General features: G+C 68.0%; 89 protein-coding genes, 2 tRNA genes and 1 pseudogene (1 of these 92 running past the window's edge). 38 read left to right on the top strand and 54 right to left on the bottom strand.

Annotated features, from left to right (window positions below):
- Positions 1-267 (bottom strand): annotated as a pseudogene (locus RJ1_RS12175) (hypothetical protein); the annotation flags it as partial.
- Positions 268-446: 179 nt separating this feature from the next.
- Here RJ1_RS12175 and RJ1_RS12170 point away from each other — a divergent pair.
- The 4 genes from RJ1_RS12170 to RJ1_RS12155 all read left to right on the top strand — a co-directional run bounded on the left by RJ1_RS12170 (position 447) and on the right by RJ1_RS12155 (position 2583).
- Positions 447-728: a hypothetical protein gene (locus tag RJ1_RS12170; protein WP_073360169.1), complete on the top strand. Its 282-nt coding sequence runs from the start codon at positions 447-449 to the stop codon at positions 726-728.
- A gap of 147 nt (positions 729-875) precedes the next feature.
- The gene (locus tag RJ1_RS12165; protein ID WP_073360167.1) at positions 876-1319 is read left to right on the top strand and encodes a hypothetical protein; all 444 of its coding nucleotides are present in this window, start codon (positions 876-878) and stop codon (positions 1317-1319) included.
- Between the two features lie 98 nt (positions 1320-1417).
- On the top strand, positions 1418-1789 hold the full coding sequence (locus tag RJ1_RS12160; RefSeq protein ID WP_073360165.1) for a hypothetical protein: 372 nt from the start codon (positions 1418-1420) through the stop codon (positions 1787-1789).
- A gap of 17 nt (positions 1790-1806) precedes the next feature.
- Complete coding sequence (locus RJ1_RS12155) at positions 1807-2583, top strand: class I SAM-dependent methyltransferase (RefSeq protein WP_073360163.1); 777 nt, start codon at positions 1807-1809, stop codon at positions 2581-2583.
- A 25-nt stretch (positions 2584-2608) separates the two neighbouring features.
- Here RJ1_RS12155 and RJ1_RS12150 read toward each other — a convergent pair.
- The 6 genes from RJ1_RS12150 to RJ1_RS12125 form a co-directional block, all read right to left on the bottom strand.
- Positions 2609-2685: transfer RNA gene (locus RJ1_RS12150), tRNA-Leu, on the bottom strand.
- Between the two features lie 50 nt (positions 2686-2735).
- The gene (locus RJ1_RS12145; RefSeq protein WP_073360161.1) at positions 2736-3680 is read right to left on the bottom strand and encodes a Ppx/GppA phosphatase family protein; all 945 of its coding nucleotides are present in this window, start codon (positions 3678-3680) and stop codon (positions 2736-2738) included.
- Positions 3677-4231, bottom strand: coding sequence for a DUF501 domain-containing protein (locus RJ1_RS12140; RefSeq protein ID WP_073360159.1), 555 nt, complete (start codon positions 4229-4231; stop codon positions 3677-3679). Before RJ1_RS12140 ends, RJ1_RS12145 begins: the two co-directional genes overlap by 4 nt.
- Positions 4228-4953 (bottom strand): FtsB family cell division protein, encoded by a 726-nt coding sequence (locus tag RJ1_RS12135; protein WP_073360157.1) that lies wholly within the window; start codon positions 4951-4953, stop codon positions 4228-4230. Before RJ1_RS12135 ends, RJ1_RS12140 begins: the two co-directional genes overlap by 4 nt.
- A 35-nt stretch (positions 4954-4988) precedes the next feature.
- A complete protein-coding gene (gene eno, locus RJ1_RS12130; RefSeq protein WP_073360156.1) occupies positions 4989-6275 on the bottom strand; it encodes a phosphopyruvate hydratase in 1287 nt (428 codons plus the stop codon).
- A gap of 156 nt (positions 6276-6431) precedes the next feature.
- On the bottom strand, positions 6432-7202 hold the full coding sequence (locus RJ1_RS12125) for a lytic transglycosylase domain-containing protein (RefSeq protein ID WP_073360155.1): 771 nt from the start codon (positions 7200-7202) through the stop codon (positions 6432-6434).
- A 234-nt stretch (positions 7203-7436) separates the two neighbouring features.
- Here RJ1_RS12125 and efeU point away from each other — a divergent pair, with 234 nt between their 5' ends.
- From efeU to efeB, 3 genes are read left to right on the top strand one after another with little or no spacing between them, the layout of a single operon-like run.
- Positions 7437-8354 carry an iron uptake transporter permease EfeU gene (gene efeU / locus RJ1_RS12120; protein WP_073360201.1) on the top strand — a complete coding sequence of 306 codons (918 nt, stop codon included), beginning with the start codon at positions 7437-7439 and terminating at the stop codon, positions 8352-8354.
- Between the two features lie 16 nt (positions 8355-8370).
- A complete protein-coding gene (gene efeO / locus RJ1_RS12115) occupies positions 8371-9510 on the top strand; it encodes an iron uptake system protein EfeO (protein WP_073360154.1) in 1140 nt (379 codons plus the stop codon).
- Between the two features lie 2 nt (positions 9511-9512).
- Positions 9513-10793: an iron uptake transporter deferrochelatase/peroxidase subunit gene (gene efeB, locus RJ1_RS12110; RefSeq protein ID WP_073360153.1), complete on the top strand. Its 1281-nt coding sequence runs from the start codon at positions 9513-9515 to the stop codon at positions 10791-10793.
- Here efeB and RJ1_RS12105 read toward each other — a convergent pair.
- From RJ1_RS12105 to RJ1_RS11980, 26 genes are all read right to left on the bottom strand, one after another.
- Positions 10786-14778, bottom strand: a complete 3993-nt coding sequence (locus tag RJ1_RS12105) for a bifunctional diguanylate cyclase/phosphodiesterase (RefSeq protein WP_073360199.1) — start codon at positions 14776-14778, stop codon at positions 10786-10788. The two genes, efeB and RJ1_RS12105, sit on opposite strands and share 8 nt — an antisense overlap.
- A 361-nt stretch (positions 14779-15139) precedes the next feature.
- Positions 15140-15979 carry a glycoside hydrolase family 16 protein gene (locus RJ1_RS12100; protein ID WP_073360152.1) on the bottom strand — a complete coding sequence of 280 codons (840 nt, stop codon included), beginning with the start codon at positions 15977-15979 and terminating at the stop codon, positions 15140-15142.
- Positions 15980-16035: 56 nt separating this feature from the next.
- Positions 16036-18144 (bottom strand): hypothetical protein, encoded by a 2109-nt coding sequence (locus RJ1_RS12095; RefSeq protein WP_073360151.1) that lies wholly within the window; start codon positions 18142-18144, stop codon positions 16036-16038.
- The gene (locus RJ1_RS12090; protein WP_073360150.1) at positions 18137-18934 is read right to left on the bottom strand and encodes a family 16 glycosylhydrolase; all 798 of its coding nucleotides are present in this window, start codon (positions 18932-18934) and stop codon (positions 18137-18139) included. The genes RJ1_RS12095 and RJ1_RS12090 overlap by 8 nt, the downstream gene beginning before the upstream one ends.
- A 31-nt stretch (positions 18935-18965) precedes the next feature.
- Positions 18966-19637 carry a DUF998 domain-containing protein gene (locus RJ1_RS12085; protein WP_073360149.1) on the bottom strand — a complete coding sequence of 224 codons (672 nt, stop codon included), beginning with the start codon at positions 19635-19637 and terminating at the stop codon, positions 18966-18968.
- Positions 19638-19639: 2 nt separating this feature from the next.
- Entirely contained in the window at positions 19640-20881 is a 1242-nt protein-coding gene (locus RJ1_RS12080) for a condensation domain-containing protein (RefSeq protein WP_073360148.1), read from the bottom strand.
- Complete coding sequence (locus RJ1_RS12075; protein ID WP_073360147.1) at positions 20868-22241, bottom strand: polysaccharide biosynthesis protein; 1374 nt, start codon at positions 22239-22241, stop codon at positions 20868-20870. The genes RJ1_RS12080 and RJ1_RS12075 overlap by 14 nt, the downstream gene beginning before the upstream one ends.
- 2 nt (positions 22242-22243) lie before the next feature.
- Positions 22244-24037, bottom strand: coding sequence for a serine aminopeptidase domain-containing protein (locus RJ1_RS12070; protein ID WP_240319953.1), 1794 nt, complete (start codon positions 24035-24037; stop codon positions 22244-22246).
- Positions 24021-25331 carry a glycosyltransferase family 2 protein gene (locus tag RJ1_RS12065; RefSeq protein WP_073360146.1) on the bottom strand — a complete coding sequence of 437 codons (1311 nt, stop codon included), beginning with the start codon at positions 25329-25331 and terminating at the stop codon, positions 24021-24023. The genes RJ1_RS12070 and RJ1_RS12065 overlap by 17 nt, the downstream gene beginning before the upstream one ends.
- Complete coding sequence (locus RJ1_RS12060; protein WP_073360145.1) at positions 25328-26278, bottom strand: glycosyltransferase family 2 protein; 951 nt, start codon at positions 26276-26278, stop codon at positions 25328-25330. Before RJ1_RS12060 ends, RJ1_RS12065 begins: the two co-directional genes overlap by 4 nt.
- A gap of 5 nt (positions 26279-26283) precedes the next feature.
- Positions 26284-27111: a glycosyltransferase family 2 protein gene (locus tag RJ1_RS12055; RefSeq protein WP_073360144.1), complete on the bottom strand. Its 828-nt coding sequence runs from the start codon at positions 27109-27111 to the stop codon at positions 26284-26286.
- A 304-nt stretch (positions 27112-27415) separates the two neighbouring features.
- Positions 27416-28282: a nucleoside triphosphate pyrophosphohydrolase gene (locus RJ1_RS12050; protein ID WP_073360143.1), complete on the bottom strand. Its 867-nt coding sequence runs from the start codon at positions 28280-28282 to the stop codon at positions 27416-27418.
- 4 nt (positions 28283-28286) lie between these two features.
- The gene (gene mfd, locus RJ1_RS12045; protein ID WP_073360142.1) at positions 28287-31937 is read right to left on the bottom strand and encodes a transcription-repair coupling factor; all 3651 of its coding nucleotides are present in this window, start codon (positions 31935-31937) and stop codon (positions 28287-28289) included.
- A 119-nt stretch (positions 31938-32056) separates the two neighbouring features.
- Positions 32057-34522, bottom strand: coding sequence for a glycosyl hydrolase 2 galactose-binding domain-containing protein (locus tag RJ1_RS12040; RefSeq protein WP_073360141.1), 2466 nt, complete (start codon positions 34520-34522; stop codon positions 32057-32059).
- Positions 34522-35487, bottom strand: a complete 966-nt coding sequence (locus RJ1_RS12035) for a DUF1839 family protein (RefSeq protein WP_073360140.1) — start codon at positions 35485-35487, stop codon at positions 34522-34524. The genes RJ1_RS12040 and RJ1_RS12035 overlap by 1 nt, the downstream gene beginning before the upstream one ends.
- Positions 35484-36434 carry an amino acid--[acyl-carrier-protein] ligase gene (locus tag RJ1_RS12030; protein WP_073360139.1) on the bottom strand — a complete coding sequence of 317 codons (951 nt, stop codon included), beginning with the start codon at positions 36432-36434 and terminating at the stop codon, positions 35484-35486. Before RJ1_RS12030 ends, RJ1_RS12035 begins: the two co-directional genes overlap by 4 nt.
- Positions 36431-37636, bottom strand: coding sequence for an acyl-CoA dehydrogenase family protein (locus tag RJ1_RS12025; protein WP_073360138.1), 1206 nt, complete (start codon positions 37634-37636; stop codon positions 36431-36433). Before RJ1_RS12025 ends, RJ1_RS12030 begins: the two co-directional genes overlap by 4 nt.
- Positions 37633-37875, bottom strand: a complete 243-nt coding sequence (locus RJ1_RS12020) for an acyl carrier protein (protein ID WP_005238830.1) — start codon at positions 37873-37875, stop codon at positions 37633-37635. Before RJ1_RS12020 ends, RJ1_RS12025 begins: the two co-directional genes overlap by 4 nt.
- Complete coding sequence (gene acpS, locus RJ1_RS12015; protein ID WP_073360137.1) at positions 37872-38357, bottom strand: holo-ACP synthase; 486 nt, start codon at positions 38355-38357, stop codon at positions 37872-37874. Before acpS ends, RJ1_RS12020 begins: the two co-directional genes overlap by 4 nt.
- Before the next feature lie 199 nt (positions 38358-38556).
- Complete coding sequence (locus RJ1_RS12010) at positions 38557-40413, bottom strand: putative bifunctional diguanylate cyclase/phosphodiesterase (RefSeq protein ID WP_073360136.1); 1857 nt, start codon at positions 40411-40413, stop codon at positions 38557-38559.
- A gap of 14 nt (positions 40414-40427) precedes the next feature.
- Positions 40428-42554 carry an Rv1355c family protein gene (locus RJ1_RS12005; protein ID WP_073360135.1) on the bottom strand — a complete coding sequence of 709 codons (2127 nt, stop codon included), beginning with the start codon at positions 42552-42554 and terminating at the stop codon, positions 40428-40430.
- A complete protein-coding gene (locus RJ1_RS12000) occupies positions 42551-43327 on the bottom strand; it encodes a hypothetical protein (protein WP_073360134.1) in 777 nt (258 codons plus the stop codon). The genes RJ1_RS12005 and RJ1_RS12000 overlap by 4 nt, the downstream gene beginning before the upstream one ends.
- A 194-nt stretch (positions 43328-43521) precedes the next feature.
- The gene (locus tag RJ1_RS11995) at positions 43522-43947 is read right to left on the bottom strand and encodes a hypothetical protein (protein ID WP_073360133.1); all 426 of its coding nucleotides are present in this window, start codon (positions 43945-43947) and stop codon (positions 43522-43524) included.
- A complete protein-coding gene (locus RJ1_RS11990) occupies positions 43944-44408 on the bottom strand; it encodes a GyrI-like domain-containing protein (RefSeq protein ID WP_073360132.1) in 465 nt (154 codons plus the stop codon). The genes RJ1_RS11995 and RJ1_RS11990 overlap by 4 nt, the downstream gene beginning before the upstream one ends.
- 358 nt (positions 44409-44766) lie before the next feature.
- Positions 44767-45408 carry a ScbR family autoregulator-binding transcription factor gene (locus tag RJ1_RS11985; protein ID WP_073360131.1) on the bottom strand — a complete coding sequence of 214 codons (642 nt, stop codon included), beginning with the start codon at positions 45406-45408 and terminating at the stop codon, positions 44767-44769.
- Between the two features lie 114 nt (positions 45409-45522).
- Positions 45523-46137 (bottom strand): TetR/AcrR family transcriptional regulator, encoded by a 615-nt coding sequence (locus RJ1_RS11980; protein WP_074873407.1) that lies wholly within the window; start codon positions 46135-46137, stop codon positions 45523-45525.
- 238 nt (positions 46138-46375) lie between these two features.
- Between RJ1_RS11980 and RJ1_RS11975 the strand changes: the two genes are divergently transcribed.
- The 8 genes from RJ1_RS11975 (at position 46376) to RJ1_RS11940 (ending at position 52815) form a co-directional block, all read left to right on the top strand.
- Positions 46376-46446, top strand: a tRNA-Gln gene (locus RJ1_RS11975).
- Positions 46447-46521: 75 nt separating this feature from the next.
- Entirely contained in the window at positions 46522-48024 is a 1503-nt protein-coding gene (gene glmU, locus RJ1_RS11970; RefSeq protein ID WP_073360129.1) for a bifunctional UDP-N-acetylglucosamine diphosphorylase/glucosamine-1-phosphate N-acetyltransferase GlmU, read from the top strand.
- Positions 48021-49001 carry a ribose-phosphate diphosphokinase gene (locus RJ1_RS11965; protein WP_005238800.1) on the top strand — a complete coding sequence of 327 codons (981 nt, stop codon included), beginning with the start codon at positions 48021-48023 and terminating at the stop codon, positions 48999-49001. The genes glmU and RJ1_RS11965 overlap by 4 nt, the downstream gene beginning before the upstream one ends.
- A gap of 71 nt (positions 49002-49072) precedes the next feature.
- Entirely contained in the window at positions 49073-49708 is a 636-nt protein-coding gene (locus RJ1_RS11960; RefSeq protein WP_073360128.1) for a DUF2461 domain-containing protein, read from the top strand.
- Between the two features lie 264 nt (positions 49709-49972).
- Positions 49973-50536 carry a hypothetical protein gene (locus RJ1_RS11955; protein ID WP_073360194.1) on the top strand — a complete coding sequence of 188 codons (564 nt, stop codon included), beginning with the start codon at positions 49973-49975 and terminating at the stop codon, positions 50534-50536.
- Between the two features lie 43 nt (positions 50537-50579).
- Positions 50580-50966 carry a hypothetical protein gene (locus RJ1_RS11950; protein ID WP_005238797.1) on the top strand — a complete coding sequence of 129 codons (387 nt, stop codon included), beginning with the start codon at positions 50580-50582 and terminating at the stop codon, positions 50964-50966.
- A 53-nt stretch (positions 50967-51019) separates the two neighbouring features.
- Positions 51020-52240 carry a cytochrome P450 gene (locus RJ1_RS11945; protein ID WP_073360127.1) on the top strand — a complete coding sequence of 407 codons (1221 nt, stop codon included), beginning with the start codon at positions 51020-51022 and terminating at the stop codon, positions 52238-52240.
- Positions 52237-52815 carry a TetR/AcrR family transcriptional regulator gene (locus RJ1_RS11940; protein ID WP_073360126.1) on the top strand — a complete coding sequence of 193 codons (579 nt, stop codon included), beginning with the start codon at positions 52237-52239 and terminating at the stop codon, positions 52813-52815. The genes RJ1_RS11945 and RJ1_RS11940 overlap by 4 nt, the downstream gene beginning before the upstream one ends.
- 78 nt (positions 52816-52893) lie before the next feature.
- Here RJ1_RS11940 and RJ1_RS11935 read toward each other — a convergent pair whose 3' ends face one another.
- On the bottom strand, positions 52894-54384 hold the full coding sequence (locus RJ1_RS11935) for an APC family permease (RefSeq protein ID WP_073360192.1): 1491 nt from the start codon (positions 54382-54384) through the stop codon (positions 52894-52896).
- Between the two features lie 234 nt (positions 54385-54618).
- Here RJ1_RS11935 and RJ1_RS11930 point away from each other — a divergent pair, with 234 nt between their 5' ends.
- The 6 genes from RJ1_RS11930 (at position 54619) to RJ1_RS11905 (ending at position 62665) form a co-directional block, all read left to right on the top strand.
- On the top strand, positions 54619-56682 hold the full coding sequence (locus RJ1_RS11930) for an acetate--CoA ligase family protein (RefSeq protein WP_073360125.1): 2064 nt from the start codon (positions 54619-54621) through the stop codon (positions 56680-56682).
- A gap of 34 nt (positions 56683-56716) precedes the next feature.
- Complete coding sequence (locus RJ1_RS11925; RefSeq protein ID WP_073360124.1) at positions 56717-57547, top strand: SDR family oxidoreductase; 831 nt, start codon at positions 56717-56719, stop codon at positions 57545-57547.
- Positions 57544-58977, top strand: coding sequence for an aldehyde dehydrogenase family protein (locus tag RJ1_RS11920; protein ID WP_073360123.1), 1434 nt, complete (start codon positions 57544-57546; stop codon positions 58975-58977). Before RJ1_RS11925 ends, RJ1_RS11920 begins: the two co-directional genes overlap by 4 nt.
- A gap of 57 nt (positions 58978-59034) precedes the next feature.
- Positions 59035-60195, top strand: a complete 1161-nt coding sequence (locus RJ1_RS11915) for an acyl-CoA dehydrogenase family protein (RefSeq protein WP_073360122.1) — start codon at positions 59035-59037, stop codon at positions 60193-60195.
- Positions 60196-60296: 101 nt separating this feature from the next.
- Positions 60297-61898, top strand: coding sequence for a thiamine pyrophosphate-binding protein (locus tag RJ1_RS11910; RefSeq protein WP_073360121.1), 1602 nt, complete (start codon positions 60297-60299; stop codon positions 61896-61898).
- Positions 61899-62029: 131 nt separating this feature from the next.
- Entirely contained in the window at positions 62030-62665 is a 636-nt protein-coding gene (locus RJ1_RS11905; RefSeq protein WP_073360120.1) for a TetR/AcrR family transcriptional regulator, read from the top strand.
- A 3-nt stretch (positions 62666-62668) separates the two neighbouring features.
- Here RJ1_RS11905 and RJ1_RS49255 read toward each other — a convergent pair whose 3' ends face one another.
- Genes RJ1_RS49255 through RJ1_RS47170 form a run of 4 tightly spaced genes read right to left on the bottom strand, consistent with a single transcriptional unit; the run spans position 62669 to position 66280 of the window.
- Positions 62669-63457: an FAD-dependent oxidoreductase gene (locus RJ1_RS49255; protein ID WP_240319952.1), complete on the bottom strand. Its 789-nt coding sequence runs from the start codon at positions 63455-63457 to the stop codon at positions 62669-62671.
- Positions 63457-64632 carry an oxidoreductase gene (locus RJ1_RS49250; RefSeq protein ID WP_240319951.1) on the bottom strand — a complete coding sequence of 392 codons (1176 nt, stop codon included), beginning with the start codon at positions 64630-64632 and terminating at the stop codon, positions 63457-63459. The genes RJ1_RS49255 and RJ1_RS49250 overlap by 1 nt, the downstream gene beginning before the upstream one ends.
- Positions 64633-64637: 5 nt before the next feature.
- Positions 64638-66119, bottom strand: coding sequence for a cytosine permease (locus tag RJ1_RS11895; RefSeq protein WP_073360119.1), 1482 nt, complete (start codon positions 66117-66119; stop codon positions 64638-64640).
- Entirely contained in the window at positions 66119-66280 is a 162-nt protein-coding gene (locus RJ1_RS47170; RefSeq protein WP_174694972.1) for a hypothetical protein, read from the bottom strand. The genes RJ1_RS11895 and RJ1_RS47170 overlap by 1 nt, the downstream gene beginning before the upstream one ends.
- Positions 66281-66409: 129 nt before the next feature.
- Here RJ1_RS47170 and RJ1_RS11885 point away from each other — a divergent pair, with 129 nt between their 5' ends.
- A complete protein-coding gene (locus RJ1_RS11885; RefSeq protein ID WP_073360118.1) occupies positions 66410-67810 on the top strand; it encodes an FAD-dependent oxidoreductase in 1401 nt (466 codons plus the stop codon).
- A gap of 68 nt (positions 67811-67878) precedes the next feature.
- Here RJ1_RS11885 and RJ1_RS11880 read toward each other — a convergent pair whose 3' ends face one another.
- The 6 genes from RJ1_RS11880 to egtA form a co-directional block, all read right to left on the bottom strand.
- Positions 67879-68364 carry a hypothetical protein gene (locus RJ1_RS11880; RefSeq protein WP_073360117.1) on the bottom strand — a complete coding sequence of 162 codons (486 nt, stop codon included), beginning with the start codon at positions 68362-68364 and terminating at the stop codon, positions 67879-67881.
- Between the two features lie 74 nt (positions 68365-68438).
- A complete protein-coding gene (locus tag RJ1_RS11875) occupies positions 68439-69626 on the bottom strand; it encodes a PQQ-dependent sugar dehydrogenase (protein WP_073360116.1) in 1188 nt (395 codons plus the stop codon).
- A 72-nt stretch (positions 69627-69698) separates the two neighbouring features.
- The gene (egtD, locus tag RJ1_RS11870; RefSeq protein ID WP_073360115.1) at positions 69699-70673 is read right to left on the bottom strand and encodes an L-histidine N(alpha)-methyltransferase; all 975 of its coding nucleotides are present in this window, start codon (positions 70671-70673) and stop codon (positions 69699-69701) included.
- Positions 70670-71416, bottom strand: a complete 747-nt coding sequence (egtC, locus tag RJ1_RS11865; protein WP_073360114.1) for an ergothioneine biosynthesis protein EgtC — start codon at positions 71414-71416, stop codon at positions 70670-70672. Before egtC ends, egtD begins: the two co-directional genes overlap by 4 nt.
- A gap of 1 nt (position 71417) precedes the next feature.
- Positions 71418-72722, bottom strand: coding sequence for an ergothioneine biosynthesis protein EgtB (gene egtB / locus RJ1_RS11860; protein WP_073360113.1), 1305 nt, complete (start codon positions 72720-72722; stop codon positions 71418-71420).
- Positions 72722-73936: an ergothioneine biosynthesis glutamate--cysteine ligase EgtA gene (egtA, locus tag RJ1_RS11855; protein WP_073360112.1), complete on the bottom strand. Its 1215-nt coding sequence runs from the start codon at positions 73934-73936 to the stop codon at positions 72722-72724. The genes egtB and egtA overlap by 1 nt, the downstream gene beginning before the upstream one ends.
- Positions 73937-74082: 146 nt before the next feature.
- Here egtA and RJ1_RS11850 point away from each other — a divergent pair, with 146 nt between their 5' ends.
- The 3 genes from RJ1_RS11850 to RJ1_RS11840 all read left to right on the top strand — a co-directional run bounded on the left by RJ1_RS11850 (position 74083) and on the right by RJ1_RS11840 (position 77311).
- A complete protein-coding gene (locus RJ1_RS11850; RefSeq protein WP_073360111.1) occupies positions 74083-75258 on the top strand; it encodes an aminotransferase class V-fold PLP-dependent enzyme in 1176 nt (391 codons plus the stop codon).
- 40 nt (positions 75259-75298) lie between these two features.
- The gene (locus tag RJ1_RS11845) at positions 75299-75703 is read left to right on the top strand and encodes a PPOX class F420-dependent oxidoreductase (RefSeq protein WP_073360110.1); all 405 of its coding nucleotides are present in this window, start codon (positions 75299-75301) and stop codon (positions 75701-75703) included.
- Positions 75704-75838: 135 nt separating this feature from the next.
- The gene (locus RJ1_RS11840) at positions 75839-77311 is read left to right on the top strand and encodes an FAD-dependent oxidoreductase (RefSeq protein ID WP_073360109.1); all 1473 of its coding nucleotides are present in this window, start codon (positions 75839-75841) and stop codon (positions 77309-77311) included.
- Between the two features lie 6 nt (positions 77312-77317).
- Here the strand turns inward: RJ1_RS11840 and RJ1_RS11835 are convergent, their stop codons facing one another.
- On the bottom strand, positions 77318-78568 hold the full coding sequence (locus tag RJ1_RS11835; protein WP_073360108.1) for a GAF domain-containing protein: 1251 nt from the start codon (positions 78566-78568) through the stop codon (positions 77318-77320).
- A 247-nt stretch (positions 78569-78815) separates the two neighbouring features.
- On the opposite strand from RJ1_RS11835, the gene RJ1_RS11825 reads away from it, so the two are divergent.
- Complete coding sequence (locus tag RJ1_RS11825) at positions 78816-79442, top strand: 50S ribosomal protein L25/general stress protein Ctc (protein WP_073360106.1); 627 nt, start codon at positions 78816-78818, stop codon at positions 79440-79442.
- Positions 79443-79549: 107 nt separating this feature from the next.
- Positions 79550-80122 carry an aminoacyl-tRNA hydrolase gene (gene pth, locus RJ1_RS11820; protein WP_073360105.1) on the top strand — a complete coding sequence of 191 codons (573 nt, stop codon included), beginning with the start codon at positions 79550-79552 and terminating at the stop codon, positions 80120-80122.
- 66 nt (positions 80123-80188) lie between these two features.
- On the opposite strand, the gene RJ1_RS11815 is transcribed toward pth, so the two are convergent.
- Entirely contained in the window at positions 80189-81820 is a 1632-nt protein-coding gene (locus RJ1_RS11815) for a fatty acyl-AMP ligase (RefSeq protein ID WP_073360104.1), read from the bottom strand.
- A gap of 212 nt (positions 81821-82032) precedes the next feature.
- Here RJ1_RS11815 and RJ1_RS11810 point away from each other — a divergent pair, with 212 nt between their 5' ends.
- Positions 82033-83766 (top strand): peptide chain release factor 3, encoded by a 1734-nt coding sequence (locus RJ1_RS11810; RefSeq protein ID WP_073360103.1) that lies wholly within the window; start codon positions 82033-82035, stop codon positions 83764-83766.
- A 22-nt stretch (positions 83767-83788) separates the two neighbouring features.
- On the opposite strand, the gene RJ1_RS11805 is transcribed toward RJ1_RS11810, so the two are convergent.
- Positions 83789-84694: a 5-dehydro-4-deoxyglucarate dehydratase gene (locus RJ1_RS11805; protein WP_073360102.1), complete on the bottom strand. Its 906-nt coding sequence runs from the start codon at positions 84692-84694 to the stop codon at positions 83789-83791.
- A gap of 54 nt (positions 84695-84748) precedes the next feature.
- Positions 84749-85828, bottom strand: a complete 1080-nt coding sequence (locus RJ1_RS11800) for an ABC transporter ATP-binding protein (protein WP_073360188.1) — start codon at positions 85826-85828, stop codon at positions 84749-84751.
- Positions 85829-86001: 173 nt separating this feature from the next.
- Here RJ1_RS11800 and RJ1_RS11795 point away from each other — a divergent pair, with 173 nt between their 5' ends.
- Positions 86002-86826: an NAD-dependent epimerase/dehydratase family protein gene (locus tag RJ1_RS11795; protein ID WP_073360101.1), complete on the top strand. Its 825-nt coding sequence runs from the start codon at positions 86002-86004 to the stop codon at positions 86824-86826.
- A 40-nt stretch (positions 86827-86866) separates the two neighbouring features.
- Here the strand turns inward: RJ1_RS11795 and RJ1_RS11790 are convergent, their stop codons facing one another.
- A complete protein-coding gene (locus tag RJ1_RS11790; protein ID WP_073360100.1) occupies positions 86867-88048 on the bottom strand; it encodes a hypothetical protein in 1182 nt (393 codons plus the stop codon).
- Between the two features lie 56 nt (positions 88049-88104).
- On the opposite strand from RJ1_RS11790, the gene RJ1_RS11785 reads away from it, so the two are divergent.
- The 7 genes from RJ1_RS11785 (at position 88105) to RJ1_RS11755 (ending at position 95363) form a co-directional block, all read left to right on the top strand.
- A complete protein-coding gene (locus RJ1_RS11785; RefSeq protein ID WP_073360099.1) occupies positions 88105-89184 on the top strand; it encodes a hypothetical protein in 1080 nt (359 codons plus the stop codon).
- A 270-nt stretch (positions 89185-89454) separates the two neighbouring features.
- Positions 89455-90414, top strand: coding sequence for a carbohydrate ABC transporter permease (locus RJ1_RS11780; RefSeq protein ID WP_073360098.1), 960 nt, complete (start codon positions 89455-89457; stop codon positions 90412-90414).
- A 5-nt stretch (positions 90415-90419) separates the two neighbouring features.
- Entirely contained in the window at positions 90420-91301 is an 882-nt protein-coding gene (locus RJ1_RS11775) for a carbohydrate ABC transporter permease (RefSeq protein WP_073360186.1), read from the top strand.
- A gap of 26 nt (positions 91302-91327) precedes the next feature.
- Positions 91328-92650, top strand: coding sequence for an ABC transporter substrate-binding protein (locus tag RJ1_RS11770; protein WP_073360097.1), 1323 nt, complete (start codon positions 91328-91330; stop codon positions 92648-92650).
- A gap of 27 nt (positions 92651-92677) precedes the next feature.
- Complete coding sequence (locus RJ1_RS11765; RefSeq protein ID WP_073360096.1) at positions 92678-93838, top strand: enolase C-terminal domain-like protein; 1161 nt, start codon at positions 92678-92680, stop codon at positions 93836-93838.
- Positions 93839-93910: 72 nt separating this feature from the next.
- Complete coding sequence (locus tag RJ1_RS11760) at positions 93911-94708, top strand: IclR family transcriptional regulator (protein ID WP_073360095.1); 798 nt, start codon at positions 93911-93913, stop codon at positions 94706-94708.
- A gap of 154 nt (positions 94709-94862) precedes the next feature.
- The gene (locus tag RJ1_RS11755) at positions 94863-95363 is read left to right on the top strand and encodes a hypothetical protein (protein WP_073360094.1); all 501 of its coding nucleotides are present in this window, start codon (positions 94863-94865) and stop codon (positions 95361-95363) included.
- 6 nt (positions 95364-95369) lie between these two features.
- On the opposite strand, the gene RJ1_RS11750 is transcribed toward RJ1_RS11755, so the two are convergent.
- Genes RJ1_RS11750 through RJ1_RS11740 form a run of 3 tightly spaced genes read right to left on the bottom strand, consistent with a single transcriptional unit; the run spans position 95370 to position 97013 of the window.
- On the bottom strand, positions 95370-96047 hold the full coding sequence (locus RJ1_RS11750) for a pyridoxine/pyridoxamine 5'-phosphate oxidase (protein ID WP_073360093.1): 678 nt from the start codon (positions 96045-96047) through the stop codon (positions 95370-95372).
- Between the two features lie 28 nt (positions 96048-96075).
- The gene (locus tag RJ1_RS11745) at positions 96076-96489 is read right to left on the bottom strand and encodes a VOC family protein (protein ID WP_073360184.1); all 414 of its coding nucleotides are present in this window, start codon (positions 96487-96489) and stop codon (positions 96076-96078) included.
- A gap of 47 nt (positions 96490-96536) precedes the next feature.
- Complete coding sequence (locus RJ1_RS11740) at positions 96537-97013, bottom strand: nuclear transport factor 2 family protein (RefSeq protein WP_009478940.1); 477 nt, start codon at positions 97011-97013, stop codon at positions 96537-96539.
- Between the two features lie 418 nt (positions 97014-97431).
- Here RJ1_RS11740 and RJ1_RS11735 point away from each other — a divergent pair, with 418 nt between their 5' ends.
- Positions 97432-98931, top strand: coding sequence for an acetyl-CoA acetyltransferase (locus RJ1_RS11735; RefSeq protein WP_073360092.1), 1500 nt, complete (start codon positions 97432-97434; stop codon positions 98929-98931).
- Between the two features lie 12 nt (positions 98932-98943).
- Here RJ1_RS11735 and RJ1_RS11730 read toward each other — a convergent pair whose 3' ends face one another.
- Positions 98944-99504, bottom strand: a complete 561-nt coding sequence (locus RJ1_RS11730) for a PadR family transcriptional regulator (RefSeq protein WP_073360091.1) — start codon at positions 99502-99504, stop codon at positions 98944-98946.
- Between the two features lie 52 nt (positions 99505-99556).
- On the opposite strand from RJ1_RS11730, the gene RJ1_RS11725 reads away from it, so the two are divergent.
- The gene (locus RJ1_RS11725; protein ID WP_073360090.1) at positions 99557-100735 is read left to right on the top strand and encodes an FAD-dependent oxidoreductase; all 1179 of its coding nucleotides are present in this window, start codon (positions 99557-99559) and stop codon (positions 100733-100735) included.
- A gap of 4 nt (positions 100736-100739) precedes the next feature.
- On the opposite strand, the gene RJ1_RS11720 is transcribed toward RJ1_RS11725, so the two are convergent.
- Positions 100740-101710: the 3' portion of an ABC-F family ATP-binding cassette domain-containing protein gene (locus RJ1_RS11720; RefSeq protein WP_073360089.1), read on the bottom strand. It continues 814 nt past the right edge of the window; only the last 971 of its 1785 coding nucleotides appear in the window; its start codon lies off the right edge, out of view — the gene reads right to left on this strand; the stop codon is at positions 100740-100742.

Below are 101710 nucleotides of genomic sequence, written 5' to 3'. Positions count from 1 at the left end.
CGAGTCGGCGATGATCTCGACTTCGTTGAGTGGGTTCCCGTCCTTTCCCGTTACCGCCCGGATCCGGTGGACGAAGTAGCGGTCCAACACCAGGACCATGTTGTTGAAGAAGAGTGGCTCGAAGTCCTCCGACGCGGCGAAGACCTCCTTGCCGGTGACCTCCCCGGAAATCGCGGCCGTCAGCGCCGTGTACGCGGCGATCTGCTGCGCGACGGACTGCTCGGCGTGGTCGACTTCGTCCTGCGTGTAGTTCTTCCGTCCGAGCATTTCACCGTCTCCTTCGATGCACCGCGTGCCGGATCGACACGCTGAGAACTCTCAGACCGGCAGTGTTCCACCTTCCGTATCCGCACGCGGCGCGAAGCCCGACTTACTTTCCCTGCGGTCGGAGCGAGTGGCTACGGCACGAGGCGGGTACAGCCTGTACGCAACCATTGGAGGCAATAATGAAGATCGACAAGAAGGCCGTCCGCGTCGGAATCATCGCCTTGGCGCTGGGGCTCGGCGCCCCCGGAATCGCCGTTGCGGCGAGCACGCCGGCGCAGGCCGTGGTCACCCAGCCGCCCGCCCCTCCGCACAGTGCCCCGAGCTGCGGTCCGTGGTCGGACGCACCGAACTGGGACTTCGACGCGCCGAAGAACCCTCTCAGTGACTGGTGCACACAGTGGCAGGGCCACCAGCGGCAGAGCGAACGAGACGGTGGTGGTGGAACGGTGTTTCTGAACTGACGAACCGCGAAGGACAGCACGAGCCGTGCCCGGCACGACCCGGTGAACTTGTGTGCGCATCCCACGGATACCGGTTCGAGGTGCAATACTCCCGGTGGCTCCTGGCTCGTATCAACCGGTAACCGAGAAGTCCGGAAGGATGCACCGATGAAGGTCACGATTGCACGAACCGTAGGAATCGCCGCCGCAGTCGCCGGCGTGAGTCTGCTCGCCGCACCCACCGCATCTGCCGTACCCGACGACCTCGCCGTGGACATCGCCGTCGAGGGGAACTCGATCGTCATGGACGTCGAATACGACGTCCCCGGGGCAGTGGTGTGTGTGCTGAACATCCTCCCTGCCGGCGGGACCGTGCCCGCCGCCGTCGTGGGACCGACCGTGGTGATGGGTGAGGACGACGGCGAACTACGGGCCACCGTCGATCCCGGCGAGTACACGGTGCAATGGTCCTGCTCGAGTATGCCGTCCTTCGAGCAGTGGGGAACCGCCCCGCCGCTGACCAACGGCACCGAGGACCCCGTCACGGTCACCGTCACCGACACGTCCGGACCGGGCGGCGGAGGCTCGTCCGGCAGCCCGTTCGGCAGCTGACTACCGTGCAGTAGGCAATCCGGGGCGAATGCGTAACGAAACCGACGTGAGCGGGGATTGACAGTACGGAATCCCGCAACGGACAGGAACCCTCCGCCATGGCTACCGTCACGCACATCGATATCGCTCGCGCCCGCCGCTCCCGTCGGGTTCTCTTCATCGGCAACCCCACGCGGTACAAAGAGGTGTCGCACTGGGCGATGGTCAAGCAGTGGATGGTGGTCCACGGACTCGAGCCGGTCCGGAAGATGGACGCCCCCGCGCTCTGCGCGATCGTCACCGAGGACGTCCTCGACGGCGTCGGCTCACCCCAGGACGCGCTCGCGCTCCAACGCGCGCGTGAGCAGGGTGTGCCGTGTATCAGCGTGCACGACAGCACCCAGATCTGGCAGGCCACCGCCCGGGTCCGAGCAAGCATCGCGCGATCCGGGGGCGGCGCACAGTCGAGCCCGCATCACCAGGGAGCCTGAGCGAACCGGGCCCCCGCATGGTCGACTGGGACGGCGAAGGGTACGCGGACGTCGGCGCACTCCAGCGGGCCGTCGCGGAGAATTCGATCGCGGAACTGGCCCTCGCTGGCGGCGAAACCGTACTCGACGTGGGGTGCGGCGACGGATACGTCACACTCCGGATCGCCGGACGACTTCCCCGAGGTTCGGTGATCGGAGTCGACGCGTCGCCGCGGATGATCGCGAAGGCCCGATCTCGGACGGTGCCGGACGGTGTCCGTGCAGAGTTTCGTATCGCCGACGCCCTCGATCTTCCCTTCGACGGGGTGTTCGACGTCGCGGTGTCGTTCAACGCGCTTCACTGGGTCCTCGACCTTCAGGTCGCGCTGGCCGGGATCGCCCGCAGCGTCGTGGACGGCGGACGCGTGGTCATCCAGATGGTGTGCGCGAGCCCCCGCGGCAGTGTCGAAGACGTCGCGATGGCCGTGGCGGCGCGCCCGGCCTGGGCGGCGTCATTCACCGACTTCACGGCGCCGTTCATCCACGTCGAACCGGACACATTCCGTGACCTCGCGCGGGGAGCGGGACTCGACACCACCGACCTGCGGGTGCGGGATGTGGAGTGGGACTTCGGCTCGCGCGAAGAATTCGCTCGCTGGTGCACTGTCGGATTCTCCGACTGGACCGCGCACCTCGATGAAACGACAGTGCCCGCGTTCATCGACGACGTCGTACGCGAATACGAGCAGATCTCCGGACGTCCAGGGCTGTTCCTGTTCACCCAGATGCGGGCGGAACTCGTCCGGGCGTCCTGACCCACCGCTGAACACACCTACATGGTGGTGCCCCCAGTCGGACTCGAACCGACACTGTGCGGATTTTAAGTCCGCTGCCTCTGCCAATTGGGCTATAGGGGCTACCGGTTGCCGGGTGCTGGGCTCGGCGACCGTGCGCAGATCACCCTAGCTCAGGGGATCGATAATGCGATTCCGTCGAGGATGTCGTGTTCGCTGACGACGAGTTGGTCGATGCCGGCCTTTTTCTCGAACGCGTCGGCGAGTACTTCGGTCACGATCGCTCCGCCGCCGATGACGTCGACCCGTCCGGGATGCATCGGTCCGAGTGCGGCTCGTTCGGTGTGGGTCATGGCGATCAGCGAGTCGCAGACTTCCCGTAGTCGCGGCAGGGGGATGCGGGAGAGATGCACCTGCTCGGCGTCGTATTCGGGCAGCTCTTTGGCGAGCGCGGCGATCGTGGTCATGGTTCCGGCGACGCCCACCCAGGTGTGTGCCTGTTCGACGGGGACTCGGGCGAATGCTTCATCGAGGCGCTCCTGCGCGAAGGCGCGGGCCTCCTCGACCTGTGCGGGTGTCGGCGGATCGTCGTGGAGGCAGCGCTCCGTGATGCGGACGCACCCGATGTCGGTGGAAAACGCCGCGTGGACGCCGGACTCGTCGCCCAGCACGACCTCGGTGGAACCGCCGCCGAGGTCCACGACCACGAACGGTCCCTGCGACGGATCCAGTTCGCCGACCGCGCCGTTGAACGACAGCCGCGCTTCCTCGTCGCCGGTGATGACTTCGGCCCCGGCGCCGGGAATCACGGCGCCGAGCACGTCCCGCGTCATCGAGAAGAAGTCCTCCCGGTTGGACGCGTCGCGGGTTGCGGAGGTGGCCACCATGCGGACGGCGGTGGCTTCGGCCTCGGCGATCATTCCGGCGTACTCGGCCAACGCGACCCGGGTGCGTTCGATGGCCTCGGGTGCCAGACGCCCGGTGGCGTCGACTCCCTGCCCCAGCCGGACGACGCGCATCTCGCGACGCACGTCGTGCAGTGCGCCCCGGTCGTCGACGTCTGCGATGAGGAGGCGGATGGAGTTCGTGCCGCAGTCGACGGCCGCGACCCGCGTCACTGCTCGGAACTTTCGACGTCGTCGATGCCGGGCCAGTCCGCGGGAATCGCGGTACCCCTCAGCTTTCCGCCGGCCGCGGACGCGGCGAGGGCCACCGACTCGTCGCCCAGCGGGTTGACGCCCGGCCCCTTCGCCAGCGAATGCGCCATCAGCACGTGCAGGCATTTGACGCGCTCGGGCATTCCGCCGCCGGTGAAGTCGGTTCCGAGGGGCTCGATGGCGTCGCGCTCGGCGAGATACGACTGGTGGGCGCGCAGATAGGCCGCCGCGAGTTCCGGATCCTGCGCGAGGCGCTCGGTCATCTCACGCATCACACCCGCGGACTCCTGCCGGCTGGCCTCCGCGGTGAGTCGCGGGTCCGTCAGGTAGTAGAGCGTCGGGAACGGTGTTCCGTCGGGAAGTTTGGGCGCGGTCTTCACGACGCCGGGCTTGCCGTCGGGACTGCGGTACGCGATCTCGAGCACTCCACGCGGTTCGCGGCCCAACTGGGCGGCGACGGCGTCGAGGTCTTCCTGCGGCACGGGGCTGGACGGGTCGGACGAAGTGGTCACCCGGTGGGTTCTCCTGGTTCTGGCGGTACGGGCGGCGGCACCACGGGGGGCGCCGGCGCCGGTGCCGGCTGCACCTGGGGTGCGACCGGCGGTTCTGAAATGGTCTTCCACAGATCGGAGTACCAAGGGCCCGCCATTTCGGCGTCCTTCTCCTCCGGCTTCTCCGGCTCCTTGTAGTCGCCGGGCAGCTGCACCTGGAACGGGGTGTCTCCGGGTTTCACCCACCGGAGCCGGCCCCGCGCCTGCGCCTCGATGTAGGCGGGGTCGGAGTAACGCTCCTCGAGAATACGCAGGTCCTGCAGCTCCTTCTCGAGCTGAACCTGTTCCGCCGCAATACGATCCGCCTCACCGCGCTGGGTGAGGTAGTTGCGCAGCGGAACCGCCAGAGTGAGGGCGAGAAGCAACACGACCATCACGAGGATCAGTGCCCGGCCGGTCGACAGCCCGAGGATCGTGTGCTCGGACCGTGTGATGCGAGCGGCCCCGGTCGCGCCCACCCGTCTCGGGCGGGCGCGGCCGGGGAGCACCTTGCCGGTGTCGGCGCCGTCGACAGAATCCGGTTTGCCGTCGGCCTGCCCCGGAGGCGTCGACTTGGTAGTGCGGGGGCGCCGCGCTCCGCCGGGAGCGCCGTCCGCCCGATTCCGGCGGGCGCGTTCACCACGCCCGGTTCCCCGGCCGCCCGGACTGGCTCCGGACGACCGCGGCCTGCCGCGCTGTGCCACCTACCCCAACACCCCTTAACTTCGACTGTCGAACGTCAGCCTTCGAACGCGAACCGCGGGAACGCGACCTCTCCGGCGTAGCGGGCGGCGTCGCCCAGGTTCTCCTCGATGCGCAGCAGCTGGTTGTACTTGGCGACGCGCTCGCTGCGGGCGGGGGCACCGGTCTTGATCTGACCGCTGCCCACGGCGACCGCGAGGTCGGCGATGGTGGTGTCCTCGGTCTCGCCCGACCGGTGGCTCATCATCGTCTTGTACCCGTTGCGGTGCGCGAGGTCGACGGCGTCGAGGGTCTCGGTCAGCGTGCCGATCTGGTTGACCTTCACCAGCAGCGCGTTCGCGGCGCCCTTGACGATGCCCTCTTCCAGACGCTCCGGGTTGGTGACGAACAGGTCGTCACCGACGAGCTGGACCTTGTTGCCGATCTGATCGGTCAGGGCGACCCAGCCGTCCCAGTCGTCCTCGTCCAGCGGGTCCTCGATGGACACGATCGGGTACGCGTCGACCAGCTCGGCGTAGAACGCCGACATCTCGGCCGCGGTCCGGTTGCTGCCCTCGAACTTGTAGCCGGTGCCGTCGGTGTAGAACTCGGTGGCCGCGACGTCGAGTGCCAGTGCCACGTCGGTGCCCAGCACCAGACCGGTCTTGCCGATCGCGACGCTGATCAGATCCAGGGCTTCCTTGGTTCCCGCGACGTCGGGGGCGAAACCGCCCTCGTCGCCGAGTCCGGTGGCCAGGCCCTTCTCCTTCAGCACCGCCTTGAGGGCGTGGTACACCTCGGCGCCCCAGCGCAGCGACTCCTTGAACGTGGCCGCACCGATCGGGGCGACCATGAACTCCTGGACGTCGACACCGGTGTCGGCGTGCGCACCACCGTTGAGGATGTTCATCATCGGGACGGGCAGGACGTGGGCGTTGGGGCCGCCGACGTACCGGAAGAGTTCCAGACCGGACGAGTCGGCGGCCGCGCGGGCCACCGCCAGCGACGCACCCAGCAGGGCGTTGGCGCCGAGGCGGGACTTGTCCGGGGTGCCGTCCGCGTCGAGGAGGGCCTGGTCGACGGTCCGCTGCTCGGTGGCATCGATGCCGATGATGGCCGGAGCGATCTCGCTCAGCACGGCCTCGACGGCCTTCTCGACACCCTTGCCGCCGTACCGGTCACCGCCGTCACGCAGTTCGACGGCCTCGTGCTCACCGGTGGAGGCGCCCGACGGAACCGCGGCGCGAGCGAAACTTCCGTCGTCGAGCAGCACCTCGACCTCCACCGTGGGGTTACCACGGGAATCGAGGATCTCACGGGCTCCGACCTGCTCAATGATGGCCACTTGCTGATTCTCCTTATATGGGCTTCACAACTGTGCACTGACCGGTCCGATCGTGCCAGGGACACCAGATCGTGCCAGGACACAGCGTAACGGCACACCGAAACCGGTGCGGGATGGCGCGCCCCGCGGACGGCGAGCCGCCCGCTGGGCAGCGACTTACGGGCGGACTCCGACCGAGTACGCCGACGCCCGGTCGCGCACGAGGGTGAGGTACTCGCCCGACAGGTTGTAGGCCATCAGGGCCGACTGCCAGCCCTCGGGAGCGGTCAGGTCGCCGCCCCGCTCACACAGGTAGCGGGCGGCCGTCAACGACGCGTCGTCGATGTTGTCTGCGTCGGCCACACCGTCGCCGTTGGCGTCGACACCCCACCGCTTCCAGGTCTCGGGAATGAACTGCAGGGGTCCCATGGCACGGTCGTGCACGGGGTCGCCGTCCATCGCCCCGCCGTCGGTGTCGGGGATCTCGGCGACGCCGGGTCCGCCGTCGAGGGGGATGCCCCGGATCTCGGGTGTCACCTGCCCCGTCGGCCCGACCGTCGATCCGCCGTGGGTGCCGTGCCGGCTCTCCACACTCGCGATTCCGGCGAGGGTGGTCCAGCCGATGCCGCACTCCGGTCTCGTTTCGACCATCACCGCCGCCGCGTACCCGTACGCCTCGAGCGCGGTGTTTCCCACTCCGATCGAATCGGCCAGCCCGGCAGACCACTCGTGCAGTTGATCCGCGGACCGTCCCGGCGCGTTGATGTCGATGGGCGGTGTGGCTGCCCCGGGTCCGGGCGGGATGCCTTCCGGTATCGCGATCCGCGGTTGCTGTCCCCGGGAGCACGCGCCGTAGGTGAGAACCACGACAACCGTTGCCGCGAGAAGCGCGAACAGCGGCCCACGCCATCGGGAACGACGCTTCGGCCGCACGGGATATCGGTTCACGTCTCCATCATCCACACGAAAGGTGTCGATCCCGGCCGTGCGAGACGGCAGCCACACCGCGTCGGGCCACACACCGAAAGTAAAGAGTTGCAAAAGTGCTGGTGGGGGCTTCTTCGGGAACGCAATCGCGGTGTATGTTTTTCACTGGGGCTAAGGTTCGCCTTGCCTACCGCAAGGTTGCCTACCCAACCTTGCGGATCACTCTGCTCGACTTCGCCTCGCCCAGGAGTGTTCATGCCCGTCCTCGCCGCAGGGTCCGCGCCGTCGATCGCGACACAGCTGTTCGGCAGTGGATTGATCGGTCTGCGCGAAGGGCTCGAGGCGGGCATCGTCGTCATGATCCTCGCCGCGTTCCTCGTGAAAGCGCAGCGTAAGGACGCCCTCAAATGGGTGTGGCTCGGCGTCGGCATCGCCGTCATCATGGTGGCCGCGATCTTCCTCGTCATCCACTACGGAACGTCCACCGTCACCGGACTGACCGCCGAGATCATCGCCGGTGTCGCGTCCCTCGTCGCGGTCGCGATCGTCACCGTCATGGTGCTGTGGATGCGGAAGGCCGCGCGGACCATCTCCCACGATCTCAAGGCCGGCATGGAAAAGGCACTGGTCGCCGGACCCGTCGCGGTACTCACCCTCGCCTTCTTCGCCGTCGGCCGGGAAGGCGTCGAGACCGCACTCCTCATGGTCGGGTACGCCGAGAACACGGCGGGCAGCGCCTGGCCCCTCGTCGGTCTGCTGCTCGGCATCGTCGCCGCCGCGGTCCTGACGGTTCTTCTGTACTTCGGGGCCGTCCGGCTCGACTTCGCGAAGTTCTTCAAGTACACCGGCATCTTCCTGATCATCGTCGCCGCCGGGATCCTCGGATACGGCATCCACGCCCTGCAGATCGGCGGCGTCCTGCCCGGCGGCTCCGCACTCGCCTTCGACATCTCCGACGGCTACGACGCCTCCAGCTGGTACGGCACCGTCCTGGCCGGCATCTTCAACTTCCGCCCCGACCCGACCATCCTCCAGGCGGTCGCCTGGGTCGTGTACGTCGTCGTGGTCCTGTTCCTGTTCCTCCGGCCCGTCTCCGCACCGAAACCGGCCCCCGCGGCCGACGCTGCCCCCGAGCGCACTGCCTCTCCCACCCCCGACGAGACCGTTTCATGAAAGGCACCTTCCGCCCATGAAGACCATGCGCCGAACCACCTTCGCCCTCGCCTCGGTAGCCGTGCTGCCGCTCGCGCTCGCCGGCTGCACCGAGAAGTCGACCGCGAGCACGGACGACATCACCGTCACCGCGACAGACGACACCTGCGACGTCAGCACCGACTCCGGAGCCACCGGGAACAGCACGTTCCAGGTCACCAACAACGGCAGCAAGGTCACCGAGTTCTACGTGTACGCCGAGGGCGACCGGGCGATGGGCGAGGTCGAGAACATCGGTCCCGGGCTCACCCGCCAGCTCATCGTGTCGCTCCCCGACGCCGGCAAATACCAGCTCGCGTGCAAGCCCGGCATGGTCGGCAACGGCATCCGCCAGGAGTTCACCGTCACCGGCGACTCGATGAGCGCATCCGACGAGAGCGGGCAGCTCGCCGAGGCCGCCGACGGCTACCGTCGCTACATCCGCAGTCAGGTCGTCGCCCTGCAGGACACCACGCAGCAGTTCGTCGACGCCGTGAAGTCGGGCAACATCGAGCAGGCCAAGGCCCTCTTCCCGGTCTCCCGCACCTACTACGAGCGCATCGAGCCCGAGGCGGAGAGCTTCGGTGAGCTCGACCCCAAGCTCGACCTGCGGGAGGCCGACCTCGAACCCGGGCAGGAGTGGACGGGCTTCCACCGGCTCGAGAAGGATCTGTGGGTCACAGGTCCCCAACCCGACACCAACGCGATCGCCGACCAACTGGTCGTCGACGTCCAGTACCTCGCCGACCAGGTGAACGCCGAGGACTACACGATCGATCCCACCAAGATCGCCGGCGACGCCCAGGGCCTGCTCGACGAGATCTCGACGTCGAAGATCACCGGTGAAGAAGACATCTTCTCCCACACCGACCTGTGGGACTTCCAGGCCAACGTCGACGGCTCGCAGGCCGCGGTCGCCGCACTGCAGCCGATCATCGAAGAACGCAATCCCGAACTGGCCGCGAACATCACCCAGCGTTTCGCGGACCTCGATGCCGAACTCGCTCAATACCGCCAGGGTGACGGGTTCGTCTTCTACGACACTGTCAACGAACAACAGCGCCAGGAACTCTCGCGCAAGATCGACGCCCTCTCGGCCGACGTCAGCCAGGTTCAGGGCGTAGTAGCAGGCGCATAGTCATGACTGATCCGACCGGTACGAACGACACGACCACCACGGTGGACGAGCGCAAAGGCGTGTCCCGACGACGTCTGTTCGGCGCCGTCGGGGCGGGAGCCGCCCTCGCCGGCGCCGGCGCACTGGTCGGGCGGGCCACCGCCGCCGAGCCGCCGCTGTCGCACGCCGACGTCGTCGCCTTCCGGGGCGAACACCAGGCGGGCATCGTGACGCCGGCGCAGGACCGGATGCATTTCGTCGCGTTCGACGTCACCACGAAGTCCCGGGAGGAACTCGAAGCGCTGCTGAAGAAGTGGACCGAGATGGCCGAGCGGATGACCGCCGGCGAAGAGGCCACCCCGGACGGCGCCATCGGCGACGGCGCCTACGTTCCGCCCAGCGACACCGGCGAGGCGCTCGGCCTCGCGGCGTCCCAGTTGACCCTCACCATCGGTTTCGGACCGTCCCTGTTCGACGACCGGTTCGGGTTCGCTTCCAAGAAACCCGCGGCGCTCGAAGAACTTCCGCACTTCCGGGCTGACAACCTGGACCCGGCGCGCAGCGGTGGCGACATCGCGATCCAGGCGTGCGCCAACGACCCGCAGGTGGCCGTGCACGCCATCCGAAACCTGGCGCGCGTCGCGTTCGGGACCGCGTCGGTCCGCTGGTCGCAGCTCGGGTTCGGCCGCACGTCGTCCACGTCGACCACCCAGGACACCCCGCGAAACCTGTTCGGGTTCAAGGACGGAACCAACAACATCAAGGCGGAGGAAACGGGCGTCGTCGACGAGCACGTCTGGGTGGCGTCCGGCGACGACCAGGCGTGGATGGGAGGCGGCGCGTACCTCGTGGCGCGGCGGATCCGCATGCTCATCGAGCAGTGGGACCGCACCGTGCTCGGCGAGCAGGAACGAGTGATCGGACGGTCCAAGGGCACCGGCGCTCCCCTGAGCGGCAAGGCGGAGTTCGACGAACTCGACTTCGATTCCAAGAAGGGTCACGACCCGGTGATCGACGTCGACGCGCACGTCCGCCTGGCGTCCGCGCAGGAATTGGGCGGCATCCAGATCCTGCGACGCGGCTACAACTTCACCGACGGCTCCGACGGTTTCGGCCACCTCGACGCCGGACTCTTCTTCATCGCCTACTGCCGCAACCCGCAGGAACAGTTCGTTCCGATGCAGCTGAACCTGTCGAGGAACGACGCGATGAACGAGTACATCCAGCACGTCGGTTCCGCCCTCTTCGCCTGCCCACCCGGACTCGCCGAGGGGCAGTACTGGGGGCAGGGTCTCTTCACCTAGCGGTAGGTCCGCCGACCGACCGGAGGTCGAGTTGGTCGGCGGGGACCGGGCGGCCGTGGTAATGCCCCTGGGTGATGTCGCAGCCGTATCGACGCAGGGCCCGCAGGGTGTCCTCGTCTTCGACGCCTTCGGCGACCAGAGACGCACCGAGACTGTGCGCGAGCTCCACGGTCGAGCGCACAATCGCGACCGATCGAGGATCGCTGGCAAGGCGCGCGACGAAGACCCGGTCGAGTTTGAGCTCATCGACGGCCAGGTCCTGCAGGTAGGCCAGCGAGGACCAGCCGGTGCCGTAGTCGTCGATCGACAAACCGATACCCAGTGCTTGCAGCGCCTCGACCACCCTCCTGGCACGCACGTAGTCGGTCATCAGGACGCTTTCGGTTATCTCGAGGATGAGTGCATCGGCGGGCAACCTGAAGTCGTTCAGGAGTCGGTCGATGTCGGCAACCAGGTCTGCGTCGAGGAGATTCGTGACAGACAGATTCACTGCGACGGTCAGCGATATGCCGCAGTCGAGCCAATTGCGCGCTTGCCCCAGAGCAAGCTCCAGCACCCTCGTCGTCAGCGGGCGCATCAGTCCCAACTGTTCTGCACGAGGTAGGAACTGGTCGGGCAGGAGTAGACCGTGGCGGGGGTGCTCCCATCGAACGAGAGCCTCGACGCTGTGTACCTCCCCGTCGCAGGCACTGACCTTGGGTTGGTAGTAGCACGTGAGCTCGCCACCGGCGATCGCCGTGCGCAGCTCCTCGATGGACTGCGTCGCATCGATGCTGCGTTGGTACTCGGTGGCGTCGTACACCGCGATCGTGCGGCGGTCGCACTTCGCGCGATACATCGCTACTCCGGCGCGCTGCAGCAAGTCCTGGGGGTTTGTGCAATGTTGTGGGCAGAGGGCGATCCCGATGCTCGCGTCGACGTGAACAGTGATCTCGTCGAGGTGGAAAGGCTCGCGCAATGCCTCGAGGAGACGACCGGCCAGCGCACGGGCAGCCGTGATATCGATCTCTGCGGGTAGCAGGACCGCGAACTCGTCTCCGCCGAGTCGGGCGGGCAGATCTTCCGATCGCACCGACCGGGACAGCCGGTCCGCGACCTGGCACAGCAATTGATCGCCCACGTACCGGCCGAAGGAGTCGTTGATGTCCTTGAAGCGGTCCAGGTCCATCAGCAGCATGCCCGGACCCGAGCGGTGGGTGTACCCGGCCGGCCGTTCCACCTGGTCGGAGTATGCGACCGTCAACGCGGCCATGACGGCCCGCCGGTTCGCCAGGTTCGTGAGGTCGTCAGTCCTCGCCTGGCGGTGGCTGTCGGCCAGGACCACGACGTCCCGGAACGTCACGGCAAATCGGGCCGCGACCGCGACCAGGCTGAGCGCGGCCAGCACCACCGCGAGCCGCGGCAACCGCGCATCGTGGTCGAGCACCAGCAGGCCGACCGCCGCGGCGGTGCACACCAGTGGGGGGACCCAGATGGCCAGTCCGGGCAGCCGACCGGACCGGCGGCGACCGGGGGCCCGCCAACTGGCCAGCGCCACCAGCAACACCGCGGCGTGCGGGAGTGCATCGATCCACGTGCCCTCGACGTAGCCGTCGGCACTTCGGAACAGATAGACCGTGTCGGCCACCGCAAACAGCATGAACCCCGCGACCAGCAGCACCCACCGCTGCTCCGCCCGCCACCCCAGCACCGCGAGCGCCCCGACCGCGAGCGCCAGGAGCAGCACGTCTCCCACCGGGTACGCGAACCCGACGATCACCGCGGCGGGCGAACCGCTCGCCACCGACTCGATCGGACTGAACGCGAGAGCCGCTGCCAACGCCGCCAGCGTCAACGCGGCGGTGACGGCGTCCAACCAAATCGCGGCCGGTAGTCGCCGCGCTCGCGCGCGCAGGAGCAACACCAGCCCTGCGTAGACGAGCGGGTAGAACGCCAGTTTCAGCGGATCGGCCACCGAGGGTGACTGGCCCTCGGGCACCCACGACATCGCCACGACATCGCCCACGCACCAGCTCGTCAGCCCGAGCGCGATGAGCCACCACGCTCGACGCTCGGCCGGCACGCACCACGCGCGAGCAGCAACCACAAATGCCGCCGCCAGCGCCAGTCCGTCGTAGAGCGCCTCGAGCAGCACGATCCAGCCCGCCTGATCACCTACCCCGATCGAGATCCCGTACAGAACCACACCGACCAGCAGAATCCCGAGCCCTGCCAGCACACCGCACCGCGACCGATCGGATGGCGACACCCAACCGGCCCGAAATGGTCGTGGCCGGCTGTGTGCAGATGTCAATCCAGTCGCGGTGCCCCTACCCGCGACGGCCCGATCTGTCACGGGTCCCACGGCGCGTGGCATGTCCTCGACTTCCCCGGGTCCGGTGTCGATGGTGCGATAGGTGGGGTGATCGGTGGAGTGATCGAGATAGGGTCGCCGGTCGATCTCGTCGAGGCCGGCCCGATTCGGCATGAAACTGCGAAGGCATCCACCGCCGCACCGCTTGGCCGCGTACATTGCCAAATCTGCCTGTTTCAGCAGGCTCTCGGTCGTCGCGTCGGGGACCTCGGATGTGGCGATGGTCAGCCCGATGCTGGGACGGATCGAGAGCGCGACACCGTCGATGACGAACGGCGGGGTGAAAGCTTCCAGCACCCGATCCGCGGCCGACAAGGCGTCCTCGACGCTCCCTTCGACCAGTGCCGCGAACTCGTCGCCTCCGAGCCGGGCCACGGTGTCGGTACTCCGCATGCACCCGTTGAGCCGCTCGGCGACGCGGATCAACAGCTCGTCCCCCGCGGGATGGCCGAGGCTGTCGTTGACAGTCTTGAAATCGTCGAGGTCCACACACAGCACCACGATCGGTGTCAGTTCCCGCCGCTGGCGCTGCACTGCCTGGTCGAGCCGGTCGAGAAACAACGCACGGTTCGCCAGTCCGGTCAGTCGATCGCGAAAGGCCTGCCGGGACATGGTGAGCAACAGCCGCCGGTTCTCGGCCAACACGATGAACTGCCGTGCCAGCAAGGCGAATACGAGGACCAAGATCGCAACGGGGATCGGGCCGGAGCCCACGCTGGGCAGTTCCCGCTGCAGGCCGACGGCAACGGCCGGCAGCAGCGGAAGGTACGGCAACCACAACCACGCCCGAGGCGGAATTTGCACCGGTGCCGGTTCGGGTGAGAGCTCGCGGGTGCTCGACAACGCCGCCAATGCGATCGTGACGAAGGCGGCCACCCAGCCCACGTCGGTCACACCGCCGTTGTGATAGGTGCCCAGCGCGGTCAGGTAGGACACGGCGCTGGCAGACAACGCCATCAGCACGATCCCGATGCACAGCAATCCCAGGGTCAGTCGTTGCCCAGCCCGCGCCCGGGTCAGTACCACTATCGCCATCGTCGCAATCACCAGGTCCGCGACGGGATAGGCAAGGGACAACACGAGGGCGAGGGGAGTGTCGCTCCCGGCCCGGTACACGCTGCTCAGCACACTCACCCACGACACCACGAACAGCGAACCGGCCACGATGAGACCGTCCAGGATCAGCCTGGTGCGGGACTGCCCCCTGTCACCCGCCGGGAACAGCAGGAGCGCCGCGCATGCGCCGACCGGAAACAGCAGGTATGCCACAGCCGCCGAGGCGGGGAACGGTATCTGATCACTTCCCTGCCACATCACGTTGTAGCACCAGATGGCTTGGCCCACCGACCAGGCCGCCAGACCACCTGCCAGCGCCAGCCAGCTGTGGCGCCCCGCACCCCGCCCCAGCCAGGCGGCCCAGGCGGCGCACCCGGTGGCGAGCCCGGCGAACACGAGCAAGCTCAGGTCAGCGACCGCGATGGTCGCAAACGCCCCACCCCATCCCCTCCACAGACACAGCGCGAACAGCACCGCCGGGATCGTGAACACGATCGCGATCGCCCACAGACCGCCTCTCCACACGGCGTCGGCACTCGACGACGTCGCCACCCGCTCGGATGTCCGATGCCCCATCGTCACCACCCGAACTGCCGCCGGCCATCACTGCATAGCTGGATTCAAAGTTTCCAGAGGTCCATCTTTGCACGACGTGCATACTGAAATATAGTCCATAAAAAGACCTAAGGTATGTTTATGGGCCCTGTGAGACACGCGGTAACTCGGTGCGCGGATCTGGTGCGCGGCTACCGGCCCACGACTTTCCGGATCCACCGGAAGAACGGTCGCCGGAAACGCGGGCAGTCACACAGTGCGCAGGACGTACCCGCACGGTAATGCTCGTGGGCGGGGAAGGGGTGGCCGCAGCGGCACTCGGACTTCGACACGGCCATGAAACCGATTCTATTCACACCGCACACGTCGGCTGTCCGGGGTGTCACTGAGAGAATCTGACCCAGTCGACGAGCATGGTGGCCGGGAAGCGTGTCGACGGGGTGACAGGGCCGGGCCAGTTTCCGCCGACAGCCACGTCGAGCAGGAGATACGCCGGCGCGTCGAACACCCAGCGTTCCTCCGGTCTCAGGTCAGCCGTCGTGACCGTGCCGACGATGGTGCCGTCGATGCCCACCGAGATGCGGCCGGGAGCCTTGATCAGCGCGTAGTCGTGGAACCCCGCGCTGAGGTTCGCGCCGATCGAGCCGTCCGTCGAGCGTTCCCAGTGCCCCCCGTTCACGGTCGGCCCGTGCACACCCGCGTGGTACCGGGATCCGTCCCCGATCACCTCGAGGATGTCGACCTCGCCGCAGGCCGGCCACCCCACACTGTTGATGTTGCTGCCGAGCGTCCAGAACGCCGGATGGATTCCGGGACCGGACGGTACCTGGATCCGCGCCTCCACCACGCCATACGTGAAGTCGAACTTTCCGCGCGTCACGAGACGGGCGGAGGTGAAGCCGGCACCGTTTCTGCGTGCCTCGACGACGAGACGCCCGCTGCCGTCGAGTCGCGAGTTCTGCCGGGAATCGGTGTACACCTGCTTCTCGTTGTTGCCCCAACCGCCGCCCCCGAGGTCGTAGCCCCAGAACAGTGGATTGGGTGCCGCACCTGCGGGTCCGTCGAATTCGTCGCTGCCGATCATCGTGTATCCGGGGTACGCGGTCCGGACGCTTCCAGCTCCGGGTGCGGCGACGGCCACGGCCGGGGTGAGGGACAGCGCGCACAGCGCCACCGAGCACGTCAACGCAATCTCGAACATCGTCGAGCGCATCCGCTGCATGAGCAGATGCTAGGCGTCGCCGACCCCCGGTCGTGACCGAATGCGTGATGCGGCCGCTACCTGCGCGGCCCCGTGTATCGGAAAATGGTGTTGTTCTCGTCCTGCGAGTACGCCGACCAGTCGGGGCTGGACCGCATCTGGTCCTCGAAATTCTCGACGGACCCGTCCGGAAGATAGCCGTAATAGCGGATGGCCGCGGTGCCCTGCGTGTTGAAGGCGAGATACGTGTCGCCGTCGCGTTCCGCCGCATCGGCAGTGAGCATCTCGATCTGGCCGCCGTGCGGGAAACCCTCCAGCAGGTCCGGGGGCAACGCCAGCAGGGGTTGATCGAAGTCCTTGTCGACCACGGCGAACTTGATGTAGTCGGCGCTCACCCGCGTCGGGAGACCGGCGGGATACAGCGACATGATCGTCGTCGACGCCTTCTCGTTCGCGAGGATGTCCTGCGCGAACGTCACCTGGGACTGATATCCGACGACCAGCGACCACAGCCCGAAATAGCCTTGCAGGCCCGCGAACGTGACATACGCCAATCCGCCGACGAGCCCGACCGGGACGACTCGGCGGAGCAATCCTGATCGGAACCGGACCGTGAGCGCGTCCACGAGGACCGGGGCGATGAGAATCGCACAGCCGGGCACAGCGTAGAGATAGACCCGGAAGATCGCCTCACCGCCGTAGCTCTGACCGGCCAGCAACGCGAACGAGCTGAATGCCATGACGGTCGCGACCCACGCGGGGCGCTTCGTGCGCCAGAGCAGGATCGCGCAGATCACCGCGAGCACGATGATGCCCGCCGACAGGGAACGGCACACCGTGGACGTGAAGATCTTCCCGAACGTACCGACGGCGGTCACGTTGCTGGTGGCATTGTCGACCGGGTTGAAACCGGACAGCAGACCGTACGGCGCCACGATGTCCAGCCTCGGCACGAGGTAGGCGACGAGGATCGTGAAGAAGGGGACGGGGAGCCACCACGGCCGGATCTTCCGCGTCGCCGCCAGCACCGCGGTCACACCGAACAGCCAGTACGGCGTGAGCTGATGGGTGGGCACAAGGGCAGCGAAGACGAGGATCGAAAGGTAGGCCGCCGACCGGTGCTCCGTCGACACCACGAGCAACGCCACCACACCCAGCGCCATGACGAGGGCGATGGCCTGCGGCGAAAAGTAGTCCTGCCCGACCCAGTTGGCGAGCTCCGCCATCATCGCCGCCGTCAACGCGACGCGCATCCCGAACCCCAGTAGCCGGGAGATCGCGGCGATCACGACCGCCAGCAGCACGTGGATCACCGGCGCGAACCAGTGCGCGATCGACATCATGTCGGCCGACGTGATGTCGCCGAACCACGCGAACGCGGTGAAGAAGCCCGGCCATTCGCCGTAGATGTCGACACCCTTGGGCGGCAGCGTCTGGAACCGCTGAATGTAGTCGACCACGCCGAGGTGCTTGTACGTCCACCCGTAGATGGGAACGTCGGTGATGAGCGTGGGGGTGAGGCGTTCGACCGCGATCACGCCGAGCACGGCGGCCGCCGCGGTTCCGATCCGGTTCTCGCGCAGCGCCCAGACGAACGCGCCGAGCATCATCAGCGCGCACACCACCAGGCCCGGCCCGCTGCCGACGAACAGCAGACCGAACTGGGAGTACGCGGTGGAGCCGAGCCCGAACAGGATCGGAACCCACAGTGCCACTCCGGCGGCGACGAGGATCAGGGGGCGGTTGCGGCGGGCAGTGGGCCACCACCGCGCCACCCGGACCGACACCTGCCGGAGCGTCGGGGCCCGGATCGGGTCGGTGCCGGTCTCGTGCCACCGATGCCGCAGCGCCGAGGCGACGACGGCCAGGACCATCACCAGCAGCAGACCCGTGGCGGGCCACCGGTAGAACCAGACCAGGACGGTGGTCGCGGCAGTCACCACGGACAGCCCCAGGACGGGGACGGCCGCGACCGCCGCGGCGACCGGCATGCGCAACCACGTCACGACGGCGAGACCCGGCCCGCTAGCCACGAACACCGCGAGCAGCACGGCACTCACCGGCGACGGAAGTGGCGCAAGGGATGCCAGTCCCGCGACCGCCGAGGCGACCGCGGCGCCGTCGTAGTACCGGGACAGCTCCGGAGTTCTGGTGTCGACGCGTTCCGTCGTGAGGAGGTCACTCATCGGTGACCCTCACCCAGTCGACGAGCATCGCTGCCGGAAGCGTCGTATCGGCGCCGACGTCGCCCGGCCATCGTCCGCCGACGGCGACATTCAGCAGGAGTGAGAACGGTTTGTCGAACACCCATTCCTGTCCCGGTTCCAGGTCGGCACGCGAGAATTCGCCGGTCACCGCGTCGTCGATGCCGAACGTGATCCGGTCCGGCGACCGCTCCACCCAGTAGTCGTGGAAGTCGTCCGACATGGTGCCGCTGCCTTCGGCTTTCAGCTCCCAGGGTGTGCCGTCGGCGGACGGGCCGTGCAGCCCGCTGTGGAAGAACGACGCGTCGTTGATCGTCTCGATCACGTCGATCTCCCCCGACTGCGGCCAGCCCTCCCGGTTGACGTCCGTGCCCATCAACCAGAACGCCGGATGCAGGCCCTGCCCACTCGGCAGCTTGATGCGTGCCTCCGCCCGGCCGTACTGGAACGCGAAGCGGTCCAGGGTGATCAGCCGGGCAGACGTGTATCCCGATCCGTCGCTGCGCGCTTCGATCACGAGGTTGCCGTCACCGTCGAGCCGGGAGTTGACGGGATCGTCGGTGTACACCTGCGCTTCGCCGTTTCCCCAGCCCCCTCCCCCGACCGCGTGTCCCCAGTAGCGGGGGTCGGGCGACGTTCCGGCGGGACCGACGAAATCGTCGAACATGAGCACCGACTGCCCCTTCTTCGAAGCCTGGGCGACATCGCTCGACGCGTACCAGCCGGTGGCGCCGACGCAGGCGAGTGCGACGAACACCATCGCCGAGGACACGGCGCGGGTCCGGCGCGGACGGTTCAGCTGCCTATGCACCGGCGCTGTCCCCGACCCGGACGACGGCGGAACGTCGCACCGACTGCAGCTGGGTGACCAGATGCACGCAGACGACGAACCCGAGGATCACCGAGTACGCCGCGACGCGTTCGATACCCCCGACGCCGAGACCGAGTTCCCAGGAGTACGTGAAGCAGAAGTAGCCCACCAGTCCGAGCACGCCGAGGGCGAGGGCGACGTATGTCGCCGGCCCCGAGTTCTGAGGCCACGCGGTGAGCGCCGTCGTCAGCGTGAAGAGGCTGCCGAAGATGAGGAACAGCGCGGCGCCGAGCGAATGCACCTCCCAATGTGTGTTGGACGGTGCCAGCCCGACCACCACTCCGCCGATTCCGGCCACGACGAGGAACAGCACCGGGCCGAGCGGCAGCACCCGCTCGGCGCGATACCAGAGAACGGCGGCAACCACATACGCGACACCCACCACGACGAACGCCGCGTCCATCAGCAGCGACGTCTTGCTGCACGGCGCGGTCCCGTCGGTGCCGCAGAAGGGGACCCCGAGGTCGCTGATGAAGTTGCCGGAGTAGCTGTAGTGACCGCGCCAGGTTCCGGCGACGAGGAATTCGACGACGAAGAACTGCAGCACGGCGACGGTGAGGTACAGCGGAGTTCGCTTCGATGTCTCCAGGACGTGTGAGGGCATGGCTAGACAATCCTTCGAGACAGGAGAGACAGTGGGTCGCACAGGGCATCCGCAAGTGCTGTGCGGACGAGTTCGGGGTTGAAGACGTTGTCGTGCAGGGACGCCGACACATCGAGTTCGGGACCGCGCCGCACCGAGGTGAAGACGATCGACGCCGGATCGGCGGGTTCGCTCAGCGCGGTGACGAGACTCCGGCCGGGCTCGTCGGTCCAGTCGAGATCGGCCAGCAGTGCGGCCTCGCCCATGTCGGAGTACACGAGCCTCGCCCGGGGCGCCGCCGCGACATGGGTAGCCGGGGTGTGCGCGGTGCCGGCCCGCAGTCGCCGGCGGTAGTTGACAGTGCTGAGCGCGAGCGAGGCGAGCGGCCGACCCGAGGCGGTGGCCTGCGCGATGGCCGCGCTCATCTCGGCCGCGTCGCCCGGGTCCGACAGCGGGAAACGCACGCCGGCAGCGAAGTTGCCGTTCACCGTCGCGCCCGCCGGAAGGTACCGGCGGCAGTCGAAGAGGATGTCGACCTTGTCGTCGATCCCCACCCCGCGGCTGCGCATCGCCCGTGCGACGGCCGCGAACAGCAATGACGACACCGACGCCCCGGGCAGTTCCCGGTCCCGCCAGCGACGCAGTTCCGCAGTGGTCCCGGAGGGTGCGGACTCGACGACCGCGGTGGGCGCACTGCGCCAGGACACGACCTCGGCCGGCCCCGCATCGTGTGCGGTGGAGGGCCGCGCTTCGAGGAGCTGCGCGACACGTGCCGGGGACGACGCGAATGTCCGGCTCAGGGCGCGTGCGAGCGGCAGTGCGCTGTCACGTGTCCGGGCCCATTCGGGGAGCGGCGTCCCGCTGTGTCCGCCGGCGACGGCCCGGATGAGCGACAGTGCGAGCCTGCCGTCACCGAGTCCGTGCGAGATGTCGAGGAGGAGGAAGTCACCCGCGACCGCGACGTTCAGCGGGTACGCGGATGCGCCCGCGCGTGCCAGCCCGGTCAGCAGGTGCGGCACCTCCTCCCGGGTGCAGGGTCCCAGCTCCTGGACGTTCCCGAGGAAGTTCTGCGGTCGGTGGTCCCACCGGTTCGACGCGGTGGTCGGGACGAGCCCGATCGGGGTGTGTTGCCCGCCCGCATGGGCGAGCAGTGTCAGCGTGTCGCGGATCTCGCCGATGCTCGGCAGGCGCACCGGACCGATCGCGGTGATCATCCGGCTCCCGCTGCGCATCATGTCTCGGGAACTCGCTCTATGCGTCGTCATGGGTCACCTGCGGGATCGGTTTCCGGTCGAGGTTCTTCTTGGCCAGCCACCGCTCCCATTTGGCGCGGTTCTGCAGTCGGCGCAGCCACGAGACGAGCGGCCCGAGCAGGATGACGGCGGTGAGCGTCTCGGCGGCGAGATACGCCCAGCCGACACCCGCGACGCCGATCTTCGCGCTGAAGACGAGGCTTCCGACGATGATGACCACCGTGGTCAGGCACTGGGTGACGACGGCGAGGGTCAGCCGCCGGTACACCCGTGCGAGGCCGTCGTAGACGGCGCCGATGACGGTGAGGGGCACGAACACGGCAGCGAGGTGCAGCAGGGGCGTTCCTTCGGCGCGGTATTCGTCGCCGATGAATCCGAGAGCGATCGGCGCGACGAATGCGAGCGCGAATCCGCCCACCACCGCGACCACGGCGATGGTGCGGACGAAGCGGCGGGACAGGCTGACGATCTTGTCCGGATGCGCGGCTGCCTCGGCCACGAACGGACCGACCATCAGGTTGACCATGATGTACAGGGCGCTGACGATCGACCAGGTCACCGCGAAGTAGGCGTTCGCCGCGGTGCCGACGCGGGTGACGACGATCAGCGGGACGACGAGCGGAGCGATGGCACCGAGCGCCGAAATACCGTAGGAGGAACCGAAGTACACTCCGAGTTCCTTGTTGGACGGCAGCGCCGGTTGCTGCCGGTACCGGGGGTCGGATCGGATACGCAGGCCCATCGACGTCAGCACCACGACCACCGCGACTGCCGCGGTGACGCCCCAGGACGCGACGATGGCGAGCGCCGAACCCGACGCCGCCAGGATCACGACCGCGAGCAGTTTGGCCAGTGCGTGGAAGACGTTCTTGGACGCCGCCCACCGGGCCACGCCCAACCCGGAGACGGTCTGGTCCTGCAGCGCGAAGAGCGCGAGAACGACGACGAACACCGGGTAGATCGCGATTTCCAGGTTGTTCTCGAACAGGGTCTCTCGCGGTCCCAGGACGATGAGCCCGACGGCCGAAACGAAGGCCAGCGTGGCGACGGCCGCGAAACCCTTGACCAGCAAGGGCCCCGCGCGATGCCCGGACACGGGGAGGAAACGCTCGAACATCGAGCCGAGACTGAGATTCGACAGCGTCGACAGCATGATCGCCGTCGAGATGAGGGCGGACGCCACACCCACCTGGTCGGCGGGGAACAATCGTGCCGACGCTCCCCAGAAGGCGAGCCCGAGGACGCCGGTGACGACGCTCGACACCATCAGTGCCATCGAGTTGAGTTGCAGATTCCGCCCTGCGGAGCGGGGTGTCTGCTCGGCACGGTGTTTCGACGGTGGTTGCGACTGCGTCGCCATCGGAGACCCCACGGCTATCCGACCAGTTCCGGTCTGGCCTCGCCCGCGGCGTCTTCGCCACGGCCGAAGGAGAATTCGCCGAGCACGGTGGCGAGGACGTCCCGCAGGACCCGGTCCCGCAAGGAGGTGCTGTACAGGGAGTGATCGCCGGACGGGTAGGTCACCAGGCGTCCGTTCCAGCCGGTCCGCCGAAGCCGGCGAAGGCTGCGCTGTCCCTGGTTTTCCGTGAACGCGGCGAAGTCGATCGGTGAGAGGAGGACGGTGGTGCGCACACCACGTTCGTTCAGCGGTGCGAGCATGACCTCCGGCACCTGCAGCACCCCTGCCCGGCCCAGCCACAACCAGCCCCGGTACGGCATCCATACCCGCAGATGCTTCTTCACCGTGGCAGCGTGCCGGTGGAGCATCCCGAGAACGCGACCCTTCAGCGAATGGTGGTCGGCACTCATCGTCGACTGCTTCACGAACGCCTTGCGGGTGACGGTCCAATCCGCCATGTTGACCAGGATCACGGCCTGGACGGGACGCCGGAGGGCGGCATATGCCGAGTTCCATGCCCCCGAGCACATCCCGGCGAGTATCACGGATTCCGGCTGCGCATCGCTGACGGCGATGATGTCGACGGCGTCGGCGCGGGATTCGTCGGTGTAGATGGTGGTGCACTCGCCGTGCTGCACGAGGCCCGTGTCGCCCGTGCCACGGCGATCGAATCGGACGCCGACGATTCCGTGCGCCGCGAGTTCGCGCGCCGTCTCGGCCCACAGCCGCACCGGTCCGACGCGGTGCTCGTTGGCGGTGCCGTGGAAGATCACCGTCGGCGCCGCGGCTCCGGCGGTCGCCGCCGGTTCGGCCGCGACCGACGTGCGGATGGTGAAGAGTTCGGACGCTCCGGCGAAGCTCAGCGTCTCGGTGACCTGCCTGCCGTCGACGGTCCGATCCACCACGGCGGTGGTGCGGAAATCGAGTTCCGCGGATGTGTGGCGGTCACCGAAGGAGGAAGACATCCAGCCGGCGATCCGATCGATGTCGTCGAACGGGAGCCGCACCACGAAGTCCGGCGGCTCGAGGAACGATTCGTGATCGTGGACGACGAATTCCTCGGCGTTCCAGGCGGCGACCGACTCACGCATCCCGACCGAATCGCTGTCGCTCTGCCGCAACGCCATCAGAATCCGGGCTCCCGGCGGCGGAGTCGCCGCTCGCACGCTCATCGCCGACAGCGCCGCGGCTGCGGCCGGTGCGAGCACGGCGCCGATGAGGGTGACCCGAGGATCGTCGCCGTCCTCGGACCCGACCACCATCTGATGGAGCGAGGTCTGCTTGCGCAGGTACGCCCGCCCCCGGACCACCGGATCCCACAGGGCCACAGCCTGCACCGGACCGCACGTGGTGGCGACCTGCGCGGCGAGCAGGGCGCCCACCCGGAGACCGACGAGCGCGACGTCCGTGATGCCACAGCTGCGCACGTAGCCGACCGCGGTCCGGATGCTGTCGAGCCACCCGCCGACCGCGTCGGCATCGTCCTGGTCGCCCGGCGAGTCGCCGGTGCCGCGGTAGTCGAACCTCAGAACCAGAAGCCCCTGGGCCCGCAACTGCTGGGCGAGGTACACCATTCCGCGATACGAATCGACCTGTTCCTTACCGATCGGCGGGCACAGGACGACGGCGCCGCGGCAGCGCCCGTCGGCGGGCCGATCGACGACGCCCAACAGCGGCGCGTCTTCCGGTCCGAACCAGGTCGCGAACCGCGTGCCGTCCGAGCGGCCCGCGTGCGCGCTCGGGTGGCGGGTATCAGACTGCATCGTCATGGGTCACCCCTCGCATCGGCGCCGGGTCTCGGCCCTCCACCCGGGCCTTCAGATACGCGAACGGGCCGCGCGCGATGGACCGGAGTTCGGTGGCCCCGATGCCCACGGGGAGTTCGCCGGCGAGACCGTCCGGTGGGGTCGCGACGTGGGACATCTTGCGTGACAGATGGAGAAAGGTCGGCGCCTGCCGCACCGCGATCCGCAGGGCGAGCCAGGCGGTGCGCGGGTCGAGGGCGATCTTGGCGAGCCAGGCTCCGAGCCCCAGACCATAGCCGCGGGCCTGGACGGCGAGTGCCTCGTTGTCCGCCCGGTGCCGATGCCACACGACCGCCGCGGGCCGGTAGGCCAGCTGCCGCCCCGAGTGCAGCACCCGGAAGAACATGTCGAGGTCTTCGCCGCCGTCGGTGGGGGCGCCCGCCCCGAGTGCCTCGTCGAAACCGCCGAGCTCGAACACTGCCCGCCGGTCGACGGCGAAATTCGCGCCGGTGCCGTAGACACCGACCTGGAACGGAAAGAGCGGCACGTCGGCCGGCGGATCCGCAAGGTCGAACAACCGTGGGACGCAGGAGCTCGCCCATCCGACGCGCTGGTCGAAGTATGCCTGTGCGGGCGTGCGGATCTCCCCACTCGGGACTATTCCGCACACGCACGCGACCGCGGTCCCGGCGCGGAAGCCGGCCACGAGTTCGGTGAGCCAGTACGGGTCGACCACCACGTCGTCGTCGGTGAAGGCGACGATCTCCGTCCTCGCCGCCCGGATTCCGGCGTTACGCGCCCGGGACAGGCCCGGCCTCGGCTCGGACACGACGCGCACCCGCGGGTCGCCGAGTTCGGCGACGTACCGCTGGGTGGCGTCCGTGCGGGAGGCGTTGTCGACCACGATCACCTCGTAGTCGGAATGGTCGAGCGACAGGATCGACTCCAGCGCGACCTTCAGGCTGTCGACCCGGTCGCGGGTGCACACCACCACCGTGACGGAGGGGCGGGATTCGGTAGCGGCCACGGCGCTGTCCCGCAGCGCCTCCGGCGCGAGTTCGGCCAGTGCGCGGCGCAGTTCGCCGGGTTCGAGTCTGCCGTCCTCGACGTCCAGCTCGACGAACCCCAGCAGCGCGCGGTCTTCCCGCACGAGCAACCGGGCACGCCGATAGCCCTCGGCCCGGTCCAGCCGGTACTCGGTGTCCTCCCGCACGGGACCGCGCAGTTCGCCGACCCAGACGGCCCCGTCCCACGTCGGTGCCTCGTCACTCACGAGAGCGGGCACCAGGTCGATCCTGCGGTCCACGGTTCCGGTCATGCCGTCACCCGCTTCGATCGCAGCCCGGCGACACCCCGGGCGTAGCCGGCGGTGGTCACGAGAAGTCCGGCGACCACGGTACCGGCGCGGGCCAGCCCACCGTTCCGGGGGGACGCGATCCCGGTGACGACGGCGCGCGGGAGAACGCGCGCCGTGTACGCGCGTTCGCTGCTGAGCGCGTCGCCTGCGCCGACGAGATCGGAGACCAGCGCCTTCGACATGCCCTCGTGGAAGCACCGCGAGAGGAAGTATCGGAAGGTGGTGCGGTCGTCGCTGACTCGGTGCGCCACCTTCATCGCGGGGTCGAACAGCAGTTGCGCGCCGGGCTGGTGGGCGCGGATCCGTATGCAGAGTTCGGTCTCCTCGCATCCGACCGGCGTCTTCCCGACCCTGCCGATGCCGTCGCTGAACCCGTCGACGGCGTCGAAGACCGTGCGCCGCAGAGACATGTTGCAGCCGATGAAGTTCCGCACCGGCTCGATGCACGTGGGCTGACCGACATAGCTGCAGCCGACCACCCAGTCGAACTCGGCGGGCATCCACAGGGGGCGGTCCGCCGGCCACACGGGACTGGCGAATCCGCCGACACCGAGCACGTCGGGGTCGGAGTAGTGGGCGGCGGACACGCGATACCAGTCCGGCTCGGCGCGGGCATCGTCGTCGAGAAACGCGATCATGTCGCCGCTCGCCGCGCGGACTCCGGTGTTGCGCGCTCCGGAGAGGCCCTTCGACTCGGAATTGCGCAACACGGTCACACGGGTTTCCCCGGCGAAGTGCCGTTCGGCACGGGAGAACAACTCCTCCGAATGATCGATCACCAGTAGCACTTCGAGAACCGGCACGCTCTGGGTGAGCACCGAATCGACCGCACCGTACAGATCGCTCCACCGTTCGGTGGTGTACGCGCAGATCACGACGGAACAGGACACGAGAGTCGACACCGTCATCGGTGTCAGCCCTGCGGAACGGGGGCCGGGGACACGTGCGTCGCGGTGGTGCGCTGTTCGCTCCTGATGGTGCGCAGCACACGGAGTCCGTCCCGCACGGCATTCAGATTGCTCTCACCGTGGATGCGGTCCTGCTCGAAACTCGGCACCTCGGTGATCTTCAGCCCCGCGTTGGCGACCCGAACGTTGATGAGGGTCTCGATCTCGAACCCGTCGCCCCACTGCGCCTCGGTCGCGTCGACCGCGGGCAAGGCCATCACCGGGACGTGGTGGCGCCAGAATGCGTTGTAGCCGTAGCACAAGTCGCTGAACGAGGCCCCGAACTTGAGGTTGACGATGGCATTGAGCGCCTTGTTTCCGAGCTTTCGGCTGAACGTGATGTCCGAGCTGCCGCCGCCGTCGGCGAAGCGGGTTCCCTTCGCGAAGTCCGCGCCCGCCACGAGGGCACCGACGAACAGCGGAATCTCGGCCGGGTCGGTGGATCCGTCGGCGTCGATCATCACGATGATGTCGGACGTCGCGGCAATGAAGCCGCAGGCGAGGGCATTGCCCTTGCCCTTGCGGCTCTGCGTCACGACCCTCGCGTCCGGCCACAGGCTCCGGGCCACCTCGACGGTGTCGTCGACGGAATGGCCGTCCACGAAGACGATTTCGTCGATGTCGGCCGGCATGCGCGCGGCCACGTGGGGAAGGTTCTTGGCTTCGTTCATCGCGGGCACGACGACGGTGACCGTCGGGCGGCCCGGCGCGCGGTCGGCGGTGCCGGCCTCGTCGATGTCGTGCGCGTCTGTCTCGTCGGAAGGTTCCAGGCGGTCAGGCGTGTACAGGCTCATGTGTCCGTCTCTCATCGTCGGGCAATCGACTCGGCCCGGAAGCATCACAATGTGTGGTCCCCTGTGGGTACCGGCCCTCGCCCGACCGAAGCTCGGATACCCACCACGTGCAGTGCGCGAAGCCCACAAACACCCTCCTCGGAGGACCTCACGGTTCTCCGAAACACATGTTTGCAACCAACTGGTCTTCTATGCGCGTTTTAAACTACCTCAGGTTTGTTTTTCTCGCACTACGAACACGAGGGTGATTCATCACTCAGTTACATTTTGGCAAACTCGAGCGATAGAGCTGATCGACCCTGTATCAGGACGTCCAGTAACCGAGCCAGTCCGCGGGGGCGAGTTCGCTCTTCCCCGCCGCGCGCGCAGCGTTCTCGGCCGCGCGGATACGGGCGATGAGGTCGTGTGTCGCCGCCTGCAGCCGCGACTCGGCGGCGACCACCGCCGCGCTGTCAGCAGTGATCTCCGTGGGCACCAGCTCGGACGGCAAACCCGCCTTGCCTGCGCGGGCGACGACCTTCGCCGCCAGCGACGCCGCCGGCTGACTCATCGCGATGCCGTCGAGGCAGGAGCTGCGGGCCTTCTCCGCCGCCTTCCGGATCTCCCACGCCCGTTCCTGCTCGGCGATGTCGATCGGGCCCACGACGTCCTGGCCGAGATGGGGGCTGCGGTGCACGAGTTTCGCGACCAGGGTCGCGGCGACGTCGTCGACGTCGAAGTTGCCCGCGGCCGACGCGATGCGCGAATGGAACAGAACCTGCAGCAGCAAGTCGCCGAGCTCTTCTCGCAGATCACCGGGTTCGGCGGACTCGATCGCATCCAGCACCTCGTACGTCTCCTCGACGAGATAGTGCGACAGGGTCCGGTGCGTCTGCGTCACTTCCCAGCCGCCGTAGCTCCACAACCGGTCCATCACCTCGGCGGCCTCGACGAGGTTGTCGCCCGGCACTTTCGGTGCCGCGACGACTCGGGAGCCTGCCGCGACCCACTCACGCACTGTCGGATGGTCGGGATCGGTACTGATCAGGACGGCGGCCCCCGGTGCGGCGCGCAGCAACGTCCGCACGTCGTCGGGAACCTCGTCGGTGAACTCCACGCCGTCACCGACCAACCCGACGGCCTCCATCGGGATGGTCGTGGGCCGCAACGGGTCGAGCAGAACCACCGTCATCAGGTCAGGCCTCCATCACCACGGACCCGGCGGCCTTGCCGTCCAGCGCGAGCACGAAATCGGCGATGTACTGCAGCAGTTCCACGTCGCGCACCCGCTCCGCGCCGATCCCGCCCGAGCCCGCACGGGGCAGCGGCAGCTGCACCATGCCGGTGGTGGCACGGTACTGGGCGCTCGGGTAGATGCGCTTGAGACGCAGCTGCTTCGAGTCCGGCAGCGGCATCGGCGAGATCTTCAGCTGCGTGCCGACCACGGCGATCTCCTCGAGCCCGTGCGCGCGGGCCAGCAGCCGCAGTTTGGCCACCGAGACCAGTCGCCGGACCTCCTCGGGGAGCGGCCCGTACCGGTCGACGAGTTCGTCCACCACGGCGGTGATGCCGTCGAGTTCCGTCGCCGCCGCGAGCTTGCGGTACCCCTCGAGCCGGAGACGGTCGCTGGTGACGTAGTCGGGCGGAATGTGCGCGTCGACGGGCAGGTCGATGCGGACTTCCTTCGGGGCGTCGTCCGTCGTGATCGGCTTGCCGTCCGCGGCCGCACGGAACGCCTCGACGGCCTCCCCCACCAGTCGCACGTACAGATCGAACCCGACACCCGCCACGTGACCGGACTGCTCGGCGCCCAGCACGTTTCCGGCGCCACGGATCTCGAGGTCCTTCATCGCGACCGCCATACCGGCACCGAGGTCGGAGTTCTGCGAAATGGTCGCGAGGCGGTCGTACGCCGTCTCGGTGAGCGGCTTCTCGGGCGGGTACAGGAAGTACGCATATCCGCGTTCACGGCTTCGACCGACGCGGCCACGCAGCTGGTGCAGCTGCGACAGGCCGAGCGAGTCGGCGCGTTCGACGATCAGCGTGTTGGCGTTGGAGATGTCGAGACCCGTCTCGATGATGGTGGTGCACACCAGCACGTCGTAGTCGCGTTCCCAGAAACCCTGCACGGTCCGCTCGAGGGTGTCCTCGTTCATCTGGCCATGCGCCACCGCCACGCGCGCCTCGGGCACGAGGTCGCGGATCCGCTGGGCCGCCTTGTCGATCGAGCTGACCCGGTTGTGGACGTAGAACACCTGCCCGTCGCGAAGCAGTTCCCGTCGGATGGCCGCGGCCACCTGCTTGTCGGCGTACGCACCGACATACGTGAGAATCGGGTGCCGTTCCTCCGGCGGCGTGAGGATCGTGGACATCTCCCGGATGCCCGCCATGCTCATCTCGAGCGTTCGCGGGATCGGCGTCGCCGACATGGTGAGAACATCGACGTGTGTCCGCAGTGCCTTGATGTGTTCCTTGTGTTCCACACCGAAGCGCTGCTCCTCGTCGACGATCACGAGACCGAGGTCCTTCCACCGGACCGCGGTCTGCAGCAGCCGGTGGGTGCCGACCACCACGTCGATCTCGCCGTCGGCCATGCCCGCGATGATCTCCTTGGAATCCCCCGCATCCGTGAAGCGGGAGAGCCCACGCACTTTCACCGGGAACGCCGCCATGCGCTCGGTGAACGTCTGCAGGTGCTGCTGGGCGAGGAGCGTCGTCGGCACCAGGACCGCCACCTGCTTGCCGTCCTGCACGGCCTTGAACGCCGCCCGCACCGCGATCTCCGTCTTGCCGTAACCGACGTCGCCGATGACGACGCGGTCCATCGGGACCGCCTTCTCCATGTCGGCCTTGACCTCGCTGATGACCGTCAGCTGGTCGTGGGTCTCGGTGAACGCGAAGGCGTCCTCCATCTCCTTCTGCCACGGGGTGTCGGGGCCGAACGCATGACCGGGCGCGGCCTGGCGTGCCGCGTACAACTGGACGAGCTCGCCGGCGATCTCTCGAACCGCCTTGCGCGCCTTGCGTTTCGTGTTGGCCCAGTCGGAACCGCCGAGCTTGCTGAGCGCGGGCAGTTCGCCGCCGACGTACCGCGACAACTGGTCCAGCGACTCCATCGGGACGAACAATCGGTCGCCCGGATGGCCGCGCTTGCTGGCGGCGTACTCGATCACGAGGTACTCGCGCCGTGCGCCGCCGATGGTGCGCTCGACCATCTCGACGAACCGCCCGATGCCGTGCTGGTCGTGCACCACCATGTCGCCGGCCGTCAGGGCCAGCGGGTCCACCTGGTTGCGGCGCTTCGCCGGCAGCCGCTTGCCGTCGCCGACCGCGGCCACCCGGTTGCCGGTGAGGTCGGCCTCGGTGACGATGACGAGTCCGGGGGTGGAATCGTCGCCGGGGAACACCAGGCCGTCGTGGAGCGAACCGCGCAGCACTCCCACCTGACCGCGCGCGGGTTCGGAACCGGGTGCGAGTTCCGCCGCGGGCACCTCGGCCTCGCGCAGACGCTCGAGGACTCGATGCGCGGTGCCGGCGCCGGCAACCACGACGACGGCCCGGCCGCCGGTGGTCACGTGTGCCCGCAGGCTCACGAACAGTTCCGACAACAAGTCGTCGGAACCGCGTACCTGCGGTGCCGGCGTGATCGCCAACTCCAGTTCCTCGCCGCTCCCGGACGCGAGCGGGCTCAGCGTCCACCACGGCAGTCCCGCGGCCTCCGCGGACTCACGGACCTGCCTGAGCGAGCGGTACGCGGAGGCGCCGAGGTCGATGCCGTCGGCCTTCAACACCGACGTGTCGAGCGGGACGGCGCCGCCGATCGACGCCGCCGTCCACGACGCCTCGAGGAATTCCTGACCGGTGCGCACCAGGTCGGTGGCGCGCGTCCTGATCTTCTCCGGATCGCACAGGAGCACGTGCGCGCCGTCGGGCAACACGTCGGTGAGCAGTTGGAGCTGCCCCGGTCGCAGCACCGGCAGCAGCGCCTCCATGCCCTCGACCGGGATGCCGGCCGACATCTTGTCGAGCATCTCGACGAGCGCGGCGTCGGCCTGGTTGTCGACCGCGAGCTGAGCTGCCCGGTCGCGGACGTCCTCGGTGAGCAACAGTTCGCGGCAGGGCGGCGCGATCACGGCGTCGATCTCGAGTTCGGCCAGCGACCGCTGGTCCGCCACGGAGAACGCGCGCAACTCGGTGACCTCGTCGCCCCAGAACTCGACGCGCACGGGATGGTCCGCGGTCGGTGAGAACAGGTCCAGAATGCCGCCGCGGACGGCGAACTCGCCGCGCTTGCCCACCATGTCGACGCGTGTGTACGCCATCTCCACGAGCCGCTGGATCAGCCCGTCGAAGTCGTGCTCCACACCCACGCGCAGCGTGACGGGCTCGATCTCCCCGAGGCCGGGGGCCATGGGCTGCACCAGCGAGCGGACCGTGGTGACGATGACCTGCAGCGGGGCGCCGTACGAGCGGTCGTCCGGCCGCGCCAGTCGGCGGAGCACTTCCACGCGGCGACCGACCGTGTCGGCGGTCGGCGACAGCCGCTCGTGCGGCAGCGTCTCCCAGGACGGGAACTGCGCCACGGCGTCGCCGATCATCTCCTGCAGTTCGGCGGTGAGGTCGTCGGCCTCACGACCGGTCGCGGTGACCAGCAGCAGGTGGGTGCGTTCGGCGAGGGCCGCGGCCACGAACGGCCGGGCCGGTCCGGGAGCGACGACGTCGAGGTGACGGCGTCCGAGTGCCTCGGTCACCTGCGCGACGACGCCGTCGCCCAGCGCGATCTTCGCCAGACCGGCGAGCGGGGTGTCTGCGGACGAGGGCTCGGCAGCGATGAGCGGGGAAGACAACGACGCACTCCTGAGCAGTGATGACGAACTGCCGGCGAACAGCTCGGGCCGGGGCGGGCGGCCAGTTGCGGACTGAGCCAGCCTAGTCGATATCGCACACGGACGGACCGGGGTCCGGATCAGGCGGAGGCGGGTGCGACCCGGGCGACGGCGATCGAGTTCAGCGCCCCCACGTGCCCCGTCACCGTATCCGCGGTCCCGGTCCTGCGCACCGGCACGATCCGGGTGCCACCGGGTGGCAGATGAAACCAGGAGTCGGCCGGTTCGAAGCCGCCGAGTTCGAGGTGGACGTACTGCGCAGCGCCCTCGGTCCCGACGTCGACCACCCAATCTCCGGACGCCGTCTGCCGCGCGGCCGCCGTCAGTCCCACGGTGCGTTCGAGCGGACGTGCCGGGCCGCCGACGAGGTGGACGGCCTCGGCGACGACGTCCTCGCCCGACAACGTGACGGTCACACTCTCGTATCCGCGGGGGCCGAAACGGTGGACGTGCGTGGCGTCGGTGAACCGCCCGAGCAGCGTGTCGAGCGACCACCGGCGGGCGGCGTGCGCGGCCACCGTCACCGGCTCGGAGACGTCGAACGCCCGGGTTCCCGTCCGGGTGTGGACCTGCACCCGCAACTCCCCTGCCACCGGGCGGTCGGTGTCGTTGACCGCGTCGATCCGCAGTCCGTCCATCCCGTCCTCGGCGAGCAGCACCGCCACCGGCTGCGAGAGCCGCCGCATCACGAACCACGGCGCCTTCGGCCTGCCGTCGGAGTCGAGCAGCCCCCACCCGGCGCCGGGTTCGAGGTCACGCAGCGACAGCACCAGCGCCCCGTCGCATCCCGACCCGGGCCGGCGCCAATAGCCGAGAGTCGCCGCGAAGGCCTCGCAGATCGCGGCCCGGCCGAGGGCGAGATACCGCTCGGGGTCGCTCCAGCGGACCGTCGACGGCTCCCCACCGAACAGCGTCCGCACATAGTGGTCGCGGACGTCCTCGAAGTCCCACGACGCCCCATTGTCCCTCGGCACCGCCGCCTTCCAGCGGGGATGGTGACCGGCGGCCGCGAGGCTACCGAACTCGGCTTCGATCACCGAGTTCGACGGGGGGATCGAGAACGCCAGGCACTCGGCGGCAAACCGCACCCCGGCCTGCCGGACGTCGGACAGGGGAAGCCGGTAGCCGCCGATGCCGAAGTAGTGGGCGACACCGGTCCCGACATGGGTCGCGAGCGCGCCGCTGCCCGGCGGTGCGGACGGTGACGAGGACACCGGCACCACCCCGGGTGCGGTCTCCGCGACCGCCGCGGGAATCACGTCGTGCACCGCCGCCAGGTGCGGCGACGGCAACCCGAGCAGCGCCGGTTGCTGTTCCGTCTCGCTTCCCCCGCTGAACACGGTGAGCGCCGGGTTGCCGGACAGCGGCCGGAGCACGGCCTCGATCTCGGCGGTCAGGAGGTCCAGAAACGGCTCGTCGTCCGGCGGGTCGAACGTCGACAGCATCGCGTCCTGCCACACCATGACACCGAGTTCGGCACAGTCGTCCCAGAACGCGGCGTCCTCGTACAGCAACGTGCCAGGTACCCGGACCATGTTGAGTCCGGCCTCGACCACCCGCTCGAGAGTCTCCCGCTTCTGCGACCGGCCACCCAGCCCGATCGGATCGACCGGGGTCCATACGGCGCCGCGGCAGTACACGTCGACCCCGTTGACGGACAGCCGGAACCCGCCGTCGCCGCGGGCCGCGCGCACGGTGCGGAATCCGACCGCACCGAGGTCGACGGCGTGCTCGCCCAGGACGATGCTCAGCGGATACGTCGCCGGGACGCCGTGGGTGTGGGGCCACCACAACCGGACGTCGGGGACGCGGATGTGTGCGCGCACTTCGCGCACGGTGGCCTCGGTGTCGACGACGGTCGCCTGCACGGCGAGGTCGCCGAGCCGGACCACGGCTACGGGCCCGCCACCGTGATGCACGCGCACGGAGAGGTCCAGTACCCCGGTCCCGTCGTCCACGGTCGTGACCACGTGCCGGTCCGACACCAGGGGCGCGCCGCCGTCGTGCAGTCGTACCGGCCGCCACGGCCCGACGGGCGCCGGCACCCGGCCGTACACCGACGCGCGGCCGAGCAGGCTGGTGCGCATCCAGCGCAACCCCTGCGCGCTCACCAGCGAAGACCGCCAGCGTCCGCGCGGTCTGCGGCGGCGGAGGGCGGCGTCGAGCGAGAGGAATCGGATCGCCAGCGTCACCGTGCCGGGCAGACAAGCGAGTTCGACCGAGGCCGGCACGAACATCGACTCCGACGACAGCACGCGATCGTCACCGACCCACACCTCGGCGGGCGAGGCGAGACCGTCGAATTCGAGCCGCCACGGTCCCGGGCCGGCGCCCGGCACCTCGGTGACGAACCACCAGTCCACCGCGTCGGTGTTCACCGCGCGCGCCGCCGTCGCGCCGTCGGCCGCCCGGACGGCACCCGCCGCGGTGCCCGGCACCTCCGCCGGATACCAAGGACCCGCCGCGCCCGCCAACTCCGACGGCTCGGTGACCGATCCGGGTTCCGTTGCCGCGCACCGCCACCGAGCGTCGGCGAGAAGATCCACTACGCGCGTCCGACTGCGCGCGCCACGCCGTCCACCGACCGTTCCCACGCCTCGGCCATTCCGTCGAGCTGCGCCGACGGGTCGACGGTACGTCCGCGGGCCGCCCGCGCCATCTGGAACTGGACGCTCTTCGCTCCCTGCGCCACCGCCCGGAAACCCGGCGCGTACGCACCGGCTCCCGCGAATCCGTTGCGCTCGAGGTACTCGCAGACGTCGGCGGCCAGTTCCGCCGTGGCCCCGCACTGCCGCAACACGCCGAACGTCCACAGGTGGAACGTCTCGATACCGGCGTCGCGGATCCAGGGCACGTCGGCGACCACCCGCTCGCCGAGAGCGCGCACCGGATTTCCGTCCGGTCGCGTGGCGAGATGATGCCGCAGCACCGAATCGAAGCGGTCCACCCGGAATCCGGGATCCCCGTCGAACCGGACCTGCTCCACGTAGGGCGTGAACGGCGCCGGTCCGGCGTCGCCGAGTCCGAACAACCCGCGAAAGTCGTCGCCGGTCAACCGGTGATAGCCGCTGTTGTGGAAGTACTCGAGCACACCGGCGTCCCTGTCGATGCGGTTCGCGACGATCGTGGTCTTGGTATGGGTCTCGTGGTAGCCGGTGCCCACCGTGTCCGGGAGCCAGTGCGCATCCACCTCGACGGTCGACAGCATTCCTGCCGCGAGGTTGTCCTCGACGTGGTCGAGAACCCGGCGCCAGACGTTCATCTCCCCCACGTCGATCCCGTACAGCGCGAACAGATCCTCGGTCTTGAACTTCAGGAACGTCCACTGCGCTCCGTCGAACCTGGCGCCGAACGCGCACGCGGCGGCAGGAACCGGATCCAGCCCGAGCGAGTGGAGGATCTCCACCCACAGATCGAGGTAGCAGTTCGTCTCGGTCCAGGTCCGCTCGTCGGAGTGGATGGGGTGCGGCTCGTACGCGTCCGGCGAGATATCGATCAGGCGGGACGTCACAGCGACATCCGGGCTTTCACCGCACTCGGCCAGCGCGACGGGTCCATGCCGTGGGTCCGGAGCATCGCGAGGGCGATCCGTTCCATCCCGAATCCCACACACGCGCTGTGCGCGACGCCCCCGTCCGCGGTCACGATGTCGAACGTGACCCCGAAGTGGTCCTGGTGGCAGTTGCACGAGACGATTGCGGTCCCCTCGTCGAGGTCGCCGTACAGGCGCACCGTCAGCTCGGTCTTGAGGTTCTCCTCGCGCTGGTTGGCGGCGAGCATGCGTCCCACCCGGCCGAAGAACGGATCGTTGGCGACGACCGGGGTGGCGTCCAGCCACAGGTCGGACAGCACCTCCAGCCCGCGCTCGATCCACGAATCACGATGATTCGCGGCCTGATCCGCCGTGCCGATCCGCACGAACTCGTGCATCCGGAACGCCTGCATGCGGGCGGGGTCGAACGCGGGCTCGTGCCGGAAGCAGTAGCCGTACACGTCCAGCAGCGCGCCGCCGTCGGGCAACGCACCCGTGAACATCGGGTACGCCGGGTGGCAGGCCGCCGACACGAGCATCGTGTCCGTCGGTTCGAGCCACTTGTCCCAGCTCCGCCCCTCGGCCCGCGCCGCCAGCAACTGGGCGTGCTCGGCATTGGTACCCGTGAACGTGTTGACGGCACCGGTCAGATTGGGGAACGACGCGATGTAATCGGTGCGCTCGAAACTGGTGCGCGGGAACACCGGAGGAAACCGGAACCGCGCCGCGGCCGCACCCGGACCCGCTGCCCGCACGACCGCGTCGATGCCGTCGACGACGTCCTCGAACAACCCCGACCGCCCGTAGAGACCCGGGACGGACGTGTCCACGAGCAGTCCGGCCTCCAGCAGTTCTGCCCGGAACGCGCGCCGGGCCAGCTCGAGTTCGCTCGTTTCGTCCCGCTCCACTGCTACATCCGTGCTCATATCGTCCCCCGGTATGCCGTGGCCATCTGCGCCGAGTTGGCCATGATTCGGTCGTTGTTGACCATGACGGCTGCACCGTGCGCGTCGCGCAGGTGCCGCCCCAGCGAGTACTCCGTGTCTTCGCGGTACCCCGAGATCCCGCAGATCAGCAGCGCCCGGCCGACCAGGTCGACGGCGAGTGTCGACGCCGTGACCTTCAGGTTGTTCATCGCCAGCGAATAGCCCACTCCGCCGGCAACTTCGGCGTCGGGTGAACCGTCGGGCGCCGACGCCGACTCGTCGAATCGGCGGGCAGCCGAGAACACGAGGTCCGAGAACTGCTGGTGCACGGCGGCCGCCTCGGCGAGACGCAGCGCGCCCGGCGACGCCACCCCGGGCTGCTTGCGTGCTGCCGCCCGCACGTACCGGCGCGCCTTCTCCACCGCCGCGTCGGCGATCCCGAGCCACACCGCGGACCACACCGAATGCGAGACCGGGAGCATCGTCGCCGACGAGATCTCCGAGTAGGGATCGTCGACGACGAGTTCGGGGGTGGTGACGGCTCGCAGCACGAAGCCCGGGCTGCAGGTTCCCCGGAGCCCCAGCGTGTTCCAGTCGCCGGTGCGTTCGAGCGTCAGATCGGCGCGGCGGCAGATGACGAGCACCTGGTCGCTCGGCGGGCTGTCCGGGGTGCGCCGCGCGGTCGCGAGGATCGCGTCGGCGTACTCGCCGTACGAGATGACGGGGGCGTTCTTGACGAGCGCCACCACCCCACCGGTCCGCTCGACGGCGCAGGTGCTGCGACGCACGTCGCCGCCGATGCCCAGTTCCGTCGTCGCCGAGGCCAGCAGGTACTGCCCGGCGACCGCCTCACGCAGGAACTCGGAGACGCCGGCACCACCCGGATGCCGTACGAGCGAGAGGATCTGGGTCTGGTGCATCGCAAACACCATCGCGGTGGCGGCGCAGTGACGGCCGAGGGTCCGGGCGATCGTGCACAGGTCCCGCAGCGACGCGCCTTCGCCGCCGAGTTCCGGGGGAACGGCACACGACAGCAGGCGCTGTTCCCGCAGACAGTCGACTGCCTCCTGAGGAAAGCGTGCGTCGCGATCGACGTCGGCGGCCCAGCGCGCCGCCACCTCGGCCACGGCCTGGGCGCGCGCCGGCGGTCCCGGCGCCGGTGCGGACTCGATCCCCGCGTCGTCCGCCAGGGCGATGCTCACGCCACACCGAGTTCGACGAGCGCGCCCCGAATGGAGTCGACGCTCGCGAACGTGCTCTTGCGCAGCAATTCGTCGGGGAACTCGATGTCGAACGAATCCTCCAGCGCCAGCATCACGTTGACACTCGCGTGCGAGGTCAATCCCAGCTCGTACAGGTCGGCGCCGACAGCGATGCTCGCCGCGTCGACCGACAGCCGGGCGTGGTCGCCGAGAACCTTGCGGATGGTCTGCTCGCTCATGGGTGGCGTTCTCCTTGGTGATGGTGGGGCGTGCCGAGCCGGGACGCGGTGACCATCGCGATCGCGACGTCTTCCTCGTGTGAGATCGAGACCTGGAATCCGCCGATGCGCTCCCGCTCGGCGAGGGTCGACGCGTTGCCGGACAGGCGCACTCCGCACCCACCCCAGCTCTCGCGCCGGATCTCGATGGACTGCCACGGAAGCGCGACGTCCCCGGGTCGCAACACCTTGACGACGGCCTCCTTGGCCGCGAATCGCGCGGCCAGGCGCTGGGCCCGGGCAGGCCCTTCGCAGGTTTCGAGTTCGTGCGGGGTGAAGATCCTCGCCAGGTAGCGGTCGCCGAACCGATCGACACTGCTCCGCACGTGCCCGACCGTCATCACATCGCACCCGATCCGAAACTCTGGGATCGACCCGATCCGGAACTCTGGGACCGACCCGATCGAGATCTCGGGGACCGAACCGACAGCACCACCAGACATCGATCCCCCTGCTCCAGTCTTCGACGGTCACATTCCGCGCCGGCCGTCACTTTCAGTGACTTTCCAGCAAACCCCTCGAGAAGTTACCGCAGAACGGCAATTCAAGACAAGAGGTACTGCAGTGTGGGCATAAACATACCGTGAGTCTGTAACGCTGTCTTCTCGGAGCGGTGGACCAGCAAATGCGGCGGCGGGCGACCTACAGCCCGACCTCGATCGCTCCCGCGACCAGCAACTTGCCGATCTTCTCCGCCGAGACCGGACGGCTGAACAGGAAGCCCTGCGCGCGATGGCAACCCATGTCGAGAAGTTGGCGGGCGGAGGCGACGTTCTCGACACCCTCCGCCACCAACTCGAGACCGAACGATTCCGCGAGACCGATGATCGACTTCACGATCGCCCGGTCTTCCGGATTGGTGTCCAGGTTCATCACGAAACCCTTGTCGATCTTCAGCGTCCCCACCGGCAGCGCCTTGAGATGGCTGAGCGAACTGTATCCGGTGCCGAAGTCGTCGATCGCGACCTCCACATCCATCGCATGCAGCCCTTCGAGCGCCTCACGCGTCCACGTCAGATCGCTGAGCACGGCGTTCTCGGTAATCTCCAGGCACAGCGCGCCCTTCCGGAGTTCGAACTCCGACAACGCGTTCGCGACCACGTCCAGAAAGTCCAGACCGGCCAACTGACCCGGCGAGACGTTGACACGGAGAGCCAGATCGAGGTCGGGCACCTGCGACCGCCAGTCGGCCCACTGCCGGCAGGCCTTCCGAATCACCCAGCGCCCGAGTTCCCCTGCCACGTTGGTGGCCTCGGCGACGTCGATGAACGATACCGGCTGCAGTAGCCCGAGCAGCGGGTGATTCCAGCGCACCAATGCCTCGACCCCGATGATCCGGCCGGTCCGCAGGTCGACCTCGGGCTGGTACTCGAGGAAGAGAGATTCGTCGGCGATGGCCGCACGGAGACTGAGCTCGATCATGTTGCGTTTCTCGCTCTCCTCCTGCATCTCGTCCGTGAAGACGCTGATCGCATTCCCGCCTTTGGTCTTCGCGACCATGACTGCCTGGTCCGCCTGGCTGAGGAGAGAACTCGTGGTGGCCTTACCCGGGTTTCCCACCGCGACGCCGATACTGACACTGCGGCTGACGACCTCGCGGCCGAGCCGCACCCGTTCGGTCACGACGTCGCGGATGTGTTGCGCCCGCACCTCGGCCTCCTCCAGGCCGACGGATCCGCCGAGCACGAGCACGAATTCGTCTCCGCCCAGCCTCGAGACGAGATCGTCGGCCCCACTGGTCGATCTGAGCCGGTCCGCGATCGTCGAGATGAAGCCGTCGCCGGCCCCGTGACCGAAGAAGTCGTTGAGCGGCTTCAGTCGGTCCAGGTCGAGGAACAGAATGGCGACCGGCCCGGGTTCGGATGCGGCGAGGCGGGTGTCCAGGTGATGGTAGAGCGCGCGCCGGTTACTGAGCCCGGTGAGGGAATCATGGTCGGCGGAGTAGCGCAACTGCTCCTCGACGACGATGCGTGCCTGGACCTGCGCGAGCAACGCGGCGATCGCCTTGAGGACGTCGACCTCCGGCGGCGTCCAGTCGCGGTCACCGAACTTGATGAAGCCGAGGGTGCCCGTCGTGGTCTCACCCGACAGCAACGGGACGGCCGCGAGCGACACCTGCGGCACGCCGGAGCCCTCGCGGACCCGCTCGTGGTAATCCGGTCCGGACGTCTCCGGCCGGAAGATGGCCACGTCCTTCTGGTGCTCGATCTGGGCGAACGTCGAGTCTGCGTCCTTGAAGTAGACGACGCCGAGCGGGTCGGGGTCGGGGATGACGGGACGGAGCGGGTATTCCGCGATCAGCACGGTCGCCGCGATCTCGTGATCGGTGAATCGGAGAAAGCTGGTATCGACCTCGAAATGCTCCACGAGATCCTGCAGGACACGGGTGGCGACAGGCTTGAACGAGACGGCATCGACAGGTGTCAGCCGGGACGCCACGGTTGTCACCAGGGTCTCGAGCTTCTCGGACTGCTTTTCGGTGTGCTTCTCGGTGTCCACGGGCCCTCCTGTCCTTACGATATCCGCCTTCGGACCCTGTCTGCGCGGCGCTCGCTGCGAACCGACGGTCCAGGCGCGTGGCTGAGCCGAAGCACCATGGCGAGTGCCTCACCTGCCTTCGCCCCGACGACGTCGAACAGTTCCTGCCGTAGCCTCTCCAATGGTGCCGCATATCGTGGTGAGAGTCGTTCGAGTTCCGCTCTTTCCACACCGTAGAGAAACACGGGTGAAATCGGCTGGACAGCGAGCCCGAGCGCCTGCGCGTCGATCCACACGCTCTCGGTCGCCTCTCCGCCGCGCACATAGTCCCGCGGGGTGCTGCCCGGGATCGCGACGACGGCGATCGCCGAACTCGACGCGACGCGGTCCGCGGTGGACTTGCCCAGCGCCCGTCCGCCGTCCTGTGCACCCAGGTGTTCCATGACGTCGGGCCGACGCAGCAGCGCGAGGGTCGACAGTTCCGCGGAATCGAGTTCCAGTGCGCGAACGTCGATGCCGGTCTCGAGCGAATCGATCGGTGGCCACCGCAGTTCGCCGATCATTTCGCGATGCAGGGTCGGCGTGAGGAATCGGATGCGGTCCGACTCCGCCAGAATGGCACCGATCGCCGCGATGTCGTCCCGGTCGGTCACCAGGCAGAGGCGTGCGCCCTCGCGAGATGCCGACTCCGCGAGGAGTCCCGCCTGCGCGTCGTCCAGCGGCCGGGGCACACCCGGCCTGCGGTTGGTGGTCCGGTCGAGCATGTGCTCGTAGCGGTCCGTGAGTTCCGGCTCGCTCCCGCTGCCGAACGTCACCGTGGCGACCGGGAGCCCCGGTTCCCCGTCGTGGACTGTGACGGCACCGAGCAGACCGGCGGCCGACGCGGCGATCCGGGCGTTGTGCAGCGCGGCACCGACCGCGACGTAGCTGCCCCGATACTCGACGTCCATGGCCGTCGTGTGCTCCGGAGCCAGCGAGATACTCAGCCCCTCGACGTCCGCGGTGATCGTCCAGGGCTGGATGTTGCCGCCGGAAGGCGCACGGGCGGCGGCGTTCACGACGGTGTCGACGGCATCGTGCGACACCGCGGCCGCCTCACGACCCTCGGGCTCCTCCCGCGGATCGAGCGGTATCGGCGGATCGGCGAGTGTGTCGAGATGCCCATCCAGATCCATGCGGCACCGACCCGACGCGAGCGGCCGTCCGAGCGCGATGCGCCGCACCGCCACCGCGACCTCCGCACCGCCGAGCAGCACCTCGCCCCCGAGCTGCGGCCAGGTCGAGATGGTTTCGTCCACCTCCACCAGCGACGCCGCCATCGTCGCCGACAGCTCTGCGGCGTCCAGGATCTGGAGGACGAGCGGAATCTTGTCCCGCGAGCCGAGACCGGCGAGCGACTCCACGTCGACGTCGCCGATCACTCCGTGGAAGATGGGGCGATCGGGTTCGAGGTCGAACCGCTCGACGTCCAGCAGGCCCCTGTCGCTGGTGGCCATCAGCACCGGCAGACCCCGGCGACGGGCCTCTCTCCGCAGGGACACCTTGACGTCCAGGGAGTCGCACTCGTCGACCACCACGTCCGTGCCGTCCAGGAATTCGGCGACCGACTCGACGTCGAGCCCGTCCTCCCACAACGTCACTGTGACGTAGGGGTCGATCTCCGCGATGCGGCGGGCGGCCACCACCGCCTTGTTCACGCCGAGGTCCAGAACGCTTCCGGGAACCCGGTTCAGGTTGGACAGTTCGAGGCTGTCGAAGTCCGCGAGCCGCAGGCCGCCGCAGGCCCCTTCCAGGGTGAGGGCCAGCGCGACCGCGTGCCCGACGCTCAGACCGACGATCCCGACTGTCACGTCTCGGAGTCGTTCCTGCTCCTGTGCGGTGACTTTGTTCCGATTGCGGTCCAGCCGCAGCAGCCGGAACGCTGTGGGGCCGAGCAGACGCACCACGGTGCGTCGCCACGAGTAGTACGCCCACACCGGCGTCTCGTCCAGCACGCCGGGATCGGGTGTGGGAACGAGAGTGCGGAGCGTATCCCTCTGGTGTTCGAGTCGATCGACGAAGGCCACCGCGGGGTCGCGGCGGAGACGGTCGAGTGCCGCCGCGTCCTCGGAGTGGCCCTCGTCGAGCAGCAGTGCGGCGTAGTCACCGCGGGATTCGTTCACGAGACGCTCCGCATCGGCCGGACGACGTTTCCTCCCGTCCCCGTCGCGGTGTCCGCCGACGGCGCCGAGCGGGACGTCGTGAGTAACAGTTGGGCCAACTGCATGGATTCGGCGCGGCCCCTGCGCCTACTCCGATCCCACCACATCAGCCGCGTCTCGTAGCGGTCATCCGGGTAGGGCACGGGAGCAATATGGTCGGCCACCACCCCGCCGGAGGACCTCCATGTTTCCAGGACGTGGGCTGCCGCGGTCGCGAGCATGAACTGGACGTCGAGCAGATCCATCGAGAAGGTGGCGAATCGACCCAGTGCGCCGACGAGTTCACCCCGCCTGGCCGCGCCGTCCGCCACCCACGCACCCTTCGCCTCCACTACGCCGAACGGCAACCGGTCTTCGATCATCCGGCGAACGGCAGGGGCTCCGGGATGCGTACCCCATTCCGTGATCGCATGCGCCTGACCAGCGGAAAGGTAAGGACCTTGAATTCGGACGCCCGCCGCGACGGAGCCATTGGGCTCGATCGCGACGAAGAACGCGGCGGTGGTGTCGCCGTCCTGGATTCGTCGGTATTCGAGGGCCTTCTCGGCGCCGTACTTGCGGTAGCCGGTCACGGCGCCCTCGAGATATTCTTCCCACAGCGCCGGCTCGTCGGAGGGCCGGGCAACGACGAAGCGACACTCCGATCGGGGATCCCAGACGCTCAGAGTTCGGTCGAGTATGGTCTCGGGCGACCGTGTGTCGATCTGCGGGCGCGACAGCTGTTCAACTGGCATTGGCTTTCCCATCGGAGTCGGTGCGGCAATTCCGGGGACTCACGGGTTACGTAAAGACCCCAAGAACTGGACACACGAACACCCGGCCACAGCCCCGCGGCTACCCATTTTCCGCGTTTGGTCCGGATTTGTCACCTACGATGCCTCAAATAGGCACTAAAACAAACTTCAGGTCGGTAATTCTGTGGCCTGAATTATGTCAGGGAAATGAACAACTCGACGTTGTTCGGAGCACGAAAGACCTCGATCTCCTCCGCGTAGGCGCGCTCGATGCGCCCCTCCTTCTCTGCCACCTCGGCCTGCATCCACACATCCTCGATGGGGTCGGACGACCGCCCGTCGGGGGTGAACTTCGCAAAATAGCCGGACGGGACGCGCACGAGCACGTCGCCGATCTCGAGGTGATCGAGGTCGATGCAGCGATATCCGATCACAGCGGTCCACCCCAGATCCGGGACCGCGACGTAGACGGTGGTCAGCTCCTCGACACCGCGCAACTGCACGCGCTCGCGCGTGAACTTCATCAGGTCGGTCGCGTGCGCCGACGAACTCAACTCCATACGCGGCAGAACGAGGCCACCGAAATCGGTGGACTCACGCTTGACGATCTCGAAACTCATTGCTGCCCCTGCCTGGTGGCGGGTGGCACTATCGCCACGTACAAATCTATCCCGAAGGCGTGCGGGTAGAACTCGAAATCGCCGGTGTAGGACCGTTGAATCTGATGCGATTCCTCCGCGTCTCGAATCTGCCCCCAGAGGACGTCGAAGAGATCGGGAAACGTGCCGACGGAGGAGAACTTGGCATAAGTTCCGGCGGGAATCCGCGCCACGAGGTGCCCGCGCCCGACCTGGTCGATGGAGGAGCACTCGTAGCCGACGATTTGCGTGAAATACGAATTGATCTCGGCAGCGTGGTCGACGTAGGCGGAGGCCAGCGGCCGATCCACGTTCTGCGCAAGAAGAGTCGACCACGTCTTTTCGAGAGCCTTGTCGCGCGCTTCTCCCAGCGCCCGCTTGGGGCTACGGACAGCCAGCCCAGCGACCAGCGTCTCTTCGCGTTCGACAATGACGAACGGCATCGGGCACCCTCCGATGTCATCGGCTCATTGGGCTTGCAATGTCAGTTATCTTTCGACCACCCGGTAATTCGGGGGACGAAATTTCACAATACATCCTCCGGTATCCACCGTCTGCGTCATTGGTCTCGCAAAACCCCGCGGCGAACCGAGCCCACCATTGCGTCGCAGCAGCAGTCCATTCTCCGGTGGGTCATTAGCCGTTTTGCATGGGAAAGTACATACTCGAGGTCTTTTTCGTGCGGATTAATTGGATTTCAAGTGTGTTTAGCGGAATAGTCGCCATTTGGCTGTGAGGCAGCTAACAATGCGGCAACGAGCAAACACCGTCGCGGAAACCTCTTCCCGCGGAGTCGGTTTGCTAGCGCAGCAGTCGCCGGGAGGCGAACTGGCGGAAATACACGAGCTTCGACGGCTCCACCAGACCGGGAAGAATGAAGTACCAGACGCGCTCCATGCGTCGCGGAAGATCGTCGAATGCACCGGTTGCACTTGCGACGACATGAGCACCCAGCAACGACCCGAGCAGGAAGGTGGACAGCGTTGCGGCAGAGACGTCGTCCTCCGCGAGAACGTCGCCCTCCTCGACGGCTCGCGCCACCATCCGCTCGAAACCCTGCTGCCACGAGGAGACCACGTTGCCGTGCGTCCCCTGGTAGTCACCGATCTCGTGCTGCAGTCGCAACATCGCAGCAACGATCGGATCCGAGCTCGCCGCCTCGATCGCGACGTAGGACAGCGCGACGAGCGCTTCCAGCGCAGGTGTCGGCCCGTCGCTGACGGAGGTCATTCCGGCCGTGAGCCGGATCTGCCCCTCGTCGATGACGCCGCGGGCAAGATCTTCCTTGGAACTGAAGTGGAAGTACAACGCACCTTTGGTCACACCGGACTGCTCGATGATCTCGTTGAGACCCGCGTTCGCGTAGCCCAGGCGTAAGAACACGTCGGCCGCCGCCATGAGGACCGAAGCCCGAGTTACCTCTGCTCGAACCTGTCTCGCCATCGACTGCCTCCCGAACAACCCCCCCGACGGGGCGCGCAAACTCCAGCGAACCCTAGCACTTGACAGGCACAGCCCTCCGGATGTTGAACCGCGAGTCGGAAAACGAGAACACGTTCACCGAGCGGCCGGGTGCGACCGATCAGTGCCCAGCTGCGGATCGGCCTCCAGATTGGTCAACCCGTTCCAGCACAGGTTCACCAGATGCGCGGCGACGACCTCCTTCGGCGGCGTCCGCTCGTCGAGCCACCACGTCGCGGTGGTGGACACCATCCCGACAAGCGCCTGCGCGTAGAGCAGCGCCAGATCCGGATTGAACCCACGCCGCGAGAAGTCACCGGCGAGGATGTGCCCGACTTGGCCGATGGCCTCGTTGAGGAGACTCGAGTAGGTGCCGTCCGGCGCCGCCACCGGAGAGTCGCGGACGAGGATGCGGAATCCGTCGGTGTGCTCCTCCACATAGGTCAGCAACGCCAGCGCCACCCGTTCGACCCGGATCCGGGAACGGTTCTGCTTGAGCGAGGACGTCACCATCTCCAGCAGCCGCGACATCTCCCGATCCACGACCACGGCGTAGAGGCCTTCCTTGCCGCCGAAGTGCTCGTAGACGACGGGCTTGGACACGTGCGCCCGCTGTGCGATCTCCTCGATCGACGTCGCCTCGTAGCCTCGTTCGGCGAACAGGGCGCGACCGATCTCGATCAACTGCTCCCGGCGTTGCGTACCGGTCATCCGGGTGCGCACGACCCTCTCGGGGGTCGCGTCCACGTCCGTGGGTCGGGGCACCGGGGCACCATCCTTTCCTGACACTCGCGACGACGAAGTGTCGCGGGCAGCGCAGAAACACTGCAGGTAGCACCCACTCTATCGGGGAGACCGACACAAATTTCCGCAGCGGTTCGACGGGCGGCGGGTCGGCATGCGAGGATTCTCTCGCGCAAACGGGCGTGACACCCCGTGTGTGTGGCAATCCGCCGTAGTGTAATGGCAGCACCTCTGATTTTGGTTCAGATAGTTCAGGTTCGAGTCCTGGCGGCGGAGCGAAGCGTGCAGAGCGAATTCCTGCAGGTGGAGCTGTCGAGAACAGCAAGAGCAGAACGATCCAGAGGGAGCTTCATGCCAGTGCAGACCGCCGTGGTCGTCCTCGCCGCCGGCGCAGGAACTCGGATGCGGTCGAAGACCCCCAAGGTGTTGCACACCCTGGGTGGACGCACGATGCTGGCGCATTCCCTGCACGCCGCCGCGGAGGTCGATCCGACGCACCTCGTCACCGTCGTCGGTCACGACAAGGAGCGCGTCGGAGTCGCCGTCAGCGCCCTCGAGACCGAACTGGGTCGTCCGATCGCCGTCGCCATCCAGGAAGAGCAGAACGGCACCGGACACGCCGTCGAATGCGGCCTGTCCGCGCTGCCCGCCGATTTCCGCGGGACCGTGCTGGTCACCGCTGCCGACGTCCCCCTGCTCGACGGCCACACCCTGCACGCACTCCTCGACGAGCACCGCGCCGAACCCATCCCCGCGGCGGTCACGGTGCTGACCTTCACCGCTCCCGAGCCCCGGGGCTACGGGCGCATCGTTCGCCGACCCCACGACGGTGAGATCTCCGAGATCGTCGAAGAGGCCGACGCCACCGAGGAGCAGGCGGCCATCACCGAGGTCAACGCCGGTGTGTACGCATTCGACGCAGAGTTCCTGCGCTCCGCGCTCGGGCAGCTCAACGCGGACAACGCGCAGGGTGAGCTGTACCTGACCGACGTCGTCAAGATCGCCCGCGAAGCAGGCGCCCCCGTCTTCGCCGCCCACCTGTCCGACTCCGCGAAGGTCGCCGGCGCCAACGATCGAGTCCAGTTGTCCCGGCTGGCCGCCGAGCTCAACCGCCGCACCGTCGAGCACTGGATGCGCGCCGGAGTCACCGTCGTCGATCCGTCGACCACCTGGATCGACGTCGGCGTGACGCTCGGTCGCGACGTCACGATCCATCCGGGCGTGCAACTGCTCGGCACCACCGCGGTGGGCGAGGACGCCGTCGTCGGCCCCGACACCACCCTGACCGACGTGTCGGTGGGCGAGGGCGCCAGCGTCGTGCGGACCCACGGTTCGGAATCGACCATCGGCGCCGGCGCCACCGTCGGCCCGTTCTCCTACCTGCGACCCGGCACCGTCCTCGGTGCGTCCGGCAAGCTCGGCGCCTTCGTCGAGACGAAGAACGCCGACATCGGGGCGCACTCCAAAGTTCCTCACCTGACCTACGTGGGCGACGCCACGATCGGCGAGCACAGCAACATCGGTGCGTCGAGCGTGTTCGTCAATTACGACGGCGTTGCCAAGAGCCGTACGGTGGTGGGGTCGCACGTCCGGACCGGGTCGGACACCATGTTCGTCGCCCCGGTACAGGTCGGTGACGGTGCTTACACCGGCGCCGGCACGGTGCTGCGTTTCGACGTACCACCGGGGGCACTCGCGGTCTCCGGCGGGAAGCAGCGCAATATTGACGGCTGGGTGCAACGAAATCGGCCCGGTACCGCCGCCGCCGAGGCGGCGTCCGCCGCGGGACTGCACCACAGTTCAGATCTGCACGAAACCGAGAAGCAAGATTTAAAGGATGGCATAGAGCAGTGACCGCGAATTGGATCGACAACCAGAAGAACCTCATGCTGTTTTCTGGTCGCGCGCATCCGGAGCTGGCCGAACAGGTGGCGAAGGAACTCGACGTGCGGGTCACCCCGCAGACTGCCCGTGACTTCGCGAACGGCGAGATCTTCGTCCGTTTCGAGGAGTCGGTCCGCGGCTCCGACGCCTTCGTGCTGCAGAGCCACCCGGCCCCGCTGAACACGTGGGTGATGGAACAGCTGATCATGATCGACGCACTCAAGCGCGGATCGGCCAAGCGCATCACCGCGATCCTGCCGTTCTACCCGTACGCCCGCCAGGACAAGAAGCACCGCGGCCGTGAGCCCATCTCGGCTCGCCTGATCGCCGACCTCCTGAAGACGGCCGGAGCCGACCGCATCATCACGGTCGACCTCCACACCGACCAGATCCAGGGCTTCTTCGACGGCCCCGTCGACCACATGCACGCCCAGGGCCAGCTCGCCGAGTACATCCGCGGCAACTACGGCACCGAGAACATCGCCGTCGTCTCCCCCGACTCCGGCCGCGTCCGCGTCGCCGAGAAGTGGGCCGACACCCTCGGCGGAGCGCCGCTGGCGTTCATCCACAAGACGCGCGACCCGCTGGTGCCCAACCAGGTGAAGTCCAACCGCGTGGTCGGTGACGTCGAAGGCCACACCTGCATCCTGATCGACGACATGATCGACACCGGTGGAACCATCGCCGGCGCCGTGAAGATCCTCAAGGAGGCCGGTGCGGGCGACGTGATCATCGCCGCCACGCACGGTGTCCTGTCCGATCCTGCGGCCGAGCGCCTCGCCGCGTGTGGTGCCAAGGAAGTCATCGTCACCAACACGCTCCCGATCGACGAGTCGAAGAAGTTCCCGACCCTCACGGTGCTGTCCATCGCGCCGCTGCTGGCTCGCACCATCAAGGAAGTTTTCGAGAACGGCTCGGTCACGTCGCTGTTCAACGGCAACGCCTAGGCGCTTCGCGCCTGTGAGTGGTTGACGAGTCTCTGGACTCGTCAACCACTCACAGGCGTAGCCTTGCCCGTGTGTTCACCGGGATCCCCACCGCTGCTCTCGACTTCTACGAGGACCTCGAGGCAGACAACAGCAAGAGCTTCTGGACCGCGCACAAGGCCGTCTACGACGACTCGGTGCGCGCGCCCATGACCGCACTGCTCGCGGACCTCGAGCCGGAGTTCGGCGCGGGCAAGGTGTTTCGCCCCTACCGTGACGTGCGGTTCTCGAAGGACAAGACGCCCTACAAGACCCATCAGGGCGGATTCGTCGAGACACGCCCCGGGGTCGGGTATTACGTGCAGATCGACGCGGCCGGACTGTTCGTCGCGGGCGGTTTCTACTCGCACACCCCGCTGCAGGTCGGCCGCTTCCGGGATGCCGTCGACGACGACCGCAGGGGCCGTGAACTCGTCAAGCTCGTGAAGAAGGTGCGGTCGGCGGGTTTCGAGATCGGCGGAGACACGCTCAAGACTCGTCCGCGCGGCGTCGCCGAGGATCACCCGCGGCTCGATCTGATGCGTCACAAATCCCTCACTGCCAGCCGGACCTACCTGTCCCCAGACTGGATCGAAACTCCCCGCGCCGCTGACGAAGTGCGCACCGCCTGGCGTTCGATGCACCCGCTCGTCGAGTGGCTGACCACGGTCATCGGCGCCGGAGAATGAAACTTACCGGTCGGGAAATGATGTGTGGGACACAGCGTTTGCGCAGCACTTCGAGCGCCTCGGCATGATCTTCGTCACGCTGGGCCGCAGAACCGCAGGTCGTACTTACGGCGATGTGACTCGCGCGCCCGAATTCCCCTACTGTGGCTCGTCGTGATCGACGCGCAGACTCTCTCCGGCCCTATCGATATCGCTGCAATTCGAAACGTCCGGCGTTGGTCGCCGGGGGCGTGCGTGTGGTGCGGAGATGACAACGCCGTCGAGATGTTCCGTAACGAACCTCGCTGTGGCACTTGCCGCGAGAAGGAATCGGTCATCGACGAGGCCCGCCGCTTCCTCGGCATGTACGGCCTGCGTCCGCTCGGTGGCACGTTGCAGTCCGACGACGACGAGGAGCGCGAGCACCGGGTCAACGCCCGCGATGCCCGCCGCGACCTCAACGAGATGAAGCTCGCGGAACTTCCCGACCCGGCGGCCGTCCGCAAGGCCCTGCGTCCCCGGGCTGCGAGCGTGGTGTCGGAGCCGCGTAGCAGCGCGCATTCGGGAACGTCGTCCGCGACCACCTCGAGCCGTCCGAGCGCGTCTCGCACGTCCGCCACACCGCCGGTCGCACCGGTGCGTACCGACGCCGTCGATGTCGCCGCACTGGAAACGCGAGTCACGGGTCTGCTCGAACAGCTCTCGTCCATCGACGCCCAGATGAATCTCATCGGCGAGCCGGCCGGCCTCGCCGCGCGTGCCCGGATCAGCGACCTCGAGAAGCAGCGCGCCACGGTACTCCGCACTCTCGCGGCCCTGGAGAAGGCGCGGATCGCCGCCGGCCAGTAGGCCGCACTTTTCGGGCTGCGGCCGGGTGATACTCTCGCCCTTCATGCAGCCCGCCTCCTCACCCACCGCGCTTGTCATCGACGCGAAGAAGCCGCCGATGGGCCCGATGCTGGTGACGCCCAACGCCCGCATCAACGGCTATCCTGTGCCGCTGCGGTGGGGCCACAACGTCATTCCGGCACCTCCCGGTGTGCATCACATCCAGATCTCCGTCCCGTGGATCGTGGAGCAGGGCAAGGCGCAGATCACCGTCGACAACCGGTACCACCCGGCTCCCCCGGTGTACTACGCGTCGCCGTTCAGCAGTTTCAGCAAGGGCGCCATCGATCATCGGCCGGTGAAGAATCCGGGACTGCTGGGGCTGCTGCTCATCCTCACACCGGTACTCGTCCTGATCCTCGCCGTCGTGGCCTTCGCCCTGTTCGGCTAGGGGTCGCGCCTCGCGCCATTGACACTTCTGCCGAAGTGTCTCACCATCGATACATGACCGCACATGTGTCGAGCGTCTCATTCGTACCCAGGTCCGGAGAATCGTGGCGTGCCCCCTGGCAGATGTACGCCGACCTGCGCGACCACGACCCCGTCCACCACGTCGTCCCCGAGGGCGCACCGGAGAACGACTACTGGGTGCTGTCCCGGCACGCCGACGTCTATGCGGCGGCCCGGGACGCCGAGACGTTCTCCTCCGCCGCCGGCCTCACCACGACGTACGGCGAGCTGGAGAAGATCGGGCTGCAGGACAATCCGCCGCTGGTGATGCTCGACCCACCCGACCACACCGCGTTCCGGCGTCTCGTCTCGAAGGGATTCACCCCGCGGCAGGTCACCGCCGTCGAGCCTGCGGTCCGGGCGTTCGTGGTGGAGCGCATCGAGCGGCTGCGCGAAGCCGGCGAGGGCGATGTGGTGAAGGAGCTGTTCAAGCCGCTACCGAGCATGGTCGTCGCCCACTACCTCGGTGTCCCCGAGGCAGATCGGGCACAGTTCGACGGCTGGACCGAAGCGATCGTCGCGGCGAACGCGCAGGGCGACACGCTGCAGGCGTCGGGCGCCGTCACCGATCTGATGGGGTACTTCACCACCCTGATCGAGCGGCGCCGCACCGATCCCGAGGACGACACCATCTCGCACCTCGTCGCGAGCGGCATGGGGGCCGACGGCGACGTCACCGGACTCCTGTCGATCCTCGGTTTCGCGTTCACGATGGTCACCGGCGGCAACGACACCACCACCGGGATGCTCGGCGGCGCCGTCCAGTTGCTCACCCACCACCGGGAGCAGAGACGGGATCTGATCGAACACCCGGAGTTGATCGGTGACGCGGTCGAGGAATTGCTGCGACTCACGTCCCCCGTCCAGGGCCTCGCCCGCACGACGACCCGGGATGTCGAGATCGAGGGCACCCTCGTTCCCGCGGGCCGGAAGGTGTTCCTGCTGTACGGTTCCGCGAACCGCGACCCCCGCCGGTTCGGACCGCACTCCGAGGACCTGGATGTGCGTCGCGCGCCGAAGCAGATCCTCACCTTCAGTCACGGGGCCCACCACTGTCTCGGAGCGGCCGCCGCGCGCATGCAGGCCCGGATCGCACTGGAGGAACTGCTGGCGCGGTGCCCCGACTTCACCGTCGACATCGATGCCGTCCGCTATGCCGAGGGGAACTACGTGCGCCGGCCGACGAGCGTCCCGTTCCGGGCGCGTGAAGCATGAACGCCGATTGGATGCGCGACGAACGCCCCCGCCTCGCCGCAGAGCGGATCCTCGACGTCGCCGCTCAGCTGTACGTCGAGAACGGCATCGCCGCGGTCGGTATGGCCGAGGTCGCCCGTGCGGCCGGATGTTCGCGCGCCACGCTGTACCGGTATTTCGACAGCAGGCAGGCGCTTCAGCTGGCGTTCGTCCACCGCGAGGCCCGGCGGATCGGCACGCTGGTCGCGGAAGAGGTGTCCGGGACCGGTGATCCGAAGGACGTGATCGTCGACGCGATGCTGACGGCGATCCGGCTGGTGCGCGCGGACCCGACGCTGGCCGCGTGGTTCCAGCTCGGCGACTCCGGGCTCGCGGCACAGATCGCGCATTCGTCGGAAGTCATCGAGTCGCTGGGCGCCGCCTTCCTGGGGCAGGCGGGGTTCACGGGCGAGGAGTCGTCCCGCCGGGCGCGGTGGCTCGTCCGCGTCATCGTCTCCCTGCTCACGGTCCCGGGCGTCGACGACACCGACGAACGCACGATGCTCGAGCAGTTCGTCGCACCCACACTCGCCGGCCACGATGCGGGACGCGCCTGACGGTCTTGCTGCCGTACGAACGGGACGCTCGTTCGATCTGTCGCAACGAGCGTCCCGTTCGTACGGGGCAGGCCACCGTCAGCGGACCACACCGGCCCTCTCGTCCGCATCGACCTCGAGCGTCGTCTTCCGGTCCGACTCACCGATCCTCGCGAAGACGAGGGGCTTGCGCAGTCGCAGGTAGCAGTACAGGGCGAGGTAGCCGAGCACGGTCGCGAAGAAGATCCACGCCACCACGCCCCGCGCACCGGACGGGAACGGGTTGAAGCTGTACCAGTAGACGAGGACCGACCCGAGCGCGGCGAGGACGGTCGCGAGTCCGATGCCCAGGCGCAGCGAGCGTGACCGCACCGCGCAGTACCCGGCGGCGAGAGCGGTGAGACCGTAGGCGGCGATCAGCATGTACCCGGCGTATGTCCCGAGCAGGCCGTAGGACGTCTCCGCGGTGGTGACCAGGACGCCGAGCAGTCCCGCCACCAGATAGATGACGCCGAGGGTCGTCACCGCACCGACCGGGGTGCTGTGCCGGGTACTGACGTTGCCGAGGCGGGCGGGCAGCAGACCATCGCGGGCCAGGGTGTACACCGTCCGGCTGGTGCCTGCCATGACCCCGAGGGTGGAACCGAAGAAGCTGATGGCGACACCGATGTCGATCAGGTAGCCGAGCCACCCGACGTCGTTGTGCTCCGCAAGGGTGTCGAGGGGTGCGTTCATGTTGTCGATCGGCAGCCCGCGGAACCCGAGCACGATGATGTAGGTGGCGACGATGTAGAGAACACCGCAGGCCAGCACCGAGCCGACGATGGCGAAGCTGATGGCGCGCTTGGGGTGACGCGCCTCCCGCCCCAGCGTGGCGGCGTGGTCGAAACCGGCGAGGGAGAACACGGAGAAGCCGGCGGTCGCGAGAATCGCAGTGGCGCTGAAGCCGTGGAAGTCGAACTGCCGACTGTCGATCGGGCCGGTATCCGAGTTCGCGAGGACCACGACGAGGAGCACGACGATCACTGCCACCGTGAGGAATTCGATCAGCAGCAGCAGCTTCGCCGACAGCTTCACCTCGCGAAGATTCAGTGCCGTCACCGCGACCGCGACGGCTGCGGCGCAGATCCCGAGGTTCCACGTGCTCGCGGGCAGACCGACCTTCTGCAGGAACGCGTCGAGGTAGATCGCCGAACCGATCACGCAGGCGGGTCCCGCGACGAGCGATGACGCGAGGTGGGTCACCATGACGAAGAATCCGGCCGGCTTCCCTGCCCCGCGGGCGGCGAGCCCGTACGTTCCTCCGGTGGTGGTGAAGCGCTTGGCCAGCCAGCCGATGCCTCCGGCGAACCCGAGAACCAGGACCGAGGTCACCGCCCAGGTGATCCAGCTGAGATTGCCGGCGATCGTGACGACCACTCCGATCGCGAGGGCCAGCGTGGACGCGGGCGCCAGGATGCCGAGCGACACACCGAACACCGCCCAGGTCGGGAGGATTCCGCGCGGCAGCTGACCGTCCTCGGCGTCGGTGATTCCCGCCGAGGACGTCATCGCGTCCTCCGTGGTCGATCCATCGTGCACAGTCTTCATGAACACTCCTCGCGGATGGCAGGACAGAGGCTGTCGAATAGTTGGCTGGTGGGCCAGTTATGAATCATCGTGAGGGCGATCACACTCGATGTCAAGAGCGCGACGACTTCCCGGCGGCACGGACCGGGCCGCGAGAGGTGGGTTGACAGTCACTGTGAGTGCCACCACAATCTAAATTGACTGATGCGCCAGTTATCTATTTTCCGATCGACGCGAGATCGAGGAGAGTCCCCTATGACCACTGTGGTGGCCGAGTCCGTCACACAACTGAGCGTGTTCTCCGACCCTGCCGCGGTAGCCGTCGTCGGCGCCTCCGCAGACCCCGCGAAATGGGGCTACTGGCTGGCGAGCGGCGCCCTCACCGGCGCGCATCGCCGCCGGGTCCATCTGGTCAACAGGAGAACCGACACCCTTCTCGACAACCGATGCCATCCCAGCCTGTCCGCGCTCCCCGAGGTCCCGGATCTCGTCGCGCTCTGCGTGCCCGCGCCGTTCGTCTCGGACGTGGTGGACGAAGCCCTCGCCCTCGGCGTCCGCGGATTCCTCGGCATCACATCCGGTGTTCCCGCCGAAGCCGAACTCGCGGAACGGATCCGCAGTGCCGGAGCGCGGCTCGTCGGCACCAACAGCCTCGGCATCTACGACAGCGCCACCGACCTCTCACTGGCCTGGGGGCGGTTCACCCCTGGCCCGCTCGCCATCGTCTCGCAGAGCGGGCAGCTCGGCTCCGAACTCGCCACACTCGGCGCCCGCCACGGGGTGGGAGTCTCCCGGTTCGTCTCGGTCGGCAACCAGTCCGACGTCACCGCCGCCGAACTGCTCGCCGATCTCGGCAGCCACGACCCGACCCGGGTGATCGCACTGTACCTCGAAAGCTTCAGCGACGGTGAATCACTGTTCCGGACTCTGCGCGCCCTCCGGGACACCGGACGGCCGACACTGCTGCTGACGGTGGGTGCCAGCGCGGCGAGCACTCGCCTCGCCCGTTCCCACACCGGCTCGCTCACGTCGGCCACCGACGTCGTGGACGCGGCCTGCCGCGCGGCCGGAGTGCTCCGGGTGAACACTCCCGACGAGCTGATCACGGTGGCCCGGGCTTTCCTCTCCACGACAGTTCCCGCCGGCAACCGCGTCGCCATCGTGGGCGACAGCGGCGGTCAGTGCGCGATCGCCGCGGACGTGACGAGCGCGAGCCCGCTCACCGTCCCCGACCTCTCGCCCGCCCTCGCCGAATCCCTTGCCGCGCAACTGCCACCGGGAGCGGCCACCAGCAACCCCGTCGACCTCGCCGGGGCCGGGGAGCAGGATCTGGGAAGCTACGCGAGCGTCGTCGAAGAACTTCTCCGTGCCGACGAGTCGGACGCGGTCGTGCTGACCGGATACTTCGGCTGCTACGCACGCGACGCCCCCACCCTCGCCGAGCGTGAAGCGGCCGTGGCCGAACGGATCGGGCGGGTGTCCGCCGAGACCGGCAAACCCGTCGTGGTGCACACCATGGCTCCGGAATCGATTACGGCACAGGCATTGTGGCGGCACGGCGTGCCCGTGTACGACACGATCGATTCCGCTGTCCGCGCCCTGTCCGGACTGTCCCGCCTGCGGCAGCCGCGGCCTGCCCACACACCTCCGACCACGGACGTTCCACAAGGACAGCTTCGGGCCGGATACTGGCCTGCGCGTGAGCTTCTCACTGTACTAGGCGTCTCCTTTCCCGACGGCGGAGTGGTACGCACCGCCGAGGAAGCCCGCGAACTGGCAGGTCGTCTACGGGCTCCCTTCGTCCTCAAGGCGAGCTGGCTCGAGCACAAGAGCGAATCGGGCGGCGTCGTGGTCGGTATCGACGGCCCCGAACATTTGCTGCGCACCTTCCACGACATGCGCGCACGGCTCGGCGACGGCGACTACGTGGTGGAGGAGCAGGACACTCGGCAGGACGTCGTGGAGATCCTCGTCGGCGCCCGCCGCGATCCCGACCTCGGCCCCGTGATCGTGGTGGGGGCCGGCGGCACCGAAACCGAGGTGCTCCAGGACATCGGCCTCGAAGCCGCGCCCGTCGGCCCCGAGGATGCTCGTGCGATGCTCGAAGGCCTGCGCTGCCTGCCGCTTCTCCGTGGGTGGCGGGGACGGCCCGCGGTGTCGATCGACAGCCTGGTCGAGGTGATCACGGGTGTGTCCCGGTTGATCTCGGCGCGCTCCGACATCGCCGAGATCGAACTGAATCCCGTCCGCGTCGCCCCGGGCGGAGCACTCACGGTCGACGCACTCGTCGTGGCCGCCGATCCGTCCCCCGCCCCGTGAGTCCACACCCCACGACAGCAAGGAGAAGAATGCGATGACCCAGACCCACTCCCCCGGCCTCGTCCCGAACACGGCCGACGAATTCCAGGATCGTGTCGCCGTCGTGACGGGTGGCGGATCCGGTATCGGACGCGCCGTCGCGGTGCGGTGGGCGGCGGCCGGTGGAACCGTCGTCGTCCTCGGGCGCAGGCAGAATGCGCTGGAGGACACCGTCCGGTCGGCCGAACGCGTCGGCGGGAAAGCCGAAGCGGTGGTGTGCGACGTGCGGGACGCCGACGCCGTGGACGTGGCGATCGACGGAGTGGTCGATCGCCACGGCCGGCTCGATGCGCTCGTCAACAACGCCGCCGGAAACTTCGTGGTGCCCAGCGAGGATCTCTCCCCGGGCGGATGGAGGGCCGTCGTGGACATCGTCCTGAACGGCACCTTCTATTGCACCCGCGCGGCCGGTCGCCACATGCTCGCCGCCGGCCGCGGCACCATCCTCAACACCATCGCCAGCTACGCCTGGCACGGTCATCCCGGCACCGTGCACAGCGCCGCGGCCAAGGCGGGGGTCGTCGCGATGACGCGCACCCTGGCCGTGGAATGGGGTGGTCGCGGTGTCCGGATCAACTGCATCGCACCCGGACCGACCGAGACCGAAGGTGCCGGCGCCGCCTTGTGGCCCACCGAACAGGACCGCGCCCGGGTACTGTCCAGCGTCCCCGCGGCCCGCTTCACGACGCCGGAGGAGGTCGCCGAATCCGCCGCCTTCCTGCTCAGCGACCGGTCCGGCTACGTCACCGGGGAGGTCCTCGTCACGGATGGTGGCCAGTGGCTCGGCAAATCGGTGTACACCGATTCGCGAGCGGCGGCGCGATGACCTCCACGATGCACACCGCGTGGGACCGCGACTCGATCCTCGTCGGCGGCGACTGGATTCCCGTCCCGGACGGCACGGACGTGCACGACCCGGCCACCGAGTCCGTGATCGGCAGGTCCGCATCGGCCGGTCCCACCCACGTCGATGCTGCGGTCGCGGCGGCAGGCTCCGCCGGAGCCACCTGGGGTGCACGCACTCCCGAGCAACGAGCCGAAGCCCTCGACAACCTCTGCACCGAGCTGCGGGCCAGGAGGCAGCTGCTCGTCGACACCACGGTCGCGGAGGTGGGAGCCCCGGTCTCTGTGGCCGAGGACGCGCACATCGACCTCGGCATCGAGATCCTCGAGTCGTATGCCCGGCTGGCCCGCGACCTTCCCTTCCGGGAACAGCTGGATCATTCGCTGGTGCTGCGTCGACCCGCGGGTGTCGTCGCCTGCATCACGCCGTGGAACTACCCCTTCTACCAGCTCGCGGCCAAGGTGGGAGCTGCTCTCGCGGCGGGATGCACCACCGTCGTCAAGCCCGCCGAACTCACGCCGCTGTCCACCTACCTGTTCGCCGATGCCGCCCTCGCCGCGGGACTTCCCCCGGGCGTCGTGAACCTCGTACCGGGCAGCGGCCGAACGGTCGGGGCGGCGCTCGCCGGCCATCCCGGCGTCGACGTGGTGTCCTTCACCGGCTCCACCGCCGTGGGCCGGGGCGTCGCGCACGCGGCCGCGGAGTCGCTGAAGCGTGCGTGCCTCGAACTCGGCGGCAAGTCGGCCAGTGTGGTGCTGGGCGACGCGCCTCTGCACAGGGCTGTCACCGCGACCGTCGACGCCGCGATGCTCAATTCCGGTCAGACGTGCAGCGCGTGGACCCGGCTCCTCGTGCCGCGCGCCCGGTACGAGGAGGCCGTCGCACTCGCCGCCGACCACGCCGACACGCTGCGAGTGGGCGATCCGTGGGACCGCGCGACGCAACTCGGCCCGGTGATCTCCGCCGCGCAGCGACGATCGATCGCCGAGACCGTCGACGCCGCGATCGCCGGCGGGGCCCGACTGGCGGCCGGAGGCACCGGTCTTCCCGACGGCCTCGAACGCGGCCACTATCTGCGACCGACCGTGATCGCCGATGTCGGACCGCACGACCCCGTCGTGCGCGAAGAGATCTTCGGACCCGTCCTGGTCGTCCTCCCCCACGACGGCGACGAGGACGCGGTCCGGCTCGCCAACGACAGCGACTACGGACTCGGCGGAGCCGTGTGGTCGGCCGACCCGGAGCGGGCGCTGGGCGTCGCGGCCCGGATGGACACCGGTCAGGTCGACGTCAACGGCGCCGCGTTCAACCCCGAGGCGCCGTTCGGCGGCTGGAAGTCCTCCGGTCTCGGTCGGGAACTCGGCCGGGCCGGCGTCGAGGAGTTCACCGAACTGACGGCCGTGCAGCGCTGACCCGCCGCACCCCACAACCCATACCGACACAGCCACATCGGAAGCGAAGGAACCCCTATGACCACCACCAATATCCCTGCCTGGCCCCTGACCGACGAGCAGAAGCAGATCATCGAGCTGTGCCGCGACTTCGCGCAGAAAGAGATCCGGCCCCGCGGACGGGAGGTCGACGAGGCGGATGTCGTCACCCCGGTCGACATCTTCGCGAAGGCAGCCGCGGTGGGCATCACCGACTTCATGATCCCCGAGGAGTTCGGCGGAGGCGGCATGGGCGACGTGTTCACCCAGTGCCTGGTGCAGGAGGAGCTCTGCTGGGGTGACCCCGGCATCGGAAACCTCGTGTGCTCCAACGGCTTCTTCTCCGATCCGATCATGGTGCTCGGCACCGAGGAGCAGAAGAAGCAGTGGCTCGGACCCCTCACCGGGCCGAACGCCCCGATGACCTCACTGGCCACCACCGAACCGGGATCCGGCTCGGATGCGGCGTCGATCGTCACCACGGCCGCACGCGTCGACGGCGGCTACCGGATCACCGGGCAGAAGGCGTGGATCTCCAACGCCGGCGCCGCCCAGTTCTACGTCGTGTTCGCGAAGACCGACCGCACGCAGCGGTCCGGCGGCGTCTCGGCGTTCCTGATCGAGAAGGGGGCCGAGGGAATGACGTTCGGTGAGCCGATGAAGAAGATGGGACAGCGCGCCATCGTGTGCCGGGAGATCTTCTTCGACAACGTGTTCGTCCCCGAGGAGAACCGTCTCGGCGAGGAAGGGCAGGGCTTCTACGGGCTGATGGGCACGTTCGACATCTCCCGGGTGGTGCTCGGGGCGGCCGCCGTCGGCGCCGCCCGCGCCGCCTACGAGTACGCCCTCGACTACGCCAAGTCGCGCAAGCAGTTCGGCGTGCCGATCATCGAACACCAGGCGGTCGCGTTCCGGCTGGCCGACATGGCGACGAGGATCGAATCCGCCCGGTTGCTCGTCCACCACGCCGCCCGCATCATCGACAGCGGCGGAAACGCCCGCGGCATCGCCGCCATGGCCAAGTTGACCGCATCCGAGACCGCCATGTTCGTCACCCATGCGGCCGTGCAGACGCTCGGCGGGTGGGGGTATTCCCGCGAGTATCCCGTCGAGCAGTGGATGCGCGACGTCAAACTGGAGGAGATCGAGGAAGGCACCTCCGACATCATGAAGCTCGTCATTTCCCGAAACCTGGACTGACGGGCGCGGGTGGGGCGGGGGTCTTCCTCCGCCCCGCACCCGTTCGGGCACCCCGCCCACGATCCGAGCACGAACACTGCACAGCCCATGGGAGGGCATCGATGACAAGCCAGAACGGCGGCCAGGCACTCGTCGCGGCCCTCGCCGCACACGGAGTCGACACGGTCTTCGGAATACCCGGCACCCACAACCTGTCCGTCTACGCCGCCTTGACCGACTCGCCGATCCGCTCCGTCCTGACCCGGCACGAGCAGGGCGCCGGTTACGCCGCGGACGGTTATGCCCGGGTGACGGGAAAACCGGGCGTCTGCCTGACCACCACCGGTCCCGCCATCCTCAACGCGGCCGCCGCCGCGGCGCAGGCGTGGTCGGACTCGGTCCCGGTTCTGTTCCTCTCGCCGGCCCTGCCGCTCACCCACCCCGGGCGCGGAAACGGCTACCTCCACGAGGTGAAGAATCAGCAGGCCGCGCTCGAGGCGATCGTCGCGTACAGCCACCGGGTGACGAGCGTCGCCGAGATTCCCCGGGCGATCGCCTACGCCTTCGCCGCCATGAATTCGGGCAGACCGCGACCGGTGCACATCGAGATCCCCGTGGACATCCTCGACGCGGAAGCGGACGTCCGGATCGTCGCGCCGGTCGAGGCGGCTCCGCTCGCCGCGCCGTCGCACGCGGTCACCGAAGCCGCCCGGTTCCTCGCCGATTCGACGGCACCCGTGCTGATCGTCGGCGGCGGTGCCCGGTCGGCCGCACCGCAGGTCCGTGCACTCGCCGAACGCCTGTCCGCGCCCGTCCTCACGACGACCAACGGCAAGGGCGTTCTCGACGAGGACCACCCGCTGTCGGTGGGTGCCGGCGTCCACCACCCGTCCGTGCGTGCGGCGCTCGAGTCCGCCGACTGCGTCGTCGCGATCGGCACGGAGTTCGCGCCCTCCGATTTCTGGTACGGCCCGGTCGACCTGGACCGCAAGCTGATTCGCATCGACGTCGACCCGACCTCGATGACCACGAACGCGGATCCCGCGATCCGCCTGCTCGGCGACGCCGCCACGACGGTGTCGCAGCTACTCGACGTCGCGAAGATGCGCGAGGATTCCGATGCCCACGAACGGGCCGCCGGATTCCGCCGTGACCTCCGCGCCGACGCCGCCGCCGAGGGGGCTCCGTGGCTGGACATGATGGCCGCGATCGCACCGGTCGTCGACGAATCCACGGTGATCGCCGGTGACAGCACCATGGCCTGCTACTACGGTGCGCTGTCGAACCTCACGGTGCATCGCCCCGGCGGGTTCCTCTACCCGACCGGACAGGGGACGCTGGGATACGGTCTGCCCGCGGCCATCGGCGCGTCCGTCGCCGACCCGGACGGACGGGTGCTGGCGATCCTCGGCGACGGCGGGGTGATGTTCACGCTGCCCGAACTCGCGACCGCCGCGCAGCTCCGATTGCCGCTGCCGATCGTCGTCGTCGACAACGGCGGCTACGGGGAGATCCGCAACGAGATGGCGGACCGCGGCGACACCGTCCACTCCGTGACGCTCGGCGGCATCGACTTCCCCGCCGTGGCGCGGGCGATGGGCTGTCACGGGCGAGCCGTGGAGTCGCCGGCAGCGCTGACGGAGGCGATCACGGCGGCATTCGACGCCGATCGCCCGACTCTCCTGCACATCCGCGAGAACAGCAGGGCAACGCAGCAGGTGTGACGGCTGTCCCGGTTCGGCGCGTCGCCGCCCGCTCGAGGGGGCAACGCGCCGAACCCGCGAACCGATCGGCACCGCACTCTCGACTACGGTTTCTGTAGACGAGCCGTCACATCCAAGGAGTTGAGAGCGCGATGCCACGCCCCAGCGTTGAAGCGGAACGTCGAGAACAGATCCTTCAGGCGACGTGTGAAGCCATCGCCGAACTCGGCTTCCGCGCGGTCCGGATCGCCGACGTCGCGGCGCGGGCCGGGGTGAGCAACGGGACGATCCACTACTACTTCGAGTCCAAGGATGCGCTGTTGCATGCGGCGTTCCAGTTCAACTTCGAGCACTCGCTGGAACGGCGCCGATGGATCATGGAGAAGAGCGACGTTCCGCTCGTGCGGCTCCACCGGTTGGTGGAGTCCTACCTTCCCGCCGGGCCGGAAACGATCACGGCCTGGCGAGTGTGGGTGGAGCTGTGGGCGTCCGCCCTCGGCAACGTCGAACTGCAGGAGCTGAACGACACCGTCTACGGGGAATGGCGCGGGGTGGTCCGGGAGACCGTCGAGGCCGGTGTGGCGCAGGGCGCTCTCCGGGTGAAGGATCCCGGGGCCGCCACCGACATGCTCCTCGGCCTTCTCGATGGCCTCGCCATCCAGGTGCTCACCGGTTCCACCCTGATGACACCGACGCGGATGCGGGCAGTGTGCGACGACTTCATCGACGCCATCACCGTCGACAAACACCGGGTTCCGTCGACCACCGCCAAGCGCGCCGCGAAGTAGCTTTCAGATCGCCGATGCAACGGTGAGTCCCTCCAGCACAGCCTCTTCCACCGTTCGCGGCGACAGACAGTCACCGACCGCATGGATCCGCTCCTGCGGAAATCCGTCGACCTCGAGCAGGTCCGTGACCGACGCGTGCCCCTGCGCGAGAACGACGGCGCCGACACCCTCGACGAGCATGGGCCGCTCGGTGAGGGTGTGCTGGAGGTAGGCCGTGTCCTCGTCGGCGCCGCGCAACCGGACGTTGGGAAGTATCTCGACCTTCGCGTCCATCGCCGCGGCCACCATGGCGTTCCGCACGTACTGCTGGAGATGTTCACCCGCACCGTATCCGGTGACGGCGAGCGTGACGCGGTGGCCCAGCCGGGCGAGTGTGTTCGCAACCCCCAGCCCGATCCAGTCCCCGCGCCAATCGGCGACGAGGACCCGGCCGGCGGGGAGTGCGCGCCCGCGGATCACCTCCCACGCCTCCACGATGCACGGCTCGTCGAGGGTCTCGATCTCGGGACGGAACGGGGTCGCGCCGGTCGCGACGATCACCTCGTCGGGTTTCTCCGACCTGACCATCGCGGGATCGACCGTCGTGCCGGTCACGAACCGGACTCCGGCGCGGCGCGCCTCGCCCTCCAGATTGGTGACGGCGCCACCGAACTCGCCTCTGCCGGGTAGCAGTTCGGCGAGCAGGACCTGGCCGCCCACCCGGGGCGCGGCCTCGTACAGGGTCACCCGGTGCCCGCGTTCCGCGGCCACCGCGGCGGCCTTCAACCCGCCCGGTCCCCCGCCGATCACCATCACACTCTTCGGCCGGCGCGTGATCTGCAGAGTGCCGAACCGCACTTCGCGGCCGGTCTCCGGATGCTGGATGCACGAGATCGCGCACCCGCGCTGGAAGTGCCCATGCACGCCTGATTGCAGCCGATACAGGCACGAATGGAATCGAATTCGTTCCGTTCGGCTTTCGCCGGCATCCGTGGGTCACAGATGAGGGCGCGGGTCATCGCGCACGCGTCGGCCTGTCCCTGCGCGATCACCGCGTCACCCTCGTGCGGTTGATTGATCCGGCCCGCCACGACCACCGGAACACCGACCACCGCTTTGACGGCCGCCGCCATCGGAGCGGTGTAGGCGGCGGATTCGGTCATCGGGGCGGCGATGTGCACCGCACCCGACAGGCTCGACGAACTCCCCGCGCACACACTGACGTAGTCGAGCAGCCCGTCCGCGTCCAGCGCCGCGCACGCGGCCTGTGATTCGTCCGGCCGCAGTCCGTCGCTGCCCATCTCGTCGCCGGAAATCCGGATCCCGACGACGAATTCGCGGCCGACCGCCGCACGGACGGACGCGAGTGCCGCACGGAGGAATCGGAGGCGGTTCTCCGCCGAACCGCCGTAGTCGTCCGTGCGGAGGTTGGTGCGCGGATTGAGGAACTGCGCCGGGAGATAGCCGTGACTCGCCACGATCTCGACGCCGTCGAGTCCGGCGCGCTGCAGTCGCCGGGCAGCGTCGCCGTACCCGCGGACGACGGCCTCGATCTCCGCGGCGGTCATCGCCCTCGGCATCACGTGGAAGCGCTCGCTCGGCACCGCGGACGGTGCCAGCGCGACCGGCGTGGACCCGTCCTGCGACTCCAGGATCTCCCGGCCGGGGTGGAAGACCCGGCCGACGACGACACAGCCGTGACGGTGACAGGCGTCGGCAATTCGCCGGTATCCCGGAATGCAGTCGTCGTCCGTCGCCATCAGGACGTGCGACGTGTAACGGGCGGTCTCGTGCACACCCGCGACCTGGACCACGATCATGCCGACCCCGCCGGCGGCACGCGCTTCGTGGTACGCGACGAGTTCGTCGGTCACCTTCCCATCCTGCACCAGGACCGTGTCGTGACCGGAGGACACGATGCGGTTGGCGAGCGTCACGGTCCCGATGCGGAGGGGCGAGAGCAGGTGCGGAAAGAGCTGCGACGTCACACTTCTCACCTTCCGAGGTCGGCGCCGGCGGACCGGCTGTCGTAACCGCCGAGGCCGAGCGGCTGCACGAATGTCCTGGTCAGCACGAAGTGGAGTGAGCCCGCGACGAGGAACGCCGGAATCGACGCGGTGGTGTAGGGAAAGACCGCGGACGGAATGTAGGTGACCGGATTGAGCAGCAGGGCGTACGTCGCCGCGCCTGCCGCCACGGACGCGAAGGCGAAGGCGTTGACACCGCGCCAATACCCGTAGCAGGAGCGCGCACTGGGCAGGTAGAGGTCGCGAATCCGCAACACACCCCGGCGCAACAGGAAGAAGTCGACTATCTGGACTGCGCACAGCGGTGCCACGAGGATCGCACCCCAGGACAGGAATCGGCCGTAGTTGTCGTAGACGGCCGAGGGGAAGAAGACGAGGATCGCCGCCGGTCCGAGGATGAATGCCACCAGCACCGGCCAGGGCGTCCCGCGCAGGAGCTTCCCGCCACCGCCTTTGAGCGCCACCATGGACGCGTATCCCTGGGAGAGGATGGCGGTGACGTTGGCGAAGCCGATGACGATCAAGGCCAGGACGCCGAGTACCACTCCCGCGAGGGGGATCATCCACTCCGTCGGATCCTCGATGTTCAGGGCCAGTGCGGCGAAGACACCGACCACCGCGGCGGCCACGGACGCGGCGAACAGTCCGAGCCAGTTCGGCCAGAATGCAGCACGCGGGCTGCGGGTGAGCCGGGCGAGATTTCCGACGTTCGGCCACCACGCGAACCCGCCGGCGATGTTCAGTTCGATCGCGACCATGAAGCTGGTGTGCGGATCGGTTTCCGGGTCGAGCGGTGGCAGGCTCGCCAGTTCGGACCAGGACCGTTTGGTGAACACCATGACGAGGATCCCGACGATGATGACGACGAGGACGGGCGCGATCACCCTGCACACGGACTCCACCGACACCGGCCCCCGGGCCAGGACGAGCCACGACATGGCCACCGCCACCAGCCCCAGCAGGCTCACCGCCGCACCGGTCTGGGAAATCTCGACCCCGAAGACGTTGTCGATGACGGTCACCATGCCATGCCCGAACATGATGGCCAGCACAGCCGACCAGGCCGCCGCGAAGAGCGTGGACATCACGACCATCACGATTCGGGCGCCGTTGCTGCCGAACACACTGCGCAGTCCGACGAATTGCTCGATCCCGTACTTCGCCGACGGCAGGCACGGTGCGAGCGACACGAGGAAGACGCTGATCGCATAGCCGATGACGATGCTCGCGATCGCCTGGACCGCACCGACGTAGTACGCCACGGCGGCGCCCTGCAGAAATGCCCAGGTGGCCACCGCCAACCCGATGTTCACCGCCGAGTAGTCCCAGAAGCCCCAGATCCGCTCCGCCGGCAGCAGCGGCAGTTCATTGAGCGTGGCGTCCGTGCCGTCGCCGGTGCCGCCGGCACTTCCCACGGCCGTACTGCGGTCCTGCCGCCCCTCCAGCATCAGTACCCCCACCACAGCATGACGGTGATCGTGACGACGATCCCGGCGGTCGCCACCGCGACGTCGCGCCACGGTAGGTCGGGCAGGATCATTCCGCCTCCGTCGGGGGATTCCAGTAGGAGCAATCGCCTCTCGAGTTCCTGTTCGAATGCGTCGTCCACGCGATCCCCATTTCTGATTGGCGGGCCAGTTATAAAGAGTCTGTGGCACGGCTCACACCGTGTCAACCCTCGAATTCTGGCGCAGCAAACGAGAATTGAGTATTGACTGGCGAGCCAATCAAGAACAGGATGCTGGTCATGAAGCACACGAAGGATCACCCGTCCACGCTCCCGACCCGCGTCCACACCGCCGTGGTCGGTGCGGGGTACGCCGGACTGTCCGCCGCACTCGCGCTGCACGACGACGGGATCGACATCGTGGTCCTCGAGGGTTCCACCCGGGTCGGCGGTCGGGTGTGCTCCGAGCGGCGGCACGACGGTGTCGTCGTCGACCACGGCGGACAATGGGTCGGACCCACTCAAAAACAGCTGCTCGCCCTCGCCGACCGCTTCGGTTGCCCCACCTTCCCCACGTACAACACGGGCGAGCACATCGAACTGTGGCCCGACGGCGCACACCGGCGCTACACCGGCGCCGGTCCCGACGGCGGCCCCGGCATGACGGAATATCTGGCCGCCGCGGATCGCATCGACGAACTCGCGAGAACCATCGACCTCGACGACCCCACCGCCACTCCCCACCTCGAGAGGTGGGACAGCGAAACCGTCCACTCCTACTTCGAGCGGACCGTCGCGAACGAAGACGCCCGTCGGCGCCTCGCACTCGCGGTCGAGGGCGTGTGGTCGATCGAACCCCGCGACCTGTCGCTGTTCCACCTGCTGTTCTACGTCGCGTCGGCGGGCGGATTCGACCAGCTGATGGAAACCGAGGGGTGCGCGCAGGAGCGCCGATTCCGGGACGGCGCGCAGTCGACGGCGCTGGCCGTCGCCGACCATCTCGGCGATCGGGTCCACCTGGATACGGCCGTGCGCCACATCGAGCAGACGCCCGACGGCGTTCGGGTCGAGACCACCCGGGGGACGGTGCTCGCCGACTCCGTCGTCATGGCGCTACCGCCGTCGGCCACCCGAGGCGTCACCTTCACTCCCCCGCTGCCCGTCTCGCGCACACGATGGGTCGAACGCAGCCCGATGGGCGACGTGGCGAAGGTGCATGCCGTCTTCGACACCCCGTTCTGGCGCGCCGACGGATTGTCCGGCCAGGCCACGATCTACGGTGACCGCCACGTCGGAGTCGTGTTCGACAACTCGCCCGAAGACGCGGGGACAGGCGTACTCGTGTGCTTTGTCTACGGTGACCGCCAGCGGTCCTGGTCGGCGCTCTCCGAGGGCGACCGCCGGGCGGCGATCGTCGACACCCTGGTCGAATTGTTCGGCGAACGCGCCGCGTCACCGATCGACTACACCGAGAAGATCTGGCCCCAGGACCCCTGGGTGCGAGGAGGATACGCGGCCAGCCCCACCCCCGGAACCTGGTTCGCGCACGGCCGCAACGGCTGGCGTGCTCCCGCGGACCGCATCCATTGGGCCGGTTCGGAGACCGCGAGCATCTGGAACGGCTACATCGACGGGGCCATCTCCTCCGGAGTGCGTGCGGCCGAGGACATCCGGAAGCAACTCCCCCGCTGAACGAACGGGACGCTCGTTCGATCCGACGCAACGAGCGTCCCGTTCGTCCGAGGCGAAAGCGGCGGCGGTCAGGGAACGAAGAAGTAACCCAGGCCCGGGACGATCGTGCCCGACGAGGCGCCGAGGACGGTCGCCGTCACGTGTCCCGATCCGGTCGGCACGTCGACGACGGGTTCCTGTCCGGGCACCCCGAAGGAGCCCGACGGCACGGTGGCCGTCCCCGTCGCGCCCGTGCTCAGATTGAGCCATTGAATCGTGGTGGCAAACGCGTACGTCGTGCAGTTCGCGTTGGGTGTGAACGCCGGGCACATGCTCGTCGCGGACAACCGCGCGACACCCGGCCCCGGGTTCGCACCGGTGGACGCGGCCAGCGACACCGTGGCGAACGGGAACGGGTCGCCGATGACACCGGTGAACGGAACCTGGAACGCCGTCGTCGTCACCGTCACCGGGTCGGGGACGGCCGAAGCGATGCCGGCGGAACCGGTCGTGAGCGCCACCGCCGCGGCGCAAGTGCCGACGAGCGTGTAGAGACGCCTGATCCTCGTTGCCATGCTTACCCTTTCCTTCCGTTTTCTGCACGTGAGTGGCATCGCGTGCGCGGGCACACAATGCCACTCACGTGGGGTCAGCCCTGCGGGGTGACTCGCAGCACCTGGTCGGTGGACCCGTTGTCCGTGGTAACGAGCACCGAACCGTCGGCGGTCGGGGTGACCGACCGGAGGCGCCCGTACTGGTTCTGCAGACCGAAGGTCTGAGCCGTCACGGACTGCCCGTCGGCGGCGAGGCGTAGAAAGATCAGTTGCTTCGTCTTGAGACCGCCGAGGACGAGGGCACCGTCCCACGGACCCCATCCTGAGCCGGTCACGAACGCGCCGCTTCCGGTCGCCAGGGTGGTGCCGCCCGAACTCCACGCCGCGGCAACGGCTCCGGGCACGCGCAGCGGATCCGTCATCGGCACGGATTCGTCGTAGATGCCGGGGATCCGATCGGGCTTGTATCCGTAGTTGCCTCCGGCGACGAGGAGGTTCACTTCGTCGTCCCGGGTCGTTCCCTGATCCACGGCGTAGATTCGGCCGGTTCCGGGCTGCTGGGCGAGGCCCTGCGCGTTCCGGTGGCCGAGGGTGTAGACGGGGCTCGCCGGATCCGGGTTTCCGGCTGCGGGAGTTCCGTCGGTGTTGATGTGGAGAGTCTTGCCGCCCAGCGAGTTCGGGTCCTGCGACACGGTCGGCTGCGCGGTGTCGCCGGTACCGACGAACAGGGTGCCGTCGGCGGCCGTCAGTATGCGGCAACCGCCGTGACGCCCCTCGTTGACCGGGATTCCGGTCAGGATTGCGGCACCGCGGGTCAGCGTCGTCCAGCCGGCGTCGACGGTCCACGACTGGATTCGGATGTCGGTGACACCGCCGCCCTGGAATCCCTGGCACGTATACAGGGTTCGGGACTGCGCGAAGTTGCTCGACAGTGCGATACCCATCAGCCCGGTCTCGGACTGTGCGTACAGGTCGGACAGATCGGCGGTAACCGGTCCGGTACTTCCGTCCGCACGCCGAACGAAGAACCCGCCCGCACGCTGCCCGGTGAGAACCGCGCCGTCCGGAGCCTGCACCGCGTCCCACGGATGGTCGAGTCCGTCGAGGACCGGCGTGACCGTCAACTCGGGAAGGGTGTCCTCCGTGGGTATCCCCGGGCCGTCGCTGCCGAGGCTTCCCGTGTCGAACGGGAACGGCAGCGGCTGGGCGGTTGCCTGTGCGGTGGGGAGACCGATCACGGCCGTGGTGGCGAGGGCGAGGGCAGCGAGCTTCGGATGACGCACAAGTTCTCCTCGGGTCGATTGCGCACTAGCGGTCACTATAAGCGCGCTCGGGCCGGAAGTTGATCTTGTCGGTCAGCTCCGCGCGGCGCACACCAGCGCGAAACGCGCGTCGGGATCGCTCCAGGTGCGGTCGACGCCGAATCCCGCTTCCGCCAACTCCCCTCGGATGCCGTCGAGGGTGAACTTGGCCGAGATCTCCGTCCGTAGCTGCTCGCCTGCGGCGAACTCGACGTCCAGATCCAATTCGCCCACGCGGACCGACATCGCCCGCCCGGCTTCGAGGCGCATCTCGATCCACTCGTTGTCGGCGTCCCACAGCGCGACGTGCCGGAACTCGTCCAGCGGGAAGTCGGCCTCCAGCTGCGTGTTGAGTACCCGCAGCACGTTCAGGTTGAACTCGGCGGTCACCCCGGCCGCGTCGTCGTAGGCAGGTACGAGGACGGCGGGATCGGTGACCAGTCCGACGCCGAGGAGCAGATGCTCCCCCGACTCGAGGACGTCGGCGATCCCGGAGAGGAACTCCGCCCGCTCGGCGGGCACCATGTTGCCGAGCGTGCCACCGAGGAACGCGATGGTGCGGCGGCCGCCGCGTGGCAGATGGTGCAGCGACTCCGTGAAGTCGCTGACGACACCGCGAACGGTCAGACTCGGGAACTCCACACCGATCTGCTCGGCCGCACCCTCGAGCGCCGACACCGACACGTCCTGCGGTACGTACGTATGGAGGGTCCCGTGCCGGGTGCCCGCGTCGAGCAGGAGCCGCGTCTTCTCCGACGACCCGGAGCCGAGTTCCACGAGGATCTCCGGCGCCGCGACCTCGGCGATCTCCCCCGAATAGCGCCGGAGCAGTTCCCGTTCCGTGCGCGTCGGGAAGTATTCGGGTAACGCCGTGATCTCCTCGAACAACTCGCTTCCGCGAGCGTCGTAGAAGTACTTGGGAGGCAGCCACTTCGGGTTCGACGTGAGCCCGACGGTGGCATCCTTGCGCAGAGCTGCCCTCAACTGTTCGGGCTGCAGGTACACCTCGAGCGTCGGTGTGGTGGTCATTGTGCTCCCATCTCGAGCGGGGTGACGATCAGGTGTCCGGGGCGAGCGCTGACGAAGTGACGGTCCGGAATCGACTGCCACGCCGGGTCGTCGTCGTAGGGTTCCGACATCACGATTGCCCGCTCGTCGTCGACGAGCGCCGACAGCGAGTGGTGCCAGGTGGTGGCCCACAGTTCACTGCCATTGCCCAGCAGCAGATTCAATCGCGAGTTCGGGGCGGCGGCATCGACAGCACGGACGAGTGTGCTCATCGCCTTCTCCGGGTCCTGCTCCCCGAGGGCACGGCGCAGCAGCAGCCACAACGCGGCCGAGTCGGTCGGCGCCTCCAGCTGCAGGAGATCGGCGGCGGGCAGGTCGGCGGCCAGCCTGCCGAGGGACTCGGGCCATCCGCGTACCACCCCGTTGTGGCTGAACGCCCAGGTCTCGTCGGAGAACGGCGCACATGCCGTGTGCTGCACGGGCATCCCGACCGTGGCCGAGCGCGCGGCGGCCACCACGGACCCGGAGCGGATGTTCGGCAACGTCTCTCGCACGACGGGATCGGACCAGAGCGGCTGAGCGCTGCGGTACCGGGAGAATCCGTCCGGCCCCCACCACCCCACGCCGAATCCGTCGGCGTTGATCGTTCCGCCGCCCCGCATGTCGCGCGGCGCGTACGACTGGCGCAGCAGCGAGTTCTCGCCGCGGCTGACGAGGGCGCCCACTGAGTGTTCCGGTCCCAGATAACCCAGGTGTCGGCACATCTCAGCAGTCGTCTCCCGGAAGGTCCCGGGCACAGCGGAATCCGGAGAAGATCTGCCGACGGATCGGATGGTCCCAGTTGCGGAACGTCCCCCGGCACGCCACCGGGTCGGTGCCGAACGAACCGCCGCGCAGCACGCGGTAGTCGCCGCCGTAGAACACCTCCGAGTATTCGCGGTACGGGAACGCCGCGAAACGCGGGTAGGGCTCGAGGGGCGATGACGTCCACTCCCACACGTCGCCGATCAGCTGGTGGACGCCGAGCGGGGAGGCGCCCGACGGATACGCCCCGACCACGGCGGGACCGAGGTGACGCTGCCCGAGATTGGCTCGGGACGTGTCGGGTTCGTCGTCACCCCAGGGGAATCGGCGCGACCGTCCCGTGAACGGATCCCATCGTGCCGTCTTCTCCCATTCGGCTTCCGTCGGCAGTCGCTTGCCGTCCCAGCGTGCGAACGCCTCGGCTTCGAAGAAGCAGACGTGCACCACCGGTTCCTGCAGGTGGATCGGCTCGGTGACCCCGAACCTTCGGTGCCACCAGGTTCCGCAGCCGTCGTTCTCCCAGAACTGGGGCGCCTCCAGCCCCGCCTCGACGCGGTGTGCCCATCCCCGCTCACTCCACAGTTCGGGACGCGCGTAGCCGCCGTCCTCGACGAACTCGAGGTACCGGCCGTTGGTCACGGGGACGGAGTCGATGACGAATGCGGGAAGGTGGACGGAATGTGCGGACCGTTCGTTGTCGAGCGCCCACGGATCGTCCGAGGTTCCCATCGTGAACTCCCCGGCGGGAATGATCACTTCGTCCTCGGCGATCACGCCACCGATGCGCGGCGCGGTCTCCGCGGTCAGCACTGCTGCGCCGGAACGAAGTTGGTGGGTGGCGAGCATCGTTTCGGCGTGCTGCTGCTCGTGCTGGGCGATCATGCCGAACGCGAATCCGTTCTCCTCGAGCGGCCGGCCCCGGAAGGTGCTGCCGTCGAGAACGTCCCACGCCTTGTCGCGAACCGTACGTACGTATGCCCTGGCCTCGTCCGGATTCAGCAGCGGCAGCGTGGGCCGGGAATTCCTCGAATGCTTGAATGCGTCGTACAACTCGTCGATGTCCCGGCGGACGGGTTCGCGGCCGCCGACGTCGCGGACGAGCCACAACTCTTCCTGATTGCCGATATGCGCGAGATCCCACACGAGCGGGCTCATCAACGGGGAATGCTGCGCGACGAGGTCCTCCCCGTCCACACAGTCCGTCAGTCCGGCGGTGCGCTCGCGCGCCCGGGTCAGCACGGTCTCGATCTTCTCGCGGGTACCCATCAGCGTTCCTCGCTCGGGGCCTGGCCCCGGCAACATCGTTCGGCGGCGGTGTCGAGCAGTCTCACGAACTCGGGGTCGGGCGAGTACGACGCCGCCAGCGACAGCAGAGCTGTTGCCGCAGCACGCAGTTCGAGGTCGGCCAGACCGAACTCCGCCGCGTCCTGCCAGCGTTCGGCGGTGGGCAGCGCCGCGGCGAGGGCCTCGGCCATGGCCCCCGGACCCGACAGCAGCGCGTCGATCGCCGCGATCGGCACCCGCCACTGATCGCCGGGTTGCGCGTCGAGGTAGCGCACCTCCAGATGACCGGCGGCGCGAACGGGCGGGAACACGGTGGTGAGGTGATAGTCGAGGTCCGCGGCCGTCGGTCGTCCGATCACGTCGTCGAGCGCCCCGTCGACCCAGTCCGCGAACGTCGCTCCGTCGGGCGCCGTCCAGTCCGTTCCCTCGTTGCGGATGCACAGCAGCGGCACATCCAGCACCCAGCCCGGATAGTCGGCAGCGTGCGGGGTTCCGGTGGTGCGCGGCGAATCCAGTTCGAGCCACGTGCGCATCCGCTGCGACGCCCACTGCCCGTCGGGCACCCCATGGAGCCGGGGCGAACACGCGAACGCCGCGATCAACGCGGGGCCGATGGCGTGCAGCAGATTCCAGCGCTTCTCCACCGCGGCCGGATCGGTCCCGGCGTCCACACTGATCTGCGTTGCGGCGGTATTGCACATCATGAGCTTCCCGAAGGGCCCGATCCCGACGAAGCGGGATTCCATGGCGCAGTATCGCGGCGACTGGAGGACTCGTTGCGCGGGCCTGCGCGTGTCCGCGGCCTCGGAAGACATGAAGATCGAGCGGGACGACAAGAGGTCCGCGAGAACCGCCTGATCGGCGGCGAGATAGTCGCACAATTCGCGTGCGGAGCGGTAAGGAGCGCTGGACAGTTCGATCTGTCCGCCGGGTTCGACCGTGACGGCGCTGCCACCGGGAAGGGGCTGAGCTGGGGAAGAGGGATCGATGGTTCGGGGAGTGTGCGGCCCGAGAGCTTCGGCGAGAGCGGCGAGATCGGGGCGCATGTGTTCCGGCGGTTGCGCGGTCAGCCACTCCAATTCCGCGCCGATCAGCTGGGGTGGCCCCAGTTTGAAGCACACACCACCCAGGTACGCCTCCGCCGCCGGCCGCGACGTGAGACACGTTGCTTCGACGGACTGAACTGCAGTAGCCATTCGACCCTCCCCTTCGGGCGCCGCCTGAACGTCGTTATCGACATTAGAGCGCCTCGGCCGTCGATGCACGCCCCATCGGCATACTTTTCGAGGAACCTTCACAGGTACGTTCGAGTCCAGTCACTGCGAAATCGGAGGTATCGGACATGCTCGACCTCGAGCAGGCGCGACGGGACACCCCGGGCTGCCTCGACAAGGTGTTCCTGGACAGCGCGGGCTCCTCGCTCGCACCGACCCCGGTCCTCGATGCCGTGTTCGCGCACTTGCACCGGGAGGCCGACGTCGGCGGTTACGTCGCGGCCGCCGAACGGGCCGAGGACCTCGCGGCCGTGAAGTCGTCCCTCGGCCGGCTGATCGGGGCGGGCGCCGACAGCATCGCGCTCGTCGACAGCGCCACCACCGCCTGGAACGACTTCTTCCACGCCGTCCCACTCCGGTCCGGCGACCGGGTGCTGATCTCGGAGGTCGAGTACGCCAGTAACGCGATCGCCGTCCTGCAGCGCGCCCGGGCCGTGGGCGCGACGGTCGACGTGATCCCCAGCGACCCCGCGGGGCAGATCGACGTCGCCGCGCTCGCGACACTCCTCGACGACCGGGTCCGCCTCGTGTCCCTCGTGCACGTGCCCACCAACGGCGGTCTGGTCAACCCGGTCCGCGAGGTGACGGAGCTGGCACACGCGCACGGGGCGCTGGTGCTACTCGACGCGTGCCAGTCCGTGGGTCAGATCGCCCTCGACGTGGGAGAGCTGGGCGTCGACGCCCTCTCCGCCACCGGCCGCAAGTGGCTCCGCGCGCCGCGGGGCACCGGCTTCCTGTACGTCCGGCCGGAGCTGGCCGCAACCCTCGAGCCAGCCGCCCTCGACCTGCACAGCGCCCAGTGGACCGCGGCCGACGCGTACCGGCTCGCGACCGACGCGAGCCGGTTCGAGTTCTGGGAATGCGACGTCGCCGCGCGCCTCGGACTCGGTGTCGCGGCCGACTATCTCCTCGAACTCGGCGTGGACGAAGTCGAGGCGGCCGTCCTGAACGGGGCCGAGCACCTCCGCTCGGGGCTCACCGCAATCCCCGGCGTCACCGTCCGCGACCTCGGAGCCCGCCGCTGCGGAATCGTGTCGTTCACCGTCGACGGCCTCGATCCCGGCGACGTCCGGAAACGCCTGGCCGCCAGCGACGTCACCGTCACCGCCAGTCTGCGCGGATCGACCCTGCTGGACATGAGCGCCCGCGGACTGGACGCCGTGGTGCGGGCGTCGCCGCACTACTTCTGCTCCCCGGACGACCTAGACCGGTTCCTCGCCGAGGTGCGGACACTCGCGAGGTAGCGCAGTACGCTGGAAATCCCCCGAGCACCAGGACTGCGCCATGACGGACCAGGGATCACCGGCGTTGCCGCGCTTCGCCGCGGAGAAGGTCGTGCAACTGCAGACGCGCAAGCGTGACGGCTCGTGGGTGGACACTCCGGTCAACCTCGTCGTGGACGGCGATCGGGCGTACTTCCGCACCCCGGGCCGGGCGTCCAAGAACAAGCGGCTGCGCAACTTTCCCGAGGTCCGCATCCGTCCGTGCACGTGGGCGGGCAAGCCGACGGGTGTGCAGGCGAAGGCCCGGGCGCGACTGCTGTCCGGCCCGGAGGCACAGGCCGCCGGTGCCCTGATCGACAAGAGATTCCCCGTGGTGCAACGGATCGGGGTTCATCTCGCGCACCGGCTGCTACGCACGAAGACGCTGCACTACGAACTCACCGGCGTCACGGACCTGCGGGAGTAATCGGGCACCCACGGCCCTCCCGGAAACGACGTCCCACTGACTGGGAGATGCTCCGGGCACCGTTTTGTAACAGGTTACAGTCTGGGAGTTACCCACGTCACACTGCGCCTGTGACCGCCCGAGAGGACATTCCCCATGGCCGATGCCACACCGATCCGCCCCCGGTCCGCAGCAGAAGTAGCCGAGTGGGACTACGAGGCCGATGTCGTGGTCGCCGGCTACGGCATCGCCGGTGTGTCCGCCGCCATCGAGGCGGCGCGAGCCGGCGCCGACGTCCTGGTCCTCGAGCGCACCAGCGGGTGGGGCGGCGCCGCCGCACTCGCGGGCGGATTCATCTACCTCGGCGGTGGCACGCCCCTGCAGAAGGCGTGCGGCTTCGAGGACACCCCCGAGAACATGAAGACGTTCATGATGGCGGCGCTGGGCCCGGGTGCCGACGAGGAGAAGATCACCGACTACTGCGAGGGCAGCGTCGAGCACTACAACTGGCTCGTCGACTGCGGCGTTCCGTTCAAGGAGAGCTTCTGGGCCGAACCCGGCTGGGAGCCGCCGTTCGACGACGGCCTCATGTACTCCGGCGGCGAGAACGCGGCCCCCTTCAACGAGATCGCCACTCCCGCCCCCCGCGGGCACGTCCCGCAGATGGACGGCAAGAGGACCGGCGAGAAGGGCGGCGGCTACATGCTCATGAAGCCGCTCGTCGAGACCGCCGAAAAGCTCGGTGTCCGAGCCGAATACGACATGCGGGTCCAGACGCTGATCACCGACGACACGGGGCGCGTCGTCGGGATCCTCGCCAAGCAGTACGGCAAGGAGGTGGTCGTCCGGGCGCGCCGGGGCGTCGTCCTCGCCACCGGCAGCTTCGCGTACAACGACACGATGATCCAGGCCCATGCGCCGCGACTCATCGGCCGGCCCGGCGCCGCGATCGAGGAGCACGACGGCCGGTCGATCCTCATGGCGCAGGCGCTCGGCGCCGACCTCGCGCACATGGACGCCACGGAGGTGGCCTTCGTCTGCGATCCCCAGCTGATCGTGCGCGGAATCCTCGTCAACGGGCGGGGCCAGCGCTACGTTCCGGAAGACACGTACTCCGGGCGGATCGGCCAGATGACGCTGTTCCACCAGGACAACCAGGCGTTCCTCGTCATCGACGAAGCAGCGTACGAGGAGGGGGCGGCCGCCACCACGGCCACCCCGTTCCTGCGGGTGCAGCCGAAATGGGTGGCCGAGACCGTCGAGGAACTCGAGTCCGACATGGGACTGCCCGCCGGTGCGCTTCAGTCGACCGTCGAGGTGTACAACAAGCACGCGGCCGAGGGCGCGGACCCGCTGCTGCACAAGAAGTCCGAGTGGGTGAAGCCGATCGGCTCACCCGTCGCGGCCCTCGACCTGCGCGGCTTCACCCTCGGCTTCACTCTCGGTGGCCTGCGCACCACCATCGATTCCGAAGTGCTGCACGTGTCCGGCGAACCGATCCCCGGCCTCTTCGCGGCGGGGCGCTGCACGTCGGGTGTCTGCGCGGGCGGCTACGCCAGCGGCACGTCCCTCGGCGACGGCAGCTTCTACGGCCGCCGCGCCGGCATCAGTGCCGCGAAGCAGGCCTGACCGGGACTACCCGACGAGCCGGACCGTCACACCGGGCGCGAACCGGTAGGGCTGGGTGCTCAGGACCGCGCCGAGACTCTTGCGCAGACGCGATATCTCGGCGCGGACCGCCACCACATGATCCCGGTCCCCGAACAGTGATTCGCTGAGCGAGCCGGCGTCGACGCCCGCAGGCCCCGCCACCGACAGCACCCGCAGGATCTGAGCATGCCGCGGAGAGAGGGCCCGCGTCCAGTTGACGTCGCCCCGGACCGTCACGTGCGGGGTGTCCCCGAGGTCGAGTTCCAGTTCGATGGCCGCTCCCTCGACCTTTCGGCGCACCAGCCAGCCGTCGCCGAGCGGTTCGGGCACACACAGCCCGAGCCCCGGGACGAGCAGCGGCTTGTCGAGGCTCGGCGGCGCGACGCGCTCGGGCGCCGCGATTCCGCTCGCCTCCGCAACCCAGCCGTGCTTGTCGACGACCAGAGCAGGTCCGCCCGCCGACGCGAGCAACGGCGCCGCCCGCCCACGCAGTTTGTCCAGTTGCGCCGCGTGCTCACGCCACAGCGTGGCCTCGGCCAGGCGCACCGCGGTGCGGACGAGCGCCACCGTGGTCGGGTGGATCGACATCGCCGACCCGCTGATGTCGACGACCCCGAGGATCTCGCCGGTCCGGGGATCGTGCACCGGCGACCCGGTACACGACCAGCCGTGATGCGAAGGCGCATAATGCTCGGCCGAGAACAGCTGCACCGCAGCATCTTCGATCAGCGCCGTGCCGATCGCGTTGGTACCGACTGCCTGCTCCGCCCAGCGTGCCCCCTCCGTGAAACCCAGGGCGTCGGCCGCTTTCCGAACCCCGCGGGACCCTTCCCGCCACAACAGGACACCGTCGGCGTCGGCGATGACCACGATGAAATTCGCGTCGTCCGCGACCTGCGTCAGTGTGTTGCGCAGTTCCGGGAGCACCGTGCGCAGGGCCGTGCGGGTGCGGCGCGCCTCGACCTCGGAGTAATCGGCCGGTTCCACGTCCGCGCAGTGGTCCGGGCTCACCCCGCCCGCCTGCAGACGGGACCACGACCGCGCCACCACGTCCCGCGGCAACGCCGGCGGCTGCTGACCGGACAACACGGCGTCGTGCACCCGGCTGAGGAGCCGCGCATGTCGTGGCAGGTCCACTCCGGTGGCCACTGCGGTCAGCCGGTCGGCGGTAGGACGTTCAGTGCTCACAAGGGCGAGGCTACCCGCGCCGTTGTGAGCCACACCACTATCCGCCATCGCACGCCGCGCCTCGGCGGCGGACCGCCGCCACAGGGCACCCGATTAGCAGGTCAGCGGGCCATCCGGTAGAGTTCCATAAGTTGTCTCGGCGAGGGTGAACCAGAAGTTCCCATTGACTGGCTCACCGTGATCGACGCGGCGACGGCTCTGCTCGAGCGTTTCGCTCCTGGCCGTCGCGTGTTCGTCCCTCGCCGACTCGAACCGCCCGCCAGTTACCACCGTGAGTTGTAGGAGCCGTTTCACCATGTCTGACGAAAATCGCCTCGTAGCCGCCGTGCGCACCGAGTTCGGCAAGGGCGCCGCCCGCCGCGCGCGCCGCGACGGCCAGGTCCCCGCAGTCCTGTACGGCCACGGTGAGGACCCCCGCCACCTGAACGTCCCCTCCCGCGACTTCGCCGCAATCCTGCGCGCGCACGGCACCAACGCCATCCTGACCCTCGACATCGAGGGCAAGGAGCAGGTCGCGCTCACCAAGTCGGTCGTGGTTCACCCGATCCGCAACTACATCGAGCACGCCGACCTCCTCGTCATCAAGAAGGGCGAGAAGGTCACCGTCGACGTTCACGTCGTCGTCACCGGTGAGGCCGCTTCCGGCACCCTTGTCGCGCAGGACGCCGCCACCATCTCCCTCGAAGCGGACGCGCTGCACATCCCCGAGCAGATCGAGGTCTCGGTCGAGGGCCTCGAGGTCGGCACCCAGATCCTGGCCAACCAGCTCGAGCTGCCCAAGGGTTCCACCCTGCAGGCCGACGAAGAACTGCTCATCGTCAACGTCGTCGCAGCCCCGACCGCTGCCGACCTCGAAGAGGAGACCGGCGAAGCCGCGGCCGAGCCCGCCGAGGCTCCGGCCGAAGAGGGCGCCGAGAGCTGATCCTCTCGCAACCGCACTGATGTCGGCGGCGCGTCGTCCCGGATTGTCCGGGGTGACGCGCCGCTGTCGTCTGACACGACCCTGTCACGTATGGAAGGACCCTGTCGGTGAGTGAAGACACCGCTCTGGTGGTGGGCCTGGGCAACCCCGGACCGCAGTACGAGAAGACCCGGCACAACGTCGGCTTCATGGTGGCCGGCGTGCTGTCCGCTCGCATGGGTGGCAAGTTCAGCGCGCACAAGAAGAGCGGCGCCGAGATCGTCCAGGGACGACTCGAAGGCCGTCCGACAATCCTCGCCAAACCGCGGTCGTTCATGAATCTGTCCGGCGGCGCCGTGGCCGGGCTCGCCCGCTTCTTCTCCGTCGACCCGGGCAACATCGTGGTGATCCACGACGAGCTCGACCTCGACTTCGGGACCGTTCGCCTCAAGCAGGGCGGCGGCGAGGGCGGGCACAACGGACTGCGGTCGATCTCGCAGTCGCTCGGCACCAAGGACTATCTGCGCACCCGCGTCGGGATCGGTCGTCCGCCGGGACGGATGGATCCGGCGTCGTACGTGCTGAAGCCGTTCTCCTCGGTGGAACGCAAGGAACTCGACCTCGTCTGCGAGGAGGCGGCCGACGCCGTCGAACTGGTCCTGCGCGTGGGGCTCGAGGCCGCACAGAACCGCCTGCACTAGGCGCTTCGCGCTCGTGCGTGGTTGACGAGCCTCTGGACTCTCCAACCACGCACGGGCCCGGAGGGCCTAGTGAACCAGGTTCGCCGACGTGCCGCGGCGGAGTTTGCCCGACGACGTCTTGGGGATGCTGCCGGGACCGAGGACCGCGACGGTGCGGGGCCGCACACCGACCTCGGAGAACACGGCGTGCACGACCTCGTGCTCGATGCGCTTGACCACTTCGGGGTCCTGGTAGTCGTTGGTCTCCACCGCGACGGCGAAACTTTCCCGCTTCTGCCCGGCGTCGAGGCGCACCGCCACCGCGTTGCCGGGGCGCACTCCGGCGACGGTGCCCGCGGCCCGCTCGATGTCCGTCGGGTAGATGTTGCGGCCACCCATGATGATGACGTCCTTGACACGACCGCACACGACGACGAGGCCCTCTTCGGTGAAGTAGCCGACGTCGCCGGTGTTGAGCCAGCCGTCCGCGTCCTGCGCCGGCTTGTGTCCGTCGAGCGTGATGTAGCCGGGCGTGACCGCCTTGCCGCGTACCTCGATGATGCCGACGCCGCGCGTCGGGAGCAGTTCACCGTCGCTGTCGACGACACGGCCCTCGAGGTTGGGCACCATCTTCCCGAGCGTGGCGAGGGCGCGCGCATTCGGTTTGCTGGACGGGACGGCACGCTGCATCGCCTCGAGGAGATCCGGGTCGACGAGGTCGAGGACCTGGCCCTGATCCGGATCCGGGATGGAGACGGCGAGGGTGGTCTCGGCCATGCCGTAGACGGGGGCGAGAGCGGACGGGTTCAGGCCGAACCGGGCACCCGCCTCGGCGAGCTTGTTCATCGTCTCGGGGTCGACCGGCTCGGCGCCGTTCCACATGTACCGGACGGTGCTGAGGTCGACAGCGCCGTCCTCAGCCTGCTTGAGGCGGCGGGCGAGCAGCGAGTACGCGAAGTTGGGGGCGGCTGTCACCGTGCCCTTGTACTTGCCCATCAGTTCCGCCCACAGCAGCGGCGTCCGGAGGAAGTCCATCGGGGTGATGCTCACGACCTCCGCGCCGACCTGCATCGGCACGCTCAGGAACCCGACCATCCCCATGTCGTGGAACAGGGGCAGCCAGCTGATCATCACGTCGTCCTCGATGGAGAACTTGATGCGGTCGATCATGGCGTAGGCATTGGTGTAGAAGTTCTCGTGCGTGATCTGCACGGCCTTGGGCGAACCGGTGGAACCGGACGTGAGCTGCTGCAGCGCGATGTCGCTCTCGAACGTCTCGATCGGGTCGATCTCCGTGCCCTCGTTCAGCTCGGCCACCGTCACCACCGGGATGCCGCGCTCCTCCAGCAGCGGCTTGGCGGCGTCGAACGGCGCACCGAGGATGACGGCCTTCGCTTGAATCATGTTGATGACGGTCTCGGTGTCCTTCGCCCACACAGCGAGGTCGGTGCGCGGTGTCGGCTGGTGCAGCATCGTGACGGACGCGCCGCGCATCCAGGTGCCCTGGCAGGAAGGTGCGATGTCGACGGGCTGACCGGCGAGGATGCCGATGGCGTCGCCGTGGCCGATTCCCGCCGCGGCCAGTGCGCCCGCCATGCGCCGCGCGGCCTTGTGGATCTCGCCCCACGGCTGCCGAAGCGGCGCGTCGGGCTCACCTGTGTTGAGGCCACGGGTGCTGCTCGCCGCGGTCGCGTACATCTCGTCGGTGAACTTGCTCACAGTCTTCCTCCTGCACATACGGGTGTCCGAACGCAGAAACGGTGAACTCCGGAGCGCCCCGACGACTCACCCATATAAATCCCCCACCGGCCTCCGATCGTTACTCCTCCCTGGATGTGACTGTGCTGCGAGTTCGCGTTCGGCACCCGAGTAACCTGGTATGCGGCCGCACGGCCTTCCTGCACGCATCACGTCCCCCGAGAGGTTCTTCGTTGACTACCCCGTCCGACTCGGCCGACACCATTCCAGCCGAGGCGGCGTCCGACGCCACGTCCGCTTCACCGGAGGTGAAATCCGAGGCATCCGCCTCACCGGAAGGGAAATCCGAGAAGGGTGTCCGCGCGGAGGCGTCGCGTCGCCGCACGTTCGCCGTGATCTCGCATCCCGACGCCGGTAAGTCGACGCTGACGGAGGCTCTCGCGCTCCACGCGAAGGTCATCTCCGAAGCGGGCGCGGTCCACGGCAAAGCCGGCCGCAAGTCGACGGTGTCGGACTGGATGGAGATGGAGAAGGCCCGCGGTATCTCGGTCAGCTCCACGGCTCTGCAGTTCAACTACCGCTCCACCGAGGCGTCGGCGGACGAACCCGTCGACAACGTGATCAACCTGGTCGACACTCCCGGCCACTCCGACTTCTCCGAGGACACGTACCGCGTGCTGACCGCGGTCGACGCCGCCGTCATGCTGATCGATGCCGCGAAGGGCCTCGAACCGCAGACGCTGAAGCTGTTCCAGGTGTGCCGTCACCGCGGAATCCCGGTGATCACCGTCATCAACAAGTGGGACCGCCCCGGCCAGACGCCTCTCGAGCTTCTCGACGAGATCCAGGAGCGCATCGGCCTCACCCCCACTCCCCTGTACTGGCCCGTCGGTATCGCCGGCGACTTCCGGGGACTGCTGCGCCGCGGCGAGGACGGTGCCCCCCGCGAGTACATCCGGTTCACCCGGACCGCGGGTGGCGCGAAGATCGCCCCCGAAGAGGTCATGGACGCCGACGCCGCCCTCGCGAAGGAGGGCTCCGAGTGGGAGACCGCCGCCGAGGAGAGCGAGCTGCTGTCGGCCACCGGTCAGGACCACGACCAGGAGCTGTTCCTCGGCGGCCAGACGTCGCCGGTCATCTTCGCGTCGGCGATGCTCAACTTCGGTGTCCGGCAGATCCTCGACACCCTCGTCGAGCTGGCGCCGCCGCCGCGCGCCCGGGACGACCTCGACGGCACACCGCGCGAGGTCACCGACCCGTTCAGCGCGGTCGTCTTCAAGGTCCAGGCCGGCATGGACACCGCCCACCGCGACCGCCTGGCGTTCATGCGGATCGTGTCGGGCGTGTTCGAGCGCGGCATGGTGGTCACCCACGCCCAGACCGGCAAGCCGTTCACGACGAAGTACGCGCAGACCGTGTTCGGCCGTGAACGTTCGACGGTCGAATCGGCGTACCCCGGCGACGTGGTCGGGCTCGTGAACGCCACCGCACTCGCCCCCGGCCACACCCTGTTCTTCGAGAAGAAGGTGGAGTTCCCGCCGATCCCGTCGTTCGCGCCCGAGCACTTCTCCATCCTGCGGGCCGAGAGCGCCGGCAAGTACAAGCAGTTCCGGCGGGCCGTGGATCAGCTCGACTCCGAGGGTGTCGTGCAGATCCTCCGCAACGACCTCCGCGGCGACGCCTCACCCGTCATGGCCGCGGTCGGACCGATGCAGTTCGAGGTGGTCGCGGCGCGGATGAAGGCCGAGTTCAACGTCGAGGCCCGGATGGAACCGCTGGGCTACGCGTTGGCGCGGCGCACGGACGCCGAGTCGGCCGACGAACTGAACCGTCAGCGCGGTGTCGAGGTGTTCACCCGCTCGGACGGCGTGATGCTGGCTCTCGTCAGCGACAAGTGGCGGCTGCAGTACATCCAGAAGGAGCTGCCCGACCTCACGCTCGAGCCTCTCGTGGCCGCAGCCGACTAGCGGACCGGTTCGATCGAAGGCGCTACTGCGCCAGCACCTTCCGCCCGGCTGCCACGATCTGCTCCAGTTCGTACCGGTGCTCGGCGCTGGCGTCGACGAGCGGCGCTCGCACCGAGCCGGCGTCGAGGCCGGTGAACGTCACGCCCGCCTTCACCAGGGCGACCGCGTATCCGGGGGTGGTGTCGCGGAGCCGGACCAGCGGGTGGAAGAACTCGCGGTTGAGCGAATCGACCAACTCGGTGTCGTTCTCCTCGAGCGCCCGGTAGTAGGCGAGCGACACGTCCGGGGCGAATGCGAACGTCGCCGACGAGTACAGTGTCACGCCGATGCTCCGGTACGCCTGCTGCGACACCTCGGCGGTAGGGAGTCCGTTGAAGAACTGAAATTCTTTGTCGCCGAGTGAATCACGCAGAGTGCGCACGATGCGTGATGTCAGGTCGAGATCACCGACGCCGTCCTTGAACCCGACGACCTTCGGCAGTCGAGCGACCGCGAGGGCACTCTGCTCGGTGAATTGGCCGTTCGCGCGGTGGTACACGATGACCGGAAGGTCGCTCGCCTCCGACACCTGCGTCACGTACTCCACGAGACCCTGGGCAGGCGCGCCGACGAGGTAGGGCGGCAGGAGCAGGATGCCGTCCGCCCCCGCCTCTTCGGCGATGGCGGCGAATTCCTTCGCAACGGGGAGGGCTCCACCGGCGCCGGCGAAGACGGGGACCCGGCCCCTCGTGGCCGTGACCACCGTCTCCACCACGGTCCGGAACTCGGCCGCGGACAGTGCGTGGAACTCACCGGTGCCGCACGCGGCGAACACTCCACCGGGTCCGGCCTCGACGCCGGATTCGATGTGCTGCGCCAGCGCGGGTAGATCGACGTCGCCGTTGCCGTCGAACGGGGTGACAGGAAAGAAGAGAACTCCGTCAAGCATGGTTGCTCCTTGATGATTCTGCGGTCGGGTGTACGTCGGGGAACGGGATCGCTGCTAGTCGACGAGTCGTTCACCGGTGACGGTGGAGAACAGGTGCGTGCGTTCTGCCGCGTAGGACAGCGCGATCACCTCTCCGCGCTTCGGTGGGATGCGACCGTCGGCGCGCACGACGATGGGCTGCCTGCGCCCGTGGATGTCGGCCTGGCCGTACACGTACGCGTCGGCGCCAAGCTCTTCGACGACGTCGATGGTGACGTCGAGTCCGCTCCCCGTGGTGATCACGAGATCCTCCGGACGCACCCCGAGCGTGACCGAACTTTCACCGATACCGGCAATCGCACCACGCGGAACGGGGACCACGGAGCCGCCGAAGCTGACACCGCCGTCGACGAGGGGAAGTTCGAGCAGGTTCATCGCGGGCGAGCCGATGAATCCGGCGACGAAGACGTTGTTCGGGTGCTCGTACATGCGGCGCGGAGTGTCGCACTGTTGGAGCACGCCGTCTTTCAGGACGGCGACGCGGTCGCCCATCGTCATGGCCTCGACCTGATCGTGCGTCACGTAGACGGTGGTGGTGGCGAGACGACGCTGCAGCGCCGAGATCTGCGCACGGGTCTGCACGCGCAGTTTGGCGTCGAGGTTGGACAGCGGCTCGTCCATCAGGAACACCTGCGGCTTGCGAACGATGGCGCGCCCCATGGCCACTCGCTGCCGCTGGCCACCGGACAGGGCCTTGGGTTTGCGGTCGAGAAATTTGGTGAGGTCGAGGATCTTGGCCGCGTCCTGGACGCGTCGTTTGATCTCCGCCTTGTCCTCGCCGGCGATGCGGAGACCGAAGCCCATGTTCTCGCCCACCGTCATGTGCGGGTAGAGGGCGTAGTTCTGGAAGACCATGGCGATGTCACGGTCCTTCGGCTGGAAGTCGGTGACATCGCTGCCGCCGATGGCGATCGTGCCCCGGTCCACGTCTTCGAGTCCCGCGAGCATGCGCAGGGACGTCGACTTGCCGCAACCGGACGGTCCGACGAGGACGAGGAACTCGCCGTCCTCGATATCGAGGTCCAGGTGATCGACCGCGGCCTTGTCGCCGCCGGGGAACAATTTGGTGACGCCGTGGAATGCGACTGTTGCCATGATGGTGGGAGATCCCTTCACCGGCAGGAACGTGCCGGACGATCCGAGTGGGGGTGTGAAGTAGCCGATTTGTTCACATACGTGAATCTTCGTCAAGATAGTGACTTCGTTTCGAAGTATGTACTACCGTGATGTGCATTACAAGAGTCACTCCCAGAGAGGTACGAGAAGACATGACCGACACCGCCTCGCGTCTGCTGATCACCGGCGCCGCCGGAAACATGGGCAAGATGCTGCGCCCCCTGCTCCGCAAGCCCGGCCGCACGCTGCGTCTGTTCGACATCGCCGACATCACCGACATCGACCCCGAACACGAGGAGTATGTCCAGGGTTCGGTCACCGACCGCGCAGCCGTAGCCGCTGCAGTGGAGGGCGTCGACGCAGTACTTCACCTGGGCGGACTCAGCACCGAGGACTCGTGGGAGAACATCCTGTCCGTCAACGTCGACGGCACCCAGGCGGTGTTCGAGGCCGCCGTCGCACACGGCGTGACGCGCGTGATCGCAGCGTCGAGCAACCACGCCGTCGGCTTCTGGACGCACGTGGAAGCCGGCCCGAATCCGCTGCCCGGTGACGTCCCGCCCCGTCCGGACGGGTTCTACGGCTGGAGCAAGGCTGCAGTCGAGGCGCTCGGCCGGCTGTACCACGATCGCTTCGGCATCGACGTCGTCAACCTGCGCATCGGCTCGAGCTTCGACCGGCCGCCCAACTACCGCGGCCTCGCGTCCTGGATGTCACCGGCCGACACCGCTCGCCTGATCGAGGCTGCACTGTCCGACTCCGCCAAGGGATTTCACACCGTATGGGGCATCTCGCGGAACACCCGAAGCTGGTGGTCCGCAGCAGAGGGTGCAGCCATCGGGTACGAACCTCAGGACGACGCAGAGGTGTTCGCCGACGAGTTCCTTGCCGATCACGAATGGACGTTCGACGACCCGATCCTCCAGCGTGTCGGCGGCGCGTTCTGCGACCACCCGCTCGGACAACGGATGCGCTGACGGCCCGAGGTGGGCGCCCGGGGCGCCCACCTCGCACGCGTCAGACCGAGAAGTCGCGGATGATGCGGCCCAACGCGTCGAGCTGCACCTTGTTGACCAACCCGAGGTGGTAGAGGTGCAGCTCGTTCGCCCCGGCCGCAACCGTGGCCGCGACGTGGCTGCCGACGTCGTCGAGATTCTTCGGCGGCAGCACCGACACATAGGCGCCGACGTCGACGGCATCACCGACGATCGCCCGGGTCGCCTCTGTGACGGCGACGGTTTCCGCCGTCCCCGGCCACGCCGAGACGAGCACGGCGTCGACGTCTCCCGGAGCAGCAGGCGTCAGTGCCGGCGACGGCCCCGTCTTCCAGGGGTTCGGATGGCCGTGCAGCGTGACGCGGGCAGACGGCATCTCGGCCCGGACGGCATCGAGCACAGCACCCCGGAGAGCGTCGGCGTCCGCCTGGCGCACGGACAGCACGGCCTCGGCCTCCGCGTCGCCGAGGATGTCGGTGATCGCCGCCTCCGGAGCGAGCGTTCCCGCGGACAGCGCATCCACCCCGGAGCGCAGCTTCGCGATCATCTTGTCCGGATCGACGTCCCGCTCCGCCCACAGTGCGCGTTCGCGTTCGGTGCAGCTGATCGACATCACCGTGTCGCCGATGCCCGGAAATGCGCCATCGGTCTTCTCGTGCGGGCCGACGTGGGCGATCCCCAGCTGTCCGCATGCCTCGATCGACACACCGTGCAGGTCGAGGCCGCGCACCGCCTCCGCCGCGAGGGTACGGGCGTAGCGGACGATGTCCGGGTGCCCGGGCGCCAGCGCGTAGGGGTAGCGGTCGCCGAAGCAGTTGACGACGGTGACGTCGGGATGCGCGTGCCCCAGAACAGTGCTGTGGGACAGCACGATCCATGCGTTCACACGAATACCCGCGCCGGTCAGGATCCGCGCCGCATCGGCGAACGCATCCTCGGATCCGGCCCAGGTCGTCGTTCTGGCCGTGACCGTGTGACCGTCCCACGCAGAAGGCCGGATGGGGCGGTACAGCGCAGCGTGATGCGCATCGACCACCTTGTGGGCCGGGTGCAGCGGAGTTGCGGCGCGGGTCGAGTGATAGCTCGCGGCGAGCGAGATCTCGGAAACCCCCAGCGTGCGGGCTCGGTCGACGAAGCGCGGATCACCGAGCACGTCCCACGGATAGGCGTGCGCGACGATGCGATCGACTGTTCTTCCGGACATGCGGTTCCCCTCAACGGTTCTAGTACAGAGTTCGATAGACAAGACGGAGTTCACACATGGGAACACACTTTTCGTCCCACTGTCCACGATCGACCGCGGCGACCGAACGTCGCGACGCCGTTCGCGACGTCCTCGGCGTGACGGACGAACAGGCGGCGAGCACACCCGACGTGAGGTACGGCAGATCGTGGATTCGACACGGTGTCGCCGGTCGTGAACTCACCTGGGCGGCCGGTGACGGCGGTCCGGACACCGCAGGCTGGCTCCTGCGCCCCGCCCACGCGGGCGCCGATCGCCCCGCCGTCCTGCTGATGCACGGGCACGACGGCGTCAAGTTCTACGGCAAGGAGAAGGTGGCCGACGGCCCCGACGGTCTCGCACCGGGCATCACCGAACTCCGTACACGCGGCTACGGGGGCATGGCGGTCGCAACAGGACTGGTGGAGGCGGGTTTCGTCGTGCTCGTCCACGACGTGTTCCCCTGGGGTAGCCGACGAGTTCCGTGGCCGGACTTACCGGACCGTGCCGCAGCAGCGGGCTTCGCCGCATTCCCGCCCGGGCGGGACACCCCCGAGATTCGTCGGCGCCGGTACGAGGCGGCGGCCCGCGAGCACGAACACGGCCTCGCGAAAGCAGCGGTCCTGGCAGGCACCTCGCTCGCCGGCAAGGTTGTGGCCGAGGATCTTCGGGCGCTGAACGTCCTCCTGACGACCGAAGGCGTCGATCCGAACAGGGTCGCCGCAGCAGGATTCTCGGGCGGCGGCGCTCGCGTCGCACACCTGCTGGCATGTTCGACACGCCTGCGAGCAGGGGTGATCACCGCGATGATGAGCACGTTCGCGGATGTCGCGAACGGTAACGCGGACGATACGACGTGGCTGATGATCACTCCGGGCCTGCCGGCGGTGTGCGACTGGCCCGAGGTCGCCGCGAGCACCGCGCCGCGGCCGCTCCTGGTTCAGTTCGCGCTGGACGATTCCCATTTCAGCCGGCAGGGGATGCGTGACGCCGAGACCGTGCTGCGCGGGGCGTACGACGGGTCGTATTCGCTGACGACGCAGTGGTTCTCGGGCGGGCACCGCTTTTCGGCCGACATGCAGGCCGCGGCCGCCGAATGGATCCTCCGTACCGTCTAGCCGATCACTCTTGACAGACCTTGTGACTGCCGTCATAGTGAGTTCGACAATTCACATAGAGAGCGTGAGTTCACATACATGAACCGGTACGCGCAGACGCCGCCCACGGAACCCCTTACGCACATCGGGGAACCTCAGGCAGGCCGGAGGCCGCATCGTTCCCATCACCTTTCGCGCTGACGCGCCACCCCCGTGATCTCGCCTCAGCAGCAGTAGCCACAATCCCCTGACCCGCCGGCGCGACCGGCACCGAACTTCGGAGCGTGCACCATGGTCACCACCATCTCCTCCAGGCCGGGAGGGCAGTCCGCGCCGGCGGCGCCGGCCTCTCCCGGTCGCACTCGTCGCAGACCGGCCTGGCGCAGAGCCTCTGCCCCGTACATCCTGATCGCACCGGTGGTCATCCTGCTGGCCGTCTTCATCTTCTACCCGGTCGGCAGTGTCTTCTATTACAGCCTGCAGTACTACAACCCGACGACGCCGTGGGACAACGGCTTCGCCGGCCTCGACAACTTCCGGCTGATGTTCGCCGACTCCCTGTTCTGGACCAGCCTGGTCACCACCGCGAAGTGGGTGGGATTTCAGGTCGTCTTCCAGCTGATCCTCGGCCTCGGGCTGGCCCTGCTGGTCAACGAGGTGTTCCGGGGCCGCGGCCTGGCACGCGCCCTGGTGTTCTCACCCTGGGCGGTGTCCGGCGTCCTCACCACCGGCATCTGGCTGCTGATCTACAACCCCTCGACCGGCCTCTTCAAGCTGCTCGGAAACATGGGAATCGGCGACGGCACCGCCGCTCCCATCGCAGATCCGGACACCGCGTTCTGGGCGACGGGCGTCGCCGAACTGTGGCGCGGTGTGCCGTTCTTCGCCATTCTCATCCTGGCCGAGCTGCAGAGCGCCCCCAAGGACCTGTACGAGGCGGCCAACGTGGACGGCGCCAACCGCTGGCAGCGGTTCCGCTTCGTCACCCTGCCGCACCTGAAGGCCGTCATCATCCTGTCGACGCTGCTGCGCGGCGTGTGGGAGTTCAACAACGTCGATCTGCTGTACACCCTCACCGCGGGCGGTCCGGCCGACGTCACCACGACACTGCCGCTGTACGTCTCACAGCTCGCCACCACTGCCCAGGACTTCGGATACGGCTCGGCACTCACCACGGTCGCATTCGTGATCCTGCTGTTCTGCTCGATCCTCTACTTGCGCCTGAGCAAGTTCAACAGTGAGAAGGTTTGACCGTCGTGACCACCACCACCGATCGTCCCACCGTTGCGCTGCCCGAGCCGGACACGACCGGGAAGCTGCGGATTCACAAGAAGAAGCCGCGCATGTTCAGTGTCGGGCTGCCGCTCGCGCTGTACCTGACGTTCACTCTCGTCCCGTTCTACTGGATGATCGTGTTCGCGTTCCGGCCCGCGGGATCGAATTCGATGCTCCCCTGGCCCCTCACGTTCGAGCACTTCGACACCGTGTGGAACACCCTCGGCTTCAGCTTCTTCTTCAAGAACAGCCTCATCGTTGCCGCACTGTCGCTCGTCCTCACCACCTTCGTCGCGCTGGCCACCGGATATGCGCTGGCCCGCTTCAAGTTCCGAGCCAAGCTCCCTTTGGTGATGGCGCTGCTCTGCAGCCAGTTCGTGCCCGGCGCCATGCTGCTCATCCCCCTGTTCCAGGTGTTCCGCGAGATGAACCTCGTCAACAACCTGACCGGCCTCATCATCGCCGACACCGTGTTCCAGCTTCCGCTGGCCGCCATGCTGATGGCAGGGTTCATCGCGCAGATCCCGGTCGAACTGGAAGAGGCCGCGATGGTCGACGGCTGCTCACGATTGCGGGCGTTCCGCATCATCATGCTGCCGCTGCTGCGACCCGGCCTGATCGCCGTCGGATCGTTCGCCTTCATCGGCAGCTGGAACAATTTCCTGTTCGGCCTGATGTTCATCAGCAGCCAGGAGAAGTTCACTCTGCCGGTCGGACTCAGCTACACCATCGGCTCCTACAACGTCGATTTCGGGGTTCTCGCCGCCGGCGGTCTGATCGCCGCGGTGCCGGTCGTCGCCGTCTTCGCCGTCATCCAGAAGTACCTCGTCCAGGGCCTGAGCGCCGGCGCGGTCAAGGGCTGATCATGACTTTCGAAAAGAGGATCCACATGAACCGGCGAACCCTCCTGCGGTCCACCCTGATCGGTGCGGCGGCCACGCTCGTGCTCGCCTCCTGCAGTTCCGAAACGTCCCTGCCCGACGGGGCCCTCGGCGACCCGAACAATGCCCAGCTGACCTTCTGGGACAACAACGCCGGGCCGGACCGCACTCCGCTGTACGAGGAACTCATCCGGCGGTTCGAGGCCGCCAACCCCGGCATCGACATCCAGTACGTGGGCCTGCCGTCGGACAGCGCACAGCAGAAGTACCAGACCGCGCTCGCCGGCGGTTCCGCGCCCGATCTCGGCATCGTCTCCACGGCCTACCTCGCCCCGCTCGTCGCCCAGGACGCCGTCATCTCACTCGACGACTTCATGGCGGCCTCACCCCAACGCGACGAGTACGACGCCGGAATTCTCGAGTCGGCGCGTGAATCCGGCGGCGGCGAGCATCTGTACGGTCTCCCGTACACCAGCAACAACGCCACCCTCTGGTACCGCGCCGACTGGTTCGCCGAGGCCGGCATCGAACCTCCGGACACGTACGACGAGTTCTACGAGGCGGCACGGACTCTCACCGACAAGGACGCCGGCCGTTACGGATTCACCATTCGCGGCGGCGCCGGATCGATCTACCCTCTGCTGCAGTACATGTTCGCCAGCACCGGTATCGAGAGCTTCTTCGAGGACGGCGAGTCGACGCTGAATCGCCCCGAGATGGTCGACGCCATCGAACGTTTCGCGGCGCTCTACGACGTCGAGACGCCGACCGCGGACGTCAACAACGGCTTCCCGCAGATGGTCGCGAGCTTCGGCGGCGGATCGGTTGCCATGATGCAGCACAACCTCGGCTCGTTGAGCAACCACGAGAAGGCGCTCGGCGACAAGGTCGGAGCCGTGGCGCTGCCGCGTAACGAGGACGGAAAGCGCACCGTCATGACGGACCCGTTCCCGTCGTACACGGTGTTCAAGAGCAGCCAGCATCAGGCCGCGTCGTGGAAGTTCCTCGAGTTCATGACGTCCCAGGAATCGCAGGCGTATTGGAACGAGCACGTCGGACAGATCCCGGTCAACAAGGCTGCCCGCTCGGCACCCGAATTCGCGAGCATGCCGTCGGTGCAGGCCGCGCTCGCGGCGCTGGACGACCCGAAGACCGTGCTGGTCACACCGCCGGACTACCTGCCCGACTTCGGCAAGATCGTTCAGGTGCAGATGCTCGGCCAGTGGCAGAAAGTGCTCATCGGGCAGCTCAGCGCGCAGGACTTCGCCGACGACTTCGCCGAGAAGCTCGATCACTCCATGGCCAAGTACGTCGCCCGCCAGGGTAAATAGCAGATTTCGAACAGGAAGCGAATCATCATGTCCAGCGTGATCACAGAAGTCGCCGTGCAGGTTTTCAAGACCGAGGCACGCACCTCGGTCGACTCGTACGGTCATCGCCATCCCGGGCCATCCGTGCCGGCGACGCAGGCGCTCCTGCGGATCACCGACTCCGACGGCGTCAGCGGCTACGTTCTGGGCAAGCCGAACTACCTTCGGCAGGATCAGGTCGAGCAGCATTTCCGGCCCGTCCTGATCGGCACCGATCCGCTGGCACGCGAAGCGATGGACAAGAAATTGGCGATTCGTCAGCGCACCCGGGCCGTCGAGCTTCCCGAGCACACCTGCAGCTACCTGGACCAGGCGCTGTGGGACCTCGCGGGCAACAGGTTCGACACCCCGGTGTGGAAGCTGCTCGGCGGCGCGCGCTCCGAGGTCAAGGCGTATGCCAGCACCATGTGCGGTGACGACATCGACGGCGGCCTCGCCACGCCGGAGGACTACGCGAACTTCGCTGTCGCACTGAAGAGGCGTGGCTACCAGGGCATCAAGCTGCACACCTGGATGCCTCCGCTGCCGGGCTCCCCGAATCTGACCCGGGACATCGACGCGTGTGCCGCGGTCCGCGATGCCGTCGGCGAGGACTTCCCGCTGATGCTCGACGGATACCACTGGTACTCGCGCACCGACGCTCTGAAACTCGGGCGCGAACTGGACCGGCTGAAGTTCGAGTGGTTCGAGGAGCCGATGGACGAGTTCTCGCTGCGCTCGTACCGGTGGCTCGCCGACCAGATCGACACCCCGGTGATCGGACCCGAGACGACGCCGGGGCGGCACAAGTCTCGTGCCGACTGGATTGCGAACGACGCGTGCGACATCCTGCGAGTCGGGGCCATGAACGGCGGTGGCATCACACCGGCGCTGAAGACGATGCACATGGCCGAGGGTTTCGGTCTCGAGTGCGAGATCCACGGCAACGGCGCCCCCAACCTCGCGCTCGTCGGGGCCGCCAACAACGTCCAGTGGTACGAGCGCGGTCTGCTGCACCCGCACGTCGATTACGACTGGGTGCCGCCGCACCTGAAGTCCATCGTCGACCCCATCGACGAGAACGGGATCGTGGCGATGCCGCAGAGACCGGGCCTCGGCGAGGACATCGATCTCGAGTACATCGCAGCCAACCTCGTGGCGGAGTACTGAGTGCGCCGCGTTGCCGACACCGAACATGCGTCAGTAGGTGATATCGCGTTCAGAATGAGAGATAGTGTCTTCATGGTGACAGAAGACACGCGTGGGGCAGCCCCGGAAACCCAACCGGTCAAGTCTGCCGAACGCACCATCCACATCCTCGAGACGCTCGCCGCGTCGCCGAAGCGAATGAGCCTCGGCGAGCTGCAGGAGGCGTGCAAATATCCGCGCTCGAGTCTGCACGCCCTCCTGCGCACGCTCAAGGATCTGCGGTGGATCGAGGCCGACGAGTCGGGTTCGCGCTACGGCATCGGCACCCATGCGCTACTCGCCGGCACGTCCTACCTCGACAAGGATTCGGTCGTCTCGCGGGCGGCAGCGGTACTCGAGGCACTCCGGGCGGAAGTCAGCCACACCGTCCACTTCGCGCGGCGCGACGAGGCCAGCGTCATCTACCTCGCCAGCCGCGGATCGAAGGTCGAGGTGCGGCGCATGCATCGCGTCGGCCGCAAACTGCCGTGCCACGTCACCGCACTCGGGCAGGCACTGCTCGCGGAACTGACCACCAGCGAGGTCCGGCAGATGCTTCCCGCAAAGCTCGAACGATTCACCGAGAACACCATCGTCGACATCGACGACCTCGTCACCGAACTCGGCGAGGTGCGCAACCGCGGATGGTCCCTCGAACGGGAACAGGGAACGGTCGGCGTGGTCTGCATCGCCACCGTCGTGCCCTACCGGATCCCCGCCACCGACGCCCTCAGCGTGTCCATGCCCGCCGAGGTCGCGTCGTACCCCGGTGAGCTGGAGCGGATCGCCGGCGTGCTGACGAAGCACGCGTCCGCGTGGGCCCGCGAACTGAGGGCGGAGGGGGTTCGCTGACGCGACGGCACCGATGGGCCCGCGACCGTACGACCTTGTCTCGAGCCGTCGAGGTGTGCGGCACGCCGGACGCTGCTGGTAGCTTTCAGTTCGAATCGAGCACACTGACGGGCTTTGCGCGGTACCCGTTTGGCCACGAGCAGGAAGCGACACGATGGAAAACGGCATTTCCACGAACGGATCGGGCAGCAACGGCTCCGCGGGCTCGGCGGCGGACTCGCCGTTCGCCGAACCCAGCACGGGCGGGCTGACCGGCAGCAACGGCAACGGCAAGTCCACGACCAGCTCCGCCGAGACGTTCACGTTCCCGCTGCCGACGCGCAACTCGGGTTCGCACAGCACCGAGGAGCCGGACGAGGCCTCCGACACGACGGCGTCGCTGGAATCTCGTGGACGCACCGTCATGCGACGCAACGCGATGGGAGTGGCAGCCGTGCGAGTCGCGGGCCGTCTTGCACACACCGAGCTGCTCGAGGAGCACCTCGCGTCGTCGAGCAGTCACTCCGCCGATCCCACCGTGGACGCCGACGAACTGCTGGCACTGCTCGGCGAGTACCTCGTCGCGGCCGGTTTCGAGCGCCCCGAGATCCACGCGAAGCTCAACGGCCAGTCGATCGTCGTCGACCTGCGCTCGCCCTCCGCAACCGCGCGCTGAGCGCGGCTACGGCCACAGCACCTCGCGGATCCACCGGCCGGACTCGCGGCGGTAGAGCTGGCGCACGTGCCTGCGCCCGGCGTCCGCCTGCCAGAACTCGACAGTGCCGGGGACGATGCACCAGGCCCGCCACGTGTCCGACACGAAGTCCGGGTCGGCCTCGATGCGCGCCACCGCCGCCGCGACGGCGCGGTCGTATTCGACGGGATCGTCCAGTACCTCGCTCTGACGGCTAGCCGCGGCCACAGCCCGCGCGGTGACCGACCGTTCGCGGAAGTCACGGGCAGAGAGCGTCGGATCGCCCTCGACGACTGTTCCGCGGACCCGCACCTGCCGCCCCTGTTCACGCCAGTAGAAGGTCAGTGCCGCAACCGCATTCGCCTCCAGATCACGGCCCTTCGGCGAGCGCGTGTCACCCGAGAACCAGAAGCCCTGCTCCGTGACGTCCTTGAGGAGCAGGAAACGCGCGTCCGGATTGCCGTCGGCATCGACGGTCGACAGCGCCGCGGCGTGCGGTTCCGGAACCCCGGCCGCTACGGCCTGCGTGATCCAGTCGAGAAACAGTGCGCCGGGAGAATCCGGAAGAGTGTCGACGGGCGGAGGCGTGACGCCGCCGAGTGCGGGCAGTGCGCGAATCCATGCGCGGGTGTCCGGAAACGACGAACGGTCGGGTGTTGTCGGCATGTGCCGACAGTAGCCGCGCCGCAGACCGTCAGGCGGACGCGGCCGGATCCGTCGGCCCCACCAGCATCCAGCGATGGCCGAACGGATCGATGAGGGTCGCGTTGCGGTGTCCGTGCCCTTCCGAGATCCACCGCTCCACCTTGCCGCCGGCGTCGCGGGCACCGACCAGAACCGCATCGGGATCGTCGACCCGCAACATCAGGCTCACGGACGTCGAACCGGATTCCGGCGCGGTCAGGCCCATCTCGGGAAACTCCTCCGCCAGATAGATCATCCCGGTCGGCAACCGCAGTTCCGCATGGCCCACCCTGCCGTCGTCCATGACGATCGGCTCCCCCACCACCTCGGCGCCGAACACCTTGGAATACCACTCGATGGCCTCGACGCCACGCCGCACCGTCAGATACGGGAGCGCGCCGGGAACGGGGACGTCCGGAGACATCGTCACCTCCCAGGGGTCCGTGGTGTACCGAGTCCCAGTGTGCTCCCTCAGGCAGACGCGGGAGGTTGCAACATCGCCCACTTGTTGGAGGTGAGCCGGAAACTCGGGAAATCGGAGAGCGCCGCAACCGATTCCCACGTGCGTTCGTATCCGGTATGCGTGATCCGCCAGTTGCCGTCGGGGCACCGAAGATAACGATCGTGATAATAAGCAGACCCCCGCAACAGCATCCCGTCCTCGGGAATCAGCGTGGTGTCTGCGAGAAACCACACCCCGACCGCGGTATCACCGGTGACGGTGATCTCGGGTTGGCCGCACTGATGCTCGGTGATGACGTGGGTGCCGAGAGTGTTCTCGAGGAAGGACACGAATGAGTCACGGGAGTCGAAAGTCAGATATTCGCTGTACGTCGCGGTGACGTCCGGGACCATCGTGTCGGCAAACTCCACCCACGACTTCGTGTCGAGAGCACGTGAGTAACGGTGCTTGAGCTGCTCGATCTGTTTAATTGCTTCGAGATCCATGACCCCCGCCTCCTGTGCAGCGAACATGCAAGCCCTGGACTGCAGATTAGTCTGAAAATCTGCAGGTTCGCCTTGGATTCCCCCGTTTTGCCCAGATCATGCATATTCAGGCCGTGATCCGGGACACGAAAAGGTTACGAAATGACTGCATGGACTGCGCTCCAGCACGCACTCCACACTACATTAGGCTAGCCTCACCTGATGCATCCTCGGTCGGGCCACCGGCGGCTCCAGCCGCACCACGCCGGATCGCGCGAATGCCATTGACTTCCCAACGATTTCGAACACGCCGCCACCACGTGGCCGAAACGAACGCGGCCGCGGCCCGCCGCCGGTCGGGGATTGCTGTGACCCAGGATTCACACATATCTCGCCCCGCACTATCGTGACGCTGACGTGGCACACGAGAGGGGCACCCATGGCCGATCCGGCCCGCATACCGGTGATCGTCGGCATAGGCGACCTCCGTTCCGGCAGAGCAGGCGATCCCGCCGGCCCCCGTGAACCCCTCGACCTGATCACGGACGCCGCGCGCGCCGCCGTCGCCGACAGCGGATCGGCGGCACTCGGCACCCGGATCGACACGATCCATGCGGTGAAGACCGTCAGCTGGTCCTACGACGACCTCCCCGGACTGCTCGCCACCCGCTTGAATCTGCCGTCACCGCGGTCGAGCACGTCCCCGATCGGCGGCCACTGGCCCGCCGCCCTCCTCGACCGCCTCGGCGACGACATCGCCGCGGGCCGGTCGTCGGCAGCCATGCTCGTCGGCGGCGAGACGCAGGCGACCATGACTTCGCTGCGGAAGTCGGGCACCGATCCCGCGTCGCTGGGCTGGTCGTCGGCGCCGGGCGGCCCTCCCGCCTTCGACCCGGCGGATCTCGGAAGTCCCGTGATGCAACGCGCCGGACTGATCGTGCCCACCCGCGTGTATCCGCTGTTCGAGAACCGCTTCTCATACGAGTCCGGCGTGAGCCCCGACCGGTCGCTGGCGGAGTCGGCCCGGATGTACTCGGCCTTCTCCGAGTTGGCTGCGAAGAACCCGGCGTCGTGGACGGCGGAGATGTACTCCGCCGAAGAGATCGCCACTGTCGGTCCGGGCAACCGCATGGTGTGCGAGCCGTACCCGTTGATGCTCAACGCCATGCCGTTCGTCGATCAGGCCGCCGCCGTGCTGGTGTGCTCACTGGCCCTCGCGCGGGAGCACGGCGTTCCGGAGGACCGCATCGTGTACGTGTGGGGCGGCGCGGGCGCCGCCGATCCCGTGGACGTACTGAGCCGCAACAGTTTCGGAACATCGGCCGCCATGACCGACGCGGTGGACCGGGCGCTGTCGCAGGCGGCGATCACGGCGTCCGCGCTCGACGTCGTCGACGCGTACGGCTGCTTCCCGGTCGTTCCCAAGCTCCTGTCCCGGACGCTCGGCCTGCCCGCGAGCACGGTGCCGAGCGTGACCGGCGGCCACTCCTTCTTCGGCGGTCCCCTCAACAGCTACACGCTGCACTCGATCGCCGAGGTCACTCGTCGGCTGCGGGAGGGTTCCGGACCTGCCTTGGTTCACGGCAACGGCGGCTACCTGACGTACCAGCACGTGGTGTTGCTGGCGAGCACCCCGCACCCGGACGGGTACGTCGGCGATCCGGAGCCGGCGCACCTCACGGCGGCGGCGCCGGAGGTCGTGACCGGCTACGAGGGACGGGCCGAGATCGTCACGTCCACGGTCGAACACGGCCGGGACGGCGTCCCGGCGACGGGATTCGTCGTCGCGCACACCCCCGACGGCCACCGTCTAGCCGGACACACCGGCCCTGAGGAGGCGGTCGCGCTGTCGGCGTTCACCCAGACTCCGGCGCGGTCGGTGATCGGTCGGTCCGTTCACGTCACGGACCGGGACGGCGTCCTGTCGCTGCAGTTCTGACGCGACAGGGCCCTACCAGCGCAATTCGCCGGCCGCGACGTCGGCGACCAGCGACCGGACGTAGTCGAGTTCGGCCACCAGGACCGCCCGCCGGTACTCGTCCTCGACGAGGAACAATCGCGGAAGAAATGTCCCGGCCTCGGCGAGGCCGGCGTCGAGACCGGCCAGTTGCTGCTCGAGAACCGCGATCCGCGAACGGAGCGCCTCGAGCGCGTCGCCGGAGCGCAGACTCGGCAGGAATGCCAGCGCGGCCGGGAATTCCGGGAACTCGCGCGCCGGTTCGGCGACCATCTCCCGCAGCCATTGCATCAGCGTCGCCGCGCCCGTTCCGGCGAGCCGGTAGGTGGTGCGTTCCGGGCGGTTCTCGGCCCGTTCCGTCGCCTCGATCTCGATCAATCCGTCGCGCAACAGGCGTTCGATCGTCTGGTAGACGCTGTTGCGCTGCGCGACGTTGACGACCTCGTCCTTGTGCCGCTCCTTGATCAGCTGCTGCATGCGGTAGGCGTGCATCGGTTCTTCGGAGAGCATCGACAGCACTGCCATCGCCAGCACGGATCTACGCGGTGAGGACATTCGTCGAGCATATCCGCCGGGTTGCATTAGTCATTCTATGTATAGTCACTTTATGACTACTAGTGCTTTGATCATCGGAGGTGGCATCGCCGGACCGGTCACGGCGATGGCGATGCAACGGGCCGGACTCGATCCCGTCGTGTACGAAGCGCACGATCACGGAGCGGAGGGCGTGGGCGCCTTTCTGACACTGGCGACCAACGGTCTCGAGGGGCTGCACCTGCTGGATCTCGACCACCGGGTCGCCGACATCGGGATGGCCACCCGCAGGATGCGGATCGTCAGCGGAACTGGGAAACCCCTGGCCGAGTTCGACAACGGAGGACTCACGTCCTTCGGCACGCCGAGCCGGACACTGCGCCGAGCCGACCTCTACCGCACCCTTCGCGACGAGGCACTACGCCGGGGCGTGCGCATCGAGTACGGCAAGCAACTCGAGGACGCCCGGATCGACGGCGACCGTGTCCGCGCGGAGTTCGCGGACGGCACGTCGGCCGAGGGCGATCTGCTCGTGGGCGCCGACGGCCTCCGGTCACGCACCCGCGCCATCCTCGACCCGCAGGCCCCCGACCCCCGGTATCTCGGCCTCCTCAACACCGGCGGATTCGCGACCGGCCTGTCGCTGGACGGCGAACCGGGCGCGGCCCATTTCGTGTTCGGCACACGGTGCTTCTTCGGCTACCTCATCCATCCGGGCGGTGACGTCTGGTGGTTCGCCAACCCCGGGCGCCGCGTCGAACCGACGGCCGCCGAACTCGCCTCGATCACTCCGGAGCAGCAGCGCACCGAACTGATCGACCTGTTCTCCGGCGACGCCGGGCCCGCCCTGCAGATCATCGACGCCACCGACAGCATCATCCGCAGCTGGAGCACCTACGACCTTCCGACCGTGCCGACGTGGCGCAACGAGCGGATGGTGATCATCGGGGACGCCGCCCACGCCACGTCGCCGTCGTCGGGGCAGGGTGCGTCCATGGCGATCGAGGACGCCATCGTGCTCGCGCGATGCCTGCGGGACAGCCCGGACATCACCGTCGCGCTCGCGGCGTACGAGACGGCACGGCGCGCCCGGGTCGAGCGAATCGTCGCACAGGGCAAGCGAAACGGCAGCGGCAAGGCCCCCGGCCCGGTCGGGCGCGTGATCCGCGACCTCACCTTGCCGACCATCATGCGGATGGTGGGCCGCCGCGACAGCCTGCGCTGGATGTACGACTACCGGATCGAGTGGTGACCGGCTAGTCCAGCTCGGCGGCCAGCTCCATCCACTGCTCCTCGGTGGCTTCCTTCTCCGCGACGACCTGCTTGAGCTCGGCGTCGAGCTTCTGCAGTTTGTCCGGATCGGTGGCCGCCTCCGCCAGCTTCTCGTGCAGTTTCCGTTCCCGATCGTCCAGCTTCGCGACGGCACGCTCGAGACGCGACAGTTCCTTGCGCGCGGTGCGTTCGGCGGCCCCGTCCCGTACCTGCTTGGGGGCCGAGGCACCGGTTGCCGTCGACGCCACCGACGGTGCGCCGGTGTCGACCATCGTCGCCCGGCGGCGCAGGTAGTCCTCGATGCCCCCGGGCAGGTTGGTCAGTTTGCCGTCGCCGAACAATGCCCACGTGGTGTCACAGATGCGTTCGATGAGGTACCGGTCGTGACTGATGACGACCATCGTGCCCGCCCAGCCGTCGAGAATGTCCTCGAGTTGCTGCAGCGTGTCGATGTCGAGGTCGTTGGTCGGCTCGTCGAGCAGCAGAACGTTCGGCTCGGACATCAGCACACGCGTCAGCTGCAGCCGGCGACGCTCGCCACCGGACAGGTCACCCACCGGTGTCCGCTGCCGGGCCGGCGTGAAGCCCAGCCGTTCGGCGAGCTGCCCGGCCGACACCTCCTTGTCGCCCAACGTGATCCGTTCGGCAACATCCTTGACGGCCTCGAGCACCCGCATGTTCGTGGGCAGGTCGTCGAGTTCCTGACGCAACCAGCCGATGTGCACGGTCTGCCCCTGGATGCGCTTGCCCGACGCCGGCGCGATCTCCCCGGCGAGCGTGCGCAGGAGCGTCGTCTTGCCGGAGCCGTTGACGCCGACCAGACCGACACGCTCGCCCGGCGCCAACCGCCACGTGAGGTCGTCGACGAGCACCCGGCCGTCCGGTGTCTCCAGGCGCGCATCCTCGAGTTCGATGACGACCTTGCCGAGCCTGCGCTGCGCGAACGACGCCAGCG

It is taken from the genome of Rhodococcus jostii NBRC 16295 (assembly GCF_001894825.1).
Lineage (GTDB): Bacteria > Actinomycetota > Actinomycetes > Mycobacteriales > Mycobacteriaceae > Rhodococcus_F > Rhodococcus_F jostii.
The sequence above is the reverse complement of the archived record's forward strand: the minus strand, read 5'-3'. Positions and strand labels throughout refer to the sequence as shown.

Bases quoted from the DNA above. Each gene is read 5' to 3' on its own strand.
- RJ1_RS11980 (WP_074873407.1), bottom strand. From the start codon at position 46,137: ATGACCGGTACGCAACGCCGGGAGCAGTTGATCGAGATCGGTCGCGCC.
- RJ1_RS11840 (WP_073360109.1), top strand. From the start codon at position 75,839: ATGGCCGATGCCACACCGATCCGCCCCCGGTCCGCAGCAGAAGTAGCC.
- RJ1_RS11730 (WP_073360091.1), bottom strand. From the start codon at position 99,504: ATGTCCTCACCGCGTAGATCCGTGCTGGCGATGGCAGTGCTGTCGATG.
- RJ1_RS11990 (WP_073360132.1), bottom strand. From the start codon at position 44,408: ATGCCGTTCGTCATTGTCGAACGCGAAGAGACGCTGGTCGCTGGGCTG.
- RJ1_RS11735 (WP_073360092.1), top strand. From the start codon at position 97,432: ATGGCCGATCCGGCCCGCATACCGGTGATCGTCGGCATAGGCGACCTC.
- RJ1_RS11915 (WP_073360122.1), top strand. From the start codon at position 59,035: ATGACCACCACCAATATCCCTGCCTGGCCCCTGACCGACGAGCAGAAG.
- RJ1_RS12030 (WP_073360139.1), bottom strand. From the start codon at position 36,434: ATGAGCACGGATGTAGCAGTGGAGCGGGACGAAACGAGCGAACTCGAG.
- RJ1_RS11800 (WP_073360188.1), bottom strand. From the start codon at position 85,828: ATGGCAACAGTCGCATTCCACGGCGTCACCAAATTGTTCCCCGGCGGC.
- RJ1_RS11850 (WP_073360111.1), top strand. From the start codon at position 74,083: ATGCTCGACCTCGAGCAGGCGCGACGGGACACCCCGGGCTGCCTCGAC.
- RJ1_RS12060 (WP_073360145.1), bottom strand. From the start codon at position 26,278: ATGACGGTGTCGACTCTCGTGTCCTGTTCCGTCGTGATCTGCGCGTAC.
- RJ1_RS12160 (WP_073360165.1), top strand. From the start codon at position 1,418: ATGGCTACCGTCACGCACATCGATATCGCTCGCGCCCGCCGCTCCCGT.
- RJ1_RS11910 (WP_073360121.1), top strand. From the start codon at position 60,297: ATGACAAGCCAGAACGGCGGCCAGGCACTCGTCGCGGCCCTCGCCGCA.
- efeU (WP_073360201.1), top strand. From the start codon at position 7,437: ATGCCCGTCCTCGCCGCAGGGTCCGCGCCGTCGATCGCGACACAGCTG.
- RJ1_RS11985 (WP_073360131.1), bottom strand. From the start codon at position 45,408: ATGGCGAGACAGGTTCGAGCAGAGGTAACTCGGGCTTCGGTCCTCATG.
- egtD (WP_073360115.1), bottom strand. From the start codon at position 70,673: ATGACCACCACACCGACGCTCGAGGTGTACCTGCAGCCCGAACAGTTG.
- RJ1_RS12155 (WP_073360163.1), top strand. From the start codon at position 1,807: ATGGTCGACTGGGACGGCGAAGGGTACGCGGACGTCGGCGCACTCCAG.
- RJ1_RS11825 (WP_073360106.1), top strand. From the start codon at position 78,816: ATGTCTGACGAAAATCGCCTCGTAGCCGCCGTGCGCACCGAGTTCGGC.
- RJ1_RS11845 (WP_073360110.1), top strand. From the start codon at position 75,299: ATGACGGACCAGGGATCACCGGCGTTGCCGCGCTTCGCCGCGGAGAAG.
- RJ1_RS11805 (WP_073360102.1), bottom strand. From the start codon at position 84,694: ATGCTTGACGGAGTTCTCTTCTTTCCTGTCACCCCGTTCGACGGCAAC.
- egtC (WP_073360114.1), bottom strand. From the start codon at position 71,416: ATGTGCCGACACCTGGGTTATCTGGGACCGGAACACTCAGTGGGCGCC.
- RJ1_RS12100 (WP_073360152.1), bottom strand. From the start codon at position 15,979: ATGCAGCGGATGCGCTCGACGATGTTCGAGATTGCGTTGACGTGCTCG.
- egtA (WP_073360112.1), bottom strand. From the start codon at position 73,936: ATGGCTACTGCAGTTCAGTCCGTCGAAGCAACGTGTCTCACGTCGCGG.
- RJ1_RS11920 (WP_073360123.1), top strand. From the start codon at position 57,544: ATGACCTCCACGATGCACACCGCGTGGGACCGCGACTCGATCCTCGTC.
- glmU (WP_073360129.1), top strand. From the start codon at position 46,522: ATGCCAGTGCAGACCGCCGTGGTCGTCCTCGCCGCCGGCGCAGGAACT.
- RJ1_RS11930 (WP_073360125.1), top strand. From the start codon at position 54,619: ATGACCACTGTGGTGGCCGAGTCCGTCACACAACTGAGCGTGTTCTCC.
- RJ1_RS11835 (WP_073360108.1), bottom strand. From the start codon at position 78,568: ATGGCGGATAGTGGTGTGGCTCACAACGGCGCGGGTAGCCTCGCCCTT.
- RJ1_RS11740 (WP_009478940.1), bottom strand. From the start codon at position 97,013: ATGGATCTCGAAGCAATTAAACAGATCGAGCAGCTCAAGCACCGTTAC.
- RJ1_RS11750 (WP_073360093.1), bottom strand. From the start codon at position 96,047: ATGCCGACAACACCCGACCGTTCGTCGTTTCCGGACACCCGCGCATGG.
- RJ1_RS11755 (WP_073360094.1), top strand. From the start codon at position 94,863: ATGGAAAACGGCATTTCCACGAACGGATCGGGCAGCAACGGCTCCGCG.
- RJ1_RS12165 (WP_073360167.1), top strand. From the start codon at position 876: ATGAAGGTCACGATTGCACGAACCGTAGGAATCGCCGCCGCAGTCGCC.
- RJ1_RS12055 (WP_073360144.1), bottom strand. From the start codon at position 27,111: ATGAGCCTGTACACGCCTGACCGCCTGGAACCTTCCGACGAGACAGAC.
- RJ1_RS12170 (WP_073360169.1), top strand. From the start codon at position 447: ATGAAGATCGACAAGAAGGCCGTCCGCGTCGGAATCATCGCCTTGGCG.
- RJ1_RS11725 (WP_073360090.1), top strand. From the start codon at position 99,557: ATGACTACTAGTGCTTTGATCATCGGAGGTGGCATCGCCGGACCGGTC.
- RJ1_RS11785 (WP_073360099.1), top strand. From the start codon at position 88,105: ATGGGAACACACTTTTCGTCCCACTGTCCACGATCGACCGCGGCGACC.
- RJ1_RS11880 (WP_073360117.1), bottom strand. From the start codon at position 68,364: ATGGCAACGAGGATCAGGCGTCTCTACACGCTCGTCGGCACTTGCGCC.
- RJ1_RS12070 (WP_240319953.1), bottom strand. From the start codon at position 24,037: ATGACGATGCAGTCTGATACCCGCCACCCGAGCGCGCACGCGGGCCGC.
- RJ1_RS11745 (WP_073360184.1), bottom strand. From the start codon at position 96,489: ATGTCTCCGGACGTCCCCGTTCCCGGCGCGCTCCCGTATCTGACGGTG.
- RJ1_RS11765 (WP_073360096.1), top strand. From the start codon at position 92,678: ATGTCCAGCGTGATCACAGAAGTCGCCGTGCAGGTTTTCAAGACCGAG.
- RJ1_RS11955 (WP_073360194.1), top strand. From the start codon at position 49,973: ATGTTCCGTAACGAACCTCGCTGTGGCACTTGCCGCGAGAAGGAATCG.
- RJ1_RS11940 (WP_073360126.1), top strand. From the start codon at position 52,237: ATGAACGCCGATTGGATGCGCGACGAACGCCCCCGCCTCGCCGCAGAG.
- RJ1_RS11935 (WP_073360192.1), bottom strand. From the start codon at position 54,384: ATGAAGACTGTGCACGATGGATCGACCACGGAGGACGCGATGACGTCC.
- RJ1_RS11780 (WP_073360098.1), top strand. From the start codon at position 89,455: ATGGTCACCACCATCTCCTCCAGGCCGGGAGGGCAGTCCGCGCCGGCG.
- RJ1_RS11790 (WP_073360100.1), bottom strand. From the start codon at position 88,048: ATGTCCGGAAGAACAGTCGATCGCATCGTCGCGCACGCCTATCCGTGG.
- efeB (WP_073360153.1), top strand. From the start codon at position 9,513: ATGACTGATCCGACCGGTACGAACGACACGACCACCACGGTGGACGAG.
- RJ1_RS11770 (WP_073360097.1), top strand. From the start codon at position 91,328: ATGAACCGGCGAACCCTCCTGCGGTCCACCCTGATCGGTGCGGCGGCC.
- RJ1_RS11945 (WP_073360127.1), top strand. From the start codon at position 51,020: ATGACCGCACATGTGTCGAGCGTCTCATTCGTACCCAGGTCCGGAGAA.
- RJ1_RS11905 (WP_073360120.1), top strand. From the start codon at position 62,030: ATGCCACGCCCCAGCGTTGAAGCGGAACGTCGAGAACAGATCCTTCAG.
- RJ1_RS12105 (WP_073360199.1), bottom strand. From the start codon at position 14,778: ATGGGGCATCGGACATCCGAGCGGGTGGCGACGTCGTCGAGTGCCGAC.
- RJ1_RS12080 (WP_073360148.1), bottom strand. From the start codon at position 20,881: ATGACGACGCATAGAGCGAGTTCCCGAGACATGATGCGCAGCGGGAGC.
- acpS (WP_073360137.1), bottom strand. From the start codon at position 38,357: ATGTCTGGTGGTGCTGTCGGTTCGGTCCCCGAGATCTCGATCGGGTCG.
- RJ1_RS12020 (WP_005238830.1), bottom strand. From the start codon at position 37,875: ATGAGCGAGCAGACCATCCGCAAGGTTCTCGGCGACCACGCCCGGCTG.
- efeO (WP_073360154.1), top strand. From the start codon at position 8,371: ATGAAGACCATGCGCCGAACCACCTTCGCCCTCGCCTCGGTAGCCGTG.
- RJ1_RS12000 (WP_073360134.1), bottom strand. From the start codon at position 43,327: ATGCCAGTTGAACAGCTGTCGCGCCCGCAGATCGACACACGGTCGCCC.
- RJ1_RS49255 (WP_240319952.1), bottom strand. From the start codon at position 63,457: ATGGTGATCGGCGGGGGACCGGGCGGGTTGAAGGCCGCCGCGGTGGCC.
- RJ1_RS11760 (WP_073360095.1), top strand. From the start codon at position 93,911: ATGGTGACAGAAGACACGCGTGGGGCAGCCCCGGAAACCCAACCGGTC.
- RJ1_RS12065 (WP_073360146.1), bottom strand. From the start codon at position 25,331: ATGACCGGAACCGTGGACCGCAGGATCGACCTGGTGCCCGCTCTCGTG.
- RJ1_RS12085 (WP_073360149.1), bottom strand. From the start codon at position 19,637: ATGCCCTCACACGTCCTGGAGACATCGAAGCGAACTCCGCTGTACCTC.
- RJ1_RS11885 (WP_073360118.1), top strand. From the start codon at position 66,410: ATGCTGGTCATGAAGCACACGAAGGATCACCCGTCCACGCTCCCGACC.
- RJ1_RS11795 (WP_073360101.1), top strand. From the start codon at position 86,002: ATGACCGACACCGCCTCGCGTCTGCTGATCACCGGCGCCGCCGGAAAC.
- RJ1_RS12095 (WP_073360151.1), bottom strand. From the start codon at position 18,144: ATGAGTGACCTCCTCACGACGGAACGCGTCGACACCAGAACTCCGGAG.
- RJ1_RS12050 (WP_073360143.1), bottom strand. From the start codon at position 28,282: ATGACGGTGGTTCTGCTCGACCCGTTGCGGCCCACGACCATCCCGATG.
- RJ1_RS11925 (WP_073360124.1), top strand. From the start codon at position 56,717: ATGACCCAGACCCACTCCCCCGGCCTCGTCCCGAACACGGCCGACGAA.
- RJ1_RS11995 (WP_073360133.1), bottom strand. From the start codon at position 43,947: ATGAGTTTCGAGATCGTCAAGCGTGAGTCCACCGATTTCGGTGGCCTC.
- egtB (WP_073360113.1), bottom strand. From the start codon at position 72,722: ATGGGTACCCGCGAGAAGATCGAGACCGTGCTGACCCGGGCGCGCGAG.
- RJ1_RS11950 (WP_005238797.1), top strand. From the start codon at position 50,580: ATGCAGCCCGCCTCCTCACCCACCGCGCTTGTCATCGACGCGAAGAAG.
- RJ1_RS11895 (WP_073360119.1), bottom strand. From the start codon at position 66,119: ATGCTGGAGGGGCGGCAGGACCGCAGTACGGCCGTGGGAAGTGCCGGC.